Below are 110070 nucleotides of genomic sequence, written 5' to 3' on the forward strand. Positions count from 1 at the left end.
ATTGGTCGTTGGCATACAACACGCCCGAGGCGGCCACGTCCTGTTTAAGGCGGTAGACCTGATCGGAACCGCCGAGGCGCAACTCCACCTCAGATTTAGCCGCATTGGCAAAGCGCCAGTTGACCTCAGCCTTGCTGTCGCAGGTCCAGGTGGTCCACTTGTCGGCAGTTTCTGCCTTGTTGCTGAACATGTTCATGCTGCTGCAGCCGGCCAACAGGGCCAGGGCTGCCAGGGCGAAAACGCCTTTCATTGCCAATCCTCGTGAGGCGACCGATGGCCGCCAGTTGATCAGACCCGTCAAGGGCAACCCTGTTCCTGACCGTTGGGCGCGGCGTCGTATTTCTCTAGCCGTTCGTTGCCGATGCGCTTGTTGATCACCGGCATGGTCTCGGCTTGCCAGTCCGCCTGGTAGCAGCTCTTTTTTTGCTGCGCTGCAGGCTTGCCAGCGTCCGGCTCAGCGTTTGGCGTGCTGCCGCAGCCGGCCAACAGGCCCGCTGCGATCACCATAGCCAACGACTTGATCATGGGAACACTCCTTTTCCGGATCACGAGCCTCAGCCTTTGGCTCGGGTTTCCAACACTTCCACGGCGGGCAGTACTTTGCCTTCGACGAATTCCAGGAACGCGCCGCCACCGGTAGAAATGTAGGAGATTTGGTCAGCAACGCCATATTTATCGATGGCCGCCAGGGTGTCGCCACCGCCCGCGATGGAGAACGCCGAGCTTTCAGCGATGGCCTTGGCCAGCACTTTGGTGCCGTTGCCGAACTGGTCGAATTCGAACACACCTACCGGACCGTTCCACAGGATGGTCTGGGAGGCTTTCAGCAGTTCGGCGAAGTTGGCCGCGGTTTGCGGGCCGATATCCAGGATCATGTCGTCGGCGGCCACATCAGCGATCAGCTTGACGGTAGCTTCGGCGCTTTCGGCAAATTCCTTGGCGACCACCACGTCGACCGGCAATGGCACGCTGACTTTGGCGGCGATGGCACGGGCAGTGTCGAGCAGGTCCGGTTCGTACAGGGACTTGCCCACCGGGTGGCCGGCGGCGGCCAGGAAGGTGTTGGCGATGCCGCCGCCAACGATCAGTTGGTTGCAGATCTGGCTCAGGCTGTTGAGTACATCCAGCTTGGTGGACACTTTGGAGCCAGCCACGATGGCAGCCATTGGCTGGGCCGGAGCGCCCAACGCCTTGCCCAGTGCGTCCAGTTCAGCGGCCAGCAATGGGCCGGCAGCGGCAACCTTGGCGAACTTGGCCACGCCGTGGGTCGAGCCTTCGGCGCGGTGAGCGGTGCCGAACGCGTCCATCACGAACACGTCACACAGCGCCGCATATTGCTGGGCCAGTTCGTCGCTGTTCTTTTTCTCGCCCTTGTTGAAGCGCACGTTTTCGAACAGCACGATGTCGCCGGCTTTAACGTCAACGCCACCCAGGTAGTCAGCCACCAGCGGCACGTCACGGCCCAGGGCTTTGCTGAGGTAATCGGCAACAGGCTTGAGGCTGTTTTCGGCGGAGAACTCACCTTCGGTCGGGCGACCCAGGTGGGAGCAGACCATCACGGCCGCACCTTTTTCCAGGGCCAGCTTGATGGTCGGCAGCGAGGCCAGGATTCGCGCATCGCTGGTGACAACACCGTCCTTGACTGGGACGTTGAGGTCTTCGCGGATCAGTACGCGCTTACCTTGCAGATCGAGGTCGGTCATCTTCAACACGGTCATGGGTCGCAGTTCCTGAATTACTGTTGAGGTTGTTTAGAGGCGATGTGCAGATAATGTTCCGCAACATCCAGCATGCGGTTGGCAAAACCCCATTCGTTATCGAACCAGGCCAGGATATTGACCAGCCTTGGGCCGGAAACGCGGGTCTGGCTGGCATCGACAATCGCCGAATGCGGGTCATGGTTGAAATCGCAACTGGCGTGGGGCAACTCGGTGTAGGCCAGCAAGCCTTTGAGCGGGCCGCTGGTGGCGGCGTCGCGCAGGATCCGGTTGACCTCCGCCGCATCGGTGTCGCTGACGGTCTGCATGGTGATGTCCAAACAGGACACGTTCACCGTCGGCACCCGTACGGCTTTGGCCTGGATTCGCCCGGCAAGTTCCGGCAGCAATCGCTCGATGCCGCGCGCCAGGCCGGTGGACACCGGAATCACTGACTGGAACGCCGAACGCGTACGGCGCAGGTCTTCATGATGATAGGCGTCGATGACCGGCTGGTCGTTCATCGCCGAGTGAATCGTGGTGATCGACACGTAGTCCAGGCCAATCGCCTGATCCAGCAAGCGCAACAGCGGCACGCTGCAGTTGGTGGTGCAGGAAGCGTTGGACACCAGCAGCTCATCGCCGGTCAGGCAATCCTGGTTGATGCCGTAGACGATGGTGGCGTCGACATCCGCCTCGCTGGCCATCGGCTGGGAAAACAGCACACGCGGTGCGCCGGCGTCGAGAAAACGCTGGCCGTCGGCACGGGTGTGATAGACACCGGAACATTCCAGCACCAGGTCGACGCCCAGTGCTTTCCAGTCGATGCCTTCGGGAGTGGCACTGCGCAGGACCTGCACACAGTTGCCATTAATATGCAGACAGTCGTCCTCAACTCGCACTACGCCGGGGAAGCGGCCGTGGGTGGAGTCGAAGCGTGTCAGGTATTCGATGCTGGCCATGTCAGCCAGATCATTGATCGCAACAATTTCAAACCCGGCCGCCGCCCCTCGCTCGAACAGAGCACGCAAGACGCAACGACCAATGCGGCCGTAGCCGTTGAGTGCAACTTTGTAGGGACGCGGTTGAGGCATGGGGTTCTCGATTACCTTGGGTAACGGGGTGGCTGTCAGACCGCTTTCGCGAGCAAGCCCGCTCCCACATTTAGACCGCGATCTAATGTGGGAGCGGGCTTGCTCGCGAAGGCGTCAGTACAACCACCCCAATTTACAGCCTTAGTCTTCCAGCAGCTCTTCAGCCTGACCCAGGATGTTTTCCAGGGTGAAACCGAACTCTTCGAACAACGCTGGCGCCGGCGCCGACTCACCGTAGGTGGTCATGCCGATCACGCGGCCTTCCAGGCCCACGTACTTGTACCAGTAGTCGGCATGCGCCGCTTCGATGGCGATACGCGCGCTGACCTGCAACGGCAGCACCGACTGCTTGTAACCGGCGTCCTGGGCTTCGAACACGCTGGTGCACGGCATGGACACTACGCGTACGTTGCGGCCTTGGGCAGTCAGCTTGTCGTACGCCTGAACGGTCAGGCCCACTTCGGAACCGGTGGAGATCAGGATCAGCTCCGGCTCGCCGATGCAGTCCTTGAGCACGTAGCCGCCACGGCTGATGTCGGCGATCTGCGCGTCGGTACGCACTTGGTGCTGCAAGTTCTGACGCGAGAAGATCAGCGCCGAAGGGCCGTCCTTACGCTCGATGGCGTGTTTCCAGGCCACGGCGGATTCCACCGCATCGGCAGGGCGCCAGCAATCCAGGTTCGGCGTGGTACGCAGGCTGGTCAGTTGCTCGACAGGCTGGTGCGTCGGGCCGTCTTCACCGAGGCCGATGGAGTCGTGGGTGTACACATGGATCACGCGTTTCTTCATCAGCGCGGCCATGCGTACAGCGTTGCGGGCGTATTCCATGAACATCAGGAAGGTCGCGCCGTAAGGCACCAGGCCACCGTGCAGGGACACGCCGTTCATGATGGCGCTCATGCCGAACTCACGGACGCCGTAGTACATGTAGTTGCCGCTGGCGTCTTCAGCCGACACGCCTTTGCAGCCTTTCCACAGGGTCAGGTTGGAACCGGCCAGGTCAGCCGAACCACCGAGGATCTCAGGCAGCAAAGGGCCAAAGGCGTTCAGGGTGTTCTGGCTGGCTTTACGGCTGGCGATGGTTTCGCCCTTGGCCGCGACTTCGGCGATGTAGGCCGAGGCCTTTTCCGAGAAGTCAGCAGGCAGGTCACCGGCGAGGCGGCGTACCAACTCGTTGGCCAACTCAGGGAATTCGGCGGAGTAGGCCGCGAAACGCTGGTCCCACTCGGCTTCGGTGGCGAGGCCTTTTTCCTTGGCATCCCATTCAGCGGCGATATCAGCCGGGATTTCGAACGGGCCGTAGTTCCACTTCAAGGCTTCACGGGTCAGGGCGATTTCCGCGTCACCCAGTGGGGCGCCGTGGCAGTCTTCTTTGCCCTGCTTGTTCGGCGAACCGAAACCGATGGTGGTCTTGCAGCAGATCAGGGTCGGCTGCGCGCTCTTGCGGGCGGTGTCGATAGCGGTCTTGATCTCTTCCGGATCGTGGCCGTCGACGTTGCGGATCACCTGCCAGTTGTAGGCTTCGAAACGCTTCGGGGTGTCATCGGTGAACCAGCCTTCGACTTCGCCGTCGATGGAGATGCCGTTGTCATCGTAGAAAGCGATCAGCTTGCCCAGGCCCAGGGTGCCGGCCAGGGAAGCGACTTCGTGGGAAATGCCTTCCATCATGCAGCCATCACCCAGGAACACATAGGTGTGGTGATCGACGATGTTGTGGCCAGGGCGGTTGAACTGCGCGCCCAGGACTTTTTCAGCCAGCGCGAAGCCAACGGCGTTGGCCAGGCCTTGGCCCAGGGGGCCGGTGGTGGTCTCGACGCCTGGGGTGTAGCCGAATTCCGGGTGGCCCGGGGTGCGGCTGTGCAGTTGACGGAAACTTTTCAGGTCATCGATGGTGACGTCGTAGCCGGTCAGGTGCAGCAGCGAGTAGATCAGCATCGAACCGTGGCCGTTGGACAGCACGAAGCGGTCACGGTCGGCAAACGACGGGTTGCTCGGGTTGTGTTTCAGGTAGTCACGCCAAAGCACCTCGGCGATATCCGCCATGCCCATCGGGGCACCGGGATGGCCGCTGTTGGCTTTTTGCACGGCATCCATGCTGAGGGCACGAATGGCGTTGGCACGCTCACGACGGCTGGGCATCGCTGATCTCCTGGGGTTTGCTGAAAAGAAACGGAAAAAAGGACCGGCATTTTCCCTCAGCCACCGCCTGCGGGCAATGACAGATAGTCACTTGAGGACGTTTTTCCTGTGCTTTGGGCATCAATCCCTTGCAGAAACCTTTAACCGATTCGTCTAAAGGTTATAGCGGCGGCTTATAACCGCCACTTATCGATCAATATCAAAACTTTTTGATATTGCTCTTGCGATGCATTCCCCCCGTCACTAGACTGCTGGCCTTATGAATCTACCCATGCCCTCACTGCGCCCCGACGACGGCGATGAACTGGCAGCCTTGTGCAAGGCCGCTGGCGATCCGTTGCGTTTGAACGTGTTGCGCGCACTGGCCAACGATTCCTTCGGCGTACTGGAACTGGCGCAGATCTTCGCCATCGGCCAGTCCGGCATGAGCCACCACTTGAAAGTGCTGGCCCAGGCCGACCTGGTGGCGACCCGCCGTGAAGGCAACGCAATTTTCTACCGCCGCGCCCTGCCCCATACCGAATTGCTGGGCGGCAAACTGCACGCAGCCCTGCTTGAAGAAGTGGATAACCTGAGCCTGCCGGGCGACGTACAGTCGCGCATCGGTCAGGTGCATGGGCAACGCGCCGCCGCCAGCCAGGATTTTTTCGCACGGGTTGCCGAGAAGTTTCGCGCCCAACAAGACCTGATTGCCGGCCTTGCCCAGTACCGCGACAGTGTATTGGCGCTGCTCGACAAGCTGAGCTTCAGTGAAGAGGCCACAGCACTGGAAGTCGGCCCTGGCGACGGCGGTTTCCTGCCGGAACTGGCGCGGCGCTTCCAGCAAGTCACCGCGCTGGACAACAGCCCGGCGATGCTCGAACTGGCCCGCCAGCTGTGTGAGCGCGAGTCGCTGGGCAATGTCAGCCTGCAGTTGGCGGACGCGCTGAACAACACAACGTTAAAGGCCGACTGCGTGGTGCTGAACATGGTCTTGCACCATTTCGCCGCCCCCGCCGACGCCCTCAAGCAAATGGCCGGGCTGCTGCACCCCGGCGGTAGCCTGTTGGTTACGGATTTATGCAGCCACAACCAGAATTGGGCCAGGGAGGCCTGCGGTGATCTCTGGTTGGGTTTTGAACAGGATGATCTGGCCCGTTGGGCCACCGCTGCGGGACTCGTTCCCGGGGAAAGCCTCTATGTAGGTTTACGTAATGGTTTCCAGATCCAGGTCCGCCATTTTCAGCGGCCGGCTGGCGACACTCACCATCGGTAAATATCAGGAAAACATCGAGATGAGCGAATACTCCCTTTTCACCTCCGAGTCCGTGTCTGAAGGGCATCCGGACAAAATCGCCGACCAGATTTCTGACGCGGTGCTGGACGCCATCATTGCTGAAGACAAGTTCGCCCGTGTGGCGTGCGAGACTCTGGTGAAAACCGGTGTAGCGATCATCGCTGGCGAAGTGACTACCACCGCCTGGGTTGACCTGGAGCAGATCGTTCGTGACGTGATCACCGACATCGGCTACACCAGCTCCGACGTTGGTTTCGACGGCGCGACCTGCGGCGTGATGAACATCATCGGCAAGCAATCCCCGGACATCAACCAGGGTGTCGACCGTGCCAAGCCTGAAGATCAAGGTGCCGGCGACCAGGGCCTGATGTTCGGCTATGCCAGCAACGAAACCGACGTGCTGATGCCGGCACCGATCACCTTCTCGCACCAGCTGGTGCAGCGTCAGGCCGAAGCGCGTAAATCCGGCTTGCTGCCGTGGCTGCGTCCGGACGCCAAGTCCCAGGTGACCTGCCGCTACGAAGGCGGCAAAGTTGTCGGTATCGACGCTGTCGTACTGTCGACCCAGCACAACCCGGACGTGTCCTACGCCGACCTGCGCGAAGGCGTGATGGAGCTGATCGTCAAACACGTGCTGCCGGCCGAGCTGCTGAGCAAAGACACCCAGTTCCACATCAACCCGACTGGCCAGTTCATCATCGGCGGCCCGGTGGGCGACTGTGGCCTGACCGGTCGCAAGATCATCGTCGACAGCTACGGCGGCATGGCCCGTCACGGCGGTGGCGCGTTCTCCGGTAAAGATCCATCCAAGGTTGACCGTTCGGCGGCCTACGCCGGTCGTTACGTGGCCAAGAACATCGTCGCTGCCGGCCTGGCCGAGCGTTGCGAGATCCAGGTTTCCTACGCGATTGGTGTGGCCCAGCCTACATCGATCTCGCTGAATACCTTCGGCACCGGCAAGATCAGCGATGACAAGATCGTAAAACTGGTGCGCGAGATCTTCGACCTGCGCCCTTACGCGATCACCACCATGCTCGACCTGCTGCACCCGATGTACCAGGAAACCGCAGCCTACGGCCACTTCGGTCGTACCCCTGCGCAGAAGACGGTCGGCGACGACACCTTCACCACCTTCACCTGGGAAAAAACCGACCGCGCCAACGACCTGCGGACTGCCGCCGGCCTGTAATCGCTCTCGGTACACAAAAGCCCTGCCGGGTTCATTCGGCGGGGCTTTTTATTGCCGCCTGAATGGCGCGACGACCTTCACAGTTTTTGGATCCAAAGCTTGCAGGCCCAATGATGGCCCCTTAGAATCCGCGCCCTCTCGGGCCCTTCACCTTATTTGGATATTGCCCTGCGCCAGCCCGGGATTCATCAGCGCGCAGGCAATCGAACATTGAGGTTTTTCATGCGCATTTCCACGCTCGCCCCTGCCGCCCTGCTGCTCAGCCTGTTCGCCTTGCCGGTTAACGCCGCGGACCTGAGCGCACTGAGCGGCGCCCTGAGCGCCCAACTGGGTGGCGGCAACTCCGGCGACTGCCAGAAACAAGCCGCAGATCTGCAAACCAAGATCGATGCTGCCGAAGCCCAGAAGGACACCTTGAAAGTAAAGGCCTTCAAAGCCGCCCAGGACCAGATCAACAAAGGTTGTGACAAACTTTCTGAAGCCCAGGCCAAAGCCGACGCCAAGCAGCAAACACAGGAGGCCAAGGCCGATAAGCCCGACGCCGTGAAAGCCCTGGGCGGCCTGTTCAAGTTGTCCCGTCCTGAATAAGGTTTACACCTTCTGACCTATCTTCAGGAGGAGTCAATGGATTCGGGCAAAAGGCGGAGCCAGCGTGACTACACGCTAGCCTTTAAATTATCGGTCGTAGACCAGGTCGAAAAGGGCGAGTTGAGTTATAAAGAGGCTCAACGGCGCTACGGCATTCAGGGCCGGTCCACAGTACTGGTCTGGCTACGCAAGCACGGCCGGCAGGACTGGAGCCAAGGCGCCTCAATTCGAGAGCTGAGGAGCAGGTCCATGACCGAGCCAACCCTCCCGCTGACCCCCGAGCAGCGGATCAAAGAGCTCGAAGAACAGCTGGCGCTAAGCAATCAGAAAGCGCAATTCTTCGAAGCCGTCGTGAATGTTCTGAAGAATGACTACGGTGTTTCCGTCGTAAAAAAGCGACCCGGCAAGTCCTCTCGCAAGGGCAAATCCAAGGCCTGAGCATCACGAGGGCTTGCCTGTTTATGAGCATTTCGCGCCAAGCGTATTACCAACGCAATCGGGTTTTCGACGAGAGGGCTCGTCAAGATCAAGAGGTCATGGACTTTGTTCTTGAAAAGCGCCGCCGTCAGCCACGGATAGGCACGCGCAAGCTGCATTACCTGATGAGCGTTGAAGTTGGTGCATCAGTGCGGGTCGGCAGAGACCGTCTGTTTAGCATCCTGCGCAACGCCCGAGAACTGGTTGTACGCAAACGGGCATACCACAAAACGACGGACAGCCATCACCGTTTTCGCCGACACCCTAACCTGCTCAAAGCAGGTGATGAGCAGATCGTGGCCAATAGGCCAGAGCAGGTCTGGGTTGCAGACATAACCTACCTGCCGACACAGGAAAGCGTGGCTTATGTGAGCCTGGTGACAGACGCCTACTCGCGCAAGATCGTAGGCCATCATGTGCATGAGAGCTTGCATACCGAGTCGGTAATCAAGGCGATGGAAAAGGCAGTTGGTGAGCGCCGAAGCACGCTGCCACTGATCCATCACTCAGACCGTGGAGCCCAATACTGCTCTGAGCTCTATCAGCGCTTGCACGCTAGTCATGGTGTCAGGTGCTCAATGACCGACGGCTATGACTGCTACCAGAATGCTCTGGCGGAGAGGATAAACGGCATTTTGAAGACCGAGTTCCTGCTGTATCGCCCTAAAAATCTGGCGGACGCAATGAAAATGGTGGATGAGTCGGTGCTGATATACAACGGGGAACGGCCACACCTTTCCCTGAAATACAAAACGCCCGATGCGGTGCATCGGGCGTTTTGAGACTGAAACAGGTGTAAACCTATTTCAGGACTAGACAAGTAAATAGAAACACCCCGTAAAAAGCCCCGCAGCGTCGGGGCTTTTTTGTGGCCGAGAGGATCATTTAGGCTGGGCACCCTTTCCGGGCAAGGATGCTCACGATGCCTTTACTGATAGCGTTTGTACTCAGCCTTTTACCTCTCAGCGGGTGGGCCGAAGAGTGCCCAGACGCCGCCCGGGCACAGGTCAACACCCTGGCCGAACAGATACGCCTCTGGGACGACAGCTACCATCGCCTCAACCAATCCCCCGTGAGCGATGAACTCTATGACCAGGCACGCCAGCGCCTGGCCCACTGGCGCCAATGCTTCCCCGAATCCACCACGAAACCCGACAAGCCACTGGCGAGTTCACGCGGCACCCTGCCTCATCCCATTGCCCATACGGGCCTTGAGAAACTGCAGGATGAACAGGCCGTCGGCGCCTGGCTGCAAACACGCGAAGATGTCTGGATTCAGCCCAAGGTGGATGGCGTGGCGGTGACCCTGATCTATCAACAAGGTCGCCTGCGACAAGTCATCAGCCGGGGCGACGGCCTCATGGGCCACGACTGGTCCGCCTCCGCACGCAAGATCCCTGGCATCGTCCAACAGTTGCCGGAACCCATCGACCTGGTGCTGCAAGGTGAACTCTATTGGCGGCTCGACGACCATGTGCAATCGGCAAACGGCGGGCTTAATGCCCGCAGCAAAGTGGCCGGCCTAATGAACCGCCTGCAACTGAGCGACACCGATGCCAGCGGCATTGGCCTGTTCGTTTGGGCGTGGCCAAAGGGGCCAGCTTCCTTTACCGAGCGCCTGGCCACACTGGCACGCTGGGGTTTCACCGACAGTCGTCGCTTCAGCCAACCTATCCGCGACATCGCCGAAGCCACGCACTGGCGTGCCTATTGGTACAACCACCCACTGCCATTCGCCAGCGACGGGGTGGTGGTGCACCAAGCTCAGCGCGCGCCCGCCGAACGCTGGCAAGCCAGCGAGCCCTATTGGGCCGCCGCCTGGAAGTATCCGGCAGGCAAGGCCCTGGCACTGGTGCGCAACGTGCAATTCAAGATCGGCCGCACCGGACGCATAACCCCCATGCTGGAGCTGGAACCGGTGCGACTGGATGACCGACAGATCAGCCGAGTGAGCGCCGGCTCATTGAAACGTTGGCAAGCGCTGGATATCCGCCCTGGCGACCAGATATCCATCAGCCTGGCGGGCCAGGTGATCCCGCGGCTGGACGAAGTCATCCTGCGAAACACCCACAGGGCAGACCTGAAAGTGCCTGACCCACGGGACTTCCATGCCTTGAGCTGCTGGCAACTGGACCCCGGCTGCGAAGAGCAGTTACTCGCACGCCTCACCTGGCTGAGCAGCAATCAAGGCCTTGCGCTACCCCATATAGGTCGCGAAACCTGGAACGTATTGATCCAGGCCGGTCTAATCGCAGGCTTTCTCGATTGGTTAACCCTGGATGCGGCAGAGCTTGCTAACATTGAGGGCTTCGGTGACCGCAGCCGCGCACGTGTGCTCGAAAGTCTCCACAGCGCGCGGCAACGGTCCTTTGCCCAATGGCTCAAAGCCTTGGGCGTACCGCCCGCGGCACGCAACAACCTGGAAGGCGACTGGCAGACGCTGGTCGCGAGAGACACCCAGGCCTGGCTGGCCATCGATGGCATCGGCCCGGGTCGCGCGGCGCAATTGAGTGCTTTTTTCCGCGACCCGCAAGTACAGGCCTTGGCAGACACATTACGCGTGGCCGGCATCGACGGGTTCTGAACCCAAGCCGACCACCAGATTGCGACCTTGGAGCCCCACATGAAATTTCTAGCCCCCGTTGCCCTGACCGTTGCAACTTTCATGGCCACACCGTTGCTGGCCGACGAACAAGCACCACAGCTCACCGGCTGCGCCGCCAAGCGCCAAGCCATCAGCACCCAGATCGAGCAGGCTAAGGCCGCCGGCAACAGTGCGCAACAAGCTGGTCTGGAAAAAGCCCTGAGTGAAGTCACCGCCAACTGCACCGACGCGTCCTTGAAGAAGGAGCGGGAAAACAAGGTGCTCGATGCCAAGCATGAAGTCAGCCGCCGTCAGGCCGACCTCGACAAGGCCATGAAAAAAGGCGATGCGGACAAGATCAACAAACGCAAAGACAAACTCGCCGAGTCCCGCAAAGAACTGCAGGACGCGGTGGAAGAACTCGACCAGTAAAACCGGTCAGTGGTCCCGGAACTGTTTATGGCAGGCGCTGCAGGCATCTTCGACTTTCTGCACCGCCGGCCCCAGGTTGCTGGCCTTGTAAGGCTGGACCTGGCTGATGGTCACCAACTCACCGGTGGCCGCTTCAAGGTTGCGGGCCAGTTGCTGGAATTGCGCCTGCTTCTGCCAGACATCGTCCTTGGCGCTGGTGTGATCTTCCTCGCGCACGCTCGGGAAATGCTTCCACGGCTCATGGGACAACGCATCCAGCTTGACCGCGCCTTGGGCAAATTTAGCGCCGTCGAAGGGGATGCGCCCACGCAGCATGCCGCCCAGGTCTTCGCCGGTCTTGAGCATCTGCTTGAAGATCGCCTTGCGCTGGCCCAGCGGAGAATTGGGATCTACGCCGCCACAGGCGGACAGCGTCAGGCAGGCCAGCAATACAACGGTCAGTCTTTTAAAAGTCATGGTGGCTTCGAGGTCACGGGAAACGGCGGCCAGTATCCTCGCCCCGCCCGTAAAGACCAATAGCCCTATTAATAATAAGGGTTGCCCAATAGCGCTGCGGCGTGGGCAATCGCTTCAGGAACTGTTTGTATGAATGTCACGTTGAAACCCTGGGGCCGCCGCCTGGCGTGGGCTCTGCCGATGATCGCGCTGCTGGCCGGCTGCGACGCGGGCAAAGAAACAGCCAAAGATGAAACACCCAAGCCCCACGCCGTCGCCACTTATGTCAATGCGCCGTGGGAAGCGTTACCGGCGGTGTCCGACAGCGACTTGCTGGCCGGATTTGAATCATGGCGCAGCGCCTGCCAACGCCTCAAGGCGGACCCGATCTGGGGTGCGACGTGCGCAGCCGCTGCGACCGTGCCCGCCAATGCTACGGCGGTGCGGGGCTTCCTCAAGGAGCGCCTGGATGTGTTCGGCCTGCGCTCTGCCGGCAACACACCCAACGGCTTGATCACCGGCTATTACGAACCGGTATACCCCGGCAGCCTGACCAAAACCGCCAAAGCCAACGTGCCGGTATACGGCGTGCCGGACGACCTGATCATCGTCAACCTGGAAAGCATCTACCCCGAACTCAAGGGCAAGCGCCTGCGCGGTCGCCTGGAAGGTCGTGTGCTCAAGCCTTACGACGATGCCAGCGCCATCAACGGCCAGGGCTCCACGGCCAAACCGATTGCCTGGCTGACGGACCCGATGGACCTGCAGTTCCTGCAAATCCAGGGCTCGGGCCGCATCCAACTGGCCGGTGGGCGCCAACTGCGCGTCGGTTATGGCGACCAGAACGGCTATCCCTACCGCCCGATCGGCCGCTGGCTGGTGGAACAAGGCGAATTGAAGAAAGAAGCCGTGACCATGGGCGCCATCAGCGCCTGGGCCAAAGCGCACCCGCAACGCATTCCGGAACTGCTGGCGAGCAATCCCAGCTATGTGTTTTTCAGCGCACGCCCCGACAGCAACGAAGGCCCTCGCGGCTCCCTGAACGTGCCATTGACCGCTGGCTACAGCGTGGCCGTGGATCGCAAGGTGATTCCGTTAGGCAGTCTGTTGTGGCTGTCGACCACCAAGCCGGACGGTTCGCCAATCGCACGGCCCGTCGCTGCACAGGACACTGGCGGCGCAATCACGGGTGAAGTGCGCGCGGATCTGTTCTGGGGCACCGGCGATGCGGCGGGTGAACTGGCGGGGAATATGAAGCAGCAGGGGCAGATCTGGATGTTGTGGCCCAAGGGTGCAGCGTTGCCACAGGTCCCGGATGCACCTGCGGGGAGCTAAAGACGCTCTGCCCAACTCAATGTAGTGGGGCTGTGGTGAGCGGGCTCACCACACAAGCCCACTCCCCCAGGGACCCTTATCAACCGTCAGATCGAGACAAAGAAGAAGCTCGCAATCAACGCCATCCCCACGAACCACACAAGCGAACGCAACATCGCCCAATCCGCCAGGTAGCAGATGATGTACAGCAGGCGGCTGGTGATAAACAGCACAGCCAGCACATTGATGGTCACCAATTCGGCCGTACCCGCCAGGTGCGCGATGATCACTGCCGCCGCGAAGGCCGGGGTGACTTCAAAACTGTTGAGCTGGGCACTGTGGGCACGCTTGGCAAACCCTTCAAGGGTGTCCAGGAAAGCGCGAGGGTCGTGGTTCTGCCGTGGGCCGAACTTGCCGCCGCTGAACTTGGCCACACCTGTGCACAGGTAAGGTAGAAAAATTGCGATCAACACACACCAGAAAGCGACCGTCATCACACATTCCTTTTGTAGTTTTAAACAGCGATTAGAGTTTTAGCACTAAAAATACCAAACCGCACTCACCCGCTATGAGCCCTGGCTGGCCCAAAGGTTCTATGGCGTTTTATCCAATGCCTTGCAACATCGTGCCACTGGCGCGGTCCATCCACCCAACCCTGCACTGCCACCCAACCTCCAAGGACCCCGGATGCTTGAACTTGTCGCCGCCTTTATTTGCCTCACCACCCTGCTCACCTATGTGAATTTCCGTTTTATCGGCCTGCCGCCCACCATCGGTGTGATGGTCACGGCCCTGGTGTTTTCGCTGATCCTGCAAGGCTTGAGCGTTCTCGGCTACCCAGGCCTGGAAGAGCGTATCCAGCAATTGATCGGCCAGATCGACTTCGGCGATTTGCTGATGAACTGGATGCTGTCGTTCCTGCTGTTCGCCGGTGCCTTGCACGTGAACCTGAACGACCTGCGCAGCTACCGCTGGCCCATCGGCCTGCTGGCGACCTTCGGGGTATTGATCGCGACCGTGGTGATCGGCAGCCTGGCGTATTACATCTTCGCCCTGTTTGGCTGGCACGTGAGCTTCCTTTACTGCCTGCTGTTCGGTGCGCTGATCTCGCCGACCGACCCGATTGCGGTGCTGGGTGTATTGCGTACGGCCAATGCCTCGAAACCGCTGAAAACCACTATCGTCGGCGAATCACTGTTCAACGACGGTACCGCTGTCGTGGTCTTTACCGTGCTGCTGGGCATCGCACAGCTGGGCGAAACCCCGACCGTCGGCGCCACCGCCCTGCTGTTCGCCCATGAAGCCATCGGAGGAGTGGTATTCGGCGGTCTGATTGGCTACTTGGTCTACCTGATGATCAAGAGCATCGAGCAGCACCAGATCGAAGTGATGCTGACCCTCGCCCTGGTAATCGGCGGCTCGGCGATGGCCACCGAGCTGCACGTCTCGGCACCGATTGCGATGGTGGTCGCCGGTCTGATCATCGGCAACCTGGGCCGCAAGTTGGCGATGAACGACATGACCCGCCGCTACCTGGACGGTTTCTGGGAGTTGCTCGACGACATGCTCAATGCCCTGCTGTTCGCCCTGATCGGCATGGAGCTGCTGCTCTTGCCGTTCAACTGGTTGCACGTATTCGCCGCCAGCCTGCTGGCCGTGGCAATTCTGCTGTCGCGCTTGCTGACGGTGGCCCCGGCGATCCTGTTGCTGCGGCGCTGGCGCACGGTGCCACGCGGCACCATCCGCATCCTCACCTGGGGCGGTTTGCGTGGCGGTGTATCGGTAGCGTTGGCACTGGCACTGCCACTGGGCCCGGAGCGTGACCTGCTGCTGAGCATCACCTACATCGTGGTGCTGTCTTCAATCCTGTTGCAGGGGTTGAGCATCGGCAAACTGGTCAAGCGCGTGACCCGGGATGAGCCACAGGCCGCACCTGATACTCACTGATCCTTATCGATCCGCTGCGGATGCCTGGGGTCCGCAGCTTTCTTACCCGGCAAGCTGCTTTCGCTGCGAATCTGCGCGTGGCTGATCAGCGCAAAGATAAAGCTGCCGCCAATGATATTGCCCGCCAGCGTCGGCCCGGCGAACACCAGCCAGAAGTCCTTCCACGCCAGTTCGCCGGCAAACACCAGGTATGACACCTCCGCCGAGCCCACCACGATATGGGTAAAGTCCCCCAGCGCCATCAGGTAAGTGATCAAGATGATGATGAACATCTTGGCGCTTTCCATCGACGGGATCATCCACACCATGGTCGCGATCATCCAGCCGGAGATGATGCCTTTGGCAAACATCTGGCTGGCGTCGTTTTCCATGATCTTGCGCCCGATTTCGAGGAAGGCCTGGTCAGTCCGGGTATCGAAGATCGGCAGGTGCAGCATCACGTAAGCCACCAATAGGGTGCCGCACAGGTTGCCGACCAGCACCACTGTCCATAATCGCAACAGTCGCCCGGCGTTGCCCAGGGTGGGATTGCTCATCACCGGCAGCACGGCCGTCAGGGTGTTTTCGGTGAACAACTGCTGACGCGCGAGAATCACCGCCAGGAAGCCCGCACAGTACCCGAAGCTGGCGATCACCTTGAAGGCTTCGCCATCCGGCAGGCGTGAGTTGAGCAACCCCATCGCCATCAGCGACAGTCCCATGGTCAACCCGGCCGCCAACGCCGACCACCACAAGGCGGCGACGCTGCGCTCCAACTCCTGGTCGCCCTGGGTGCGGATGATTTCATGCAGTACCGCCGCGCGGGGTGGCTGGTTTTTGTCGACGTCCTGCTGCTCTTCCTGCGACAGGTTGGGGGTTTTGCCTGATTCGTCGGTGGCCATGATCATCCGGAGTCCAAGGGGTGCCTGTAGCTACGACACGCCGCCGCGATGGCTGTTCAGTGGCCAGGCAACTAAACCTTTAGCTTCCAGGCCTTGGCCATCTCCACGGTGGTGGAGCTGGAGGCCTTGTCCCAAGGCTTGTTACGTGCCTTGTAACCGTCCACGAGGGTGTCGAGTACCCGGTTGAATTCGGTGGCCGTGGTGGACCATGCCAGGTCCTGGGCCGCACGGTGCAACAGTTCAACGTTGGACTCGGGCTGGCCGGGTCGGAACAGCGACGGGTAGATCACCTCACGCGTGAAGTTTTCAGCTTTCGTCGCAATATCACGCACGCTCATCTCAGCAACAGCACGGCCAATGACCTTGGACATCGGCGATGCACCGCCTGCGATCTGCTTGGCCGCCGCTTGCAACAACTGCTGAAAGTTGGGCTGACTGGCGACATTGAGGCGCCGTCCCAACCAATCGATGTGCTCAGGCCGCTCGGCCAAGGCGTCGAGGTTACGCAGGGCCGATAAGATTCTCGGCGTGAACACCAGCGCGCCCTGTGCCTGGTTAGCCTCGGCAATCGCGACATCCAGGACTTGCAACGCCTGTTTTGCGCTTTCCCGAAACATCAGTACATCCGAGGCGGCGGGGTCTTTTTGCAGCGTCGGTTGCACGCTGGCGAGCATCGAATCGTCCATGGCCAACACGGCGTCATCCAGCGATTGGAAAGCGTGGTGCTCAAGTGCAGTGGTACGACGCTCCAAATGCGCGTCTACCGCCTCGCGAGCCTTCGCTTGCAGGTGCTGCTTCTGCTCATCCTGTATCGTGAAGTTGACCGTGCCCGTGAGCAGGCCTCGAAAATCGCCTTTTTCAGTCTTGAGGGGCAATGTCACGATCTGCTCGGCGAACGCTTCGAGCTTTTTGTCCTGGAAGGCCCCCGCAGCCGAATGCGGAACGCCGGTGATGCGATCTGCCAAGTGGCTCAGAAAACTGCCACTGCGCGCTCGCTCACCAGAGGCATCTGACTCGAACTTGACGATCAACGCCTCGGCCTTGGCCAGTGGGCTCTCGGGAAACGCCCGATCCACCACACCTGGCGCCGGAGTATTGAGCAGCAGGCCACCATCCTTGAACACGGTGCTTTCAGCTGACGCCTGAAAGCCATGACCTTGTTCCACGGGACTCTTGAACACCAGCGGCAACGCGCCGGAAATATGCGCCGCCCTGGCGATGTCCATCTGCGGCGTCAGGCTCGCATTGAACACCACCAGCTGTGGACGGTCGGCAAACATGCCAGTGCCGGTGATGTTGAGTTGCTTGATCGCAGGTATATCCCGACTCAGCACCTCAAGATCGCCAAACGTAGGGGCGCCGCCGGCACTCAACCTGTCAGCAATGCGCATGATTTGCGCCGACCGGGTTTCCCGAGGGGTTTGCGCGATATGACCCAGAATCGACTGGCGCGACTCATTGCGAATCAGTTCTTCAAGGGGAAGTGCCTCGGTCTGCAGGCGTGGCAGCAAGGTCATCAACAATAGAGAGGTACTGCCGACAGCGCCGGGCAAGCGCCCAACCAGCTTGCCCAGTGTCGTACTGGCATCCTGCATCCAGGCCGTCACGGCGTCTTTGCTATTGAGCAAGCTGGGCAAATCGATACCATCCGACAACTTGTCGAACGCTTCAGCCCCCATACCACTGGCAATCAGTGCCGCCGAAATGGCGCCGGCAGATGAGCCGGAAATCGATTGGATACCTTGCAGCTTCTGGGCGTCCTCAAGTGCCCGTACCACCCCCGAGAAAGCAATGCCCTTGGCGCCTCCCCCACTGAGTATCAGGCTGGTGACAGGGGGGGCCGATAAAAACACGTCCACCCGTCCCTGCTGATCACGCATGAGTGTCACATTGCGCGCGCCCACCCCCTCCACCAGCGGCGTCTCCAACGCTTGTTGGGTCGGGGCATACGCCTCTTCAGTCACTGAGGGTTGAATCTTGGTGATCGAGTTAAACACTTTCATCCATGGGCTCTCTCTACAGGGTGTGGTCCTGAGTGATGAGAGCGCCTGGGAAAGATCCGTGCGGAATGATTTGGTAAAGCAAATCACAGCGCAGCAGGCTTATTCAGGAAGGCTATCGTCCTTGAACTGATCCTTCACGTACCGGATCTCGGTGCGGCCGTGGGGCGCTGGCAAACCGTCTTCACCCAGGTTGACGAAGACCATTTTCTCTACCGTAAGGATGCTTTTGCGCGTGATCTTGTTGCGCACCTCACAGGTCAAGGTGATGGAGGTGCGACCAAATTCGGTAGCGGTAATGCCCAGCTCAATGATGTCGCCCTGGCGCGAAGCGCTGACGAAGTTGATTTCGGAGATGTACTTGGTCACCACACGCTGGTTGCCCAGTTGGACGATGGCGTAGATCGCCGCCTCTTCGTCGATCCAGCGCAGCAGGCTGCCGCCGAACAGGGTGCCGTTGGGGTTGAGGTCTTCGGGTTTTACCCATTTGCGGGTGTGGAAGTTCATGGTCACTCCAAAGCGTCTTGCCGAATGATGGGCAACATCATGGCAGAGCCTGGGCTCAAGCTCTATGCGCCATTGCCTATCAACCCCATCAGCGATCTTCATATGGCCGACGGAAAGGCTTGGGAAGTCTGGCGCACACGGCTATAATCGGCGCCGTTTCAAAACGGTCATCTCTAGTTGATACCGTTCTCCCGCCACCTGTCCGAGGGGCGCTGCAGCAGGTTCAACCTGTCAGGCTCGGATGGGGCGTTGTCCGGCCTGGTTAGCCAGCTGGATACTAAACGCACAACGGCGCCCATTCGCACACTACGAATGGAGGCTCTTCATGAGCGCTGTCAACACGCCTGCAGATTTCAACGACTACAAAGTCGCCGACATGTCCCTCGCTGCCTGGGGCCGTCGCGAAACCTTTATCGCCGAATCCGAAATGCCTGCCCTGATGGGCCTGCGCCGCAAGTACGCCGCTGAGCAGCCGCTCAAAGGCGCGAAGATCCTCGGCTGCATCCACATGACCATCCAGACTGCCGTGCTGATCGAAACCCTGGTTGCCCTGGGTGCCGAAGTGCGTTGGTCGTCCTGCAACATCTTCTCGACCCAAGACCAGGCCGCTGCCGCTATCGCCGCTGCCGGTATCGCGGTATTCGCCTGGAAAGGCGAGACCGAAGAAGAGTACGAGTGGTGCCTGGAGCAAACCATCCTCAAGGATGGCACGCCTTGGGATGCCAACATGATCCTCGACGACGGCGGCGACCTGACCGAGCTGCTGCACAAGAAGTACCCGCAGATCCTGGACCGCGTCCACGGTGTGACCGAAGAAACCACCACCGGCGTGCACCGCCTGCTGGACATGCTGGCCAAGGGCGAGCTGAAAATCCCGGCCATCAACGTCAACGACTCGGTGACCAAGAGCAAGAACGACAACAAGTACGGCTGCCGTCACAGCCTGAACGATGCCATCAAGCGCGGCACCGACCACCTGCTGTCGGGCAAGCAAGCCCTGGTGATCGGCTACGGTGACGTGGGCAAGGGTTCGTCCCAGTCCCTGCGTCAGGAAGGCATGATCGTAAAAGTCTCCGAAGTTGACCCGATCTGCGCCATGCAAGCCTGCATGGACGGTTTCGAAGTGGTTTCGCCGTTCATCAACGGCCAGAACGACGGCACCGAAGGCAGCATCGACAAGGCCCTGCTGGGCAAGATCGACCTGATCGTGACCACCACCGGCAACGTGAATGTTTGCGACGCGAACATGCTCAAGGCCCTGAAGAAGCGCGCTGTTGTCTGCAACATCGGCCACTTCGACAACGAAATCGACACCGCTTTCATGCGCAAGAACTGGGCATGGGAAGAAGTGAAGCCACAGGTACACAAGGTTCACCGTACCGGTGCAGGCGATTTCGACCCGCAGAACGACGACTACCTGATCCTGCTGGCTGAAGGCCGCCTGGTTAACCTGGGCAACGCCACTGGCCACCCAAGCCGCATCATGGATGGCTCGTTCGCCAACCAGGTACTGGCGCAGATCTTCCTGTTCGACCAGAAATACGCCGACCTGTCGCCTGCCCAGAAAGCCGAGCGCCTGACCGTGGAAGTATTGCCGAAGAAACTCGACGAAGAAGTGGCCCTGGAAATGGTCCGCGGCTTTGGCGGCGTAGTGACTCAACTGACCAAGACCCAGGCCGACTACATCGGCGTGACCGTCGAAGGTCCGTTCAAGCCGCACGCTTACCGCTACTAAGTAACCCGCTCTCTCCTTGTCGGAGCGGGCTTGTGTGGGAGCGGGCTTGCTCGCGAAGGCGGAGTATCAGTTGATAATTATGTCGACTGACACGCCCCTTTCGCGAGCAAGCCCGCTCCCACATCGACGGTGAACACTTTCCGGTTTTTTGAGTTTCCAAGGATACGACCATGTCCCAAGACCGTCGCTACAGCTTCGAGTTCTTCCCGACGAAGACCGATGCTGGGCATGAAAAACTGATGGCGACTGCTACGCAGCTGGCCAGCTACAACCCCGACTTCTTTTCCTGCACCTACGGCGCCGGCGGCTCGACCCGTGACCGCACGATCAACACCGTGTTGCAGCTGGAAAGCCAAGTCAAAGTTCCCGCCGCTCCGCACTTGTCGTGCGTGGGCGACAGCAAAGCCGACCTGCGCAGCCTGCTGACCCAATACAAGGCCGCCGGCATCAAGCGCATCGTCGCCCTGCGTGGCGACCTGCCGTCCGGCATGGGCATGGCCAGCGGTGAGCTGCGCCACGCAAACGACCTGGTGAGCTTCATCCGTGAAGAAACCGGCGATCACTTCCACATCGAAGTGGCGGCTTATCCGGAGATGCACCCCCAGGCACACAGTTTCGAAGACGATCTGCAGAACTTCGTGCGCAAGGCCAACGCCGGCGCCGACAGCGCGATCACCCAGTACTTCTTCAACGCCGACAGCTACTTCTACTTCGTCGAGCGTGTACGGGCCATGGGTGTGAATATCCCCATCGTGCCGGGCATCATGCCAATCACCAACTACAGCAAGCTGGCGCGCTTCTCCGACGCCTGCGGTGCCGAGATCCCACGCTGGGTGCGCAAGCAATTGGAAGCCTATGGTGACGACGTCAAGAGCATCCAGGCGTTCGGCGAACAGGTCATCACCACAATGTGTGAAGATTTGTTGCAAGGTGGTGCGCCAGGCCTGCATTTCTATACCCTTAACCAGGCTGAGCCGAGCCTTGCCATCTGGAACAACCTCAAGCTGCCGCGCTGAGGTCGTTCCAGCAATAACCAGGCCCTCGTTTATACGGGGGCTTTTTTTGTTCACACACTCCCGGAATGGAAGCCAGCAGTAAATGAATACAGCGTCCCCGACTCCTCGCCCACAGCTGGTTTACCTGGTATTTGGCGCCGAGACCTACCATCAGGAAGCGGTATTCAGCATCGCCAGCGCACTCGCGCATCTGGGCGGTACTCAGAACATGCCGTTGGACATCCAGGTGTTCAGCGATAACCCAACGCCCTACGCGGGGTTGCCGGTGCAGGTCCACACACTGGACGACGCCACGCGCCAACGCTGGAGCGAGCCCCACGGCTACCATTTCCGCACCAAACATGTGCTGTTGCGCCAAGTCCTCGAAACCTCGGAACGCGCGCTGCTGATCGACACGGACACGTTTTTCCACGAATCGCCCATGGCGCTGTTCGAGCGCGTCGCGCCCGGCACCTTGTTGTGCAACGCGTTCCACGCAAAATACGGTGATAACTGCGAAAGCGTGCTGTATGAAGCCCTGGCCAACTACCTGGCCGACAAGGGCGTGGCCGACGACGATATGTGGCTACTCAACTCCGGCGTCATGGGCCTGGCCCGGCAAGACGCACACCTGCTGGATCACTCGATCGAGTTGATGGACGAATTGTTTCCGATGGCCCATGGCGCGTACACCCTGGAAGAGTTCTGCTTGTCGGTGGCCGCGTACCGTCAAGTCAACGTCCGCCAGTGTCCCGACCTGATCCACCACTATTGGAGCCGCAAGCAGCTGTTCCGCGCCAAGGTCAAGGCGTGGATCACCAAGCACGCCGCCGCCCCCATCAGCGCCGAGGCGTTGGCCGACACACGCAAAGTCTCCGCCCACCTGCCGCGCCCACCGCGCCTGCAGCGCCAGATGTACAAGCTGATCACCCTGGCATTGCCCAAGCGCAAGCAGCAGTTCATCCGAGAGATTCTCTACGGCTGCTACGAACACGAAAACGAATTCGACCAGGCCTGTGGCCCGGTTTGGTGGGACAAAGCCCGGCAGAACCAGGAAGAACGCCAGAAATGCCCGGTGGATGCGCACCAATTGGAACACTGGTTCGCCAACCCCTTGGTACGCCTGATTCTCGGCGAGCGGCGCGCAGCCATCCATGAACACCTGATGAGCTCAGAGGCCAAATAGCATCGCCCGCAGATGCGTGCGCCAGAGCTTCTCTTTAAGGCAGGAGCGTCGTAACCTCAGGGCATGCCCATCATTCTGAAGCTTGTGACCGCTGCCCTTTTTACTTGCCTGAGCCTGGCCGCTTACGGCGAGAAACTGCGCATTGTCACCGAGCCCTGGGCGCCCTATGTATATGAAGAACAGGGCACCATGCAGGGGCTGGACTACGAAACCACGGTGATCGTGTTCCAACGCCTGGGTGTGGATGTGCAATGGCAGTTCCTGCCCTGGAAGCGCTGCCTGGCCATGCTCGACCAGGGCCATGCCGACGGGGCGCTGGATATTTTCCACAGCCATGAGCGCGACGCCTTGCTGCTGTACCCCAGCGAACCGCTGTCAGAGGTGGAGTTCGTGCTGTTCTACGCCAATGAGCGCCCCCATCCCGTTCAAAGCCTCGAAGAGGTGCGCGGCCTGACTGTCGGTACGTCGCCGGGGTATCTGTACGGCGCGGCATTCAGCGATTCCACCCTGTTCAACCGTGAGCCCGCCCCCAGCCATGAAGCCAACTTCGGCAAATTGATGCTCGGGCGCATCGATCTGGTGATCACCGACCGCCGCGTAGGCCAGCATGTGATCAAGACGCTGGGCCTGGAAGGCAAGGTCAGCCAGGCGCCGTTGGTGGTCAGCCGCCAGCAGCAGTTCCTTGCGGTGCGTCGTGGCGCGGGCATGGACCTATTGGTACAGCGCTTTGCCGCCGAGCTCAAACGCTTCAAGCAAGAGCCGGCCTATAGCGCCTTGAGCGCCAAATATGGTGGAATCCAAGCGATTACGGGGTCTGGACGCACCGTTGAGCAGCAGGAAAGCAGCGCGCCGTGATTGCTCTGTTATACTCCGGCCTTTCCGCCAGGCTCACGCCCGGCCGCTGAGGTCTTGAAAAAGGCACCCAACCCCGCTACAGCGCAGCTTCCAGCCCGCGCGAGCCGGTGGAGTGCCCGCCAGACGCAGCAGGACCGGACGGGATAGCGCTCCCCTAAGCGTCATTCACGCCCGGCAAGATTATCCCTTTGGGCCAAGCCCTAACTAAAACAGGATTACTCATGTCCTTTGCTTCCCTCGGTCTCTCCGAGGCTTTAGTCCGCGCCATCGAGGCAGCGGGCTATACCGAGCCTACTCCGGTGCAACAGCGGGCCATTCCCGCCGTGTTGCAAGGTCGCGACCTGATGGTCGCGGCTCAGACAGGTACTGGTAAAACCGGCGGCTTCGCCCTCCCGATTCTGGAGCGGTTGTTTCCCAATGGTCACCCGGACAAATCCCAGCGTCACGGCCCGCGCCAACCGCGCGTACTGGTCCTGACCCCCACCCGCGAACTCGCCGCCCAAGTGCACGACAGCTTCAAGCTGTATGCCCGCGACTTGAAGTTCGTCAGCGCCTGCATCTTCGGCGGCGTCGGCATGAACCCACAGGTTCAGGCCATGTCCCGCGGCGTGGACGTGCTGGTCGCGTGCCCAGGTCGTTTGCTCGACCTGTGCGGCCAAGGCAGCGTCGATTTGTCCCACGTGGAAATCCTCGTGCTGGACGAAGCCGACCGCATGCTCGACATGGGCTTTGTCCATGACGTGAAAAAGGTCCTTGCCCGCCTGCCGGCCAAACGCCAGAACCTGCTGTTCTCGGCCACGTTCTCCCAGGACATCACGGCCCTGGCTGGCAAGCTGCTGCACAACCCGGAGCGCATCGAAGTCACGCCGCCGAACACCACGGTCGAGCGTATCGAGCAACGTGTGTTCCGCCTGCCTGCCAGCCACAAGCGTGCGCTGCTGGCCCACCTGATCACCGCCGGCGCGTGGGAACAGGTGCTGGTCTTCACCCGCACCAAGCATGGCGCCAACCGCCTGGCCGAGTACCTGGACAAGCACGGCCTCACCGCCGTCGCCATTCATGGCAACAAGAGCCAGAACGCGCGCACCAAGGCCCTGGCTGACTTCAAGGCCGGCACCGTACGCATCCTGGTGGCCACCGATATCGCCGCCCGTGGCCTGGATATCGACCAGTTGCCACACGTGGTCAACTTCGAGCTGCCGAACGTCGATGAAGATTACGTGCACCGTATCGGCCGTACTGGCCGTGCCGGTCGCTCGGGTGAAGCCATCTCCCTGGTGGCGCCGGACGAAGAAAAACTGCTGAAAAGCATCGAACGCATGACCAAGCAGAAAATCGCCGACGGCGACCTGATGGGCTTCGATGCCAGCACCGTGGAGGCCGAGAAGCCTGAAGCGCGCGAACGTCCGGACGTGCGCAACCCGCGCAACCCACGCGGTCCGAAGGGTGATGGCCCGAACGGCGGCGGTGGTGGCGGTGGTCGTCGCGACAAGGGCAAAGATAAAGGCAAGGAAAAATCTGCGACCAGCGGCCGTGGCGAACGCCCAGCCCGTGAGCAGAAACCCCGTGAAGGTACCCCGGCCCGCGAACAGCGCCAGCCGAGCCAACCGCCACGCGCCGCTGCCGACCGTGCGCCGGACGAATTCCTCGACGACGACGTGGATAACTTCGGTAACCGCGTCGACTACGTGCCACAGGCCAAACCGGCCCAAGGCCGTGGCCGTCGTCCAGGTGCCCCGGCACAGGGTGCAGGCGCAGGCGCTCCACGTGGCGGCCAGCCACAAGGCGGCCGTCAGAATGGCCCCCGCAACAGCAGCGGCGGCACCACGGGTACGCCACCTGCCAAGCGCAACGGCCCGCGCAACGGTGCTCCACGTGATGGCCAGGCGCGCCGCGAAGACTCGCGCAGCAACAACCGTCGCCCAGCCCGTGACGACCAGCCTCGCTCGTCCGAACCGGCCGTGCAGAACCCACGCGGTGGCCCTGCACCAAAGATCATCCACAAGGAGTCGAAAGCGGATCGCTTCCCGACACCCGAGCAGTTGGATCAGTTGCCAGGCCGTCCTCGTGGCGAAAAGCCAGCGTTGCTGACCCGCAACCGCTGAGTTTTGTAGCCCAATAAAAAATGCCCCGCATCTTTCGATGCGGGGCATTTTTTTGTGCAGGCAGAAATTACTTCTGCTTAACACCTTCCAGCGAGATGTCCAGGTCCACAGTCTGCGAGGACGGGCCTGGGCCTTTGATGCCGAAGTCGTTCAGGTTGACGGTGGTCTTGGCGTTGAAGCCGGCACGCTCGCCGCCCCACGGGTCTTTGCCCTCACCGTTGAAGGTGGCCTTGAAGGTCACCGGCTTGGTCACGCCGTGGAAGGTCAGGTCGCCGGTCACGTCAGCGGTTTTTTCGCCGGTCGATTTAACGGCGGTAGAGACGAACTTGGCGTCAGCGAACTTGGCAACGTCCAGGAAGTCTTTGCTGGCGATGTGCTTGTCACGTTCTGCGTGGTTGGACCACAGGCTGGCGGTTTTCACGTCGACCGCGATTTTGCTGGCCTCAGGCTTGGCGGCATCCCAGCTGAAGGTGCCATCCCAGTCCTTGAAAGTACCGTGGATGAAGCTGTAGCCCAGGTGGCTGATTTTCCAGTCGATGAAGGCGTGCTGGCCTTCCTTGTCGATCTTGTAGTCAGCAGCCATCACCTGACCTGCAGACAGCAGGGCAGTACCGATTGCCAGAGCGGCGAGGGTCTTTTTCAACATGCGTTCTATTCCTTGTGAGTCGAGGTTGAACATCAGGCTTTGCGGCCCAGCATACGAAGCAGGGTCACATCACGGTCAATGAAGTGGTGTTTCAACGCAGCCACGCCGTGCAAGCCGGCGAAGACCACCAACACCCAAGCGAGGTACAGATGCACCAGGCCGGCGTTATCTGCCTGGTCCGGTAGTCCGGAAACCACGGCAGGAATCTCAAACAGGCCAAACACCGGGATACCGACACCGTCTGCGGTGGAAATCAGGTAACCGGCGATCATCACGGCAAACAACCCGAGATACAGGAACCCGTGGCCGAAGGCAGCGCCGATACGGGTCATGCGGCTGTAGCTGGCCAGCGGTGGCGGCGGCGGGCTCACCAGGCGCCAGACAATACGCACCAGCATGATGGCGAACAGCGTGATGCCAATGCTCTTGTGCAGGTCCGGCGCGTCTTTACGCCAGGCGCTGTAGTAGTCGAGACCGACCATCCACAAGCCCAGGGCGAACAAGCCAAACACCACCAGGGCCACGCCCCAGTGCAAAACCATGCTGACCCAGCCATAGCGGGCCGGTGAATTACGTAACTGCATGTACTTAATCCCGTAGTAGTGCGCCCAAGACTAGCGATTTACCTATCGAATTAAAGCGGAAAATTTCGCTTTGAAATATCGAGAAATACGATCTTGAGGGTATGAAGCGTAAATTAACATCGGATTAAGGACTATCCAGAAGAAACGTGACAGACCGTCCTGCCTTTACCGTCAATTCATAGGTAATGGCTTGTGACACAGCCATGCATTGCATAGGCTTGCGCGATTGTTTTACCTGCGCCCGCCGCAGGACCGCTTCGAGGAGATTACCGATGGGCTTGAACAACCAGTGGATGCAACGCGACCTGGCGGTGCTGTGGCATCCCTGTACCCAGATGAAAGACCACCAGCAACTGCCGCTGATCCCGATCAAGCGCGGTGAAGGCGTGTGGCTGGAAGACTTCGAAGGCAAGCGCTACCTCGATGCCGTTAGTTCCTGGTGGGTCAACGTGTTTGGCCACGCCAACCCGCGCATCAACCAACGCATCAAGGACCAGGTCGACCAGCTGGAACATGTGATCCTCGCCGGTTTCAGCCACCAGCCGGTGATCGAGCTGTCCGAGCGCCTGGTGCAGATGACGCCCGAGGGCCTGACCCGCTGCTTCTATGCCGACAACGGCTCGTCCTGCATCGAAGTCGCGTTGAAGATGAGCTTCCACTATTGGCTCAACCGCGGCCTGCCGAACAAGAAGCGCTTCGTCACCCTGACCAACAGCTACCACGGCGAAACCATCGCTGCGATGTCGGTGGGCGACGTGCCGCTGTTCACCGAGACCTACAAGGCGCTGCTGCTCGACACGATCAAAGTGCCAAGCCCCGATTGCTACCTGCGCCCCGAAGGCGTGAGCTGGGAAGACCACTCGCGCACGATGGCCCAGGTAATGGAACAGACCCTCGCCGAGCACCACGACACCGTCGCCGCCGTGATCATCGAACCGCTGATCCAGGGTGCCGGCGGCATGCGCATGTACCACCCGGTGTACCTCAAGTTGCTGCGCGAAGCCTGCGATCGCTACGGCGTGCATTTGATCCACGACGAAATCGCCGTAGGCTTCGGTCGCACCGGCAGCATGTTTGCCTGTGAGCAGGCAGGCATCCGCCCGGACTTCCTGTGCCTGTCCAAGGCCCTCACCGGTGGTTACCTGCCGTTGGCCGCCGTGGTCACCACCGATGACGTGTACGACGCGTTCTACGACGACTACCCGACCCTGCGCGCCTTCCTGCACTCCCACAGCTACACCGGCAACCCGCTGGCGTGTGCGGCAGCGTTGGCCACCCTGGATATCTTCGAAGAAGACAACGTCATCGAGAACAACAAGGCCCTGGCCCAGCGCATGGCTAGCGCCACCGCGCATCTGGTGGACCATCCACACGTGTCGGAAGTGCGCCAGACCGGCATGGTGCTGGCCATCGAGATGGTCCAGGACAAAGCCACCAAGACCGCCTACCCCTGGCAGGAGCGCCGTGGCCTGAAGGTGTTCGAGCATGCCCTGGAACGCGGCGCGTTGTTGCGGCCACTGGGCAGCGTGGTGTACTTCTTGCCGCCCTATGTGATTACGCCGGAACAGATCGACTTCCTCGCCGAAGTGGCCAGCGAAGGCATCGACATCGCCACCCACAGCAGCGTCAGCGTTGCCGTGCCGAAAGATTTCCACCCAGGCTTCCGTGATCCGGGCTGATGGCCCGCACCCTTTTTTCAGAGAACCGAAATGAGACTGTCCCGTTTTTTCACCGACACCCCGCCGAGCCTTGGCGATCACGAACTGCCGGAAGCCCAGGCGCACTACATCAGCCGTGTGCTGCGCATGGGCGAAGGTGACGCCGTGCAATTGTTCGACGGTTCCGGCCAGGAGTTCCGGGGCAGCCTGCTGGAAGTCGGCAAGAAACGCGTTAGCGTGCAACTCGTCGAAAGCTTTGCCGGCCAAGCTGAATCGCCGCTGCACATCCACCTGGGCCAGGGCTTGTCCCGGGGCGAGCGCATGGATTGGGCCATTCAGAAAGCCACCGAACTGGGCGTCAACGCCATCACGCCAATTTTCAGCGAGCGCTGCGAAGTGCGGCTCAAGGACGAGCGCGCCGACAAACGCCTGCTGCACTGGCGCCAAGTGGCGATCAGCGCGTGCGAGCAATGCGGGCGCTCCACGGTGCCGGTGATTCACCCACCGCTGCTGTTGGCGGAATGGTTGAAACAGACCGAAGCGGATTTGAAGCTGGTGCTGCACCCGGTGGCCGAGCCGATGATCAGTCACGCCAAGCCTTCCAGCCTGGCCTTTCTGATCGGCCCTGAAGGTGGGCTGACCGACAATGAAGTCGACACCGCCCAAGCCGCCGGCTACCACGCGGCCCGCCTCGGCCCACGTGTGTTACGCACCGAGACGGCACCCGTGGTGGCGTTGGCAGTCGCCCAGCAGTTGTGGGGCGATTTCTAACGCCTTCTTCTGCAACCCGATCAAATCAGCGCTGGCTCAAGGCCTTGCATATCGATGGAAGGCGCTCGCTGGCCAATCAGTTCAGCCAGCAACTGCCCGCTGCCACAGGCCAATGTAAAACCCAGCGCGCCGTGGCCAAGGTTCAGCCACAGGTTGCGGCAGGTACTGGCGCCAATCAACGGTACGCCGGTCGGCGTCGCCGGACGCATACCGGCCCACTCCACCGCGTGGGCATAATCGCCGGCGAGCGGGAATGTCTCCAGTGCCTGGCGCTTCATCAATGCGAGGCGTTTGGGCTCGAGGCTGGCGTCGAAGCCGACGATATCCACCATGGCCGCGACCCGCAGCTGTTCACCGATGCGTGCGTAGACGATCTTGCGGTCGTAGTCGGTGATGCTCACGTTCGGTGCCTGGTGTTGAGCACCAATCGGTACGCTGAGGCTGTAACCCTTGAGCGGGTACAGCGGCAACGGCACACCCAACTCGGCGCTACGATATCCGGCCGCCAGCACCAGATGCTCAACGGGCATCACCTCATCCCCTAACTCGATGGCCTGCACTGTGCCCGCGGCGTGGCGAATACCGGTGACCTTGCGGCCCAGCAAAAACCGGCAACGTCCCGACGCTTCCAGCCGCGCCGCCAGCTGCTGGCAGAAGGCATGACAATCAGCGACTTCTTCATTCGGCGTGTAGATCCCGCCGACAAAACCACCGTCCGCCAGCGCGGGTTCGAGGCGTGCGCAATCGGCAGCTGAGAGCACTTGCTGTTGCAGGATATCGGTGACCTTGCTGCGCGCCTTTTCAAAGGAAGCGCCACTGCGAAAGGTCACCAGCTTGCCGTTGCGTCGCCAGTCAAAGCCTTCCAGGCGATCATCCTCGCGCCATTGCTGCAAGGTGTCTTGGCTCAGCGAAGCCAGGCGCAGCAGATGCGCGGCATTGCGCTTGTTTACCGAGCCACGGCAGGCGCCCAGAAACGCCGCCATCCAACGCCACTGCTGGGGATCGAGGCGCGGGCGCAGCTTCAATGGCGAGTCACCGCGCAACAACCAGCCGATGGCTTGCAGCGGTACGCCCGCATCGGCCAGTGGCGCAACGTAACGATAGGACAGCTGCCCACCGTTGGCAAAGCTGGTCTCGCGGCCCAGGGCCTCGCGCGCGTCGATCACCGTCACCGCGTGACCTGCACGCACCAACGCATAGGCACTGGCCAGGCCAATCACTCCACCCCCAATAACGCACATCATTTTCCGCCGCCTGCCGTTAAATCCAGAGCGCCCAAGCCTAGGGGCAGGTGACACGTTGCCGACAATGAATAAAGATGACTCACCTATAAACAACGGTTATGGACTTGCCATGCGCTTGCGTCATATCGAAATCTTCCAGGCCATCCGCCAGACCGGCTCCGTCAGCGCCGCCGCGCAGTTGTTGCATGTGTCGCAACCGGCGGTCACCAAGGTGCTGCAACACGCTGAATTGCAGCTGGGCTTCCCGCTGTTCCTGCGCGTGCGCGGCAAATTGCAGCCCACCCCGGAAGCCCTGGCGCTGGAAAGCGAAGTGGAGAAGGTCACCGAAAGCCTGCAAGGCGTGCGACGCCTGGCCAAGAGTCTGCGCCGTGCACCAGGCCAGAGCGTACGCATCGGTGCGATCCCGGCGCTGGCCTTGTCACTGCTGCCGCCGGCGATTCTGGAATGGAAGCGCGACTACCCGGACATGGCCTGCGAACTGTCCAGCGACCATAGCCGCGAGCTGGTGCAGAAGCTGCTGATGCGTGAGATCGACCTGGCGCTGACGCTCAACTTCTCCGGCCATCCGGGGTTGACCACGCAGGTGCTGGCCAACGGCGTGCTGGTGGCGCTGGCGTCCAAAGGCTATTGGTCCGACGCCGAGCTGAGCCAGCCATTGCCCCTGGCGAATCTGGCAGGCACGCCGCTGATTGGCCTGTCCAGCGCCGACCCGCTGGCCGCGAAACTCGACAGCTACCTGGAAAACGTCGACCCACCGCCACGGGTGACAATCGCCGTGCAAACCTACTCCCTGGCCCGCGCCATGGTGGAGTCCGGCGCCGGCCTCACCGTCATCGACCCCTTTACGGCCCTGGGTGCCTCGACGGCCACCACGTGCATCCGCCCGCTCACCCCGCCGCTGCCGATTACCCTGTACGCCCTCACCCGCGCCGATGAACCGCCGCCGCACATGCTGGCCAATCTGCTGCAGATCTTTGGCCAGCGCGCCCGTGAGCTTCTGGAGCGTTTATAGGACGTAGTGCATGATCGCCACGAAGTGCAGCAAGCTCCCGCCGATCACAAACAAATGCCAGATCCCATGGGAGTGGCGCAGGCGATCCTCCAAGGCAAAAAAGATAATACCGACGGTGTATAAAACGCCGCCCGACGCCAGCCAGATAAACCCCGCCGTGCCCAATGCGGCAAGCAGCGGCTTGACCGCCACCAGCACGATCCAGCCCATCACCGCGTAAATCACGATCGACAGGATGCGCGCCTCGGAGCGCGGCTTGATCTCCTGCAGAATGCCGATCACCGCCAGCCCCCACACGATGCCAAACAGCGTCCAGCCCCACGGCCCTCTCAAGGTCACCAGGCAGAACGGCGTGTAGCTGCCGGCGATCAGCAGGTAGATGGAAAAGTGATCGACCTTTTGCATGATCTCTTTACGCCGCCCACGCACGCTGTGGTACACGGTGGACGCGCTGTACAACACCATCAGGGTAAAGCCATAGATCGCCACGCTGACGATCTTCCAGGGGCTGCCGTCCAGGCTCGCCACCACCAACATCCACACCGCGCCGATACAAGCCGCAACCGCCCCAAGCAAATGGCTCCAGGCGTTGAACCGTTCCCCGTGATACATCTGTCACTGACCTCCTGTAACCGTTAACCACTGGCTGGCAAGCGTCCAGCCTTGCGCATCAGAGTGCAAGCGGCTTGTGACGTTCCGGGGACGGCGGGCCATTTTGCGGGCACAATTGTCGGCATTCGAACAAGAGCCCACGGCCATGCTGATCGACGAAGAATTCACCCTCAAGAAACTGGAAATCTTCCTGGCGTTCATGCGCACCGGCAACCTGGCCCGCGCCGCCGCCGAGCTGCAAACCAGCAACGTCAGTGTGCACCGCGCCATTCACTCCCTGGAAAATGCCCTGCGCTGCCCGCTGTTCAAACACGAAGGGCGCAACCTCACGCCGCTGGAAAGCGCCTACGTCCTGGAAGAGCGCGCGCAGAAGCTGGTGGCCGATGTGGTCGACAGCGTGCGCCTCACCCGCGAAGCCGCTGGGTTCTCGGCCGAGCGCTTCAAGCTCGGCTCGCTGTATTCGCTGACGGTGAAGACCGTGCCGCAACTGATCATGGGCCTGAAAATCAGGCGTAGCGAACTCAACATCGACCTGATCCTGGGCTCCAACTTCGACCTGCTCTACAAGCTCAAGAACATGGAAGTGGACGCGATCCTCATCTCCCTCGACGAGCACGCCAACGACCCGGACTGCGAACAGATCGCGCTGTTCTCCGACGATATCTTCCTCGCCACCCCGGCGGATTCACCGTTCGACCGCGATCAGCAGATCGACCTGGCAGATGTGCGCGACGCGACCTTCATTACCCTCACCCAAGGCTTCGCCACGCACCAGGATGGCAATCGCGTGTTCAAGCAGGCGGGGTTCGAGCCGAAGGTGGCGATGCAGGTCAATGACATCTTCACGTTGCTGAGCATGGTCAGTTCAGGCGTGGGTTATGCGCTGCTGCCGGGCAGGATTGCGGCAGTGTATGAGAACCGCGTGAAGTTGATACCGCTGCAACCCCGGTATCGGTTGCAGCAGCATATTGGCGTTGTCTTCTTGAAGGCCAAAGAGCGTGATCCGAACTTGCTCGCGCTACTGGCAGAGTGCCGAATGTACGCCAATCGCCAAACTTAAGACCGCCATCGCAGGCAAGCCAGCGATAATTAACCGACCAATCCGCGCACGATGAAGTACAGCAACGAAGGCCCGAGCAAGCAACCCAACCCGGTATGGAACGTCGCCGTCAGCGCGCCATAGGGCACCAAGCGCCGATCTGTCGCCGCCAGCCCTGCTGTCACACCGCTCACCGTGCCGGCCAACCCACCAAACACCATCGCCGAACGCGGGTTATCCAGCCCCATCCAACGCGCCGCGACCGGCGTGCCGACCATCACCAGAATCGCCTTGATCAACCCGGTGGCAATCGACAGCGCCATCACATCCGACGTCGCGCCAATCGCCGCGCCGGTCACCGGGCCGACGATGTAGGTGACGGCGCCCGCGCCAATGGTGGTCATGCTGATCGCATCGCGATAACCAAAGGCCCAGGCCATGCTCGCGCCGACGATAAACGGCAGGATCGTGCCCAGCAGCAACGCGATCACACCGATCATTCCGGCCTTGCGCGCCTCGGTGGCCTGCACTTCAAACGCCGTGGCGACGATGGCGAAGTCGCGCAGCATTGCGCCGCCCATCAGGCCGATGCCGGAGAACAGCGCCAGGTCCGCCAGGCCTTTCTGGCCACCGGTGATCGTGCCGCCGACCCAGGCCAATACCAGGCCGATGACAATGGCAATCGCCGAGCCATGAATACGCCCGAAGGTCAGGCGCTTGGACAGCACCACCGAAATCCACATGACCACGCCAACGAAGGCAAACGCGGTAATCAGGCCGTTGTGTTCCAAACCTTTTTCAATGAGATCCCACATATCAGCGACCTCCCACTGGCGCGATCAGCGGCTCTTCATCGGGCAAGGGTTCGCCCTTGTGGGTACGACTGATCAGCGCGATGGTGCAACCACACACCACCACTGACCCAATCGCCGCGAGCACCGCCACAGGGCCACCGTGCAGAGCGGTCACCACGTTTTGTTGCGCAGCCATCGCCACCACCACGGGGATGTACATCGCGCCCCAGAAGCCGACGCCCATTTCGCAGTCCTTGGTCATGCCGCCGCGCTTTTGCATCCACAGGCGGGCGCAGATCAGCAGGATCATCGCGATCCCCACCCCGCCCACATTGGATTTGACGCCCAGCAACACGCCAAGCATGTCGCCCATGATCACGCCCGCGAGCGTGCAGATCGCCAGCAATGCCACACCGTAGATAATCATTGTTGTTGTCCTCAAAGTGCTCGATCGAAATTGTTGTTGTTGTGCTTCGAAAGCCTTGGGTGCTGCTTTATCGGTGGCGGCGCTCCTCCTCTTGCAGCAGGGCCTGCAAGGTGTCCAGGCGCGCGCCTTCGCAGGCGATCACCGTGCCTTGTTCGAATACGCGGCGTGACAGGCCGGTGAGCACGGCGCCCGGTGGCAGTTCGATCTGCAGGCGCACGCCGCGCTCGTAGGCGCTTTGCACAGTGCCGCGCCAGTCGACGATGCGACACATGTTGAAAGCCAGGTCGTCGCGCAGTTGTTCAGGGTTGTGGATCGGCCGCGCACGGGTGCTGCTCAAGTAGGTGATACGCGGTGCCTTGAGTGGCACGAAGGCATGCGCCAAGACCTGGGCCGGTTGCTCCAACAATGCGCAATGGGACGGCACGCTGACGGCCAGGCGCTTGGCGATGCCATTGCCTTTGATGCGACTGGCGACAAGCTTCATGGCCTGGTCGCTGCCGGCAATCACCGTCTGGTTGTCGGCGTTGATATTGGCCAGGTACACCGGGGTTTCGCGGCTGTGGATTTCGGCCAGCAGGGTTTCGACGGTGGATAACGCCGGGCCGATGATTGCGGTCATGCCGTAGCCCTGTGGATAAGCGTTCTGCATCAGCTCGCCGCGCAGGCTGACCAGCTTGAGAGCGTCGGCGAAATCCAGCGCACCGGCAATCACCGCTGCCGGGTAAGCACCGATGGACAACCCTGCGACGTAATCCGGCGTGTGTTGCAGCAGGCGCGCGTGGGCCACGCCGGCGATCAGCAGGCACAGCTGCACGGCGCGGGTACTCGCCAGGGCGTGCGCCGAATCCAATGCGCGCACGTCTTCGCCCAAGGCATCGCTGGCGTGTTCCAATACATCGGCCGGCAACGCCTGGAGCATGCCCGGACGTTGGGCGCCTTGCCCTGGGAACACCAAAAGGCTGCTCATGCCACGGCCTGCCAAGGATCAATGACGAGGTGCGCACCGCGGGCGGTTTTCAATAGCACGCGCCGCGATGAACCGGCCCATTCGCGCAGGGCGACGGCGCCGAAAGGTGTTTGCAATTGCATATCCACAGCGCACGCGGCGTTGTCCAAGGTTGCCAGCAAGTCGCGTGCATCGTTGCGATCCAGCGGCTCGGGCGTGCGCAGCATCAAGTCCAGATCGCTCTGGGCATGCAACGCTTCAATGCCCGTTGCCAGCTCAAACCCCGCGCTGCCCGTAACCCCCCAATTCAAGGGCGCCAGCACCGGCCGCAGTTGCTCCAGTGCCTGCAAGGCCGGTAAGTCCCGTGTCGAGGTAACCTCACGCAGCGCTTGCGGCGTGACTCGCCGCTGCACCGCGGCAATCGGCATCTCGGCGGCAAACCGCTGATTGCGCAAACGCCCGCGCACGCCCACCGCGACCCAGCCCGGCGTGACGATTGCGCGACGCACCACCACCGTGCCAATTGCCTCCACCGCCCATGCCGGAGCGTCAGCAGGCAGATGCGCCGGGGTCATGCCCCAGAGCAAGTCGTGGGCGTTCACCATTGTTCCCGCAGCAGTTGGCGTACGTGGCTGGAAGCGGCGCGATTGGTCGCACCAAGGCGGCCGCTCAAGTCGGTGCTGCCAATATCCTTGATCGCACTCACCAGGCAATCGCTGACCCGCGCCACATCCTCCGCCGTAGGTTGTTCAATCTGGCTGACCGACAAGGTTTCCCACAACAAGCCCAGGCTGGCGTAACTGTCGATGTCGTAGGCCATGGGCGGCACGCTGGCGGCCAGGGCTTCCAACTCTTCAACACTGCGCAGCGTCACGCGCGCGGCCGAGGCCTTGCCCATGGCGTGCACCATCACACCGGGATCGCGCAGGGCGATCAGGCGATTGGCCTGGTACCCATGGGCGAGAAACGCACCGGACATCGCCTTGCCCACCAGCAGCGCAATCACCGGGTGCCCGGCCAGTCGAGCACGGGCGTAGCTGTCGGCGGCGGCAGCCAGGGCCTGGTGGATGCCGAGGGCTTCTTCGCGACGGCCATAGGCTTGGCTCGGTACATCGACGATGGCGATGATCGGGCGCTTGTCGCCACGGGCGATGGCTTCATCGACGGCTTTTGCCAGACCCCAGCCTTCCAGCAGGCCGACTTCGCCATTGCGTGCGCGGGGGAAGCGGTTTTGCGCGTCGGTGACCACGGCGATGTAGCGCACGGGCTGTTCACCCAGCACACCCTCAGCGACTTTCAACGAGCGTGGCAAACCCTCAACGGCTGTCGCTCCGGCGCTCAATGCGTTGAACCACTGCAAACCTCTCATGAGCGTTCTCCTTGATACAGCGCACGTACCGTTGCCGGGTCGATTTGCGGTGTGGTGTCCAGTTCAGCCAGGCGCGCCAGGTAATGCTCGGCCTGAAGGCTGCGTTGTTGGGTGGGCAGGCCCTGCTCCAGCAATGCGCTGACGGTGTGTTGAATCTCGGCCACATCGTCCGCCACATAACAGTCGGCCAAGCCGCTGTTGAAGCGTTGCTCACCGCCCGTGAGGCTCCAGATGAAGGGCCGGTCGCGAGAGTCGTACTCTTCCAGGCCAGCCTCTTGTTCGATCACTTGCGGGCCGTTGAGGCCAAGGCGCGCTTCTCGGGTGACAACGAGATAGCTGCACAACCCGGCCGCGATTGACATGCCGCCAAAGCAACCAACGCTGCCCGCCACCACGCCGATCACTGGCTGGTATTGGCGCAGATCGACAATCGCCGCGTGGATATCCGCGATGGCCGCCAGGCCCAGATTGGCTTCCTGCAAGCGCACGCCACCGGTTTCCAGCAACAGGACAGCGCGGGTTGCAATGCCCTTGCGATTGTCCTCGGCCGCCAGCTCCAGAGCGCCCGCAATTTTTGCACCGCCGACTTCACCTAGGCTGCCGCCCTGGAAGTTGCCTTCGATGGCGGCAACGACGACAGGTTTTCCATCAATGCTGCCCTTGGCGATCACCACCCCATCATCGGCCTGCGGCACCACACCTTGGCGGCTGAGCCACGGCGACATGACGCGCTGGAACGGGTCGATCAATTCACGGTAGGACCCGGCGTCCAGCAACGCCTTGGCCCGCTGCCGCGCGCCCAATTCAACGAAGCTGTGTTTGGCGAGTAAGTCAGTCATGGCCGATCTCCTCGAAACCCTGCTCCAGGCGCAAGCGCACCACGCCGGGGGTGGCGCCGAAATCGTGGATATCAATGTTCAAGGCCGGCGGCGTCTGTTCCTGGAAGATGCGCTCGAACAGATGCTGCCAGCGTTGTTCGGCGCCATTCACCGAGGTCTGCACCTGGATGGTCAGCGTGCCCGGCGTACCCGGCTCCAGCAGCACTTCCAGGTCGCCCGAGCCAACGCAGCCCACCAGCGCACGGCCTTTTGGCGGCTGCCCGGCGGGGAATTCAAAGGATAAGGTTTCCATCACAACGCTCCGTCGAGGCGATCGATAAACAGGCAGGCGGCCAACAGGTCGGCGGCGCCGCCGGGGGAGGCATTCAGGGCCAGCAGTTGAAGGTCTAACTCATGCAATTGGCGACGCCCGGCCAGCGTTGCGCTGCCACCTGCATCGAGTACCGCTTGAGCACCCTGCTGCATCGCTAGCAGGCCTTCGGGACCGGCACGGTAAAGCACGCAGGTATCGGCCAGCTCGGTCATGATCGCCAGCAAGGCGTCCAGGCGGGCGTTCTGTTCGCCTGCATTGTGCTGGCGGCTTTTATACAGTTGCGGCAAGCCACGTTGCACCACCGAGGGAAAGCCGAGCTGGGCTTCTTCACGGGCGCCGCGTGCGCCGTAGCGCTGGGCGACCTGGGCGCCGTGACTCATGGGTTGCGGCGCGTAGCGGTCGTTGAGCAGGGCTAATCTGGCGGCGTTCAGGGTGATGGCGCGTGGCTCCAGCGCCGCCGCTGCGGTGAGCAAGCCGAGGGCCCAGATGGCGCCACGATGGGTGTTCACGCCGTGGGTGGTGACGAGCATTGCTTGCTCACCTTCGCGGCCAATACGCCCAAGGGCTTCGCGCAGCGGCAAGCCGACTTCACCGAACTCAATCGCGGCTTCGGCCATTTCCTTGAACATCGGCCACAGCGACAACGCCGAGGCGTGCATCAGGCCCAGGTGCAAATCGCTATGGGCGCCGTTGCCGCGGCGGTCTACCAAGGCCGGTTTGGGCGACAGGTCGGCTTCATCGATCAGCGCATCGACGGCCATATCCGCCAGGCGTTCGGCGAGGGTCAGTTCATGCAGTTTGAGTGCGCGCATTTACCAGCTCCTGAACTTGGCAGGCGGGTTGTACAGGCCTCCGGACCAGTCCACCAGGTCGGCAACGCTCTTGGCGGCCAACAATTCGCGGGTGGCGTCGGTACGGCGAATCCCTAAGTCTTCGGGCAAGGCGATCAAACCTTCGCGGCGCATGCGCGCGGTGTCCTTGGGGTTGTGGCGCATACCGATGACGGTGACGCCTGCGACGGCGGCGATCATTGCCTGGCGCTCTTCCAGGGAGCGCGCCTTGTACAGGTAGGCGATGCCCTCTTCAGTGAGCAGGTGAGTGACGTCATCGCCATAGATCATGATCGGCGCCAAGGGCATGCCGCTTTTGCGCGCGACTTCCACGGCGTCGAGGGTGTCGACAAAGGTGGGTTTACCGCCTTCCTGGAAGGTCTCGACCATTTGCACCACGAGTTTTTTGCCACGCTCCAACAGCGCTTCCGGGGCATCGTCGTGGCGCATATCCAGCCACGCCGGCGTGCCATGGCGGCGACCGCGCGGGTCGTGACCCATGTTCGGCGCGCCGCCAAACCCGGCGAGACGGCCACGGGTCACGGTGGAGGAATGGCCGTCGCCGTCGACTTGCAGGGTGGCGCCGATAAACAGGTCCACCGCGTATTGGCCGGCGAGTTGGCAGAACATCCGGTTGGAGCGCATCGAGCCGTCGCGACCGGTGAAGAACACATCCGGCCGTGCAGCGATGTAGTTCTCCATGCCCAGTTCGGTGCCAAAACAATGCACGCTTTCGACCCAGCCGCTTTCAATCGCGGGGATCAGCGTGGGGTGCGGGTTGAGGGTCCAGTTGCGGCAGATCTTGCCCTTGAGGCCAAGGGATTCGCCGTAGGTGGGCAGGATCAATTCAATGGCGGCGGTGTTGAAGCCGATGCCATGGTTGAGCGACTGCACATTGTGTTTTTCGTAGATGCCACGGATCGCCATCATCGCCATCAGCACATGCACCGGCTTGATGTGGCGCGGGTCGCGGGTGAACAGCGGCTCGATGTAGAACGGCTTGTCGGCCACCACCACAAAATCCACCCAGCTCGCCGGAATGTCCACGCGCGGCAAATCGGTGACGTCATCCACCAACTGATTGACCTGCACGATCACGATGCCATCGCTGAACGCGGCGGGCTCGATCAGCGCCGGGGTGTCTTCGGTGCTGGCGCCGGTGTAGATATTGCCGGCGCGGTCGGCCATGAAGCCGGCGGAAAGCACCACGTTGGGGATCAGGTCCACCACCAGCCGCGCGTAGAGTTCGATATAGGTGTGGATCGCGCCGATTTCCAGCAGGCCGTCTTCGAGCAACTGGCTGATGCGCAGGGATTGGGTGCCCGCGAAGGAGAAGTCCAGCTTGCGCGCGATGCCTTTTTCAAACAGGTCCAAGTGCTCGGAACGGCCGACACTGGGCATGATCATGTGCAAATCGTGGAGCTTGGACGGGTCGGCTTTGGCGAGGGAGCGCGAGAGGAAATCCGCCTGCTTCTGGTTATTGCCCTCCAACACCACACGATCGCCGGGCAGGATCAGGGCCTCAAGCGCCTCGACGATCCTGTCACTGGGCAACACCGCCCCGTCTGCGTATTTTTTGACCAGCCCGAGCCGCCGCTGCTTCTCGTCGCGCCGCCGCGTCCAGCGCGAGTCGGGGGTGATTGTTGTTGTCATGGTCGCTCCACGGGTTTGCTGTCGTGGGCTGTACCTTAGGAGTGATTCAGAGGGCCATCAATCAAGCTCGGCGGCGGATCGTTACGGTTGGGGTAACAGAGCACCAACAAACATGCAGCCTCCTGTAGGGGCTGGCTTGCCAATTCCTACAGTTGACCGGTGATTCATTCCCACCTATGACCAGCAAGCAGTGCTTCCATATTGCTCATTAATGTCTTAGCACTTTCCATTAACTGGCCCAGCAGCGCCTCATCTTCATCCATGTACCCTTCATATTCCGCCAGGTTCCGACGTTCATGACACAACGCCAACAACCTCACCTGCACCTTGCCGGCGTCTGCGGTATGAACCAGGCATTGAAAGACCAGATAGCGTTTGTCCGAGCGGTACCCTTGCAAGCGCAAGGCCGTAAGGGCGATAGCATGAGCAGCGTTGTAAGCCAGGTCGAAACGACTGGCGAATGATAACTGGGGATTGCCAGCATCCCTCAACCGATCCCTGGCTGAACGCATCAGCCCATCACACTCCTTGCGATCCGGCGGCTCAGCCTTCAAGCCGCCGCTACGTTGCAGATTTTCCAGGTTTACCTTGTTGTCCATCCGTGGATTCCAGGGGGTTGCTCCCCATCAGGTTGATCTTGTCCTGCTGCACGACCCGCTGCACAAAACTGTTCCCGGCATTCCATTTGCCGATCCAGTCTTCAGGGGTGTAAAGCGTCGGGTTGAGGGTGCGGCCCAGTCGCTCTTCCAGCGGCATGAGCTGCTCCATGACGTCACTGTAGTTGAGGCTTTCGCCGATCAACATGAGATCTATGTCACTGGATGAGTGCGCCTCGCCTTTGGCGATGGAGCCGTAGATAAACGCCCAGGTTATCTGCTTGGCGAAGGGCGCCAGTGCACTGCGCAATGGTTCATCCAGGCTCAGGGTCTTGCGCACGATGGCTAACAGTTCCGAGTAGATCGGGCATTGGGGATTGGCTTGGTAATGGGTCTGGTTGCCCTGGCGCGTCATGCTCAAGATGCCTGCCAATTGCAGACGTTCAAGCTCACGAGTGAGGCTGCCCTTGCCCACCTGAGCCCATCGCGCAATTTCATTGGTGAAGAAGCTTTGCTCGGGTTTGCCGAACAGCAGGCCCAGTACTTTTTGTTGGGTGACTGTGAAGAGTGCAGTACTGAGCGGCAAGGTGTGCATGGCAGCGGCCTAAGAGTCCCAAAAAGGGAACGATAGGTCCCTTTTTGGGAACGATCAAGTTTTAACCGACTGCAGAAGGGGAAATCTGTTCCAAGGCCCGATCCACTAATAGCTGCCCCAGCTCCGCCATTTGCTGGATGCCGAGCATGATCGCGCGCTGGGAGGTGTCCAGGTCGAAGGCGAGATTGCAGGTGAGTGCGTTAAGGGAAGACAGGGTTTCGCTGGCGTTGACCAGCAGGGTTTCGGTGTTTTCGTGCGGGTTTACGGTGAAGAGGGGCGGATTGGGGGTAGGTTTGACCATGATGAAGCTCCTAAACAGTGAGTAAGGAGCGCCACCTTTCGCTTGCACGCGAATGAGGGTGGCGACCGTGCGCAGGTGTGCAAGACCGGGCCTGTTTAGGACACCCAGCAGGTCCGAAGACCTCCTGCGCGCAGCCGCCATAAAGCAGCGAGCACAAAAAACGCCCGTTGGTTGGCTGGGCGTTTGTACGTCTAAACAGTTTCGTCGGACTTGCACGTCCGTGTCACCGTTTTTTGCGATGACAGGACGAAGACTAGGCGCGCTGACGGCACGCGACAAGTTCATGCATGGCCCAAAATCTTGCAGGAAAAATCCGAGAGCCCAACCCCCTGTGACGAGGGAGCTTGCTCCCGCTGGGCTGCGCAGCAACCCCAGTAAGAACACTGCGTTTTTACAGGCAGGAAGCGGCCGCACATTTTGGGGCCGCTTCGCGTCCCAGCGGGAGCAAGCTCCCTCGCCACAAAAGAGATCAGCAGGAAGATTCATACAATATTTTAAGGTTGTTGCTCGGAACGGCCCCTTCTAGCCTTTGGGCTGAATACCCATCGCCGTAGGACACTTCAACATGACCCTGCACAACCCCCCTCACCCAGGTGAAATCCTGCTTGAAGATGTAATCCCTGCCCTGGACATCACCATCACCGAAATGGCCCGGCGCCTGGGATTCGCCCGTGAGACGTTTTCGAGGATTTTGCATGGGCGTGCGCCTGTCAGTCCTGACTTGGCGGTGCGGCTTGAGCGGGCAGGTGTGAGCACTGGGCAGTTATGGCTGTCGATGCAAAGCGCCTATGACTTGTGGCAGGCCGAGCATCGGGAGCAGCCGGTGATTGAGCGGTTTGCGCGGATTGATTGACATCTACGGATTGTGGGAGGGGGCTTGCCCCCGATAGCAATGGGTCAGCCTCCAGATGCAGTGACTGACAGATTGCAATCGGGGGCAAGCCCCCTCCCACATTTGATCTTCATAAGGCTCAGGATCAGGCCAGGCCGGACTCCACCAACAACGCCTCCAACCCCATCAAATCCGGCACCTTCGCCACATGCTCCCCCACCTGCACCGCCGCCAGCTCCAGCGGGCACAGCGGCACGTCGACATAACTCAACTCATTGTCGAGCTTGTACGACCGGGGAATCCCCTGAATCACCAGCGCAATAAACTTCAACGTTGGCCGCCCACCGAACGCGTTCAGCACCACGATCCGCGAGCGTTCGCCGGTCACGCTGGCTTCGCCGCACACCGCTTCAAAGCTGATCAGCGGGATTTGCCGATCGCGCCAGGTCACTTGCCGCAAATACCACGGCGGTGCATCACTGGCCGGTTCGCCGCGCTGGAAGTCGATCAGCTCGGCGATGGCGACATTGGGCAGCACCAGGTGGCGGTCGGCCAGGGGTAGCAGCAGGCCGGTGAGTTGGCTGGCGCGGTGGTCAAGCATGGGACTTGCTCCAGTAGGCGATGCTTTCGAGCAGCACCGATTCCTGGTACGGCTTGCCGAGGTAGTCATTCACGCCGATGGCCATGGCGCGGTCGCGGTGTTTCTGGCCGGTGCGCGAGGTGATCATGATGATCGGCAGGCGCATCAGTCGAGGGTCGTTGCGCACTTGGGTGGCGACTTCGAAGCCATCCATGCGCGGCATTTCGATGTCGAGCAGCATCAGGTCCGGGGTGTGTTCTTCCAGCACGGCGAGGGCGTCGATGCCGTCTTTGGCGGTGAGCACGTTCATGCCGTTGCGTTCCAGCAGGCGGCTAGTGACTTTGCGCACGGTGACCGAGTCGTCCACCACCAGCACCAGCAACGGACGCTTTTTCAGCGGGTCGTTGAGGATCAGCGGCGCATCCACCGACTGGGCCGGCAAGGCCGGTTGGCGCGAACGGATATGCGCCAGCAGGTCGATGATCAACACCACGCGGCCATCGCCCAGAATGGTCGCGCCGGACAAGCCCTGCACGCCCGCGAATTGCGGCCCCAGGCCCTTGACCACGATTTCCCGCGTACCAGCCATGGCGTCCACATGGATCGCCACGCGCCGCTCATTGCATTGCACCAGCAGTACCGGCACCGGTTGATATTGGCCCAACAGTTTCGGGCGGCTGACGGTGTGCAACAGGTCGCCCAGGTAGAACAGCTCGTAACGCTGGCCGGCGTATTCATAACGCGGCGGATCCTGCTGGTAATGCCCGGCCAACTCATGGGGCAACACACGCACCAGGCCTTCGATGGTGTTGAGCGGAATCGCATATTGATCGTCCGCACATTGCACCATCAGCGCACGGTTGACGGACACGGTGAACGGCAGGCGAATACGGAAGTGCACGCCCATACCCGGCGTCGAGTCGATGAACATCGAGCCGCCCAACTGACGCACTTCTTCATGCACCACATCCATGCCCACACCACGCCCGGAAATCTGCGTGATCTTTTCCGCCGTGGAGAAGCCCGGTTGCAGGATGAACTGCAACACGTCGCGGTCGCTGATCTCTTGATTCGGATCGAGCAAACCGCGCTTGATTGCCTTGCGCCGCACCGCCTCCAGCGGCACACCCGCGCCGTCGTCGCGCATGTCGAAGACGATGTCGCCACCTTCGTGGGTCAAGTCCAGGGTGATGCGGCCTTTCTCCGGCTTACCGGCCAACAGCCGCGCATCGCGGGACTCCAGCCCATGGTCGACGGCGTTGCGCAGCATGTGTTCCAGCGGCGCCGCCATGCGTTCCAGCACGTTGCGGTCCATCTCGCCTTCGGCGTTGCCGACGATGAACTCCACGTCCTTGCCCAACTCGCCCGCCACTTGACGCACGATGCGCTTGAGGCGCGGCAGCATGCGTTCGAACGGCACCATGCGCGTGCGCATCAGGCCTTCCTGCAACTCGGTGTTGATACGCGCCTGTTGCTGTAACAGGTCGTGGGCGTCCTCGTTGCGGCGTTCTAGGGTGTCCTTGAGGTCGAGCAAGTCAGAGGCAGATTCGGACAACGCGCGCGACAGTTGCTGCAACTGCGAATGGCGGTCCATTTCCAGCGGGTCGAAGTCTTCATAGCCCAGGCGCTCGGCCTCGGCTTGCTGGCGGCTGAGGATGCGGCCCTGGGTCTCGGTGTCGAGGCGACGCAGTTGGTCGCGCATGCGTTCGATGGTGGTTTCCACTTCGGTCAGGGCGATGCGTGCGTCGTTGACTTGCTGTTCGATACGGCCACGGAAGATCGAGGTTTCACCGGCCAGGTTGACCAGGTCGTCGAGCAGCTCGGCAGAGATCTTCACCATGTCGGCCATCGGGTCGACGACGGCCTCCACCTTGCCCGCCGGCAACGCCAATGGCGTCACCGGCTCATCGCTCGGGTGCACCAGGCTTTTGATGCGCTCGATGAGCTTGTCCACCGAGCCGACCGGCAAGCCGTCCGCCACCGCGTCGATCATCTGCGCCAGGCGGTCGTGGCAGCCTTGCAGCAACGCGAACAATTCCGGGGATGGCGCGAGCAAACCGGCGGACAGGCCTTCGTAGAGAAATTCCAGTTCATGGGCCAGGTCGCCGATGGGCGCGATCTCGACCATACGCGCGCCGCCCTTGAGGGTGTGCAGGTCGCGCAGCAGGGTCTCCACTTCCTGGCGATTGCCGGGCTCGGCCTGCCAGCGCGACAGCGCAGCACTGGAGCTGTCGAGGATGTCGGCCGCTTCTTCGAGGAAGATATCCAGCAGCTCAGGGTCGGCACCAGACGCAGGCGGCGCGGCGACCGGTGCCGCTGGCGCGCTGCCTTGGCGCAGTGCACGCACCCTGGCGCTCAGCTCGGCGCTGTCGCTCAAAGGTTGGTGATGTTGCAGTTCTTCAAGCTGCAAGGCCAGGCGTTCATGGCTGGCCATCAGCACCTGGGACAATTCGGCGGAGTAGCTGTAGCGGCGATCCACCAGCCCTTCGTACAGGCATTCCAACTCGTGGGCCAGGTCGCCAATCGGCTCGATTTCCGCCATGCGCGCGCCGCCCTTGAGGGTGTGCAGATCGCGTTGCAACGATGACAACGGCGCGGCGTTGTCAGGCTCCAGCAACCAGCGCTTGAGCGACTGCCCGGCGCTGTCGAGGATGTCCACGGCTTCTTCGAGGAAGATCTCGACGATCTCGTCGTCCATCGTCGTTTGCTGATCCAACTGCTGTGTGGCGGCGCCCAGTTCGGCAATGCTCAGCGCGCGGCTGCCATCGCTTTTGATCAGGCCGGTGGCGGACGGGTCGAGGGCTTCGTCCAATAACTCGCGCAAGGCTTGGACACGGGCCGGCGCCGGGCTGATTTCCTGGCCGGCGGCCAGCTGGTCGAGCATGCTGATCAGCGCTTCATGGGCCTGTTCGGCCTCATGGAAAAACCGCTCGCTGACCGCCAGGCTGCTTTCCTCCACGGCGCCGTACAGGTCGAGCAACGCTTCGCAGAGTGCGTCGATGGCATGCAGGTCTGCGACGTGCGCGCCCTCCCCCAGCGTGGTCAATTCATCCAGCAGCGCGGTGAGTTCCTGGCGTTCGCCGGGGTGTTGCTGCCAGCGACGTAGCAGGCTTTCGGCGTCGAGCAGGATGTCCATGCCCTGGGCCAGGAAGTTGGCGATCAACTGTGGATCGCGCTTGATGCGCACGTCGAGCAGTGCTTCAAGCTGCTGATCCAGCAGGCTCTGGGTGCGGTTGATCAGGTCCTCTGCGCCGTGGATCGGCGCCAGGGGATCGCTGTCCAAGTCACGCAGCCCTCGCTGGAACAGGCCTTCGGCTTCCAGCAGCAACTCCACTTCGTCCAGGTCCAGCGGCAGGCGGTGGGCCTTGTACTCGCGGGTCAGGTGATCCAGCGGGCGCGCCAGCTCGGCAATCGGCAACACGCCAGCCATGTAGGCGCTGCCCTTGAGGGTGTGCAGGGCGCGTTGCAGTTCATCGCTGACTTGCAGCGGCACATGCTCGGCGGCCTGGTGCAGGAAGTGGTTGAGGCTGTCCAGATGGCTTTGGGCTTCGTTGCGGAAAATCTCCAGCAGCATCGGATCATGAGGCTCGGCGGTCAGCGCGGGTGTACCGCTGGCCAAGGCGTGCGCACGGGCAGCCAGGGCATCGACTTCATCGCGTTGACGCTGGTCGTCAATGGCAAAGTCCGCGATCAACTCCGGCAGCAAGGCCACCGCTTCGTCCAGCACCTGCTGCACGTCAGGGTCGAGGGACACGCTGCGCTCCAGCACACGGTTCAGCAGGTTTTCCACCGCCCAGGCCAACTCGGCCAAGACCAGGGCGCGCACCATGCGGCCGCTGCCTTTGAGGGTGTGGAAGGCGCGGCGCATTTCGGCCTGGGCGGTTTTGTCCGCGCTGTTGGGCAGGTAGCGGTGCAACACCTCGAGGACTTCGTCGGTCTCCTCAAGGAAGACTTCGCGCAGTTCATCGTCGATGGGTTCTTCATCGGCCGGCGGCGGCAACAGGCTGCCGGGGCGCTGCAGGGCCGGCGGGTTCAGCCGCGACGTGGGGCTGGCGAGTGCGTCGAACTGGGATTGGCTCGGCGCAACCTCGGCCGAGAGCGCGCCATCCGGTGCAACCAGGGCCTGGCGCCAGGGTTTTTCGGCGGGCAGGTAACCCAGTGCGGCCAAGCCTTGGGTGGCCAGCTCCAGCACACGCTCACCCGCCGCATCCGGATCCTGGAGCATGCGCTCCAGGTAATACTCCAGGCTGCTGATCACGTCGGCGAAATGCGCCAGTTGCCTCTCGGAGGGCGGTGCATCGTTGCCCATCAGTTGCTCGTCGACGTAATCGGTGCAGCCACGCATCAGGCTTGCCGCGCGGGGCAACGGGATCATCGCCAGGGCGCCGCGCACCTGGCTGAGCAGCTCCGGCAGGGACTCCAGGCGCTGGCGGTCCCAATCAGCTTCGATGCAGTCGATCAGCAGTTCCTTGGCTTGCTTGAGGCACTGGCAGGATTCACGGATCACCAACTGGTGGATCTGGGTCAGGTCGGTGGTGGGCAAGCGGCTTTCTTCGCGGCTTTCCGGCTCGACGGTGCCGACCATGCCCGCCAACGTGGCTTCGACGTAGAGCAAAGCGCCGGCGACATCCATCAGCACGGCGTCGTTGGGTGCTCGATGGCCCTGGGCCAGGCTCAGCACCACGGCGAGTTGGTCGATGATGACTTTGCGCGGCTGACCGAAGCCCAGCACCGCCAAGGTATCGGCGATCTGCCGCAACGGCGCCAGCAATGCATCAAGGTCGCTGGTGTGCTGGCGGTCACTGCGTACGAACAAGTCGAGGCGTTCTTTGACCCGAACCAATTCCTCACACAAAGCGCCCAGCACCGAGCCCATGGCGTTGCGGTCCGGCCCGGCCAGGCGTGCGCGCTCGGCGTCGACCACCGCGCTGTCAGGCAAGGCTTCATCCAGGCCGTAGCGCTCCTTCAGGCTTTGCATGCGCGGCGTCGGACGCGTGACCTTGGCCACATAGAACAGCAGGCTCTTGAGCAACTCATCCGGCGCCGGCTGGTTGATGCCGCCAATGCCTTGGGCCAGCAGGCGCTTGAGTTGTTTGTCGCTGGCCTTGAGCAGGCTGCGCAGCGCCGGACTGTTGGCGATCACGCCAGTGAGCATGCCTTCGACCAGTGCCGAGGTGACTTGCCACAGCGGCAACAGCGGCGCGCCTTGGCACAGTGCTTCGAGGCGTGCGAACACCCTCGCCATGTCCTCCAGGTTGCTGGGGCCATGGTCTTCACGCAGCAGCCCGGCCAGCGCCTGCTGCAAAAGCTGGTGCCACTGGCGCAGTTGCTCTTTCAGGTCGGGTACCGCGCGTTGGGCCAGGGCCTCATCCGGAAGTGGCGCGATGGTCAGCAATTGCGGGCTGAACAGGCTGGTTTCCGACAACAGGCTTTCGCCGTGCGCGCTGCGCAGGTCATTGAGCAGTGGCAACACCACCAGCGGCAGGTCGCGGCGGGCGCTGTGCACGCGGTCCAGGTACAACGGCAATTGAGTCAGGGCCTGTTGCAACAGGCGGATGCTTTCGTCGCGCTGACTGACGCTCCCGGCTTGCAGGGCCAGGGCCAATTCTTCGATTTCCTCGGCCAGCAGCGCCGCGCCGTAGAACTCGACCATCTGCAACGCGCCATGCACTTGGTGGACACACGCCAGGCACTCGCTGATCGCTTCGGCGTCTGTAGTCTCAACATAAGCGTCGAGCGCCGAGCGAGCCTGTTTCAGGGTTTCGGCAATGTCGCCCTTGACCCATTCGAGGGCCACGTAGTCGTGCCGATCAACCATAACTGCTCCGCGTTGAAATCATGAATGGCTGTGGGGCTGTTCATCCACCGGACGCGCCGGCGGCAAGGTGAAACCCGACACCGACCGCCGCAACTGGCTGGCCATTTTCGCCAGGTTGCCGATGCTTTCGGCGGTGGCCGTCGACCCCGACGAGGTCTGGGTGGTGATCTGCTGGATCACGTTCATGGTCAGGGAGATCTGCCCGGCCGATGAGGTCTGTTGCTGCGCCGCGTTGGAGATGCTCTGGATCAGCGCCGCCAGGGTCTTGGATACGCCTTCGATCTCTTCCAGCGCCACCCCGGCGTCTTGGGCCAGCCGCGCGCCGCGCACCACTTCGGTGGTGGTCTGTTCCATGGAAATGACCGCTTCGTTGGTGTCGGCCTGGATCGCCCGCACCAACGTTTCAATCTGCCGGGTCGCCGCCGATGAGCGCTCCGCCAGGCGCTGCACTTCGTCAGCCACCACCGCAAAGCCGCGTCCGGCATCACCGGCCATGCTTGCCTGGATTGCCGCGTTGAGGGCGAGGATGTTGGTCTGGTCGGCAATGTCGTCGATCAAGCTGACGATGTCGCCAATTTCCTGGGACGACTCGCCCAGGCGCTTGATGCGCTTGGCGGTGTCCTGGATCTGCTCGCGGATGTTGTCCATGCCGTGGATGGTGTTGTGCACCACCTCGTTGCCCTTGTTGGCGATTTCCACCGAGCGCTCTGCCACCGCCGAGGACTCGGCAGCGTTGGCCGAGACCTGGTCGATGGACTGGGCCATCTGGTTGATCGCGGTGGACGCCTCGGCGATCTGCTGGGCTTGATGCTCCGAGGCCTGGGCCAAGTGCATGGCGGTGGCCTGGGTGTCCTGCACGGCACCGGCGACTTGCCCGGCGGTAAGGTTGATGGTGGCGACCAGGTCGCGCAACTGGTCGACGGAATAGTTGATGGAGTCAGCGATGGTGCCGGTGAAGTCTTCAGTCACCGAGGCAGTCACCGTGAGGTCACCGTCGGCCAGGTCTTCGATTTCATCCAGCAGGCGCATGATCGCGTTCTGGTTGCGCTCGTTCTTCTCGGCGGTTTCGTGCAGCTGGCGGTTGGTCTCGCGCACCATCACCAGGCCGATCAGGATGATCGAGGTCAGGGCGAGCAGGCCCAGGACATAGCCGCCGATGGTGTCGAAACTGCGCCCGCTGGCGAGGTTTTCGAACCCGGTGGCCAGGTGCGAGGCTTCATCGAGCAGGGTTTGCGAGAGGTTGAAGATATTGCTCGCCGAGGCTCGCACCTGGAACAGCTGCGGCGAGGTCTCGAGGATCTCATCCACGGAGCCGGAAACGAACTCGAACAGCTCGGCGATTTCCGCCAACCGCGCGCGGGCGTCGCGGTCCTCGACCTGGGTGATACGCAAACCGGGGTTGCCCTGGAGCATGCCGTTAAGCACTTGGCCGAAACGGTTGGCGTCACGACCAAAGGCGTCGGCGGCCTGCACGGCGGTTTCGTCGCCGGCCAGCACGGTGTTCACCGCGCCAAGGATACGTTCGGCCAGCAGTGATTGGCGTTGGGCCAACGCCACCTGGCTGGCCGGAGCGCCGCGTTGCAGGAGGATATCGACGACCTTTTCCGATTCCATCTGCAGTTGCGGCACGGTTTCGGCCAGGGTCGCGGCCACCTGATGCAACGACAGCACGGTCTGCTCGCTGGCGAGGATTGCGTCGGTGTTTTTCAGCAGTGCTTCCCAGTCGGTCTGCACCGCACGCATTTCGGCACGCACTGCGCTGGGCGCGGCGGGCAGGCCGGTTTGCGGGTCACCTTTTTTCAGGAAGCCCCAGCGCTGGGCGAAGTCGTTACGCGCGTCGCCCAGCAGCTTGAACGCCGCAGCCTTGCCGGCGGCGGCTTCGGTGGCGTTCTTGGCGATACGCTGGGACAGCACGCGCAACTCACCGGCATGGCCGATGTACTGTTTGTCGTAGGTGGATTGGGTGTTGAGGTACGCAAAGTTGGCGAACAGCAACATGATGAACACGATCAGTGCGATGAACAGCACGATGATCTGCGAGCGGCTGCGCGAGCCGGCCTGGGGTTTGAGTGCGGTAGCGGTGGTCATGCGGCAACATCCATGAAGCCAGGGGCTTGGGCCAGAGCGAAGGGGCTGAACACCTGCCACGACGGGTCGCCGTTGAACCGGCCTTGAATAAACGCTGCGTCGGGCGCGGTGTTCGCCCGCCAGGCGTCTTGTGCGAAATGCTGCATCCCCACCACCTCGTCGACCAGCAGCCCGACAAACACGTCGTTGAACTCCACCACCAGCACTCGCCGTTGCTTGCGCGCCTTGGACAGCTCAAGGCCGAGGAACCCACCCAAATCCATCACCGGCAACAGGCGCCCACGCAGGTTGGCCACGCCCTTGACCCAGGCCTTGACCCCGGGCATCAAGGTGCAGCGTGGTTCGTGCAGGACTTCGGCGACTTCGCCCATGGGCGCCACATACCAGTGCTGGTCCAGGCGAAAGCCGATCCCGCTCCAGCGTTGCAGGCGGGTTTCCTGGGACGGCAGGTCAGCGGCCAGCAGGCGGCAGCGGCGGTCAATGTCCAGCAGCAGCTCGAAGGCGGTTTGCGACTCGGTCATGATGGCGAACCGTCAGCCGGCCAGCACCTTGTTCAGGGTGGCGATCAGGGTTTCTTCATCCACCGGCTTGGTCAGGTAATCCTTGGCGCCCTGGCGCGCGCCCCAGATCTTGTCGGTTTCCTGGTCCTTGGTGGTGATGATGATGATCGGGATGCCGTTGGTTTCCGGCTCCTTGGACAGCTGGCGGGTGGCCTGGAAGCCGTTGAGGCCCGGCATCACGATGTCCATCAGCACGGCGTCGGGTAATTCCTGGCGGGCCAGGGCCACGCCGTCCGCGCCGTTTTCGGCCTTGAGGACCTGGTGGCCATGCTTTTCCAGCATGCCGGTCAGTTTGTACATTTCAGTCGGCGAATCGTCGACGATCAGAACACGTGCCATGGTTTTCCCCACTACATAGGTGGACGCCGGCCCTTGTGAGGCGGCGTCAGTGTGCTTGTTCTACTGCGGCGAACCCCGGCACGTAGGCCTTGATCGCGCCCAGCAGTTCTTCCTTGCTGAAAGGCTTGGTCAAAAACTGATCGACCCCCACGATGCGCCCCTTGGCCTTGTCGAACAGGCCGTCCTTGGACGACAGCATGATCACCGGGATCGACTTGAACGCCGGGTTGTTCTTCACCAGCGCGCAGGTCTGATAGCCATCCAGGCGCGGCATCATGATGTCGACAAAAATAATATGCGGGTGATGATCAACAATCCGGGCCAGGGCATCGAAACCGTCGATGGCCGTGATGACATCGCACCCCACGTTCTTCAACAAGGTTTCAGCGGTGCGGCGGATCGTCTTCGAATCGTCGATCACCATCACTCTCAAGGCGTTGGAATGCTGTTCCATATCTGCTCTGCCATCGCCACAGCGAATCGGTTTTCGGTGTGTACTGCCTGATGTTGCACAGGATGAGCGCCGCGGGCCTTGGAATTCAAGGGCCGGTGCGCCGTGGCAGTCTTTTTAGCACAGTCTCCGGGCGCAATCTATCGAGCAACCGGCCAGGTGGTTTTTCCTTGACCCACAACAGCCGCAGCGCCACTCTGACGCCACTTTTATGCGCCCTTATTTGCTAGAGGAAATCCCCCATGAGCGTTCGCGTCGGCATTGTCATGGACCCTATCGCCAGCATTTCCTATAAAAAGGACAGCTCGCTGGCCATGCTCCTGGCCGCCCAGGCCCGCGGCTGGACCCTGTTCTATATGGAGCAGCGCGATCTTTACCAGGGCGACGGCGAGGCCCGTGCACGCATGCGCCCGCTGCAGGTGTTTGCCAACCCGGAAAAGTGGTTCGAACTGCAAGATGAAATCGACAGCCCGCTGAGCGATCTGGACGTGATCCTGATGCGCAAGGACCCACCGTTCGACATGGAGTTCGTCTACTCCACTTACCTGCTGGAGCAGGCCGAGCGCGCCGGCGTGCTGATCGTCAACAAGCCGCAAAGCCTGCGCGACTGCAATGAAAAGCTGTTCGCCACCCTGTTCCCACAGTGCACGCCGCCCACCGTGGTCAGCCGCCGCGCCGACGTGCTGCGTGAATTTGCCGCCAAGCACGGTGACGTGATCCTCAAGCCGCTGGACGGCATGGGCGGCACCTCGATCTTCCGTCACCGCGCAGGCGACCCGAACCTGTCGGTGATCCTGGAAACCCTGACTGCCCTGGGCACCCAGCAGATCATGGGCCAGGCCTACCTGCCGGCGATCAAGGACGGTGACAAGCGCATCCTGATGATCGACGGCGAACCGGTGGATTACTGCCTGGCGCGCATCCCGGCGGCGGGCGAGACCCGTGGCAACCTGGCGGCCGGTGGTCGGGGTGAAGCGCGCCCGCTGTCGGACAAGGACCGTTGGATTGCAGCCCAGGTCGGCCCGACCCTGCGTGAAAAGGGCTTGCTGTTTGTCGGCCTGGACGTGATCGGCGAGAACCTGACTGAAATCAACGTCACCAGCCCGACCTGCATCCGCGAGATCGATAATGCATTTGGCACCAACATCGGCGAAATGCTGATGGCGGCCATTGAGCGCAAGCTGCAAGCCAAGTGATATAGAACAGCCGGACACGCACCAACATTGCGCTATCATGCCCCACCTGTGAAACGCGCGATGTTGGTTTTTTTGTCATGACACTCCCGTCCGAGCTGCCCCCCGAACTCTCCCACAGCGGCGTGCGCCCGGCTGATCGGCTCGGATTTACCCTGTTCCTGGCCGCGTTGATTCACCTGGCCCTGATCCTCGGCGTGGGTTTCACCATGGTCGAGCCGAAGCAGATCAGCAAAACCCTGGAAATCACCCTGGCCACGTTCAAAAGTGAAAAGAAGCCTGAGAAGGCTGACTTTCTCGCCCAGGACAACCAGCAAGGCAGCGGCACCCTCGACAAAAAAGCCATACCCAAGACCACCGAAGTGGCGCCGTTCCAGGACAACAAGGTGAATAAAGTCACCCCGCCGCCGGTGCCCAAGCCGGAGGTCAAGCAGGCTGCGCCCAAGGCTGCAGTGACCACCGTCGCACCCAAGCCGCAAAAAGCCCCGACCCAACGCGAAAAGACCAAGACCGAACCCAAGCCCGAGCCTGTAAAGCCGGCGCCGACGTTCGACAGTTCGACGCTTTCCGACGAGATCTCCAGCCTCGAAGCCGAACTGGCCAACGAACAGCAGCTGTACGCCAAGCGCCCGCGCATCTACCGGCTGAACGCCGCCTCGACCATGCGCGACAAAGGTGCCTGGTACAAAGACGAGTGGCGCAAGAAGGTCGAACGCATCGGCAACCTCAACTATCCCGAAGAAGCCCGCCGTCAGCAGATTTACGGCAATTTGCGTCTATTGGTTTCAATCAATCGTGACGGCACGCTCTATGAAGTGCAGGTACTGGAGTCGTCCGGCCAGCCGCTGCTGGACCAGGCCGCCCAGCGCATCGTGCGCCTGGCTGCGCCTTTCGCCCCTTTCAGCGGCGACTTGAACGACGTCGACCGGCTGGAAATCATCCGCACCTGGAAGTTCGCCAAGGGCGATCGGCTGTCGAGTAATTGATGACAATTGCCCCCTGTGGCACATCACCAGCTTGTCAGTTCGCCCCTCCACCGCCACACTATCGGACATGAAAAATGTCAGCCCGACCTATCTCAAGCATCAATTCCTGATCGCCATGCCCCATATGGCCGACCCGAACTTTGCGCAGACCTTGACCTACATCGTCGAGCACACGGCCAATGGTGCGATGGGGCTGGTGGTCAACCGCCCGCAGGAGCTGAACCTGGCGGATATCCTTGAACAGCTGCGCCCGGAAGTCGACCCGCCTGCCCGTTGCCAGGGCGTGCCGATCTACATCGGCGGGCCGGTACAGACCGATCGCGGGTTTGTGCTGCACCCGACGGGGCCGAAGTTCCAGGCCACCGTCGATCTGGACGGTGTGTCACTGTCCACCTCCCAGGACGTGTTGTTCGCCATCGCCGACGGCGTGGGCCCTGAGCAGAGTGTGATCACCCTCGGTTACGCGGGCTGGGAAGCCGGCCAATTGGAGGCTGAACTCGCCAGCAACGCTTGGCTGACGTGCCCCTTTGATGCCGACATCCTGTTCAACACGCCCAGCGAACTGCGCCTGGAAGCGGCTGCGGCCAAGCTGCGGGTCAACCTCAGCCTGTTGACCAGCCAGGCGGGGCACGCCTGATGGCTTTGCGACTGATCCTGGGTTTTGACTACGGCACCAAACAGATCGGCGTCGCCGTCGGCCAGGTCATCACCGGCCAGGCCCGCGAGCTGTGCACCTTGAAAGCCCAGAACGGCGTGCCGGACTGGAACCAGGTCGAAGCCCTCATTAAAGAGTGGAAGCCCGATGCGGTCGTGGTCGGCCTGCCGTTGAACATGGACGGCACCCCCAGCGACATGTGCCTGCGCGCCGAAAAATTCGCCCGCCGCCTCAATGGCCGCTACAACCTGCCCTTTTATACCCACGATGAACGCCTCACCACCTTTGAAGCCAAGGGTGAGCGCCGTGACCGTGGCGGGCAGAAGGGCAGCTACCGCGACAACCCCGTGGACGCCATCGCCGCCGCCCTGTTGTTGCAGGGATGGCTGGATGAAAACACTGCATTATTTGAATCCTGACTGACGCGGCTTGCCGCGTCTTTTTACGTTTGAGCCCGGACCTTGCCTGCGCCAAGGTCCTGAAGGAGCCTGCATGAGCCTGCCGAACCCCGCCGAACTGATCAGCCAGATGGCCACAAGCCTCACAGCCCATCTGCAACACCGCAACATCAGCGAGCCGCGCTTCATCGGCATCCGCACGGGCGGTGTGTGGGTGGCCCAGGCGCTGCTGGAAGAACTAGGCAGCGACTCGCCCCTCGGTACCCTCGACGTGTCCTTCTACCGTGACGACTTCAGCCAGAACGGCCTGCACCCACAAGTGCGCCCGTCGGCCCTGCCATTCGAGATCGAAGGCCAGCACCTGGTGCTGATCGACGACGTGCTGATGAGTGGCCGCACCATCCGTGCCGCCATGAACGAACTGTTCGACTACGGCCGCCCGGCCAGCGTGACCCTGGTGTGCCTGCTCGACCTGGATGCAGGCGAACTGCCGATCAGCCCGGATGTGGTCGGCGCCACACTGTCGCTTTCAGCCTACCAGCGGGTAAAATTGTCCGGTCCCACGCCGCTCGAACTCGAACTGCAAGACCTCGCCCTTTAAACCGCCTTGTAAAGAGTCCCCGCGATGACGCCTCTCGATGCCAAGCGCCCGCTGCAGCTCAATGCTCAGGGCCAGTTGCAACACTTCTTGTCCCTCGACGGTTTGCCCCGCGAACTGCTCACCGAAATCCTCGACACCGCCGACTCGTTCCTCGAAGTCGGTGGCCGCGCGGTGAAGAAGGTCCCGCTGCTGCGCGGCAAGACCATCTGCAATGTGTTCTTCGAGAACTCCACGCGTACCCGTACCACCTTTGAACTGGCTGCCCAGCGGCTGTCGGCCGACGTGATCACGCTGAACGTGTCCACGTCGTCGGCGAGCAAGGGCGAGACCCTGCTCGACACCCTGCGCAACCTGGAAGCCATGGCCGCCGACATGTTCGTGGTGCGCCACGGCGACTCCGGCGCCGCGCACTTCATCGCCGAGCACGTGTGCCCGCAGGTGGCGATCATCAACGGCGGCGACGGCCGCCACGCCCACCCGACCCAGGGCATGCTCGACATGCTCACCATTCGTCGGCACAAGGGCAGCTTTGAAAACCTCTCGGTGGCCATTGTCGGCGACATCCTGCACTCGCGGGTTGCACGCTCCAACATGCTGGCCCTCAAAGCCCTGGGTTGCCCGGATATCCGTGTGATCGCCCCGAAAACCCTGCTGCCGATCGGCATCGAGCAGTACGGCGTGAAGGTCTACACCGACATGGCCGCAGGCCTAAAGGACGTGGATGTAGTGATCATGCTGCGCCTGCAACGCGAGCGCATGGCCGGTGGCCTGCTGCCGAGCGAAGGCGAGTTCTACCGCCTGTTCGGCCTGACCACTGCGCGCTTGGCCGGCGCCAAGCCGGATGCCATCGTCATGCACCCGGGCCCGATCAACCGTGGGGTAGAGATTGAGTCGGCGGTGGCCGACGGCCCTCAGTCGGTGATCCTCAACCAGGTCACCTACGGCATCGCCGTCCGCATGGCCGTGCTGTCCATGGCCATGAGCGGGCAAACCGCGCAACGTCAATTCGAGCAGGAGAACGCCCAGTGAAGCTCAGCATTCTTGGCGCTCGCGTTATCGATCCGGCCAGTGGCCTGGATCAAGTCACCGATCTGCATCTGGAAGCCGGCAAGCTTATCGCCATCGGCGCTGCTCCGGCAGGTTTCAGCGCGACTGAAACCCTCGACGCCAAAGGCCTGGTGGCCGCGCCGGGCCTGGTCGACCTGAACGTCGCCCTGCGCGAGCCAGGCTACAGCCGCAAAGGCAACATCATCAGCGAAACCCGCGCCGCCGCTGCCGGCGGCGTGACCAGCCTGTGCTGCCCGCCGCACACCAAGCCGATCCTCGACACGTCGGCCGTGACCGAACTGATCCTCGACCGCGCCCGTGAAGCCGGCAATTGCAAGGTGTTCCCGATCGGCGCCTTGAGCAAAGGCCTGGAGGGCGAACAACTCGCCGAACTGATCGCCCTGCGCGACGCCGGTTGCGTAGCCTTCGGCAATGGCCTGGAAAGCTTTCGCAGCACCCGCACGCTGTTGCGCGCCCTGGAATACGCAGCCACCTTCGACCTGACGGTGATCTTCCATTCCCAGGACCGCGACCTGGCCGAAGGCGGCCTGGCCCATGAAGGCGCCGTGGCCAGCTTCCTCGGCCTGCCGGGCATTCCGGAAACCGCCGAGACCGTGGCCCTGGCCCGTGACCTGCTGCTGGTGGAACAAAGCGGCGTGCGCGCGCACTTCAGCCAGTTGACCAGCGCTCGCGGCGTCGCCCTGATCGCCCAGGCCCAGGCCCGTGGCTTGCCGGTGACGGCGGATGTGGCGCTGTATCAGCTGATTCTGACGGATGAAGCGCTGATCGACTTCTCCAGCCTGTACCACGTGCAGCCGCCGCTGCGCACCCTGGCCGACCGCGAAGGTTTGCGCGCGGCCGTCAAGTCCGGCGTGGTCTCGGCGATTTCCAGCCATCACCAGCCCCATGAGCGGGATGCCAAGCTGGCACCGTTTGGCGCGACAGAGCCGGGCATCAGCAGTGTCGAACTGTTGCTGCCGTTGGCGATGACGTTGGTGGAGGATGGATTGCTGGACTTGCCGACCTTGCTGGCACGCCTGAGCGCTGGCCCGGCCGAGGCCCTGCGCCTGCCGGCGGGTAAGTTGGCGGTGGGATCGGCGGCGGATCTGGTGTTGTTTGATCCGGCCAGCTCCACGGTTGCCGGGGAGCAGTGGTTGTCGAAAGGCGAAAACTGCCCGTTTATTGGGCATAGCCTGCCGGCGACGGTGCGTTACACCCTGGTTGACGGACGCATCAGCTACCAGGCTTGACGCTACCAACCGGTAGGAGCGAGCAAGCTCGCTCCTACCGGTTATTTACCGCCCGGAATTGCGTTCGGCATTGCGGATCGAAATCTGCGTATTCAACGTCCAGAAGTCATACAGCACCCCCACCAGGAACAAGCCGCCGGTCAGCAGGTAGATCAAGCCGGTGATCCATTTGCCCTGGTACATGCGGTGCACGCCAAATACCCCCAGAAACGCCAACAGGATCCAGGCCACGTTGTATTCGATGGGCCCGGCGGTAAAACGCAGGTCCGCTTCACGGTCCATGGCCGGAATCAGGAAAAAGTCGATCAGCCAGCCAATACCCAACAGACCGAGGGTGAAAAACCAGATCGTGCCGGTGACGGGTTTGCCGTAATAGAAGCGATGCGCCCCGGTAAAACCGAAAATCCACAGCAGGTAACCGATCACCTTACTGTGGGTGTCTTGCTGCGGGCCAATCTGCTGATAGGTGTTCATCGCGTACCTCTTTTGCCTCGATAGATAAATTTTTTCATTTTCTTTGTGACTTTTTTACAGGCGCCCGACGTACGGCAAATGGTATCTTCCCTGCCCTGAAAGCCTTATGCCACCTGACTTGTGTAGGACAATTGCGGCGAATCGTCGCGTTTTTCCTGATTTTGACGTCAAGGTTCAGTCGACAAACGGCCTGAGAACGGCACAAAAAGCTGTTATAAAGTTGCGCGCAAACCCATAAGAGCCACGCCTAATGCGACCATTTTTCAAGACATGGCTAACCATTTGCCTATTAATGCCACTGGCCGCCCACGCCACCAATCGTGAGCAACGACTTCCTAACGTTAACGGTTTCACCCCTAAAGTCCACAGCACGCCAAGCACCGCCAAGTCGGTAAAGCTGACCGTCAACCGCCCGACTCAACTGAGCAAGGCCCATAACGGCAAAGCAGTCCCAGGCCTGGTTGGCGTCAACACCAAGCAGAGCAGCACCGTCCTCAGCCGCGCGGTCAACGTGCTCGGTACCCCTTATCGTTGGGGCGGCAGCAGCCCAAGTAAAGGGTTCGACTGCAGCGGCTTGGTGAAATATGCGTTCAACGACGTAGCCGCCGTGGATTTGCCGCGCACTTCCAACGCCATGGCCGCCGGCCACGGGCAGAAAGTTGATCGCAAGGACCTGAAACCCGGCGACCTGCTGTTCTTCAAACTGAAGAGCCGCCAGGTGAACCACGTTGCCATCTACCTGGGCAACGACCGCTTCATCCACGCACCGCGTCGTGGCAAGTCGGTGAGTATCGACACCCTGAAGAAGCCGTTCTGGGACAAGAATTACGTGATTGCCAAGCGGGTGTTGCCGAAAGAGCAGAACAACTTGCGGGTCGTTCAGCGCTGATTTCAGACTGAAATGCAGTACTCCATGTGGGAGCGGGCTTGCTCGCGAAAGCGGTGGATCAGTCGATTAATTTGTTGACTGACACTCCGCATTCGCGAGCAAGCCCGCTCCCACATTTGATTTACATTGTTCTTAATGCCTCATATGTCTGCTGGCACCCTCGCTTTCTCCCGCGCCTCTTCCCGGCTGATCACCCCCGCCCCGACCAGCGCCTTCAAGCTCATATCCAACGTCTTCATCCCCAACGCCCCACCCGTCTGAATCGCTGAAACCATCTGCGCCACCTTGTCCTCCCGGATCAAATTCCGAATGGCCGGCGTGCCCAGCATGATTTCATGAGCCGCCACGCGTCCGCCGCCGACTTTCTTCACCAGTACCTGAGACACCACCGCCTGCAAAGACTCCGACAGCATCGAGCGGACCATGGCCTTTTCCCCGGCCGGGAACACGTCCACCAGCCGGTCGACCGTCTTTGCCGCCGAACTGGTGTGCAGGGTGCCAAACACCAGGTGCCCGGTCTCAGCCGCCGTCAGCGCGAGGTGGATGGTTTCCAGGTCGCGCAGTTCGCCCACCAGGATCACGTCCGGGTCTTCGCGCAGTGCCGAGCGCAAGGCAGTGGAAAAACCATGGGTATCGCGATGCACCTGGCGCTGGTTGATCAACGCCATTTTCGGCGTGTGGATAAATTCGATGGGGTCTTCAAGGGTGAGGATGTGCTGACGCCGATGCTGATTGAGAAAATCGATCATCGCCGCCAGAGTCGTAGACTTGCCCGAGCCGGTCGGGCCGGTGACCAGCACCAGACCACGTGGCAGTTGGGCGATACGCTGGAACACTTCGCCAAGGCCAAGGTTTTCCAGGCTTTGGACCTCAGAAGGGATGGTGCGAAACACCGCACTCATGCCGCGATCCTGCCGGAATACATTGGCCCGGAACCGCGCCACGCCGGGCAGTTCGAAGGCAAAGTCTGTTTCAAGAGATGTTTCGAAATCCTTTTGTTGGTGCTGAGTGAGCAAAGGGCTCAATAAGTCCGCTACTTGCGTAGGTGAAAGCACCGGCCCCTCCAGCGGCCAGACCTCGCCATCCAGCCGCAGCATCGGCGCCAGGCCGGAAGACACATGCAGGTCGGAGGCTCCACGGCGCACGCTGGCCGTGAGTAATTCAGTGATATCCATAGGGCTTTCCATTTCCAGTAGAATGCCGCGGACTCCATATCCACGGGCGCATCTTGAATGTCGACGATAGCAGACAACATCGGCCAGGTTAGCCAGCGCATCCGCGCCGCAGCCGACGCCGTGCAACGTGACGCAAGCAGCATCCACCTGCTGGCCGTGAGCAAGACCAAACCCGCGCAAGCCGTGCGCGAAGCCTATGCCGCCGGCATGCGCGACTTTGGCGAGAACTACCTGCAGGAAGCCCTGGGCAAACAGGCCGAATTAACCGACCTGCCCTTGAGTTGGCACTTCATCGGCCCCATTCAATCGAACAAGACGCGCGCTATCGCCGAGAACTTCGCTTGGGTGCATTCCGTGGACCGCCTCAAAATCGCTCAACGCTTGTCCGAACAACGCCCGGCCGACCTGCCACCGCTGAATATCTGCATCCAGGTCAATGTCAGTGGCGAAGCCAGCAAGTCCGGCTGTACACCCGCCGACCTGCCGGCCCTGGCCCATGCGATCAACGCCCTGCCGCGCCTGAAACTGCGTGGCCTGATGGCGATTCCGGAGCCGACTGAAGATCGGACCGCGCAAGACGCAGCGTTCGCCGCGGTACGCGACCTGCAAAACAGCCTGAACCTGCCGCTGGACACACTTTCCATGGGCATGAGCCACGACCTTGAGTCGGCCATTGCCCAAGGCGCCACCTGGGTGCGGATCGGTACCGCCCTGTTTGGTGCCCGCGACTACGGCCAGCCATGAAATGGCTGACTTCCCTCTGAGTAAGGACCTGTCATGAGCAACACGCGTATTGCCTTTATCGGCGCCGGTAACATGGCGGCCAGCCTGATCGGTGGCCTGCGGGCCAAGGGCCTGGACGCCGCGCAGATCCGCGCCAGCGACCCAGGCGCCGACACCCGTGCCCGCGTCAGCGCCGAGCACGGCATTGAAACCTTTGCCGACAACGCCGAGGCCATCCAGGGCGTCGATGTCATCGTGCTGGCCGTTAAGCCGCAGGCCATGAAAGCCGTGTGCGAAAGCCTGCGTCCGAGCCTGCAGCCGCAGCAACTGGTGGTGTCTATCGCCGCCGGCATCACCTGCGCCAGCATGAACGCGTGGCTCGGTGCCCAGCCGATCGTGCGCTGCATGCCCAATACGCCAGCACTGGTCAGCCAAGGTGTGAGCGGGCTGTATGCCACCGCGCAAGTGAGCGCCGAGCAGCGCAACCAGGCGCAAGAGCTGCTGTCCGCCGTGGGCCTCGCCCTGTGGCTGGAGCAGGAGCAGCAACTGGACGCGGTCACCGCCGTATCCGGCAGCGGCCCGGCGTATTTCTTCCTGCTGATCGAGGCCATGACTGCCGCTGGCGTGAAACTGGGCCTGTCCAGGGACGTGGCCGAGCAACTGGCCGAGCAGACTGCCCTGGGTGCCGCGCATATGGCGGTGGCCAGCGATGTGGACGCCGCCGAATTGCGCCGTCGCGTGACCTCGCCAGGCGGCACCACACAGGCGGCCATCGAGTCGTTCCAGGCCGGGGGCTTTGAAGCCCTGGTGGAAAAAGCATTGGGTGCCGCTGCGCACCGCTCGGCGGAACTCGCCGAACAACTGGGCAAATAAGGAGCCAACATGATTGGTTTGAACACCGCAGCCGTCTATGTGCTGCAAACCCTCGGCAGTCTGTACCTGCTGATCGTACTGATGCGCTTCGTGCTGCAACTGGTGCGTGCGAACTTCTACAACCCGCTCTGCCAGTTCATCGTCAAGGCCACCCAGCCGCTGCTCAAGCCGTTGCGTCGGATCATTCCGAGCCTGTTTGGCCTGGACATGTCGTCGCTGGTGCTGGCAATCCTGGTACAGCTGGCCTTGATGGCGCTGACCCTGCTGCTGACCTATGGCACCACCGGCAACTTCGTGCAACTGCTGGTCTGGGCCATCATCGGCGTGACCGCGCTGTTCCTGAAAATCTTCTTCTTCGCCCTGATCATCAGCGTGATCCTGTCCTGGGTCGCCCCCGGCAGCCACAACCCTGGCGCCGAGCTGGTGAACCAGATCTGCGAACCGGCCCTGGCGCCGTTCCGCCGTCTGCTGCCGAACCTGGGCGGCCTGGATATTTCGCCGATCCTGGCGTTCATGGTGCTCAAGTTGCTCGACATGCTGGTGATCAACAACCTGGCAGCCATGACCGGCATGCCAGAGATTCTGCGCCTGCTGATCTGATGTTCCCTGGCGAGGGAGGCCCCTCCCTCGCCATTGCTTGCCGCTAGGTGCAGCGGTCTTTAGACTTACGCCTCATTTAAACGAGAGCAGGGTCGATGCCAGCTGCCTTTCCCCCCGATTCTGTTGGACTGGTCGTGCCCCAAGTGGCGCACTTCAGCGAACCGCTGGCCCTGGCCTGCGGGCGTTCGCTGCCTGCCTATGACCTGATCTATGAAACCTACGGCCAACTGAACGCCACGGCGAGCAACGCCGTGCTGATCTGCCATGCCTTGTCCGGCCATCATCACGCCGCCGGTTTCCACTCGGTCGACGAGCGCAAGCCCGGCTGGTGGGACAGTTGCATCGGCCCCGGCAAGCCCATCGACACCAACAAGTTCTTCGTGGTCAGCCTGAACAACCTCGGCGGCTGCAACGGTTCCACCGGCCCGAGCAGTATCAACCCGGAAACCGGCAAGCCGTTCGGCGCCGATTTCCCGGTGCTGACCGTGGAAGACTGGGTGCACAGCCAGGCCCGCCTCGCCGACTTGCTCGGCATCCACCAATGGGCCGCCGTGATCGGTGGCAGCCTGGGTGGCATGCAGGCGCTGCAATGGACCATCACTTACCCGGACCGCGTTCGCCATTGCCTGGCCATCGCCTCGGCGCCCAAGTTGTCGGCGCAGAACATCGCCTTCAACGAAGTGGCGCGCCAGGCCATCCTGACTGACCCAGAGTTCCACGGCGGATCGTTCCAGGAAGCCGGGGTGATCCCCAAGCGCGGCCTGATGCTGGCGCGGATGGTGGGGCATATCACCTACCTGTCCGATGACTCCATGGGCGAGAAATTCGGCCGTGGCCTCAAGAGTGAGAAGCTCAACTACGACTTCCACAGCGTCGAGTTCCAGGTGGAAAGCTACCTGCGTTATCAGGGTGAGGAGTTCTCCGGGCGTTTCGACGCCAACACCTACCTGCTGATGACCAAGGCGCTGGACTATTTCGACCCGGCGGCCAACCATGACGACGACCTGGCGAAAACCTTCGAAGGCGCCACGGCCAAGTTCTGCGTGATGTCGTTCACCACCGACTGGCGCTTCTCGCCGGCCCGCTCCCGTGAGCTGGTGGATGCGCTGATGGCCGCGCGCAAAGACGTTTGCTACCTGGAAATCGATGCGCCGCAAGGCCACGACGCCTTCCTGATTCCGATCCCGCGTTACTTGCAGGCGTTCGGCAATTACATGAACCGGATTACTGTGTGAGAACGCCATGAGAGCCGACCTGGAAATCATCCAAGAATGGATCCCCGCCGGCAGCCGCGTGCTCGACCTGGGCTGCGGCGATGGCGAACTGCTGAGCTGGCTGCGCGACAACAAGCAAGTCACCGGCTACGGCCTGGAAAACGACCCGGACAACATCGCCCAGTGCGTGGCCAAGGGCATCAACGTGATCGAGCAAGACCTGGACAAGGGCCTGGGCAACTTTGCCAGCAACAGCTTCGACATCGTGGTGATGACCCAGGCACTGCAAGCCGTGCACTACCCGGACCGCATCCTCGACGAAATGCTGCGCGTCGGCCGCCAGTGCATCATCACCTTCCCGAACTTCGGCCACTGGCGCTGCCGCTGGTACCTGGCCACCAAGGGCCGCATGCCGGTGTCGGACTTCCTGCCCTACACCTGGTACAACACGCCGAACATCCACTTCTGCACCTTCGAAGACTTCGAAGCGCTGTGTGGCGAGCGTGAAGCCAAGGTGATCAACCGCCTTGCCGTCGATCAACAGCACCGCCACGGCTGGGCGAGTAAACTATGGCCCAACCTGTTGGGCGAAATTGGTATTTACCGGGTCAGCAGTCCTGGCCTGACCGACCACAAGATTGCCGTCTAATCATCTTCAAGAGGGACGCTCATGAGTCGTTTGGCTATTTTTCTATTGACCGCCTGCCTGGGCGCCAGCGCCGTGGCCGCAGACGCAATAGACGCTAACCGCAAGAAAGACTTCGGTGACATCACCGTGCACTACAACACCTTCACCTCCAGCTTCCTGCAACCGGAAACAGCCCAGGCCGTCGGTGTGGTGCGCAGCAAGGAGAAGGGCCTGATCAACGTGACCGTGATCAAGGGCGTGACCCCGGTGGCCGCGCAAGTCACCGGCACCATCAAGGACCTGGGCGGCAAGAGCGAGATCCTGACCTTCAAGCAGATCAACGAGAAAGGCGGCGTCAACTATCTCGCGCCCTACTCCGTGACCCAGCGGGAATACAAGACGTTTACCATCAACGTTGAAACCGGTGGCAAAGCCCATAGCTTCCAATTCAACCAAGAACTGTTCCCGGCCGAATGATGAAACTCACCCAACTCGTACTGGCCAGCCATAACGCCGGCAAACTCAAAGAATTGCAGGCGATGCTCGGCGACTCCGTGCACCTGCGCTCCATTGGCGAGTTCAGCCATGTAGAGCCCGAAGAGACCGGCTTGTCGTTCGTCGAGAACGCCATCCTCAAGGCACGCAACGCCGCACGCATCTCCGGCCTGCCGGCGCTGGCGGACGACTCGGGCCTGGCGGTGGACTTCCTCGGCGGCGCCCCTGGCATCTATTCGGCGCGGTATGCCGACGGCAAGGGCGACGCGGCCAACAACGCCAAGCTGCTGGACGCGCTCAAGGACGTGCCGGACGCCGAGCGCGGCGCGCAGTTCGTCTGCGTACTGGCCCTGGTGCGCCACGCCGATGACCCGCTGCCGATCCTGTGCGAAGGCCTGTGGCACGGGCGCATCCTGCATGCGCCCAGTGGTGAACATGGGTTTGGTTATGACCCGCTGTTCTGGGTGCCGGAGCGCAATGTCTCCAGCGCCGAACTGAGCCCGGCCGACAAGAACCAGATCAGCCACCGTGCTCGCGCAATGGATTTGCTGCGCCAACGCCTGAGCCTGAAATGACCCAGAACACCTCTGCGCAGCCGCTGATCCACGGCGGCGCGCAAACACCTCGGGCGGCCTTGCCGGTACTGCCGCCCCTGGCGCTGTATATCCACATCCCGTGGTGCGTGCGCAAATGCCCCTATTGCGACTTCAACTCCCACACCGCCAGCAAGGTGCTGCCGGAAGAGGAGTATGTGGAAGCCTTGCTGGCAGATCTCGACCAGGATCTGCACGCTGTGTACGGTCGTGAGCTGAGTTCGATCTTCTTTGGCGGCGGTACGCCAAGCCTGTTCAGCGCCGCCGCATTGGGCCGCCTGCTCAAGGGTGTGGAAGCGCGCATCCCGTTTGCCAGTGATATCGAAATCACCCTGGAAGCCAACCCAGGGACCTTCGAACAAGAGAAGTTCGTCGCCTATCGCAAGCTGGGGATCAACCGCCTGTCCATCGGCATCCAGAGCTTCCAGCAGGAAAAGCTTGAGGCCCTCGGCCGTATCCACAATGGCGACGAAGCCGTGCGTGCCGCTGGCATGGCGCGCCAGGCCGGGTTCGATAACTTCAACCTGGACTTGATGCACGGTTTGCCCGATCAGTCCCTGGACGATGCCCTGAGCGACCTGCGCCAGGCCATCGCGCTAAAGCCGACGCATTTGTCGTGGTACCAACTGACCCTGGAACCCAACACCGTATTCTGGAACCAGCCGCCCGCGCTGCCGGAAGACGACACGTTGTGGGACATCCAGGAAGCCGGCCAGGCGCTGCTTGCCGAACACGGTTACGCGCAATACGAAGTGTCGGCCTATGCCCAACCGGGTCGCCCGGCACGGCATAACCTGAACTACTGGAGCTTCGGCGACTTCATCGGCATCGGCGCCGGAGCCCACGGCAAGCTCAGCCACCCCGACGGGCGCATCGTGCGCAGCTGGAAGACCCGAGCACCGAAGGACTACCTCAACCCGGCCAAAAGCTTTCAGGCCGGCGCGAAGGAACTAACCAACGAAGAATTGCCATTCGAGTTCCTGATGAACGCGTTGCGCCTCACCGAGGGCGTCGAGGCCAGGCTCTACGCCGAGCGTACCGGCCTCGATCTGGCGAGCCTCGATGAAGGCCGCCGCGAGGCCGAACAAAGTGGCTTAATGCAGGTCGAACCGTCACGCCTGGCGGCGACCGACCGTGGGCAACTCTTTCTCAATGACCTGTTGCAGACGTTTTTGAGCTGATCGCTCTTAAGGAAATCGAATGGATTTGGTACTCGACCTGCTCGCCACCGTGTCCCGCTGGAGCCGTAGCAACCTGTCGGAAATTTCCCTGGCCCTTGTGGGCTGCCTGCTGGTGCTGTTTGGCGCTGACATCAAAGGTTGGGTGGAAGCGCGCTTGGGCAGCATCGCCGGTGCGTTGCGCGTACCGTTGATGGCGCTGGTGTGCATGATCGGCAGCGGCGCGGCGTTGATCTATGCCACGCCGTGGATTGTGCGAGGGTTGAGCCAGTTCAATAACTACAGCCTGGCGCCGGTGTTGGTGGTGGTGCTGGTGTTGATTGGCGTCGTTGCAGACCGCCGCTGACTTAAAGCCCAACACAAAACAAATGTGGGAGCTGGCTTGCCTGCGATGCAGACACCTCGGTGTATCAGTGATACCGAGGTGATGCTATCGCAGGCAAGCCAGCTCCCACAGTTTTGACCGTGTGCTACTCAGTCGATTTTTTCGAACTTCAGATCCCACACGCCATGTCCCAGCCGCTCGCCGCGACGCTCGAACTTGGTGATCGGCCGCTCAGCCGGGCGTGGCACGCATTTGCCGTCTTCGGCCAAGTTGCGATAGCCAGGCGCTACATCCATCACTTCCAGCATGTATTCCGCATACGGTTCCCAGTCGGTGGCCATGTGCAAGATGCCGCCCACTTTCAGCTTGCTACGTACCAGCTCCGCGAAGGAGGCCTGGACGATGCGACGCTTGTGGTGACGGGATTTGTGCCATGGGTCCGGGAAGAACAACATCAGGCGGTCGAGGCTGTTGTCGGCGATGCAGCTGTTGAGCACTTCGATCGCGTCGCAGTCATACACGCGCAGGTTGGTCAGCCCTTGGGTCAGCACGCCATTGAGCAGCGCGCCGACACCTGGGCGGTGCACTTCCACACCGATGAAGTCCTGGTCCGGCGCGGCGGCGGCCATTTCCAGCAGGGAGTGGCCCATGCCGAAGCCGATTTCCAGGGAACGCGGGGCCGAACGGCCGAACACCTGGTCGTAATCCACCGGCGCATCGGCCAGCGGCAACACGAACAGCGGCGTACCTTGCTCCAGGCCCTTTTGCTGGCCTTCGGTCATGCGACCGGCGCGCATCACAAAACTCTTGATGCGGCGGTGCTTGGACTCGTCGCCTTCTTCCAGGGTGTTCGGCGTTTCGTTTGATTCAGTCATCAATGGCTCTTACTTGATCAGACCATCCAGCGGCGAGGAGGCGCTGGCGTAGAGTTTTTTCGGCATACGACCGGCGAGGTAGGCCAGGCGGCCCGCGACGATGGCGTGGTTCATGGCTTGCGCCATCATGATCGGCTGCTGGGCGTGGGCGATGGCCGAGTTCATCAGCACCGCATCGCAGCCCAGCTCCATGGCGATGGTCGCGTCGGAGGCGGTGCCCACGCCGGCATCCACCAGCACCGGAATCTTGGCTTCTTCAAGGATGATCTGCAGGTTGTACGGATTGCAGATACCCAGGCCGGAACCGATCAGGCCGGCCAGCGGCATGACGGCGATGCAGCCGATTTCTGCCAGTTGGCGCGCGATGATCGGGTCATCGCTGGTGTAGACCATCACGTCGAAGCCTTCCTTGACCAGGGTTTCGGCGGCCTTGAGGGTTTCGATCACGTTGGGGAACAGGGTTTTCTGGTCGGCCAGCACTTCCAGCTTCACCAGGTTATGGCCGTCGAGCAGCTCACGCGCCAGGCGGCAGGTGCGCACGGCTTCGATGGCGTCGTAGCAACCGGCAGTGTTCGGCAGGAAGGTGTAGCGATCCGGCGACAGCACTTCGAGCAGGTTCGGCTCGCCTTCGATCTGGCCCAGGTTGGTGCGGCGCACGGCGAAGGTGACGATCTCGGCGCCCGAGGCTTCGATGGCCAGGCGGGTTTCTTCCATGTCGCGGTACTTGCCGGTGCCGACCAGCAGACGGGACTGGAAGGTACGACCGGCCAGGACGAAGGGCTTGTCGCTACGAACGATGCTCATGGGAAATCCTCGAAATGGGGTGAGGTTCTGCAGAATTCAGGAAGCAGCGCGACTAGCCGCCGCCGATGGCGTGGACCACTTCGACCTGGTCACCTTCGGTGAGCGCAGTTTCGGCGTGCAGGCTACGCGGGACGATATCCAGGTTGAGTTCCACTGCGACACGACGCCCGGTCAGGTCCAGACGGGTCAGCAGGGCCGCAACGGTTTCACCGTCGGGCAGTTCAAAGGATTCGCCGTTCAACTGAATGCGCATGCCACGGGCCGCCATCGTTTTAAGGGGCCCGCATTCTAGCCCGATTGACGTTGCCGGCCCAAGCCCCTTGGTCAGGCGGCCTGCAGGCGCCATGCCGCCAGACCGAGGAAAAACCAACCTAAAAGGAACGCCAGCCCACCAAACGGCGTGATGATGCCTAGCTTGCTGAAACCTGTCAGCGTCAGCACATACAGGCTGCCGGAGAACAACAGGATACCGACAGTAAACGAGATGCCCGCCCAGCTGACCAACCGGCCAGGAATATGCGCCGCCAGCAACGCCACACCGAACAACGCCAGGGTATGCACCAGTTGGTAGGTCACGCCGGTATGGAAGATCGCCAGGTACTCGGCGCTCAAGCGGTTTTTCAGGCCATGGGCGGCGAACGCGCCGAGCGCGACACCGGTGAAGCCGAAAAAGGCAGCCAACATCAGAAAGCCACGCAACATGAGGAACTCCAGTCAGACTCAAAGGGCCGGGTCTGTATAATGGCCCGCTCAACGGGTTCGGCCAAGCCATCTCTATGCTGCGTCTCCTCTTCAAACGCTTTCTCAACGTCGTGAAATGGTTTGCCATCGGCAGTGTGCTGCTGGTGTTGCTGTTTCGTGTCGTCCCGCCGCCGTTCACCGCGCTGATGGTGGAACGCAAGGTTGAATCCTGGTTCGACGGCGAACCCATTGACCTGCAGCGCAGCTGGGTGCCGTGGGATGAGATCTCCGACGACCTTAAAGTGGCGGTGATGGCCGGCGAAGACCAGCGCTTCCCGCAGCATTGGGGTTTTGACTTCGGTGCGATCCAGGCGGCGATCCTGCACAACGAGCGCGGCGGCTCGATTCGCGGCGCCAGTACCTTGAGCCAGCAGGTGTCGAAGAACCTGTTCCTGTGGGCCGGCCGCAGTTATTTGCGCAAAGGCCTGGAAGCCTGGTTCACCGGCTTGATCGAGGTGTTGTGGCCCAAACAGCGGATTCTTGAGGTGTATCTCAACAGTGTTGAGTGGGATGAGGGGGTGTTTGGCGCGGAAGCGGCGGCTCGGCATCACTTCGGCGTGAGTGCCAAGGGGTTATCGCGCCAGCAGGCCAGCTATCTGGCGGCAGTGTTGCCTAACCCTCGGGTGTGGAGTGCCAGTCATCCGACGGCGTATGTGGCGCGGCGCGCGGCGTGGATTCGGCAGCAGATGAGTCAGCTGGGTGGGGATGGCTATTTGGTCGAACTGAACAACTCGCGCAAAGCACCATGGTCTGACTGATCCTAAGTCCCAAACAAAAAATGCCCCGACCTTTCGATCGGGGCATTTTTTTGTCTTTTCGCTGCGTTTTAGGCGGCGATCGACAACTTCAGCTTGTTCATCGCGCTTTTCTCAAGCTGACGAATCCGCTCGGCCGACACGTTGTACTTCTGCGCCAGGTCGTGCAGCGTGGCTTTGTCTTCCGCCAGCCAGCGCTGGTAGAGGATGTCACGGCTGCGGTCGTCCAGCACTTCCAGCGCTTCGTGCAGGTTGTGGTTGGAGTTGTCGCTCCAGTCCGCATCCTCCAGTTGACGCGCCGGGTCGTACCGGTGGTCTTCCAGGTAGTTGGCAGGCGATTGGAAGGCGCTGTCGTCGTCCGCTTCGGCGGCCGGGTCGAAGGCCATGTCATGGCCGGTCAAACGGCTTTCCATCTCGCGGACTTCACGGGGCTCCACACCGAGGCTTTCGGCCACGCGGTGGACTTCCTCATTATTCAGCCACGCCAGGCGTTTTTTCTGGCTGCGCAGGTTGAAGAACAACTTGCGCTGGGCCTTGGTGGTCGCCACTTTCACGATGCGCCAGTTGCGCAGGATGAACTCGTGGATTTCCGCCTTGATCCAGTGCACAGCAAACGACACCAGACGCACACCCATTTCCGGGTTGAAGCGTTTCACAGCCTTCATCAGGCCAACGTTGCCTTCCTGGATCAGGTCAGCCTGGGCCAGGCCGTAGCCGCTGTAGCTACGGGCGATATGTACAACAAAACGCAGGTGGGCGAGCACCATCTGCCGAGCCGCCCCCAAATCCTGCTCATAGTAGAGACTCTCGGCCAGTTCACGCTCCTGCTCGGGCGTCAGCAATGGAATGCTGTTGACCGTGTGCACATAGGCTTCCAGGTTCGCACCCGGGACCAAGGCATAAGCAGGTTGCAAAGAAGTGGTCATACGAAAAAACCTCCGACTCACATAACTCGTGCAGTGAAGCACTGCGAAAATTGACCGGGAACCGTAGGACAAGTTCCCTAAACCACCAATACGGTCAATACAAACGAAACCACATTAATCTGACATTAACTACTTCGGTGCCAACTCGCGTAAATGACGAGCGACCGCAATCCAAGCACCGATATACCCCAACAATACCGCGCCAAGCAAGAGACTCAGACCATCGGCTACCGGCACACCGGCCAGCGCAAAATCACTGCCGTAGAGTCCGGCCAGCCCGACCACCGCGTCGTTCAGCCAGTCCAGGCCGAAAGCCAGCACGCCCCAGGACAAAATCCCGGCACCAAAGCCATAAAGCGCGCCCATGTACAGAAAAGGACGACGCACATAGCTGTCCGTGCCGCCGACCAGTTTAATCACTTCTATCTCGGTGCGACGGTTTTCAATATGAAGACGAATGGTATTACCTATCACCAAAAGTAATGCAGACACCAACAGCACCGTCAGGCCGAACACAAAGCGGTCGCCCAGCTTGAGGATCGCCGCCAGGCGCTCTACCCAGACTAGATCAAGTTGCGCCTGTTGCACCTTGGGCATCTCTGCGAGTTTTTGTCGCAGGGCTTCCAGCGCCGGCTTGTCGACTTCATTCGGCGTCACCAGCACCACGCCCGGCAGCGGGTTCTGTGGCAGCTCTTTAAGCGCCTCGCCCAGGCCGGATTGTTGCTGGAACTCTTCAAGGGCCTGGTCGCGGCTGATGTACTCGGCATCCGCCACACCTGGGATGTTCTTGATGTCGTCGCGCAACGCTTCGCCGTCTTTGGCGCTGGCGTCGATGTTCAGGTACAGCGAGATCTGCGCCGCGCGCTGCCAGGAACCGCCGAGGCGCTCCACATTATTGAGCAGCAGCGACAACCCCATCGGCAGGCTCAGGGCGACTGCCATCACCAGGCAGGTGAAAAAGCTGCCGATCGGCTGCTTGCCCAGGCGGCGCAGGCTGTCGACCAGGCTGGCGCGATGGCTTTCGACCCAGGCGCGCAGCAACGTGCTGAAGTCCGGGCCGTCATCGTCGTGATCGTGTTTTTTCTTCGGTGGTTGCGGATCGGCCGGTTTCGGCGCCACGCGCTCGGACACTTTAGGGCTGCGGGTCGCACTCATACGCCAGCCTCCCCGTCACCGATCAAGCGGCCGCGTTGCAAGGTGAGCATGCGATGGCGCATACGCGCGATCAGCGCCAGGTCGTGACTGGCAATCAGCACGCTGGTGCCCAGGCGGTTAATGTCTTCGAACACCCCCATGATCTCGGCCGCCAGGCGCGGGTCGAGGTTACCGGTAGGTTCGTCCGCCAGCAGCAGGGCCGGGCGATGGACGATGGCGCGGGCGATGCCGACGCGCTGTTGCTGGCCGGTGGACAGGTCGCCGGGATAGAGGTCGGTCTTGTCCGACAGCGCCACACGCTCCAGGGCCGAATCCACGCGCTTGACGATCTCGGCCTTGGACAGCCCGAGGATCTGCAACGGCAACGCCACGTTATTGAACACGGTGCGGTCGAACAGCAACTGGTGGTTCTGGAACACTACGCCGATCTGGCGGCGCAGGAACGGAATCTGCGCATTGCTAATGGTGGCCAGGTCCTGGCCCGCCAGCAACAACTTGCCGGTAGTCGGGCGTTCCATGGCCAGCAGCAGGCGCAACAGGGTACTTTTGCCGGCACCGGAGTGCCCGGTTACAAACAGAAACTCGCCGCGACGCACTCGAAAGCTCAGCTCATGCAAGCCCACATGCCCGTTGGCATAGCGTTTACCGACCTGCTCGAATCGAATCATGAACGCTCCCGCTCGGCAAACAGTGCCTGTACAAAGGGTTCGGCTTCAAAGGTGCGCAGGTCGTCGATGCCTTCACCGACGCCGATGTAACGAATCGGCAACCCGAACTGTTTGGCCAGGGCAAAGATCACGCCGCCCTTGGCCGTGCCGTCGAGCTTAGTCAATGCCAGGCCGGTCAGTTGCACCGTCTGGTTGAATTGTTTGGCCTGGCTGATGGCGTTCTGGCCCGTGCCCGCGTCAAGCACCAACAGAACCTCGTGCGGCGCGTCTGCATCGAGCTTGCCGATCACGCGACGGACTTTCTTCAGCTCTTCCATCAGGTTGTCTTTGGTGTGCAGGCGACCGGCGGTATCGGCGATCAACACGTCGATGTTGCGGGCCTTGGCGGCTTGCACGGCGTCGAAGATCACCGAAGCGGAATCCGCGCCAGTGTGCTGGGCGATCACCGGGATCTTGTTGCGCTCGCCCCACACCTGCAACTGTTCAACCGCTGCGGCGCGGAAGGTGTCACCGGCGGCCAGCATGACTTTCTTGCCTTCGGATTGCAGCTTCTTGGCCAGCTTGCCAATAGTGGTGGTCTTGCCAGCGCCGTTGACGCCCACTACCAGGATCACGAACGGCTTGTTCGGGGTGATCACCAGCGGTGCCTCAACAGGCTTGAGCATGGCGGCCAGCTCGGCCTGCAGGGATTTGTACAGCGCATCGGCGTCCGTCAGCTGCTTGCGCGCGACCTTCTGGGTGAGGCTCTGGATGATCACAGCGGTGGCTTCAACGCCCACGTCGGCGGTGAGCAGACGGGTTTCGATGTCTTCCAACAGTTCGTCATCGATGACTTTTTTGCCGAGGAACAGGCTGGCCATGCCTTCGCCGATGCTGGCGCTGGTCTTGCTCAGGCCTTGCTTGAGGCGTGCGAAGAAGCCGGTCTTGCTGGTTTCGACGGCAGCTGCCACGGGTTCCGGCTCGATCACCGCGGGCGCAGCGACCTCGACCACAGCCGGAATCGGCGGAGTCACGTGCTCAGCCTGCACATCTTCGACCAGGGCCACGGGCTCTTCGGCCACCGGCAGTTCAAGCCACGGCTTGTGCTCTGGTTCTGGCTCAGGCTCTGGCTCAGCTTCGACCACCGGCTGCAACACCGGCTCGGCCATCGGCAACACCACCGGTTCCGGAGCTTGCGCGACCGGTTCGGCTTCTACTATAGGCTCAGGGATGGGTTCAGGCTGAACCGGCGGCTGTTCGTCGACGGTTTCCTGCGGCTTTTTGCGCAGCCATCCGAACAGGCCTTTTTTCTCGCCAGCCGCAGCTGGGGTCTTCTTGTCGTCGTTGGAACCAAACATGGAGACGGCTATCTCAAGGTAGCGACGCGCCAGTAGGCGCGTCGGTAAATAAAATTCGATGCGTAACAGACTGTTTTTTAGCCAGCTCGTTCATGCGCAACATTTTGAAGGCCAAAATAGGGCCTCAACAAGACAGCCGCAGTGGCCGTCACTCAGTCGGATCAGTATCCTAGCACCTCCTCGCCCGCCGACGCTAAGACCAAGCGGGCAGCCCAACAGGTTTAAAAACGAATGAATGCTCTAGCCCGCCGCGCCGCAGGCCTGCTGTTCAGCACAGTTTGTCTGCCTCTTTCAGCCTTGGCTGCCGACCCACAACCCACCCATGAATTCACCCTGGATAACGGCCTGAAGGTGGTCGTACGCGAAGATCATCGCGCGCCTGTGGTGGTTTCCCAGGTCTGGTACAAGGTCGGTTCGAGCTACGAAACCCCGGGCCAGACCGGTTTGTCCCACGCCCTGGAACACATGATGTTCAAGGGCAGCGCCAAAGTCGGCCCCGGCGAAGCCTCGCTGATCCTGCGCGACCTGGGCGCCGAAGAGAACGCCTTCACCAGCGACGATTACACCGCCTACTACCAAGTACTGGCCCGTGATCGCCTGGGCGTCGCCTTCGAGCTGGAAGCCGACCGCATGGCCAGCCTGCGCCTGCCGGCCGACGAGTTCAGCCGCGAAATCGAGGTCATCAAAGAGGAGCGCCGCCTGCGCACCGACGATAACCCAATGTCCAAGGCCTACGAGCGCTTCAAGGCCATGGCCTTCCCGGCCAGCGGCTACCACACGCCGACCATCGGCTGGATGGCCGACCTGGACCGCATGAAGGTCGAAGAGCTGCGCCACTGGTACCAATCCTGGTACGTGCCGAACAATGCCACCTTGGTGGTGGTCGGTGACGTTACCCCGGACGAGGTGAAAAGCCTGACCCAGCGCTACTTTGGCCCGATTCCCAAGCGTGACGTGCCACCGGCCAAGATCCCGATGGAACTGGCCGAGCCCGGCGAGCGCCTGCTGACCATGAAAGTGCAGACCCAACTGCCGAGCGTGATCCTGGGCTTCAACGTGCCAGGCCTGGCCACCGCAGAAGACAAGCGATCGGTACAGGCCCTGCGCCTGATCTCGGCGTTGCTGGACGGCGGCTACAGTGCACGGATCTCCGAACAGTTGGAGCGCGGTGAAGAGCTGGTCTCTGCCGCCTCCACCAACTACGACGCCTACACCCGTGGCGACACCCTGTTCATGCTGACTGCCACGCCCAATCAGCAGAAGAAAAAGACCGTCGCCCAAGCTGAAGCCGGCCTGTGGCGCCTGCTGGAAGAGCTGAAGGCCAAGCCGCCGACCGCCGAAGAACTGGAACGTATCCGCGCCCAGGTCATTGCCGGTCTGGTCTACCAGCGTGATTCCATCACCAGCCAGGCCACGGCCATTGGCTCCCTCGAGACCGTGGGCCTGTCCTGGAAACTGATGGACACCGAGCTTGCCGACCTGCAAAGCGTGACCCCGGAAGACATCCAGAAAGCCGCGCGCACCTATTTCACCCGCGAACGTCTCAGCGTCGCCCATGTCTTGCCTCTGGAGACCGCTCATGAGTGATCGCAAAAGCAGCCGCCTGATTTTCCCCGGCCTCATCGTTGTCACCCTGATCGCCGCCACTGCCGTGTATTTCCTGCGCCCGAGCGACTCTGTCGCCAGCCCGGCGCTGGAAAAAGCCCAGTCGAGCAACAAACTGCAATCCCTGGCAGAGCTGGACGACAAGGCACCGACCAACCGCAAGCTCGACGTACAGACCTGGAACACTGCCGAAGGCGCCAAGGTGCTGTTCGTCGAAGCCCATGAGCTCCCGATGTTCGACGTGCGCATCCTGTTCGCCGCCGGCAGCAGCCAGGACGGCAACGTGCCGGGCCTGGCGCTGATGACCAACGCCATGCTCAACGAAGGCGTGCCGGGCAAGGATGTCAGCCAGATCGCCCGTGATTTCGAGGGCCTGGGCGCGGATTTTGGCAATGGCGCGTACCGCGACATGGCGCTGGTGTCCCTGCGTAGCCTCAGCGACAGCGATAAACGTGACGCCGCCCTGAGCCTGTTTGACCAGGTGATCGGCAAGCCGACCTTCCCCGCCGATTCCCTGGCGCGGATCAAGAACCAGATCCTTGCCGGCTTCGAGTACCAGAAGCAGAACCCCGGCAAGCTGGCGAGCCTTGAGTTGTTCAAGCGCCTGTACGGCGATCACCCTTACGCACACCCGAGCGAAGGCACGCCAGAGAGCGTTCCGAAGATTACCCTGGCGCAGTTGCAGGCATTCCATGCCAAGGCATATGCGGCCGGCAACGCGGTGATCGCGGTGGTGGGTGACCTGACCCGCGCCGAGGCCGAAGCCATCACCGGCAAGATTTCCGCCTCGCTGCCTAAAGGCCCGGCCTTGCCGAAGATCGCCCAGCCAACCGAGCCCAAGCCGGGTTTGAACCGCATCGAGTTCCCGTCCAAGCAGACGCACCTGCTGTTCGCCCAGCTGGGCATCGACCGTGCCGACCCGGACTATGCGGCTTTGTCCCTGGGTAACCAGATCCTTGGCGGCGGTGGTTTCGGCACCCGCCTGATGAGCGAAGTGCGTGAAAAACGCGGCCTGACCTACGGCGTGTACTCCGGCTTTTCACCGATGCAGGTGCGCGGCCCGTTCATGATCCAGCTGCAGACCCGCGCCGAAATGAGCGGCGGCACCCTGCGCCTGGTGGAAGACGTGGTGAAGGACTACCTCGACAACGGCCCGACGCAAAAGGAACTGGATGACGCGAAGCGCGAGCTGGCTGGCAGCTTCCCGCTGTCGACCGCGAGCAACGCCGACATCGTCGGGCAGCTGGGTGCGATGGGTTTCTACGACCTGCCGCTGACCTATCTGGAAGATTTCATGAAACAATCCCAGGCCCTGACCGTAGAGCAGGTCAAGGCTGCCATGAACAAACACTTGAGCGCCGACAAGATGGTCATCGTGACCGCCGGCCCGACGATTGCGCAAAAGCCACTACCGCCCCCCACTGATAAACCCGCCGAGCAGCCGCTCGGGGTTCCGGAGCATTAATGGCCAGTTCATCTCGCCCGAAAAAACCTGTCCACAACGTGCATAACGGTGTGGGCCAGCTGCGCATCATTGGCGGCGAATGGCGCAGCCGCAAGCTGAGCTTCCCCGACGTGGTAGGCCTGCGCCCGACGCCGGACCGCGTGCGTGAAACCCTGTTCAACTGGCTCGCACCGTACATCGCGGGCGCCAAGGTGCTGGACCCGTTTGCTGGCAGTGGCGCGTTGTTTCTGGAGTCGCTGTCCCGTGGCGCCGCCCAGGCTCAGGCGCTGGATGCGAGCAATATTGCAGTCTCCAGCCTCAAGGAACACCTGGGCACCCTGCGCTGCACCAATGGCCAGGTGCAAACCGCCGACGCGCTGCGCTATCTGGAAACCCAGCCAGCCAGCCCGTTCGACGTGGTATTCCTCGACCCGCCGTTCAACCAGAACCTGCTGCCGACCGTGTGCACGCTGCTGGAAGAGCGTCAGTGGCTGGCGCCGGATGCATGGATCTACACTGAAAGCGAGACCGCGCCTTCGACCCTGGGCCTGCCGGCAAGCTGGCGCCTGCATCGGGAGCAGAAGTCCGGGCGGGTGTATTACGCATTGTGGCATCGCAGCGTCGCCTGACCCCTGTTTATGCAGGCCAGGCTGACTGTGCTGATCGGGCTTGCCCCAGAGACTTGCATGAACCTTTGCACTAATACCTTCACCCCCGCCTTCGGCCTCGGCAACCCCCACCTGCAAACACTGTGGGGGCCGCTGTGGCGTCCCACCACCCACATCGACCGCCAACGCGAACGCCTGTGGCTGGAGGACGGCGATTTCCTCGACCTCGACTGGCATGGCCCCCACGACGCGCAAGCGCCGTTGGTGCTGGTGCTGCACGGGCTGACTGGTTCATCCAATTCGCCCTACGTGGCCGGCCTGCAAAAAGCCCTGGCTGCGCAAGGCTGGGCCAGCGCCGCGTTGAACTGGCGTGGCTGCTCGGGCGAGCCGAACTTGTTGGCGCGCAGCTATCACTCGGGTGCCAGCGAAGACCTCGCGGCGGCGATTGCCCATCTGCACGCAAAACGGCCGTTGGCGCCGCTGTATGCCGTGGGTTATTCGCTGGGCGGCAATGTGCTGCTCAAGCATCTGGGCGAAACCGGCGCGGCATCGGGGTTGCAAGGTGCCGCGGCGGTGTCGGTGCCGTTTCGCCTGGACCAGTGTGCAGACCGTATCGGCCTGGGCTTTTCGCGGGTGTATCAGAAGCACTTCATGCGTGAAATGCTGGCGTATATCCGCGTCAAGCAGCGGCGCTTTCTGCAGGACGGCCAGGCAGATGGGCTCAAAACCCTGGAAGCCTTGGGCTCACTGGAAAAGATGCGTACGTTCTGGGATTTCGATGGCCGGGTGACGGCGCCGCTCCACGGTTTTTTGAGTGCCGAGGACTATTACCGTCGTGCGTCGAGCCGCTATTACCTGGGCGAGATCCGCACGCCAACCCTGGTCATCCAGGCCGCCGATGACCCGTTTGTGTTCGCCCACAGCCTGCCCGAGGCCAGTGAACTGTCGGCGTGCACAGAGTTTGAGCTGCAGGCCAAGGGCGGGCATGTCGGTTTTGTCGACGGGACCCTCAAGCGCCCCGGTTATTACCTGGAGCGCCGTATTCCCGCCTGGTTGCTCAGTCGCCGGTAGCGATTGCCCGCGCCGGATCAGTAATCCACTCACTCCATGACCCCGCGTACAACTTGCCCAATGGGTAACCCGCCAGACTCAGGGCAAACAGGTTGTGGCAAGCCGTCACGCCGGAACCGCAATACGCCACCAGTTCATCCGGCGAGCGACCTTGCAGTTGCGCGGCGAAGCGCTGCTTGAGCTGTTCAGCCGGCAGGAAGCGGCCGTCCGCGCCCAGGTTTTCGTTGAAGGCCGCACATTGCGCGCCTGGGATGTGCCCGGCGATCGGGTCAATCGGCTCCACTTCGCCACGAAAGCGTGGTTGAGCGCGGGCATCGATCAGCGTCAATCCCGGCTGGCCCAGGCGTTTTTGCAGGTGTTCGGCGTCCAGCAACAAGCGGTTGTCCGGTGTACCGGCAAACGTCCCAGGCTCAACCAGCGGCGCGTCCAGGCTCAGCGGGAAACCTGCGGCGTGCCAGACCTTGAGGCCGCCATCCAGGATAAACACGCCATCGCGCTTGCCCAGCCAGGCCAACAGCCACCAAGCGCGCGCGGCATAGGCGCCGGGGCCGTCGTCATACAGCACGATTTCGGTATCTGCGCTGATGCCCCACGCCCGCAATTGTTGAACCAAGGTGTCCGCCGCTGGCAATGGGTGACGACCGGTGACGCCCTTGGTCACCGGGCCACTGAGGTGTCGCTCCAGGTCGGCGTATTGCGCGCCTTCGATATGCCCTTCGGCATAGCTGCAACGCCCGTAGTCCGGGTCTTCCAAGGCAAAACGGCAATCCAGGATCACCACCCCGCCGGCCTTCTGGCGCTCGGCCAGTTGCTGGGGGCTGATCAGTTGGGCAAGCGGCATGACGGACTCCTAGTGAACAGATTCGGGAAAGGTCCTACTTCACTTCTTCCAATGCCTGATTCAACGGCACGTAAAACTCTTTGAACAATGCATCCACGGCGTCTTTGGCTTGAGGGGTGACAAACCCGGCCTCCAGCACCAGTACCTGATACACCCCACGCTTGATCGCCTCGGCGCTCAAATGGGCAGAGTTTTCATTGGTGGTGCACAAGAAACGCACCCAGGAGGTGAGGATGATCCAGGCGTTGAGGGTCAGGGCTTCGGTTTGCACCGGGTCCATATTGAGGATGCCGGCGTCGACGAACCCTTGGTAAATAGCCCCGCCCTGGGTCAGGCAGCGCTGGGAAAAGCGCCGATAGCCGGTGGCCAGTTCGGGGTCACTTTCCAACAGGTGTTCGAGGTCGCGGTGCAGGAAACGGTAGCGCCACATGCCGGCCAGCACGGCCTGCAGGTAGAAACGCTTGTCTTCGACGGTGACGGCACGGCCTTGGGGCGGGCGCAGGAAACTGTCCACCAGCGCTTCATATTCGCGAAACAGCACGGCGATGATCGCCTGCTTGTTGGGGAAGTGGTAGTACAGGTTGCCCGGCGAAATTTCCATATGGGCGGCGATGTGGTTGGTGCTCACACTGCGCTCGCCCTGCTGGTTAAAAAGCTCCAGGCTGGTTTGCACAATGCGCTCGCTGGTCTTTACTCGTGGTGCCATAGGGGATCAGCTTCTGTACACGTGATGGAGCATCTTACGGCCTAATCTTGCGAGGATAAATCCGCAACTGCGTAATGATATTTGACAATTTAGAGCAATGACTCTAAAAATCCAGGCAGACCTATAACAATCGGGAACGCCGCCATGTCTGCCAACGTTGCCTATCTGCAAGATTCCCAGGTGCTGGACCAGCTCCAAGATCTGTTCGACACCCAGCGCCGTGCCTACGCCGCCAACCCGATGCCGCCGGCCGCACAACGCCAGCAATGGCTCAAGGCCCTGCGCGACCTGCTCAGCGATGAGCGCCAGGCGCTGATCAACGCAATCAGCCAGGATTTCAGCCACCGCAGCGCTGACGAAACCCTGTTCGCCGAGCTGATGCCCAGCCTGCACGGCATTCACTACGCCAGCAAACACCTCAAGGGTTGGATGAAACCTTCCCGTCGCGCCGTAGGCATTGCCTTCCAGCCCGCGTCAGCCAAAGTCATCTATCAACCCCTGGGCGTGGTCGGCGTGATCGTGCCCTGGAACTACCCGTTGTACCTGGCCATCGGACCGCTGGTCGGCGCATTGGCGGCGGGTAACCGGGTGATGCTCAAGCTCAGCGAGTCGACACCCGCTACCGGCGAGTTGCTCAAGTCGCTGCTGGCGAAAATCTTCCCCGAGGATCTGGTGTGCGTGGTGCTGGGCGAGGCCGAAGTCGGCATGGCGTTCTCCAAGCTGCCCTTCGATCACCTGCTGTTTACCGGCGCCACCAGCATTGGCAAGCATGTGATGCGTGCAGCCGCCGAACACCTCACGCCGGTCACCCTGGAATTAGGTGGCAAGTCGCCCGCCATCGTGTCCGCCGATGTACCGCTCAGGGACGCCGCCGAACGCATCGCCTTCGGCAAAGCGCTGAACGCGGGGCAAACCTGCGTGGCCCCGGACTACGTGTTGGTGCCGGAAGATCGCGTCGAGGGTTTCGTCGAGGCCTACACCCAGGCCGTTCGCGGGTTCTATCCGACCCTGGTCGACAACCCGGACTACACGGCCATCATCAACGAACGACAACTGGCCCGGCTCAATGCCTACGTCAAGGACGCCACCGACAAAGGCGCCACCTTGATTCCGCTGTACGACCAAGGCCAGGCGCGGCGCATGGCCCACAGCCTGTTGTTGAATGTCAGCGATGACATGACCGTGATGCAGGACGAAATCTTCGGCCCGGTGCTGCCGATCGTGCCCTATCGCGGCATAGACCAGGCCTTCGCCTACATCAACCAACGCCCTCGCCCACTGGCCCTGTATTACTTCGGCTACAACAAGGGCGAGCAGGACCGTGTGCTCCACGAAACCCATTCCGGCGGCGTCTGCCTGAACGACACCTTGCTGCATGTGGCCCAGGACGATATGCCGTTCGGCGGCATCGGCCCGTCGGGCATGGGCCATTACCACGGCCACGAAGGCTTCCTTACCTTCAGCAAAGCCAAAGGCGTGCTGGTGAAACAGCGCCTGAACGCGGCGAAGTTGATCTATCCGCCATACGGCAATTCGATCCAGAAGTTGATCCAGAAGCTGTTCGTCCGCTGAAACCGCCACCCACGGGATAACAATAACAATGAACCCTAGCCTGACTGAAACACCCGCGCTGTCGCGGCGCGGCGTCCTGAAAATCGGCCTGTGCGCCGGCGCCTTCCTGGCTACCGCCGGGCTGGGCGCCAGCCTCAGTGGTTGTTCCAGCAGCACACCGGCAAGCGGTTTCGTGATGTTGCGCAGCAGTGACCTGCCGTTCCTGCGCGCCGTGATCCCGGTGCTGCTGGAAGGTGTGGCCAGTGCCCAGGCCGTTGCCAGCGGCATTGAAGACACTCTCAAGAAACTCGACTTCAGCCTGCAACGCCTGTCGCCGGAGATGTTCAAGCTCACCCAGCAACTGTTCGACGTGTTGGGCATGGCCATCACCCGTGGCCCGCTGACCGGGATCTGGGGCAGCTGGGAAAACGCCAGCAGCGAGCAGATCCGCAACTTCTTGCACCGCTGGGAAAACAGCTACCTCAACCTGCTGCGCATGGGCCAGGGCTCGCTGCTTAAGCTGGTGATCATGGCCTGGTACTTCCAGCCGGCGTCCTGGGCCCATTGCGGTTACCCCGGCCCGCCGAAAATTTGAATCGCCTCCCCCCACAATAAAAACTAGAGACGACCCTGATGCCCGTACCCGATCCCTTCCGCGACGGCATGGCCCGTGGCTGGAAAACCCACAATGGCGCCGCCCTCGACAACGACCTGATTCTGGAAGCTGACGTGGCGATCATCGGCAGCGGCGCCGGTGGCGGCACCACCGCCGAAGTCCTCAGCGCCGCCGGCTTCAAGGTGCTGCTGATCGAAGAAGGCCCGCTCAAGACCAGCAGCGATTTCAAACTGCTTGAGGACGAGGCCTACACCAGCCTGTATCAGGAGGGCATCGGCCGCATGAGCAAGGATGGCGCGATCACCATCCTTCAGGGCCGTGCAGTGGGCGGCACGACGCTGATCAACTGGACGTCGAGCTTCCGTACCCCGGACGCCACCCTGAGCCACTGGGCCAGCGAATATGCGGTGAAGGGACATAGCAGCGCCGAAATGGCACCGTGGTTCGAAAAGATGGAGCAGCGCCTGGGCATCGCGCCTTGGGCTCTGCCGCCTAACCCCAACAACGATGTGATCCGCAAAGGCTGCGAGAAGCTCGGCTACAGCTGGCACGTGATCCCGCGCAATGTGCGCGGCTGCTTCAACCTGGGGTACTGCGGCATGGGTTGCCCGGTCAATGCCAAGCAGTCGATGTTGGTAACCACGATTCCGTCCACCCTGGAAAAGGGCGGCGAACTGCTCTACCTGGCCCGCGCCGAACGCCTGATCTACAGCGGCGACACGATCAGCAGCCTGGAATGCGTGGCCATGGATAACCTGTGCGTGACGCCGACTGGCCGCAAGATCACAGTGAAGGCCAAGCACTATGTGCTCTCCGGGGGCGGTATCAACAGCCCGGCGTTGCTGATGCGCTCGGACGCTCCAGACCCGCACAAACGGTTGGGAAAACGCACCTTCCTGCACCTGGTGAATTTTTCCGCTGGGTTGTTCGACGAGGTGATCAACCCGTTCTACGGCGCGCCGCAGTCAATCTATTCCGACCATTTCCAGTGGCAGGATGGTACCACTGGCAAAATGTCTTACAAGCTGGAGGCGCCGCCCTTACATCCTGCGCTGGCCAGTACGTTGCTCGGTGGTTATGGCACCCAGAACGCCCTGGACATGAGCCAATTGCCCAATACCCACGCGATGCTGGCGCTGCTGCGCGATGGTTTCCACCCCGACAGCCCCGGCGGCAGCGTGGAGTTGCGCGGTGATGGTACGCCGGTGCTCGACTATCAAGTGTCGGACTACGCCTGGGATGGCTTGCGCCGTGCGTTCCACAGCATGGCGGAGATCCAGTTCGCCGCGGGCGCCAAGTCGGTCAAGCCGCTGCATCACGATGCGCGCTACGTGAAAACACTGGGCGAAGCCCGAACGATGATCGAGGAGCTCAACCTGGAATTGCACCGCACCTGTCTGGGCAGCGCACATGTGATGGGCGGTTGTGCCATGGGTGAGGACCCGAAAAATGCAGTGGCCGACAGCCTTGGTCGCCACCACCAATTGCGCAACCTGTCGATCCACGACGGGTCTTTATTCCCCACCAGCATTGGGGCCAATCCACAATTATCGGTGTACGGTTTGACCGCCCAACTGGCGACAGCATTGGCCGAACGTCTGAAAACGGCATGAAAAAACGCGCGATTAGCGGTATGTATCTACATAAGTCGACTTGGCCGACCGGGATGGCTGCGATACCATCCGGTTCCCCAACGGACTCCGCCAGGACGACGCGATGAACCGAGTGTTGTACCCAGGAACCTTCGACCCGATTACCAAAGGCCATGGCGATCTGGTCGAACGTGCCTCACGCTTGTTCGACCATGTGATCATCGCGGTCGCAGCCAGCCCCAAGAAAAACCCGCTGTTTCCCCTGGAACAGCGCGTGGAACTGGCGCGTGAGGTCACCAAGCACCTGCCCAACGTGGAAGTGGTGGGCTTTTCGACGCTGCTGGCGCATTTCGCCAAAGAGCAGAACGCCAATGTGTTCCTGCGCGGCCTGCGTGCGGTGTCGGACTTCGAATACGAATTCCAGCTGGCCAACATGAACCGTCAGTTGGCGCCGGACGTGGAAAGCCTGTTCCTCACCCCGTCGGAACGTTATTCGTTCATTTCCTCGACGTTGGTCCGTGAAATCGCCGCTTTGGGCGGGGATATCACCAAGTTCGTGCATCCGGCTGTAGCAGATGCGCTGACGCTGCGCTTCAAGAAGTAACACCGTTCAATCGGCGCCTGCTCGCACTGCGGGCGCCAATGCGGCACAATTGCGCGCATTAGTTTTCAGATGCCTTGGCTGACGGCCCTGGCAGGAGTTTCCATGTCCCTGATCATCACCGACGATTGCATCAACTGCGACGTCTGCGAACCCGAGTGCCCGAACGCCGCGATTTCCCAGGGCGAAGAGATCTACGTGATCGACCCCAACCTGTGCACCCAGTGCGTCGGCCACTACGACGAGCCTCAGTGCCAGCAAGTGTGCCCGGTGGATTGCATCCCGCTGGATGAAGCCCATCCGGAAACGGAAGAACAGTTGATGGCCAAGTACCGGTTGATTACCGGTAAAGCCTAAGACTGGCACTTGGGGCAAAACACGCTCGCGCGTTGCCCCAGCACCACATTGCGCAACTCGCTCCCGCAGACCTTGCACGCCTCGCCGCCCCGGCCATAGACAAACAGTTCCTGCTGGAAATACCCCGGCTGCCCGTCGCCGCCGATAAAGTCGCGCAGCGTGGTGCCGCCGCGCTCGATGGCAGCCGCCAGCACGCGCTTGATCTCGATTGCCAGCTTCAAGTAACGCGCCCGCGAAATGCCGCCCGCCTCACGACGCGGGTCGATCCCCGCCGCAAACAGCGCCTCCGTCGCGTAGATATTGCCCACGCCCACCACCACCGCGTTGTCCATGATGAACGGCTTCACCGCCATCGAACGGCCACGGGACAGTTGGAACAACCGCTCGCCATCAAACAGATCCGTCAACGGCTCCGGCCCCAGGCGGATCAGCAGCTCGTGGTTGTGCGGGTCCTGGCTCCAGAGCATCGCGCCGAAACGCCGAGGGTCGGTGTAACGCAGGGCCAGCCCCGACTCCAACTCGATGTCCACATGCTCATGCTTGGCCGCCGGCATACCGACCTCCACCAGGCGCAGGTTGCCCGACATGCCCAAGTGGCTGATCAAAGTGCCCACTTCGGCATTGATCAGCAGGTACTTGGCCCGCCGCTCCACCAGCACGATGCGCTGCCCGGACAGGCGCACATCGAGGTCTTCCGGGATCGGCCAGCGCAGGCGCCGTTCACGCACGACTACGCGGCTGACCCGCTGGCCTTCCAGGTGTGGCGCGATGCCGCGCCGGGTGGTTTCGACTTCGGGTAACTCGGGCATGTGTACCTCTTGAAGAAAGGGTCAGTGGGCGCCCAGCTCGCGGATCGACAACTTCATGCTTTCGAAGTCGTAGTCCGACAGGCCCACGTAGTCCAACACCAGATGGCCGATGGCATTCCATTCATGGTCCACCGCCTGGTTGCCCAGCACGCGATAGGACGAGCAGATGTGCTCGGCCATCTTCAGGATCGCCAGCAGATTTTTCAGCTGCGAATTGCGCGACGACTCATCGCTGAACACCGCCAAGGCGTTGTGGTGGTTGGCGATGGCGTCGGTCACGTGCTCCGGCAAGCGCCAGGACTTGGCGGTGTAGTAACCGACCACGGCGTGGTTGGTGTTGAACGCATTGTTCTCGGTGTCGACCACGCGGCAGTCGGGGCCGGCATTGGCATACGCTTGCTCCAGTACCGACATGTAGTTGGGGAAACGCTTGAGCATCAGCGGCACGCCGCAATCGTGGAACAGGCCCAGGGCATAAGCCTCGTCCACCGCTTGGGCGCCGGTGCGCTTGGCCAGGGTCAGGCAGGTCATCGCCACATCCTGGGCGGTGTCCCAGAAGCGGTTGAGGGTGACGATGGTGTCGTCGCTCATTTCGCCCTTGATCGACAGCGCGTTGATCAGGTTGATGATCGAACGGCTGCCCAGCAGGTTCACCGCGCGCTGGATCGAGGCGATCTTGTTGCTCAGGCCGAAATACGACGAGTTGACGATCTTCAGCAACGCGCCGGACAAGCCTGGGTCCTGGGCGATCAGCCGGGCGATCACTTCCAGGTCCGGATCGGGCATGTACTGCTCCATCTGCAAATCCACCATGATTTGCGGTTGAGGCGGCACGCTGATGCCTTGCAGGGCCTGTTGGATCTGTTCGGCGGAAAGCTCTTGGGACATAAGTACACACTCTGGGCTAGGCGGGGATTCTAACCCTTATCCGCCGTATGCCGACACCTTCCCGCACATCCGGCTACCCGGCCATTTCCTACACAACAGGGTATACTCCCGCTCTTTTTTCCGGAGCGACGTCATGTCCCTGCCAAGCCTGCGTCTCAAAGCCAACGCCGATCGTCGTTTGCGCAACGGCCACCTGTGGGTCTACAGCAACGAAATCGACGTGGCCGCCACCCCACTCCACGGCTTCCAGGCAGGCGACCAGGCTATCCTGGAAGCGGCCGGCGGCAAGACCCTGGGCATCGTGGCCATGAGCCCGAACAACCTGATCTGCGCCCGCCTGCTGTCGCGCGACATCAAGCTGCCGTTGGACAAGTCGCTGCTGGTGCACCGCCTGAACGTCGCCCTGTCCCTGCGTGATCGCCTGTTCGACAAGCCGTTCTACCGCCTGGTCTACGGCGATTCCGACCTGTTGCCAGGCCTGGTGGTCGACCGTTTCGGCGACATCCTCGTGGTGCAGATCGCCTCGGCGACCATGGAAGCCCATAAAGAAGACGTGATCGCCGCGCTGACCCAAGTGCTCAAGCCGAGCGGCATTCTGTTCAAGAACGACTCCGCCGCGCGCGACGCCGAAGGCCTCAACCGCTACGTCGAAACCGTGTTCGGCCTGGTGCCGGAGTGGGTTGCGCTGGAAGAAAACGGTGTGAAATTCGAAGCGCCGGTGATCCAGGGCCAGAAAACCGGCTGGTTCTACGACCACCGCATGAACCGCGCACGCCTGGCCCCGTATGCCAAAGGCAAGCGCGTACTCGACCTGTACAGCTACATCGGCGGCTGGGGCGTGCAAGCTGCGGCCTTCGGCGCCAGTGAAGTGTTCTGCGTCGACGCCTCCGCCTTCGCCCTCGACGGCGTGGAGCGCAACGCCGCGCTGAACGGCTTTGCCGAGAAGATGACCTGCATCGAAGGCGACGTGTTCGAAGCCTTGAAAGAACTGAAAGCCAGCGAAGAACGCTTCGACGTGATCGTCGCCGACCCACCGGCCTTCATCAAACGCAAAAAAGACATGAAGAACGGCGAAGGCGCCTACCGCCGCCTCAACGAGCAAGCCATGCGCCTGCTCAGCAAGGACGGCATCCTGGTCAGTGCATCGTGCTCCATGCACTTGCCGGAAGACAGCCTGCAAAACATCCTGCTGACCAGCGCCCGTCACCTCGACCGCAATATCCAGATGCTGGAGCGCGGTGGCCAGGGTCCCGATCATCCGGTTCACCCTGCGATCGACGAGACGCGTTACATCAAGAGCATTACGTGCCGGTTGCTGCCGAATAGCTGATGCCGTTGGCCTGTAGGCGCTTTAGGGCTCCTACAGGCTTTTAAGAAAGCTCGTACCGCTCCAGTCTTTGACTTTCCCTTACATAAACTTGATCCTCGACCGCCTCACGGAATCGAGGCCCGCCCATGTCGACGGCAATCACGCACGCTGAAAAACCCTTCATTGTTTTCTGGCTGATGACCATGACGCTGCTGGGCGTCTTCCCGCTAGACGTCGTGCTGCCTTCCTTTCCCGCCCTGGCGGAACACTTCTCCACCTCGACCACCCAGATCGCCCGCTCAGTCAGCCTGTTCGCCATTGGCTTTTCCTGCTCCATGCTGTTGATCGGCCCGCTGTCCGACCGGATCGGCCGCAAGAAGCTGCTATTGACCAGCATGGCCGTTGCTATCATTGGCGCGGCCGGGTGCCTGGCGGCCAGCAACACACCGCAATTTCTGTTCTTCCGTGTTATCCAAGCCATGGGCTGCGGCGGTTTCATATTGTCCCAGGCGCTGGTGCAGGACCTTTTCTTCGGCAGAGAACAGGAGCGGTTGCGGATCGCAATGGTCACGGCCGGAGGCATTTTCATTTCGATTTCCCCGCTGCTGGGCGCATGGCTGCAACTGCACTGGGGATGGCAAGCCAGCTTCTATGTGTTTATCGCGCTGTGTGCCGCAACGTTGATCATGGCGCATCGGCTGCTCCACGGCGGCTTGCCTCAAGCAGCACCGAGCCACCAGAGCCTGCTCAAGGCCTACGCCAAGGTATTCGCCAACCGCCACTTCGCCAGCTATGCCACGATCTCGGCCATTACGTTCGCCTGCCATTTCTCGTTCATCGTGGTGTCACCGCTGATTTTCATGGACCAGCTGCAGCTGTCGCCCCATGAGTACTCCTTGACCTTGCTTCTCTATGGCGCTGCTTACGTAATGGGCGGAATCTGTGCAGGTTTCCTGCACAAACGGCTACCGGCTGCGACCCAGATGGCCATTGGGCTGGTGCTGATCGCAATCTCTGGCGGGGTCATGTTGTTCCTGGCCTATCAGTTCGGCTTATCAATACCGACCGTGCTGGTGCCCATGCTGCTCTGCACGGCGGGCACCACCATCACCCGGCCCATCTCTAACTCTAAGGCCATGAGCTTGTTTCCAGACAATGCAGGTACGGCGGCATCAGCCGTTGCAGCGGTGCTGTTCATTGCCGGTGGCCTTATCAGTGCCTTCATCAGCACCTTTACCCACCACCTGAGCACTGCGCTGGGTCTGTGCTTTCTGATCCTGAGCATCGTCGCCCTGGCCTTGAACGCATGGGCGCGGCGTCACCCGCACGTCCCGTAGCCGCTATCTTCACGGTTTCGGCCATTCCCTCCAGCCGCCAGCGGTGTAGAATCGGCCTTATTCATCGCCAGTCATCCCCCGGCGGGTTTATGAGCTCGAGGCCCAAGCAAGCGGCGATCCCGCGACGCGAGTGGCAACTTCCGGACACACGGCCATTTTTCGGGTGTTCCTGACGTCAATAGAAGCTCACTCCCCTTTGATACCGATTAGCCGCCCGGAGTGCTCCATGCCAGATTACCGCTCGAAAACATCCACCCACGGCCGCAATATGGCCGGCGCGCGCGCACTGTGGCGTGCCACGGGGATGAAAGATGACGACTTCAAGAAGCCGATCATCGCGATTGCCAACTCGTTTACCCAGTTCGTACCGGGCCACGTCCACCTCAAGGACCTGGGCCAACTGGTCGCCCGCGAGATCGAGCGCGCTGGCGGTGTCGCCAAGGAATTCAACACCATCGCCGTGGATGACGGCATCGCCATGGGCCACGACGGCATGCTGTATTCCTTGCCGAGCCGCGAGATCATCGCCGACTCCGTGGAATACATGGTCAACGCCCACTGCGCCGACGCCATCGTCTGCATCTCGAACTGCGACAAGATCACCCCCGGCATGCTGATGGCCTCCCTGCGCCTGAACATCCCGGTGATTTTTGTCTCCGGCGGCCCGATGGAAGCCGGCAAGACCAAGCTCGCCTCCCACGGCCTGGACCTGGTCGACGCCATGGTCATCGCCGCCGATTCCAGCGCTTCTGACGAGAAGGTCGCGGAATACGAGCGCAGCGCCTGCCCAACCTGTGGTTCGTGCTCCGGTATGTTCACCGCCAACTCGATGAACTGCCTGGTGGAAGCCCTGGGCCTGGCCTTGCCGGGCAACGGTTCCACCCTCGCCACCCACAGCGACCGTGAACAACTGTTCCTGCAGGCAGGCCGTACCATCGTCGAGCTGTGCAAGCGCTACTACCACGACAACGATGAGTCGGTGCTGCCGCGCAACATCGCCAACTTCAAGGCGTTCGAAAACGCCATGACCCTGGACATCGCCATGGGCGGTTCCACCAACACCATCCTGCACTTGCTGGCCGCGGCCCAGGAAGCCGAGATCGATTTCGACCTGCGCGACATCGACCGTCTGTCCCGCCACGTGCCGCAGTTGTGCAAAGTCGCGCCGAACATCCAGAAGTACCACATGGAAGACGTGCACCGCGCCGGCGGGATCTTCTCGATCCTCGGCTCGCTGGCCCGTGGCGGCCTGCTGCATACCGACCTGCCGACCGTACACAGCAAATCCATCGCCGAAGGCATTGCCAAGTGGGACATCACCCAGACGGACGACGAAGCCGTGCACACCTTCTTCAAGGCTGGCCCGGCCGGTATCCCGACGCAAACCGCGTTCAGCCAGTCGACCCGTTGGGACACTCTGGACGATGACCGTGAAAACGGCTGCATCCGCAGTGTCGAGCACGCCTACTCCCAAGAAGGCGGCCTGGCCGTGCTGTACGGCAACATCGCCCTCGACGGCTGCGTGGTGAAAACCGCCGGTGTGGATGAGTCCATCCACGTCTTCGAAGGTCGCGCCAAGATCTACGAAAGCCAGGACAGCTCGGTTCGCGGCATCCTCGCCGACGAAGTGAAGGAAGGCGACATCGTGATCATCCGCTACGAAGGCCCGAAAGGCGGCCCAGGTATGCAGGAGATGCTGTACCCGACGTCCTACCTGAAATCCAAAGGCCTGGGCAAAGCCTGTGCCTTGCTGACCGACGGCCGTTTCTCCGGCGGCACCTCGGGCCTGTCCATCGGACACGCTTCGCCAGAAGCCGCTGCCGGCGGCGCGATTGGCCTGGTGCAGGATGGCGACAAGGTGCTGATCGACATTCCGAACCGCTCGATCAACCTGTTGATCAGCGATGAAGAACTGGCGGCACGCCGGGTCGAGCAGGACAAGAAAGGCTGGAAGCCAGTGGAAAAGCGTCCGCGCAAAGTGACGACCGCGTTGAAGGCTTATGCCCTGCTGGCCACCAGTGCCGACAAGGGTGCTGTGCGCAACAAGGCGATGCTTGACGGTCTGTAAGCTGCGCTCATAAAAATGCCCCGCCAAGTGCGGGGCATTTTTTTGCCGGTCGTAATCAGAACTGCGGCGTGTAGGTCATGCTGAACATCACATTGCGCGGGTCGCCATAGTAGTTACTGCCCCAGTTCGCGTTGTAAGCCGGGATGTAGTACTTCTTGTCGAACATATTGCTCAGGTTCGCCGCAACGGTGAATTCCTGGTTGATCTTGTAGGCCACCCGCGAGTCCCACAACGCATTGCCCGGTACGCTAAAGGTGCGATCGTAGGCGACGGTGCTGCTTTGCGCCGTCACGCCAGCGCCGACGCTGAATTTCTGCCAATCCCCCGGCAACTGGTAATCACCCCAGACCTTGAGCAGGTGCTTGGGTGTCCAGGTGCTGAAGACTTTGCCTTCGTAGGTGTCGTCCTTGAGGAATTTGGTGGTGTTGTAGGTGTAGCTGGAGACCAGTTGCAGGCCCGGCAACACTTCACCACCCAACGTGGCTTCAAACCCCTGGCTGCGGACTTTGCCCGAGGCCACCGAGCAGTACCAACCATTGCAGTTCATCGGCCCTTGCAGGTCCTGGACTGCACGGTTTTCCTGGTCATAGCGGAAGATCGCAAACGAGGTGTTGAGGCGACCATCGGCCAGTTCACCCTTGATGCCCAGCTCGTAGTTCTTGCCCTCGATAGGCTTGAGCAGCGAGCCGGAGGTGGTCAGGTTGGTTTGCGGCTCGAACGCATCGGCGTAGCTGGCGTAGGCCGACCATTGATCGTTCAGGGCATAGACCAGGCCTGCATACGGGGTGACCTTGCCGGATGTTTGCGTGGTGCTATCCTCGGCGGCGCCGTATACGCCCTGGCGACCAGCCTGACCGATGTAGGAGTAGTCGTACCAACTGGTGCGCGCGCCGAGGATCAGCGTCAGCGGGTCCAGCACCTTGACGCGCCAGGTGCCGTAGATGCCTTTCTGGCGAATGTCATACCAGCTCTTCGAGGCGTTCCCGGCCTGAAACAACTGGTATTTGTCGCGCTGCACACGGTTGTGGTCGATGTTGAAAATATCCGCGCCATTCGTTGCCGCCCGCGCCCACTGGTCGTCGGTGGTGAGTTTGGAATAGTTGGCGCCAAGGACCATTTCCTGTTGGAACCCCAGGCCGTCGAACTTGCCGTTGACATACACATCCGCGCCGCGGCTTTTGGTATTGAAGTCGGTCACCCAGTCGATGTAGCGCACATTGCCCGTGTCGCCGGGGTTGGGGACGGTATCCCACGTCGCCTGGTAGGTCGCGTCGTTGTGTTCGTCCATTGCCACCAGCGCAGCCTTCACTTTCCAGTCATCGTTGAAACGATGCTCCAGGTCGGCGAACACCTGAGTCTGGTTGTTGACGGCACGGTTCCAGCTGGCGCCGACAAAGGTCGAACGTGGCAGGCCGATATCGCTGCCATTGGCGTAGCGGGGCAACGACATGAAGTTGGGGCGCGAGTGGCCTTTCTGGTTGCTGATGCCCACGCCCACGGTAGTGTCTGGCGTGAAGTCGTAGTCGACGGCGCCATAGACGGTCTGGTTCCAGCCGCCCGCGTAGTCGACGAAGGAGTTGGTGGTGTCGTAATCCGCCACAAACCGGCCGCGCAACGTGCCTTCCGGGTTGAGCGGGCCGCCAGCATCGACTTGGGTGCCGTAGTGGTCCCATGAGCCGGCCTTGGCGGTGATGGTCACGGTCGGCGCCTGCTGGCCGCGCTTGCGCACCAGGTTCATAGTGCCGCCGGGGCTGTTCGCGCCTTGCAGCAAGGCGGCCGGGCCGCGCAGGGTTTCAACGCGGTCGTAGATCGCCATGTTTTCGGTGAGGTAGCTACCCAGCGTGTAGGTGTTGCGCGGGATACCTACACCATCGTATTGCAGGGTGCCTATTTCAAAGCCACGGGAGAAAATGAACATGCCGGGGCCGGGAGATTTGGTTGCCGTCAGGCCGGGCGTGCGCTTGACCACTTCGGACAGTTTGGTGGTGTTCTGGTCATCCATCTGCTTGCGGGTCATGACGCTGACCGACTGCGGGATGTCCTTGAGTTTCTGCTCGCCCTTGCCCAGGGTCACAGCGCCCGTGGTGTAGGAACCCGTCCCTTCGGTGGTGGTACCCAGGCGCTCAGCGCTGATGGTGGTGGCACCGACTTCAAGGGCGCCGCCCGTGTCCACGCGTTTTTCCAGGGTAACGGTGTCGGCATTGATAAACGCGGCACTCAAACCCGTGCCGCCCAGCAGTTGGCCCAAGGCTTCACGTTGCCCCAGGCTGCCCTTCACGCCCGGTGACACCACCCCCTGGGTCAACTCCCCCGATACCAACACCTGCACCCGCGTCACTGCTGAAAACGCCGCCAGCGCACCGTCCAGGCTCTGCCCCGGAATATCAAAGCGGTAGGTCTGGGCCTGGGTGGTCTCAGCGGCCTGCAAATACAGCGGCGCAGTGCCGCAGGCCATGGAAATGGCCAGTGCCAGCAAGGGCCGTGCGGCGTATCGGTGTGCCATGGATGAAGCTCCCCGGTGCAAAAAAGTCTGTGATCGGCGCCGCACTACTTGAGAGTGCTTACTATTTGCGCCTCAGTGATCAAGGACGATGCTCTGTGGGAAAACCCTGAAAATATTTTGAGAAAATTGTGCTCAGGACGCTTTGCCTTCACGCAACACCAGCAAATACGGGGTGTAGTGCTCAGCCTGCAGGTTGAGGGTGTATTCCAGCGCCTTGATCACGGCGTCGGGTTTGTCGATTTCAAACACGCCAGACACCACGCGATTGCGCAGCGCCTCCCCTAGCACCAGAGTCTTGCCTGGCCAGTAGCGATTCAACTCGCTGACCACTTCCGACAGTGGCTGCTGGCGGAACACCAGTTGCCGTTGGCGCCAGGCGAAACCGCTGGCCGGGTCGAAGCCGTGGACCTCGGCAAGGCGATGGTCCTGATATTCCACCGCCCGGCCCGGCTCCAGATAGACCGGATCACCACTGCCCGCACTGACCTGCACTTTGCCCTGCGCCACCTGCACCCGCGTCTGCGCATCGCGCCGCGCCACACTGAATTGGGTGCCGATCACCTTCACCCAGCCATCGCCGGACTGCACCACGAAAGGTCGTGCCGGGTCCTTGGTCACGCTGAAAAACCCTTCACCACGCAGCAGACGAATCTGACGCTCACCGCCGCTCATGCGCACTTGAATCGCGCTGTCAGTGTTGAGTTGCAACTGGGAGCCATCGGCCAGTTCGACGGTGCGCGACTCGCCGGTGCGGGTGGCGTAGTCCGCGCGCAGGCGGTCGAGCCAGGGGGTGTTCTGTACGGTCAGCCCCACCGCCAGCAGCACGGCGGCCGCACAGGCCCAGCGTCGCACCGGCTTGCGCCAGGCCGCCTGTTCGGCACGGCGGATCACCCGCGCCGGTTCACGCAAGCCGCCGAGCATGGCCTGCACTTCCTGCCAGGCGTCATCCTGAGGCTGGCCCTGCCCGAGCCAGGCGGCAAAGGCGTCCATTTCGGCTGCCGTGACATCTTCGGCCTGGAGGCGGAAATACCAGCCGGAGGCTTCTTCGAACAGCTCGTCGGCAGGGTGTGTAGCAGTCATGACCGACGTCCTTGTGTGTCGCTGGTGAGCCGCGTCTTGATGTAGGCGCGGCATTCAATCAAGGCGCGACGCAATTGGTATTCCACACTGCGCGGGGTGATCGACAGGCGTTCGCCAATCTCGCGGTAGGAAAGTTCGTCGACATGATAGAGCAGGAAGATCTGCCGAGTCGCCTCGGGCAACGCCAGGATCGCGTCCTGCATCAGTTGCTCCTGCTGATAGGCGGCCAATTGCTCATCGGCGCCAGGGTTGGTGCACGGCAGTTCTTCACTGGGCTCGCCGGCATCCAGGCGCTCGCGGCGGATGGCCTGGCGTTGGTGGTCGCGCACCAGGTTGCTGGCGATGGTAAAGAGGAACGCGGGGAGGTTGTCGATCTTCTCGCCGGAGTCCAGGCGGGCCAGGCGCAGGAACGATTCCTGAGTCAGGTCGGCGGCCACCTGAGCGCTGCCGGTGCGGCGGGTGACGAAGGCTTCGAGGGCTTTCTTCTGCTCCGCGAACAGGCGCGCGATCTGCGAATTCCAGGAGGACACAGCACTACCTTGAGAAGAACGGAGGGTTCAGGAAGTGCGCACGCTAGCAGAGGATGAGATTGGTTCGCAATTGATATCTATTTTTTACTGTGGGTTATGCGGTGTTTTTGAGGCCGTCTTCGCGAGCAAGCCCGCTCCCACAGTGACCGAGTTCTAACATAAGAATGCGGTCAAAAAAATGTGGGAGCGGGCTTGCTCGCGAATACAGGCGACTCGGTGTTACTGAATCTCGTCAGGCTTGACGATCACCCAGTTCTTGTCCGCCGTCACCGGCAACCCTTCCTTGGCCTGCGCCGCCGCGTGCTTGGCGATCATGCCGTTGAGTTGGGTCATGTACTTGTCCTTGCGGTTGATCCACAGGTGGATGCCGCCCTTGGCCACGTCCACATCGTGAAACAGCATGTAGCCGTCGCTGGTCGGCGTGTCGCCACCCACCAGTACCGGCTTTTTCCATTCGTCGATGTAGGTGAGGATCGCCGCGTGCTTACCCGCCATCCAGGTCGCCGGGGTCCACAGGTACGGGGTGAGTTCCAGACCGAGGTTGGCCTTCTCGTCATAGTTGCCGGCGCTGATCTGTTTGCGCGCAGTGGTCAGTTCGCCGGTCTTGCGGTCCTTGAGCAGGGTGGTCACGCCGATGACGTTCTCGGGTTTGACGTTGTAGCCGTACTTCGGATCGGCGGCCACCATGCGCACCAGTTCTTCGGAGGCGGCGGTCATCACATACACCTCGATGCCGTTTTCCATCAGCTTGTTGTACAGCTCGGCCTGGCCGGTGAAGACTTTGGGCGGTTGCACCTCGGACTTCTTCACCACATCGCCTTCAAAATAGCTGACGGGCACAGGCTTGCCGGAGGCCATCAACTCATCGACCTGCACTTTGAGTTCCTTGAGGGTGAACCCCGAAAACACCTGGGCGACCCACGGGTAGCAGACCATGTCGTCCACTTCGCAGAGGCGATAGTAATAGCTGAACAGACTTTCCTTATGGTCGGCGGTGTCTTTGAACGGCATAAGCTTGAGCGAAGGATCAAGGCTGTCGCGGGTGATCAGGCCTTTGTTTTCCATGTAGGGCAGCAGGGATTCTTCGAGGTCGTAGCGGTAGCTGGTGTTATCCATGTCGAACACCGCGAAGTTACCCTTGTTGGCATTGGCGGCGATCATTTCGTTCAGTTGCTTGGCGGCCGGGGCTGGCCAGTGTTTCAACTCGGTGGCGGCCATGGTTTGGCCGGCAAGGCCAAGGCACAGCGCGGCGGCAAACAATCTCGAAGCGAGCTTCATAAACGTTTCTCCCTGAGTGAAAGACACCGACGCTAACAAATCCCTGTGACAGTTATCGCCCGAGCGCGACCGCTTGCGTCGTGATCGCGCCAACGGCATGTGCCTGAGCGTCAAACGCTTATTCCAAAAACGACAGTCGCCATTCCATATCGGTATTAAATCAATATATTTCAAGCTGTTAGGCTTTCCGGTTCGCAATCGCAGGCTCACGCGATTGGCTGCCTTCTCAACGGAGCTTCAATGAATCTGCCCCTGATTCTCAACTTACTGGTGTTCGTGGCCCTGTTGCTGGGCCTGGCACAAACCCGTCGTACTAACTGGAGCCTCGCCAAGAAGGTCCTATTCGCCCTCGTGCTCGGTGTGGTGTTCGGCACCGTTCTGCACACGATCTACGGCGATGGCAATCCGGTGCTCAAGGCCTCCATCGGCTGGTTCGACCTGGTCGGCAACGGCTATGTGCAACTGTTGCAAATGATCGTGATCCCGCTGGTATTTGCCTCGATTCTCAGCGCCGTGGCACGCCTGCACAATGCCTCGTCTCTGGGCAAGATCAGCTTCCTGACCATCGGCACGCTGCTGTTCACCACGGCGATCGCGGCGCTGATCGGTATCGGCCTGACCAACCTGTTCGGCCTCACCGCCGAAGGCCTGGTAGCCGGCACCCAGGAAATGGCGCGCCTGCAAGTGATACAGAGTGATTACGCGGGCAAGGTCGCCGACCTGAATATCCCGCAGCTGCTGCTGTCGTTCGTGCCAGCCAACCCGTTTGCCGACCTGGCACGGGCCAAGCCGACCTCGATCATCAGCGTGGTGATTTTCGCCGCCTTCCTGGGGGTTGCCGCGCTGCAATTGCTCAAGGATGACGTGGAAAAAGGCCAGAAAGTCCTTAACGCCATCGACACCCTGCAAGCCTGGGTAATGCGCCTGGTGCGCCTGGTGATGAAGCTCACACCGTATGGCGTATTAGCGCTGATGACCAAGGTCGTCGCCGGTTCCAACCTGCAAGACATCATCAAGCTCGGCAGTTTTGTGGTGGTGTCGTACCTGGCGCTCGGCCTGATGTTCGTGGTGCACGGCCTGCTGCTGTCCCTGGCCGGGATCAACCCGCTGCGTTTCTTCCGCAAGGTATGGCCGGTGCTGACCTTTGCCTTCACCAGCCGCTCCAGCGCGGCGGCGATCCCGCTGAGCATCGAAGCGCAGACCCGTCGCCTGGGCATCCCGCAGTCCATCGCCGGTTTCGCCGCCTCGTTCGGCGCGACGATTGGCCAGAACGGTTGCGCGGGGCTTTACCCTGCGATGTTGGCGGTGATGGTGGCGCCGACCGTGGGCATCAACCCGCTGGACCCGCTGTGGATCGCGACCCTGGTGGCGATTGTGACCTTGAGTTCGGCAGGCGTTGCCGGCGTGGGCGGCGGTGCAACCTTCGCCGCGCTGATCGTACTGCCGGCCATGGGCTTGCCAGTGTCACTGGTGGCGCTGCTGATTTCCGTAGAGCCGCTGATCGACATGGGTCGTACGGCGCTGAACGTGAATGGTTCGATGACGGCGGGGGCGATTACCAGCCAGGTCATGGGGCAGACGGATAAGGCGTTGTTGAATGCGGATGAGCATGCTGAGTTAGCGCAGGCCTGATGGACCGCATTCGCGAGCAAGCCCGCTCCCACATTTTGACCACATTCTCATGTTAGAACTCGGTCAAAATGTGGGAGCGGGCTTGCTCGCGAAGCTCTTAGGCTTTTTCCCATACTTCAAAGTTGTAAGCAGGCTTGTCACCTTCAGCCGGGTTCTCCAGATTGGAAACCAGTTTCCACTGGCCCTGATCAAACTCCGGAAACCAAGCATCCCCTTCCGGACTCAACGCCACCCGCGTCAAATACAGGCGATCCGCCTGCTCCAGCCCCTGCGCATACAATTGCGCACCGCCGATCAGCATCAGCTCGTCCGCGCCCTGCTCCAGTGCCCACGCCTCGGCGCGTTCCACCGCTGCCTCCAGCGACGGAAAAACTTCCGCACCTTCAAGCGCCAGATCGGTCTGACGGCTAACCACCAGGTTCAAGCGCCCTGGCAGCGGTCGACCGAGGGAGTCCCAGGTCTTGCGCCCCATGATGATCGGCTTGCCCAGGGTGGTGGCCTTGAAATATTTGAAATCCCCCGGCAAATGCCAGGGCATGCTGTTGTCGACGCCGATCACACGGTTTTCACCGAGGGCTGCGATCAGGCTTAAAGGGAGAGTTTTTTTCATGGCGACGAGAATACCAGAGCCCCGAGCCAGGGGTTATGCTCCAGGCTCACAAACACAACAGGACAGCGCGTGACTCCTCTGCACACTCTCTGGCTGACAGAAACCGTGCGCCTGCGCGAAGAACACGCAGGCCCGCTGGAAGACCTGGAGGCCAATCGCCTGGCGCGCACGGCCGGCGGCGATCTGCCGACGCGCATCCAGCAACGCGCCTTGCACCTGGCCGAGCGCGACGGGCTGACGGTCGCCCTCACCCGCTGGTTGCAAGGTGCACGTCTGGCGTTGGTGCTGCTAGCGATAGTCGCCGTGATCAGCGGCGCAGGGTTGGCGTTTGCGGCACTGGGCAACGGCCTGACGCCGGTCAACGTGTTCTGGGCGCTCGGCAGCTTGCTCGGCTTAAATCTCATCCTGTTGATCAGTTGGGCCCTGGGCCTGCTGTTTGCCGGTGAACACAGCGCCAGCCTCGGGCGACTGTGGTTGTGGCTCAGCGAAAAACTCGCCCGTGATGCCAAGGCTGCACAGTTGGCGCCAGCACTTTTACTGTTGCTGCAACGGCAAAAACTCAATCGCTGGGCCGTGGGCGTGCTGGTCAACAGCCTGTGGTTGCTGGCGTTGCTCAGCGCCTTGGTGATTCTTCTGACGCTACTCGCCACCCGTCGCTATGGCTTCGTGTGGGAAACCACCATTCTTGGTGCCGACACCTTTGTCGTTGTCACCCAGGCCCTCGGCACCCTGCCCGCGTTGCTGGGCTTCAACGTGCCGACCGTCGAGATGATCCGCGCCAGCGGCGACTCCGCCCTGAATATCGAAAGCGCCCGCCAAGCCTGGGCCGCCTGGCTGGTCGGCGTGCTGCTGGTCTATGGCCTGCTGCCGCGCCTGATCCTCGCCCTGCTGTGCCTGTGGCGCTGGAAACGCGGGCGCGCCGCCCTGCGCCTGGACCTCAACCTGCCCGGCTACAGCCAATTGCGCGAACGCCTGATGCCGAGCAGCGAGCGCCTTGGGGTCAACGATGCCGCGCCCGAGCAACTGCACCCCATCAGTGGCGGCGTCAGTGAGTTGGAAAGCGACGGCGCCCTGCTGGTCGCCATCGAACTGGACGACCAACATGCCTGGCCGCCCAAGCTGCCCGCCAGCGTGAAGAACGCCGGCATCCTCGACAGCCGCGAGTCACGCCACAAGCTGCTGGAACAACTCACGCGCTTCCCGCCCGCCCGCCTGGCCATCGCTTGCGACCCACGCCGCTCGCCGGATCGTGGGAGCCTCGCGCTGATCGCCGAACTCGCGCGCAGCGCCACCGATACCCGCGTCTGGTTGCTGCAAGCGCCGCCCGGCCAGGCGCTGGACGCCGAACGCCTGGGCGACTGGCACGCCGCGTTGCAGCAACTTGAGCTGCCATTCGCCGATTGCGCGCCGTTGAACTGGCTGGAGACGGGTCATGACTAAGCCGCTGAAACTCGCCGTGGTCGGCCACACCAATGTCGGCAAGACCTCATTGCTGCGCACGTTGACCCGAGACGTGGGCTTCGGCGAAGTCTCCCATCGCCCCAGCACCACCCGGCATGTCGAAGGCGCGCGCTTGTCGGTGGATGGTGAGGCTTTATTGGAGTTGTACGACACACCCGGCCTGGAAGATGCCATCGCTCTGCTCGATTATCTGGAGCGCCTGGATCGCCCCGGTGAACGCCTTGACGGCCCGGCCCGCCTGGCGCGCTTCCTCGATGGCAGCGAAGCACGCCAGCGTTTCGAACAGGAAGCCAAGGTGCTGCGCCAACTGCTGGCCTCCGACGCCGGCCTGTATGTGATCGACGCCCGCGAACCGGTGCTGGCCAAGTACCGCGACGAACTGCAAGTGCTGGCCAGTTGCGGCAAGCCGTTGCTGCCGGTGCTCAATTTCGTCAGCAGCAGCGACCATCGCGAGCCGGACTGGCGCGAAGCCCTGGCTCGGCTGGGCCTGCATGCGCTGGTGCGATTCGACAGCGTGGCGCCCCCGGAAGACGGTGAACGTCGGCTGTATGAAAGCCTCGCGCTGTTGCTGGAAAGCGCACGGCCACAGTTGGAACGCTTGATTCTTGATCAGGAGGCCCAGCGCCAGGCCCGCCAGCAAAGTGCTGCGCGACTGATCGCCGAATTGCTGATCGACTGCGCCGCCTGTCGCCGCAGTGTGGTCACCCAAGATGAACAACAAGCCATCGGCGACCTGCGCAGAGCCGTGCGCCAACGTGAACAGAAATGCGTGGAAGCCCTGCTCAAACTCTTCGGCTTCCGACCGCAGGACGCCGCCGCCAGCGACTTGCCCCTGCTCGACGGACGCTGGGGCGATGACCTGTTCAACCCGGAAACCCTCAAGCAACTGGGCGTGCGCGTCGGTGGCGGGATCGCCGCAGGGGCGGCGGCCGGTGCGGGTGTGGATTTGTTGGTCGGTGGATTAACGCTAGGCGCCGCGGCCCTGGCCGGTGCAATTGCCGGTGGCGCGCTGCAAACCGCGCGCAGCTATGGCAGTCGGTTGCTGGGCAAAATCAAAGGCCAACGCGAGCTGACCGTCGACGACAGTGTGTTGCGCCTGCTCGCCCTGCGTCAGCGCCAGTTACTCAAGGCCCTGAACCTGCGCGGCCATGCGGCGATGCACAGCATCAAGGTCGACACGCCCCAGGACAAGACCTGGCGCGAAGGCAAGTTACCGGACGCCCTGCACAAGGCTCGCGCGCACCCGCAATGGTCGTCCCTCAATCCGCACGCCAAGCTGAGCCAGGCTGAGCGCCAGGAACAGGTCGAGGCATTGGCCACCCGGCTTGACGAGGCGTAAACCGATTACATCTCATACCAGTTCAAGGCCAAGAAGGTCGTGCATAACGAGCGGATCAGTTCTTTATCCGCCTTGTCAGCCACACCATTGCGGTCAACGTCACTGTTGGTGAACGATTCCAGTACGCCGTCGCTGTCGCCGTCATAGGCCGCTACCTTGTAGATCAGCGGAACGGCGCCCCCAGAGGCAGCAGGCTCGTGAAAATCCAGCTTGATCGCGTTGGGCTTACCCGTTTTGCCGAAATGGTCGACGTACAGGATCAATGTGCGCTGCCACTGCCTGGCCGGGTTGAACCAGTTCAGCTTCAAGAAGCTGTCGGCGAAACTCGCCAGCAGACGTTTGTCAAAATCCAGCCTGTCAGGCTGACGCTCTCCCGCCAGCTGCAGGTCGACGTTGCCATCCACGGTCATATCCAGGCCGACGGTTTCGTAGATCAACGCGTCGGGGGCAGCGGGTTGCTGCTGATAGAAGTGCAGAATCACCGTATCGGCGCGCCCATTCCCGCACAGGTCCTGGGCGGTGGCTTTCAAATAACGCATCGCATTGCTCCTTTGACTAAAGAAGCAAATACCTTAGTAACCTGCCAAACGAGACTCTAGGCGGCGCGTCTGCGTTTTGCGTAAGGCCACTCTACGCAGCAAGTAGCCGTATGGCCTTGGCCTTGAGCACCTGCAAATCCAGCACCGGCACGTGCATTGCCTTGGCCTGCTCATCCCAATGGCGCATGCGCAAACTCACTGTGTACAACGGGTCCTGTTCAAACAGTTGGGCTTCCTCGGCACTCATTACGCCACCTTGATACGCCAGGGTGCGGCGGCTGGCTTCGCTCAGGCGCGCGTAATAGTCCGGCTGGCTGAAGGTCAGGTAGCGCTTGGCTTGCACGTGATACTCCACCAACTTGGCCATGCGCTCACTGAACCCTGCACGACGCAGATAATCCGCGCCCAGCCGTTCATGGCTGACCACGCCATAACCGCCCATGTTTTCCCCGCCTTGGCCGCAGATGTGCCCGATGTCGTGGAAAAACGCCGCCAGCACCACCTCATCATCGAAGCCTTCGGCCATGGCGAGTTGCGCAGCCTGGGACATGTGCTCGATCTGCGACACCGGCTCGCCGATGTAATCCGCGGTGCCGTGCTGTTCATACAAGCCGAAGACGTCGGCGATGGTCTGTTCCGGGTTCATCACGCCGCTCCCCACAAGGTACGGATATTGCGCTCGGCCATCGCCGGCCCCACGCTCATGCCCACGCCGGTGTGCATCAACGCCGCGCTCACTCCCGGCGCCGCGCGCAGGAATGAAAACGGTCCCGGCCCCCGCGAGCCGTACACTCCCTGCCAACGCTCCACCACCTGGATTTTGCAGCCCAAGGTCTGTTCAGCCAGTTCGATCATCCAGTCATCCACCTGCTCGGCGTTGAAAGGTGAGGCATCGCTGCCGTAGTCATGGGAATCACCGATGATCAGGTCGCCATGGGGCGTGGGGCTGATCAGCAGGTGAATGCCGTGTTCGTGCAGGTGCGGTGCATCGCGCAAGATCTGCGCCTGCACCGGCGCCGCCTCGGGCAGGTCGGCGAAAGCGCCGTAATGCACGCAGCTCAAGCCGGTGAGCAACGCGTGTTGCAGGTTCAGGTTGACCGCTGGCCGCGCGCGTAGCATTTGCAGGCGGCAGATGCTCGGGTTGAGTTCGGCCATCGCGTCGGCCAACAAGGTTTGATAGTCGTGACCGGCGCACACGATGATCTGCTCACCGCGAAAGCTTCCCGCCGTGCTGTGCAACTGGCCCGGTTCGACGTCGCGCACCAAGGTGGAGAAATAGAACTCCACCTTCAGTTCTTGCGCCAGGTAGTTGATCAGCGCCGGGATCGCTTCACGGGAATACAGTTGCTGGTCGTCCTTGCCATGCAGCGCGGCGCGGTGATGACGGAACTGGCCGCCATATAAGTCTTTCATCGCCGCGCCTTGCAGCAGTTCGACGTTGTAGCCGTGCTCTTTCGCCCGCCCCTCACAGAAGGCTTCCAGCAAGTGTTCTTCCGCTTCGGTGCGGGCGAACAGGTACGCGCCGTTACGCTTGAGTTGCAGCCCCGCGACCTGCGCCCAATGGCCCCAGATTTCGCGGCTCTCCCGCGCGAGGTCGAGCATCGGCCCCGGCGGTTGGCCGGTGACCAAGGCTTGGCCGAAGTTGCGTACCGAGGCGCCCAGGGGCGTGGCGCTGCGCTCGAACACCTTGACCTTGAGGCCGCGTTTGGCGGCGGCGAAGGCGTGGGACAGGCCGAGAATGCCGGCGCCGATGATCAGTAGGTCGCTTTGATAGTTCATCCTAAGGTGCCACCTTCTCCGACTTGCCGTCATAGCGCTTACGCCATTCGCTCAGGATGCTGTCGCGGTTTTTCGAAGCCCAGGCAAAATCATTCTTGATCAAGCGCTGTTCATAGTCGGCCGGCAATTCGGTCTGCGGCTTGGCAATGCCAGGCTGGGCGAGGACGGCGAAGTTGTCCTTGTACAGGTCCATGGCAGCCGGGCTGGCGGAGAAATCCGCGAGTTTTTTCGCGGCGTCGGCGTTGTGGGTGCCTTTCATGACGGCAGTGGCTTCGATGTCCCAGCCCAGACCTTCTTTCGGCAGGATGATGTCCAGCGGCGCGCCCTGGCGTTTCAACTGCACGGCCGGGTATTCGAAGGAAATACCGATCGGGAACTCACCCGAAGCCGCCAGCTTGCACGGCTTGGAGCCGGAGTGAACGTACTGGCCGATGTTCTGGTGCAGGTCATCCATGTACTGCCAGCCCTGCTTCTCGCCGTAGGTCTGCAGCCAGGCACTGACGTCCAGGAAACCGGTGCCGGACGAGGCCGGGTTGGGCATGACGATCTTGCCCTTGTACTCAGGCTTGGTCAGGTCCTGCCAGCTCACCGGCTTGGTCAGGCCCTGCTTTTCGGCTTCGACGGTGTTGAAGCAGATGGTCGCGGCCCATACGTCCATGCCGACCCAGGCCGGCGGGTTGGCGGCGTCGCGGTAGTTCTTGCCGATTTTGTCCAGGTCCTTCGGTGCATAGTTGTCCAGCATGCCCTGCTGGTCGAGGATCGCCAGGCTGGAAGCCGCCAGGCCCCAGACGGCGTCGGCTTGCGGGCGGTCTTTCTCGGCCAGCAGCTTGGCGGTGATGATGCCGGTGGAGTCGCGCACCCATTTGATTTCGATATCGGGGTTGGCCTGTTCAAAGGCCTTTTTGTAGGTCTTCAACTGCTCGGCTTCGAGGGCCGTGTACACGGTCAACTCGGTCTTGGCGAAGGCATTCAGGCTGAATGCAGTCAGTACGGCAGCGACCAGCGCCAGGGGCTTGAACATGGAGCACCTCCTTCAGGGATTTATTGGCCGGGTGCGCTCTGGCGCCAGGCTTGGGAGCGGCGCAACGCGCCACGTGAGGCCCACGCCAGCAGCAGCGAGACGCCGGCCGAAGTGAACAGGATCAAGGTCGACATGGCCGCCGCGCCGCCCACGTTGCCGGCGTCGTCCATGTTCAACACGGCGACGGCGGCGAGGATGGTGTCGGGGCTGTAGAGGAAGATCGCGGCGGACACGGTGGTCATCGCCGACACAAACAGATAGCGCACGATGTCCAGCAATGCCGGCAGGCAAATCGGCACCGTGACTTTCAGGTAATGGCGGTACAGCGGCGCCTTGAGGGACAAGGCGGCGGCTTCGAACTCGGCGTCCAGTTGGCGCAGCGCCGTGGTGGCGGTCATCTGCGCGGTGGTCAGATAGTGAGCGATGGTGCACACCACCAGCAACGACATGGTCCCGTAGAACACATGCAACGGGTTGCCATTGAGGTTGAAAAAGAACACGTAGCCCAAGCCCAGCACCAAGCCCGGTACGGCCATCGGCACAAAGCTGAGCATGCGCAGGGCCAGGTTCAGCCCCTTCTGGCCCTTGGTTTTTTCCATCAGGTAGGCGCCGGTGAAAATCAACACGCTGCCGATCAATGCGGTGCACAGCGCCATGGTCAGGCTGTTGCGATAGGCCAGCCAGCCGCCGCCGGCTGTGTCTTCGAACTGGTAGTGGTTGAGCGACAGCGACAGGTTGTACGGCCAGAACTTCACCAGCGACGAATACACCGCCATGCCGAACACCAGCAGCAACATGGCGCAGATCAGCAGCACGATGGCCAGGTAGCAGCCGTCCCTCATGCGCGATGGCGCCGGTTGGAACACTTGGGCACGGCCGCTCATGGAATCGCCATGACGGCGGCGCAGCCAGGCATCCACCCCAAAGCTGAACAGCGCTGGCAGCAGCAACACCATGCCAATCAACGCGCCGCGGCCGAACTGTTGCTGGCCGACCACTGCCTTGTAGGCTTCCAGCGCCAGCACCTGATAATCGCCTCCGACCACCACGGGCACGCCGAAATCGGTGATGGTCAGGGTGAATACCAGGCAGAACGCAGCGAACACCGCCTGACGCGTGGCCGGCCAGGTAATGCTGCGAAACGCCCGCGCCGGGCTGGCGCCCATGCTGGAGGCCGCATCGAACAGGCGCGCATCCGCCAGGGACAGCGCCGACAGCAAAATCATCAAGGCATGTGGGAAGGTGTAGATCACCTCACCCAGCACAATGCCCCAGAAGCCGTAGATATTGTCCGAGAGCAACCCGCGCAGCATGCCCTGGTTACCGAACAGGTAGACCAGCGCAATGCCCGGCAACATCGACGGCGCCATCAACGGCAGCAACGACATGCCACGCCAGATCGCCTTGCCGGGGATCAACGTGCGTTGCAGGGCGTAGGCAAACAGGTAGGCCAGCGGTACGACGATAGCCGCCACGCTGAGGGAAACTTTCAGGCTATTGCCCAGCAACCAATGGAAGTTGGCGCTGGTGATCAGTTCCTGTGCAGCCACCAGGCCACCGCCCTGCCCGGCTTCACTGCTGAAGCCGCGCCAGAAGATCGCCAGCAACGGCATCAATACCGCAAGGCCCAGCAACAACAGCCACAGCAGTTTGCCGACGACGACGAAAATTTTGTCGCCGGTTTCGGCGCGGGACACCGGTCGTGGCAGCGTCATGACAGCGGCCATCTCAGGCAAACACCTGCAGGCTGCGCGGCGGCAACGCCACCCAGATGTCCTGGGCGCCCAGGCGCGGCATGGCTTCCGGGGCCAATTCAGCGAGCAGCGGATGACCGGGCAGTTGCTCCAGCTCGAAACTCATGCGGCAACGATTGCCGAGGAAAGTGATCTCGCGGACCTTGGCCGGAAACAGGTTTTCTTCATGCACCGGCGGGTTGACGCTGATCGCCTCAGGGCGGCAGAACAAGCGGCCGGACTTGGCCACACCGGCATCGTCGGCCAGGCGCATGTTCATCCCACCGACCTGGGCGTGACTGGCACTGTTGCGGCTGAACGGCAGCCAGTTGCCCTGGCCAACAAACTCCGCCACAAACGGCGTGGCCGGGCGGTCGTAGATTTCCTGGGGCGTGGCGTATTGCTCGACCTTGCCGTTGTTCATCACGGCGATGCGGTCGGCCATCAGCATGGCTTCGTCCTGGTTGTGGGTAACCATCAGCGTGGTGATGCCCAGGCGGCGTTGCAGTTGGCGCAGCTCGGTGCACAGATGCTCACGGACGCGGGCGTCGAGGGCCGACATCGGTTCATCCAGCAACAACAACGAAGGCGCAGGCGCCAAAGCACGGGCCAGGGCGACGCGTTGTTGCTGGCCACCGGAGAGTTGGCCGGGGTATTTCTTTTCGCTGCCGACCAGGCCGACCAATTCCAGCATCTGCCCGACGCGCTTGCGCACTTCATCGCGACCGCTGCCGGTGAGGCCGTAGCCGATATTCGCTTCGACAGTCAGATTGGGGAACAACGCGTAGGACTGAAACAGAATGCCGTAGTCCCGTGCCTGGGGCGGCAGCAGGGAAACATCACGGCTGCCCAGGTACAGTTCGCCGCTGTCCTGGCGCTCCAGGCCAGCGATGCAGCGCAGCAAAGTGGTCTTGCCGCAACCGGACGGGCCCAGCAGACACACCAGCTCGCCGGCGGCGACGTCCAGGGAGACGTTGTCCAGCGCAGTAAAAGCGCCGAAGCGTTTCTGGATACCGCGCACTTTCATCGGCGCGCCGGGTTGGGTCAGGGCTGTGTTCATGCAAGGCACCTCATCGAACTGATGAAGCCCATGCTAGGCAGGCAATGCGTCCCTCATGTGGCAGAAAGGCAAAAGGGAGTGATAGTGGTATTGGTGGATTTTGGTTAAAGCGGCGACATTTCCTGCGCCAACCCCAGAAACGCCGCCGGCAACCGCGCGCCTTTGCGTTCCTTGAGGCAGTACAAATACTCCGGAATCTGCGGCGCATTCTCGAAAGTCAGCACGCGCAATTGTGGATCGTGTGGCACTTCCTGACGCGCAATGATGCTGATGCCGATGTTGCGCAACACCGCCTCACGGATCGACTCGCGGCTGCCGATTTCCAGCAACGGGCCGTAGCTCACGTTGGCGCTTTGCAGGAGTTCTTCGGTGAGGCGTCGCGTGGTTGAGCCCGCTTCACGCATCAGCAAGGTGTGCCCGGCCAAAGCGCTCAGCGGCACGTGATCCAGCTTGGCCAGGGGATGGTTGCGATGCACCGCCAGCACCAGCGGGTCGGTGCCCAGCACACGACGAATCAGGCGCGGGTCTTCCAGCAGTTGCGAGGAGGCGGCGACGTCGACGCGGTAATCATCCAGCGCTTCGAGCACCTGCTGGGAGTTACCGATTTCCACCGACACTTCCACTTGCGGCAGGCGTTCGCGAAAGGCTTTGACCAGATCGAGGATGTAATACGGCGCCGTCGCGGCGATCCTCAAAGCACCCTGGACCTGGCCATTGTTGCGCAGGAAAAACTCGATGTCCGCTTCCTGCTGCAACAGCGCCTTGACCATCGGCAGCAGCCGCGCGCCCTCGTCGCTGACGGTGAGGCGGCGACCGCCGCGGTAGAACAGCTCGACGCCGTACTGGCTTTCGAGGTTACGGATCTGGGTGGTGACCGTGGGTTGGCTCAGGCCGAGTTTTTTCGCCGCCTGGGTGATGCTACCCAGGCGGGCGACCATGAAAAAAGCCTTCAGCTCGGCACTCAGCACACCACCCTCTCATCTCTATTTGCGCAACAGGCGCAGGCCATTGAACACCACCAGCAAGCTCACGCCCATGTCGGCGAACACCGCCATCCACATGGTGGCCAAGCCCAGGAAGGTGACCGCCAGGAAAATCGCCTTGATCACCAACGCCAGGGCGATGTTCTGCTTGAGGATACTCGACGTTTGCCGCGACAGACGAATGAATGCCGGAATCTTGCGCAAATCATCGTCCATCAGCGCCACGTC

At 61.7% G+C, this 110070-nt stretch carries 110 protein-coding genes and 1 riboswitch (2 of these 111 running past the window's edge); of the genes, 51 read left to right on the plus strand and 59 right to left on the minus strand.

The window, feature by feature from the left end:
- From ACP7EW_RS16045 to tkt, 5 genes are all read right to left on the minus strand, one after another.
- Positions 1-250, minus strand: partial view of an MliC family protein gene (locus ACP7EW_RS16045; RefSeq protein WP_426218292.1) — the 5' portion only. The gene continues 86 nt to the left of window position 1, outside the view; 250 of the gene's 336 nt are visible here — the first part of the coding sequence; its start codon is at positions 248-250; its stop codon lies beyond the left edge, outside the window.
- Positions 251-297: 47 nt separating this feature from the next.
- Positions 298-525 (minus strand): hypothetical protein, encoded by a 228-nt coding sequence (locus tag ACP7EW_RS16050; RefSeq protein WP_016977755.1) that lies wholly within the window; start codon positions 523-525, stop codon positions 298-300.
- 29 nt (positions 526-554) lie between these two features.
- Positions 555-1718: a phosphoglycerate kinase gene (locus ACP7EW_RS16055; protein ID WP_025857657.1), complete on the minus strand. Its 1164-nt coding sequence runs from the start codon at positions 1716-1718 to the stop codon at positions 555-557.
- 17 nt (positions 1719-1735) lie between these two features.
- Positions 1736-2791, minus strand: coding sequence for an erythrose-4-phosphate dehydrogenase (gene epd / locus ACP7EW_RS16060; RefSeq protein WP_426218294.1), 1056 nt, complete (start codon positions 2789-2791; stop codon positions 1736-1738).
- A 141-nt stretch (positions 2792-2932) separates the two neighbouring features.
- Positions 2933-4930 (minus strand): transketolase, encoded by a 1998-nt coding sequence (gene tkt, locus ACP7EW_RS16065; protein WP_426218296.1) that lies wholly within the window; start codon positions 4928-4930, stop codon positions 2933-2935.
- 259 nt (positions 4931-5189) lie between these two features.
- On the opposite strand from tkt, the gene ACP7EW_RS16070 reads away from it, so the two are divergent.
- From ACP7EW_RS16070 to ACP7EW_RS16095, 6 genes are all read left to right on the plus strand, one after another.
- Entirely contained in the window at positions 5190-6185 is a 996-nt protein-coding gene (locus tag ACP7EW_RS16070; RefSeq protein ID WP_426127339.1) for an ArsR/SmtB family transcription factor, read from the plus strand.
- Positions 6186-6204: 19 nt separating this feature from the next.
- Positions 6205-7395, plus strand: a complete 1191-nt coding sequence (gene metK, locus ACP7EW_RS16075) for a methionine adenosyltransferase (RefSeq protein ID WP_028618258.1) — start codon at positions 6205-6207, stop codon at positions 7393-7395.
- 222 nt (positions 7396-7617) lie between these two features.
- A complete protein-coding gene (locus ACP7EW_RS16080) occupies positions 7618-7983 on the plus strand; it encodes a hypothetical protein (protein ID WP_426218298.1) in 366 nt (121 codons plus the stop codon).
- A gap of 36 nt (positions 7984-8019) precedes the next feature.
- Positions 8020-9242, plus strand: a protein-coding gene (locus ACP7EW_RS16085; RefSeq protein WP_426218300.1) for an IS3 family transposase whose coding sequence is annotated in 2 segments (ribosomal slippage) — positions 8020-8371 and positions 8371-9242 — 1224 coding nt in all. Because the reading frame shifts where the segments join, the coding sequence is not laid out codon by codon here.
- Positions 9243-9382: 140 nt separating this feature from the next.
- Positions 9383-11044 (plus strand): NAD-dependent DNA ligase LigB, encoded by a 1662-nt coding sequence (gene ligB / locus ACP7EW_RS16090; protein WP_426218302.1) that lies wholly within the window; start codon positions 9383-9385, stop codon positions 11042-11044.
- A gap of 39 nt (positions 11045-11083) precedes the next feature.
- The gene (locus tag ACP7EW_RS16095) at positions 11084-11476 is read left to right on the plus strand and encodes a DUF1090 domain-containing protein (protein ID WP_426218304.1); all 393 of its coding nucleotides are present in this window, start codon (positions 11084-11086) and stop codon (positions 11474-11476) included.
- Between the two features lie 6 nt (positions 11477-11482).
- On the opposite strand, the gene ACP7EW_RS16100 is transcribed toward ACP7EW_RS16095, so the two are convergent.
- Positions 11483-11932: a c-type cytochrome gene (locus ACP7EW_RS16100; protein WP_426218306.1), complete on the minus strand. Its 450-nt coding sequence runs from the start codon at positions 11930-11932 to the stop codon at positions 11483-11485.
- Positions 11933-12061: 129 nt separating this feature from the next.
- Between ACP7EW_RS16100 and mltA the strand changes: the two genes are divergently transcribed.
- Positions 12062-13246 carry a murein transglycosylase A gene (gene mltA / locus ACP7EW_RS16105; RefSeq protein ID WP_426218308.1) on the plus strand — a complete coding sequence of 395 codons (1185 nt, stop codon included), beginning with the start codon at positions 12062-12064 and terminating at the stop codon, positions 13244-13246.
- An 86-nt stretch (positions 13247-13332) separates the two neighbouring features.
- Here the strand turns inward: mltA and ACP7EW_RS16110 are convergent, their stop codons facing one another.
- A complete protein-coding gene (locus ACP7EW_RS16110) occupies positions 13333-13719 on the minus strand; it encodes an MAPEG family protein (protein ID WP_010207167.1) in 387 nt (128 codons plus the stop codon).
- Between the two features lie 193 nt (positions 13720-13912).
- On the opposite strand from ACP7EW_RS16110, the gene ACP7EW_RS16115 reads away from it, so the two are divergent.
- Positions 13913-15172, plus strand: coding sequence for a cation:proton antiporter (locus ACP7EW_RS16115; protein ID WP_033897106.1), 1260 nt, complete (start codon positions 13913-13915; stop codon positions 15170-15172).
- Here ACP7EW_RS16115 and ACP7EW_RS16120 read toward each other — a convergent pair.
- The 3 genes from ACP7EW_RS16120 to ACP7EW_RS16130 all read right to left on the minus strand — a co-directional run bounded on the left by ACP7EW_RS16120 (position 15166) and on the right by ACP7EW_RS16130 (position 18560).
- The gene (locus ACP7EW_RS16120; RefSeq protein ID WP_426218311.1) at positions 15166-16053 is read right to left on the minus strand and encodes a formate/nitrite transporter family protein; all 888 of its coding nucleotides are present in this window, start codon (positions 16051-16053) and stop codon (positions 15166-15168) included. The genes ACP7EW_RS16115 and ACP7EW_RS16120 overlap by 7 nt on opposite strands.
- 71 nt (positions 16054-16124) lie before the next feature.
- A complete protein-coding gene (locus ACP7EW_RS16125) occupies positions 16125-18056 on the minus strand; it encodes a patatin-like phospholipase family protein (RefSeq protein WP_426218314.1) in 1932 nt (643 codons plus the stop codon).
- A gap of 99 nt (positions 18057-18155) precedes the next feature.
- The gene (locus ACP7EW_RS16130; protein WP_010207175.1) at positions 18156-18560 is read right to left on the minus strand and encodes an acyl-CoA thioesterase; all 405 of its coding nucleotides are present in this window, start codon (positions 18558-18560) and stop codon (positions 18156-18158) included.
- A 198-nt stretch (positions 18561-18758) separates the two neighbouring features.
- A riboswitch (S-adenosyl-L-homocysteine riboswitch) is annotated at positions 18759-18864 on the plus strand.
- 21 nt (positions 18865-18885) lie between these two features.
- Here ACP7EW_RS16130 and ahcY point away from each other — a divergent pair.
- The 5 genes from ahcY (at position 18886) to ACP7EW_RS16155 (ending at position 25436) form a co-directional block, all read left to right on the plus strand.
- On the plus strand, positions 18886-20295 hold the full coding sequence (gene ahcY / locus ACP7EW_RS16135) for an adenosylhomocysteinase (RefSeq protein WP_426218315.1): 1410 nt from the start codon (positions 18886-18888) through the stop codon (positions 20293-20295).
- A gap of 170 nt (positions 20296-20465) precedes the next feature.
- The gene (gene metF / locus ACP7EW_RS16140) at positions 20466-21311 is read left to right on the plus strand and encodes a methylenetetrahydrofolate reductase [NAD(P)H] (RefSeq protein WP_426218317.1); all 846 of its coding nucleotides are present in this window, start codon (positions 20466-20468) and stop codon (positions 21309-21311) included.
- Between the two features lie 82 nt (positions 21312-21393).
- Entirely contained in the window at positions 21394-22476 is a 1083-nt protein-coding gene (locus tag ACP7EW_RS16145) for a hypothetical protein (RefSeq protein WP_426218319.1), read from the plus strand.
- 63 nt (positions 22477-22539) lie between these two features.
- Positions 22540-23331 carry a substrate-binding periplasmic protein gene (locus ACP7EW_RS16150; RefSeq protein ID WP_426218320.1) on the plus strand — a complete coding sequence of 264 codons (792 nt, stop codon included), beginning with the start codon at positions 22540-22542 and terminating at the stop codon, positions 23329-23331.
- Between the two features lie 221 nt (positions 23332-23552).
- Positions 23553-25436: a DEAD/DEAH box helicase gene (locus ACP7EW_RS16155; RefSeq protein ID WP_033897100.1), complete on the plus strand. Its 1884-nt coding sequence runs from the start codon at positions 23553-23555 to the stop codon at positions 25434-25436.
- A gap of 67 nt (positions 25437-25503) precedes the next feature.
- Here ACP7EW_RS16155 and ACP7EW_RS16160 read toward each other — a convergent pair whose 3' ends face one another.
- Complete coding sequence (locus ACP7EW_RS16160; RefSeq protein ID WP_016976077.1) at positions 25504-26082, minus strand: YceI family protein; 579 nt, start codon at positions 26080-26082, stop codon at positions 25504-25506.
- Positions 26083-26114: 32 nt separating this feature from the next.
- Positions 26115-26666: a cytochrome b gene (locus ACP7EW_RS16165; protein WP_033897097.1), complete on the minus strand. Its 552-nt coding sequence runs from the start codon at positions 26664-26666 to the stop codon at positions 26115-26117.
- Between the two features lie 272 nt (positions 26667-26938).
- On the opposite strand from ACP7EW_RS16165, the gene ACP7EW_RS16170 reads away from it, so the two are divergent.
- Complete coding sequence (locus ACP7EW_RS16170) at positions 26939-28345, plus strand: adenosylmethionine--8-amino-7-oxononanoate transaminase (protein WP_033897095.1); 1407 nt, start codon at positions 26939-26941, stop codon at positions 28343-28345.
- A 30-nt stretch (positions 28346-28375) separates the two neighbouring features.
- On the plus strand, positions 28376-29095 hold the full coding sequence (locus tag ACP7EW_RS16175) for a 16S rRNA (uracil(1498)-N(3))-methyltransferase (RefSeq protein ID WP_426218323.1): 720 nt from the start codon (positions 28376-28378) through the stop codon (positions 29093-29095).
- Between the two features lie 20 nt (positions 29096-29115).
- Here ACP7EW_RS16175 and ACP7EW_RS16180 read toward each other — a convergent pair whose 3' ends face one another.
- A complete protein-coding gene (locus tag ACP7EW_RS16180) occupies positions 29116-30339 on the minus strand; it encodes a D-amino acid dehydrogenase (protein WP_426218324.1) in 1224 nt (407 codons plus the stop codon).
- Between the two features lie 109 nt (positions 30340-30448).
- Here ACP7EW_RS16180 and ACP7EW_RS16185 point away from each other — a divergent pair, with 109 nt between their 5' ends.
- Positions 30449-31351 carry a LysR family transcriptional regulator gene (locus tag ACP7EW_RS16185; protein ID WP_038849427.1) on the plus strand — a complete coding sequence of 301 codons (903 nt, stop codon included), beginning with the start codon at positions 30449-30451 and terminating at the stop codon, positions 31349-31351.
- On the opposite strand, the gene trhA is transcribed toward ACP7EW_RS16185, so the two are convergent.
- Entirely contained in the window at positions 31346-31963 is a 618-nt protein-coding gene (gene trhA, locus ACP7EW_RS16190; protein ID WP_010207192.1) for a PAQR family membrane homeostasis protein TrhA, read from the minus strand. The genes ACP7EW_RS16185 and trhA overlap by 6 nt on opposite strands.
- Positions 31964-32108: 145 nt before the next feature.
- Here trhA and ACP7EW_RS16195 point away from each other — a divergent pair, with 145 nt between their 5' ends.
- Positions 32109-33023, plus strand: a complete 915-nt coding sequence (locus ACP7EW_RS16195; RefSeq protein ID WP_061434473.1) for a LysR family transcriptional regulator — start codon at positions 32109-32111, stop codon at positions 33021-33023.
- Positions 33024-33052: 29 nt separating this feature from the next.
- Here ACP7EW_RS16195 and madM read toward each other — a convergent pair whose 3' ends face one another.
- From madM to ACP7EW_RS16255, 12 genes are all read right to left on the minus strand, one after another.
- Positions 33053-33817 (minus strand): malonate transporter subunit MadM, encoded by a 765-nt coding sequence (madM, locus tag ACP7EW_RS16200; protein ID WP_010207194.1) that lies wholly within the window; start codon positions 33815-33817, stop codon positions 33053-33055.
- Between the two features lies 1 nt (position 33818).
- Positions 33819-34223 (minus strand): malonate transporter subunit MadL, encoded by a 405-nt coding sequence (gene madL / locus ACP7EW_RS16205; protein ID WP_015886323.1) that lies wholly within the window; start codon positions 34221-34223, stop codon positions 33819-33821.
- Between the two features lie 67 nt (positions 34224-34290).
- A complete protein-coding gene (mdcH, locus tag ACP7EW_RS16210) occupies positions 34291-35190 on the minus strand; it encodes a malonate decarboxylase subunit epsilon (protein ID WP_426218327.1) in 900 nt (299 codons plus the stop codon).
- Complete coding sequence (locus ACP7EW_RS16215; protein ID WP_426218329.1) at positions 35187-35774, minus strand: malonate decarboxylase holo-ACP synthase; 588 nt, start codon at positions 35772-35774, stop codon at positions 35187-35189. The genes mdcH and ACP7EW_RS16215 overlap by 4 nt, the downstream gene beginning before the upstream one ends.
- The gene (mdcE, locus tag ACP7EW_RS16220) at positions 35768-36538 is read right to left on the minus strand and encodes a biotin-independent malonate decarboxylase subunit gamma (protein WP_426218331.1); all 771 of its coding nucleotides are present in this window, start codon (positions 36536-36538) and stop codon (positions 35768-35770) included. The genes ACP7EW_RS16215 and mdcE overlap by 7 nt, the downstream gene beginning before the upstream one ends.
- Complete coding sequence (locus ACP7EW_RS16225) at positions 36535-37377, minus strand: biotin-independent malonate decarboxylase subunit beta (protein ID WP_426218333.1); 843 nt, start codon at positions 37375-37377, stop codon at positions 36535-36537. Before ACP7EW_RS16225 ends, mdcE begins: the two co-directional genes overlap by 4 nt.
- Complete coding sequence (locus ACP7EW_RS16230) at positions 37370-37669, minus strand: malonate decarboxylase subunit delta (RefSeq protein WP_015886328.1); 300 nt, start codon at positions 37667-37669, stop codon at positions 37370-37372. The genes ACP7EW_RS16225 and ACP7EW_RS16230 overlap by 8 nt, the downstream gene beginning before the upstream one ends.
- The gene (locus ACP7EW_RS16235) at positions 37669-38502 is read right to left on the minus strand and encodes a triphosphoribosyl-dephospho-CoA synthase (RefSeq protein ID WP_426218335.1); all 834 of its coding nucleotides are present in this window, start codon (positions 38500-38502) and stop codon (positions 37669-37671) included. Before ACP7EW_RS16235 ends, ACP7EW_RS16230 begins: the two co-directional genes overlap by 1 nt.
- Positions 38503-40173, minus strand: coding sequence for a malonate decarboxylase subunit alpha (mdcA, locus tag ACP7EW_RS16240; protein WP_426218337.1), 1671 nt, complete (start codon positions 40171-40173; stop codon positions 38503-38505).
- 164 nt (positions 40174-40337) lie between these two features.
- Positions 40338-40772 (minus strand): hypothetical protein, encoded by a 435-nt coding sequence (locus tag ACP7EW_RS16245; RefSeq protein WP_045792402.1) that lies wholly within the window; start codon positions 40770-40772, stop codon positions 40338-40340.
- Positions 40735-41364 (minus strand): nucleotidyltransferase domain-containing protein, encoded by a 630-nt coding sequence (locus ACP7EW_RS16250; RefSeq protein ID WP_133075453.1) that lies wholly within the window; start codon positions 41362-41364, stop codon positions 40735-40737. The genes ACP7EW_RS16245 and ACP7EW_RS16250 overlap by 38 nt, the downstream gene beginning before the upstream one ends.
- Before the next feature lie 61 nt (positions 41365-41425).
- The gene (locus ACP7EW_RS16255) at positions 41426-41665 is read right to left on the minus strand and encodes a DUF6124 family protein (protein WP_426218340.1); all 240 of its coding nucleotides are present in this window, start codon (positions 41663-41665) and stop codon (positions 41426-41428) included.
- 565 nt (positions 41666-42230) lie between these two features.
- On the opposite strand from ACP7EW_RS16255, the gene ACP7EW_RS16260 reads away from it, so the two are divergent.
- Positions 42231-42518, plus strand: coding sequence for a HigA family addiction module antitoxin (locus ACP7EW_RS16260; RefSeq protein WP_269134238.1), 288 nt, complete (start codon positions 42231-42233; stop codon positions 42516-42518).
- 124 nt (positions 42519-42642) lie between these two features.
- Here ACP7EW_RS16260 and ACP7EW_RS16265 read toward each other — a convergent pair whose 3' ends face one another.
- The 6 genes from ACP7EW_RS16265 to pilG are packed head-to-tail and all read right to left on the minus strand — an operon-like array spanning position 42643 to position 52336.
- Positions 42643-43098 (minus strand): chemotaxis protein CheW, encoded by a 456-nt coding sequence (locus ACP7EW_RS16265; RefSeq protein ID WP_426218342.1) that lies wholly within the window; start codon positions 43096-43098, stop codon positions 42643-42645.
- The gene (locus ACP7EW_RS16270; protein ID WP_426218344.1) at positions 43091-48895 is read right to left on the minus strand and encodes an Hpt domain-containing protein; all 5805 of its coding nucleotides are present in this window, start codon (positions 48893-48895) and stop codon (positions 43091-43093) included. The genes ACP7EW_RS16265 and ACP7EW_RS16270 overlap by 8 nt, the downstream gene beginning before the upstream one ends.
- Before the next feature lie 18 nt (positions 48896-48913).
- Positions 48914-50983, minus strand: a complete 2070-nt coding sequence (locus tag ACP7EW_RS16275; RefSeq protein WP_038850853.1) for a methyl-accepting chemotaxis protein — start codon at positions 50981-50983, stop codon at positions 48914-48916.
- A complete protein-coding gene (locus ACP7EW_RS16280; RefSeq protein ID WP_426218347.1) occupies positions 50980-51504 on the minus strand; it encodes a chemotaxis protein CheW in 525 nt (174 codons plus the stop codon). Before ACP7EW_RS16280 ends, ACP7EW_RS16275 begins: the two co-directional genes overlap by 4 nt.
- A 12-nt stretch (positions 51505-51516) precedes the next feature.
- Complete coding sequence (pilH, locus tag ACP7EW_RS16285; RefSeq protein ID WP_016976047.1) at positions 51517-51882, minus strand: twitching motility response regulator PilH; 366 nt, start codon at positions 51880-51882, stop codon at positions 51517-51519.
- A 46-nt stretch (positions 51883-51928) separates the two neighbouring features.
- The gene (gene pilG / locus ACP7EW_RS16290) at positions 51929-52336 is read right to left on the minus strand and encodes a twitching motility response regulator PilG (RefSeq protein ID WP_010564379.1); all 408 of its coding nucleotides are present in this window, start codon (positions 52334-52336) and stop codon (positions 51929-51931) included.
- A 239-nt stretch (positions 52337-52575) separates the two neighbouring features.
- Between pilG and gshB the strand changes: the two genes are divergently transcribed.
- The 7 genes from gshB (at position 52576) to ACP7EW_RS16325 (ending at position 58463) form a co-directional block, all read left to right on the plus strand.
- Positions 52576-53529 (plus strand): glutathione synthase, encoded by a 954-nt coding sequence (gene gshB / locus ACP7EW_RS16295; RefSeq protein ID WP_028618297.1) that lies wholly within the window; start codon positions 52576-52578, stop codon positions 53527-53529.
- Between the two features lie 77 nt (positions 53530-53606).
- A complete protein-coding gene (locus ACP7EW_RS16300; RefSeq protein WP_426218349.1) occupies positions 53607-54512 on the plus strand; it encodes an energy transducer TonB in 906 nt (301 codons plus the stop codon).
- Positions 54513-54579: 67 nt separating this feature from the next.
- Complete coding sequence (locus tag ACP7EW_RS16305) at positions 54580-55149, plus strand: YqgE/AlgH family protein (RefSeq protein WP_033897066.1); 570 nt, start codon at positions 54580-54582, stop codon at positions 55147-55149.
- Positions 55149-55586: a Holliday junction resolvase RuvX gene (gene ruvX / locus ACP7EW_RS16310; protein ID WP_003195067.1), complete on the plus strand. Its 438-nt coding sequence runs from the start codon at positions 55149-55151 to the stop codon at positions 55584-55586. Before ACP7EW_RS16305 ends, ruvX begins: the two co-directional genes overlap by 1 nt.
- Positions 55587-55659: 73 nt before the next feature.
- Positions 55660-56166, plus strand: coding sequence for a bifunctional pyr operon transcriptional regulator/uracil phosphoribosyltransferase PyrR (gene pyrR, locus ACP7EW_RS16315; RefSeq protein ID WP_426218351.1), 507 nt, complete (start codon positions 55660-55662; stop codon positions 56164-56166).
- Positions 56167-56190: 24 nt separating this feature from the next.
- Complete coding sequence (locus ACP7EW_RS16320; protein WP_016976042.1) at positions 56191-57195, plus strand: aspartate carbamoyltransferase catalytic subunit; 1005 nt, start codon at positions 56191-56193, stop codon at positions 57193-57195.
- On the plus strand, positions 57192-58463 hold the full coding sequence (locus tag ACP7EW_RS16325; protein WP_033897062.1) for a dihydroorotase: 1272 nt from the start codon (positions 57192-57194) through the stop codon (positions 58461-58463). The genes ACP7EW_RS16320 and ACP7EW_RS16325 overlap by 4 nt, the downstream gene beginning before the upstream one ends.
- A 45-nt stretch (positions 58464-58508) precedes the next feature.
- Here ACP7EW_RS16325 and ACP7EW_RS16330 read toward each other — a convergent pair whose 3' ends face one another.
- The gene (locus ACP7EW_RS16330; RefSeq protein WP_033897061.1) at positions 58509-58937 is read right to left on the minus strand and encodes an NINE protein; all 429 of its coding nucleotides are present in this window, start codon (positions 58935-58937) and stop codon (positions 58509-58511) included.
- Between the two features lie 250 nt (positions 58938-59187).
- Between ACP7EW_RS16330 and ACP7EW_RS16335 the strand changes: the two genes are divergently transcribed.
- Positions 59188-59826 carry a C40 family peptidase gene (locus ACP7EW_RS16335; RefSeq protein WP_033897060.1) on the plus strand — a complete coding sequence of 213 codons (639 nt, stop codon included), beginning with the start codon at positions 59188-59190 and terminating at the stop codon, positions 59824-59826.
- 140 nt (positions 59827-59966) lie between these two features.
- Here the strand turns inward: ACP7EW_RS16335 and ACP7EW_RS16340 are convergent, their stop codons facing one another.
- Entirely contained in the window at positions 59967-61001 is a 1035-nt protein-coding gene (locus ACP7EW_RS16340) for a type IV pilus twitching motility protein PilT (RefSeq protein WP_426218353.1), read from the minus strand.
- 57 nt (positions 61002-61058) lie between these two features.
- Between ACP7EW_RS16340 and ACP7EW_RS16345 the strand changes: the two genes are divergently transcribed.
- From ACP7EW_RS16345 to ACP7EW_RS16385, 9 genes are all read left to right on the plus strand, one after another.
- Complete coding sequence (locus tag ACP7EW_RS16345) at positions 61059-61745, plus strand: YggS family pyridoxal phosphate-dependent enzyme (protein ID WP_033897058.1); 687 nt, start codon at positions 61059-61061, stop codon at positions 61743-61745.
- 33 nt (positions 61746-61778) lie between these two features.
- Positions 61779-62597 carry a pyrroline-5-carboxylate reductase gene (gene proC / locus ACP7EW_RS16350; protein ID WP_426218356.1) on the plus strand — a complete coding sequence of 273 codons (819 nt, stop codon included), beginning with the start codon at positions 61779-61781 and terminating at the stop codon, positions 62595-62597.
- A 9-nt stretch (positions 62598-62606) separates the two neighbouring features.
- Positions 62607-63197 carry a YggT family protein gene (locus tag ACP7EW_RS16355; protein ID WP_033897055.1) on the plus strand — a complete coding sequence of 197 codons (591 nt, stop codon included), beginning with the start codon at positions 62607-62609 and terminating at the stop codon, positions 63195-63197.
- A 95-nt stretch (positions 63198-63292) separates the two neighbouring features.
- A complete protein-coding gene (metX, locus tag ACP7EW_RS16360) occupies positions 63293-64432 on the plus strand; it encodes a homoserine O-succinyltransferase MetX (RefSeq protein WP_095013877.1) in 1140 nt (379 codons plus the stop codon).
- Between the two features lie 7 nt (positions 64433-64439).
- Entirely contained in the window at positions 64440-65060 is a 621-nt protein-coding gene (metW, locus tag ACP7EW_RS16365) for a methionine biosynthesis protein MetW (protein ID WP_010207236.1), read from the plus strand.
- Positions 65061-65081: 21 nt separating this feature from the next.
- A complete protein-coding gene (locus tag ACP7EW_RS16370) occupies positions 65082-65516 on the plus strand; it encodes a DUF4426 domain-containing protein (protein ID WP_016976033.1) in 435 nt (144 codons plus the stop codon).
- Entirely contained in the window at positions 65513-66109 is a 597-nt protein-coding gene (rdgB, locus tag ACP7EW_RS16375) for an RdgB/HAM1 family non-canonical purine NTP pyrophosphatase (RefSeq protein WP_426218358.1), read from the plus strand. The genes ACP7EW_RS16370 and rdgB overlap by 4 nt, the downstream gene beginning before the upstream one ends.
- Positions 66106-67308 (plus strand): radical SAM family heme chaperone HemW, encoded by a 1203-nt coding sequence (gene hemW, locus ACP7EW_RS16380; RefSeq protein ID WP_426218360.1) that lies wholly within the window; start codon positions 66106-66108, stop codon positions 67306-67308. The genes rdgB and hemW overlap by 4 nt, the downstream gene beginning before the upstream one ends.
- 19 nt (positions 67309-67327) lie before the next feature.
- Entirely contained in the window at positions 67328-67651 is a 324-nt protein-coding gene (locus ACP7EW_RS16385) for a DUF3392 domain-containing protein (protein WP_016972961.1), read from the plus strand.
- Positions 67652-67779: 128 nt separating this feature from the next.
- On the opposite strand, the gene trmB is transcribed toward ACP7EW_RS16385, so the two are convergent.
- From trmB to ACP7EW_RS16405, 4 genes are all read right to left on the minus strand, one after another.
- On the minus strand, positions 67780-68505 hold the full coding sequence (gene trmB, locus ACP7EW_RS16390) for a tRNA (guanosine(46)-N7)-methyltransferase TrmB (RefSeq protein ID WP_426218362.1): 726 nt from the start codon (positions 68503-68505) through the stop codon (positions 67780-67782).
- Positions 68506-68514: 9 nt separating this feature from the next.
- Positions 68515-69309, minus strand: coding sequence for a thiazole synthase (locus ACP7EW_RS16395; protein WP_016976029.1), 795 nt, complete (start codon positions 69307-69309; stop codon positions 68515-68517).
- 52 nt (positions 69310-69361) lie between these two features.
- The gene (gene thiS, locus ACP7EW_RS16400; RefSeq protein ID WP_015886354.1) at positions 69362-69562 is read right to left on the minus strand and encodes a sulfur carrier protein ThiS; all 201 of its coding nucleotides are present in this window, start codon (positions 69560-69562) and stop codon (positions 69362-69364) included.
- A gap of 71 nt (positions 69563-69633) precedes the next feature.
- Complete coding sequence (locus tag ACP7EW_RS16405) at positions 69634-70011, minus strand: DUF423 domain-containing protein (protein ID WP_105697151.1); 378 nt, start codon at positions 70009-70011, stop codon at positions 69634-69636.
- A gap of 74 nt (positions 70012-70085) precedes the next feature.
- On the opposite strand from ACP7EW_RS16405, the gene mtgA reads away from it, so the two are divergent.
- Positions 70086-70808, plus strand: coding sequence for a monofunctional biosynthetic peptidoglycan transglycosylase (gene mtgA, locus ACP7EW_RS16410; RefSeq protein ID WP_016976027.1), 723 nt, complete (start codon positions 70086-70088; stop codon positions 70806-70808).
- A gap of 68 nt (positions 70809-70876) precedes the next feature.
- On the opposite strand, the gene rpoH is transcribed toward mtgA, so the two are convergent.
- The 4 genes from rpoH to ftsY all read right to left on the minus strand — a co-directional run bounded on the left by rpoH (position 70877) and on the right by ftsY (position 74891).
- A complete protein-coding gene (gene rpoH, locus ACP7EW_RS16415) occupies positions 70877-71731 on the minus strand; it encodes an RNA polymerase sigma factor RpoH (RefSeq protein ID WP_016972967.1) in 855 nt (284 codons plus the stop codon).
- A 129-nt stretch (positions 71732-71860) separates the two neighbouring features.
- Positions 71861-72886: a permease-like cell division protein FtsX gene (gene ftsX / locus ACP7EW_RS16420; RefSeq protein ID WP_033897048.1), complete on the minus strand. Its 1026-nt coding sequence runs from the start codon at positions 72884-72886 to the stop codon at positions 71861-71863.
- The gene (gene ftsE, locus ACP7EW_RS16425; RefSeq protein ID WP_003234627.1) at positions 72883-73554 is read right to left on the minus strand and encodes a cell division ATP-binding protein FtsE; all 672 of its coding nucleotides are present in this window, start codon (positions 73552-73554) and stop codon (positions 72883-72885) included. Before ftsE ends, ftsX begins: the two co-directional genes overlap by 4 nt.
- Positions 73551-74891 (minus strand): signal recognition particle-docking protein FtsY, encoded by a 1341-nt coding sequence (gene ftsY, locus ACP7EW_RS16430; RefSeq protein WP_426218365.1) that lies wholly within the window; start codon positions 74889-74891, stop codon positions 73551-73553. The genes ftsE and ftsY overlap by 4 nt, the downstream gene beginning before the upstream one ends.
- A 231-nt stretch (positions 74892-75122) precedes the next feature.
- Between ftsY and ACP7EW_RS16435 the strand changes: the two genes are divergently transcribed.
- Genes ACP7EW_RS16435 through ACP7EW_RS16450 form a run of 4 tightly spaced genes read left to right on the plus strand, consistent with a single transcriptional unit; the run spans position 75123 to position 79619 of the window.
- Positions 75123-76478, plus strand: coding sequence for a M16 family metallopeptidase (locus ACP7EW_RS16435; RefSeq protein WP_426218367.1), 1356 nt, complete (start codon positions 75123-75125; stop codon positions 76476-76478).
- Positions 76471-77961 (plus strand): M16 family metallopeptidase, encoded by a 1491-nt coding sequence (locus ACP7EW_RS16440; RefSeq protein WP_426218369.1) that lies wholly within the window; start codon positions 76471-76473, stop codon positions 77959-77961. The genes ACP7EW_RS16435 and ACP7EW_RS16440 overlap by 8 nt, the downstream gene beginning before the upstream one ends.
- Positions 77961-78569, plus strand: coding sequence for a 16S rRNA (guanine(966)-N(2))-methyltransferase RsmD (gene rsmD, locus ACP7EW_RS16445; RefSeq protein WP_033897044.1), 609 nt, complete (start codon positions 77961-77963; stop codon positions 78567-78569). Before ACP7EW_RS16440 ends, rsmD begins: the two co-directional genes overlap by 1 nt.
- Before the next feature lie 57 nt (positions 78570-78626).
- On the plus strand, positions 78627-79619 hold the full coding sequence (locus ACP7EW_RS16450; RefSeq protein ID WP_426218371.1) for a hydrolase: 993 nt from the start codon (positions 78627-78629) through the stop codon (positions 79617-79619).
- Here the strand turns inward: ACP7EW_RS16450 and ACP7EW_RS16455 are convergent.
- Both ACP7EW_RS16455 and ACP7EW_RS16460 read right to left on the minus strand, forming a co-directional pair.
- Positions 79606-80460, minus strand: coding sequence for a sulfurtransferase (locus ACP7EW_RS16455; RefSeq protein ID WP_426218374.1), 855 nt, complete (start codon positions 80458-80460; stop codon positions 79606-79608). The two genes, ACP7EW_RS16450 and ACP7EW_RS16455, sit on opposite strands and share 14 nt — an antisense overlap.
- A gap of 34 nt (positions 80461-80494) precedes the next feature.
- Positions 80495-81166 (minus strand): TetR/AcrR family transcriptional regulator, encoded by a 672-nt coding sequence (locus ACP7EW_RS16460; RefSeq protein WP_010207263.1) that lies wholly within the window; start codon positions 81164-81166, stop codon positions 80495-80497.
- A gap of 144 nt (positions 81167-81310) precedes the next feature.
- Here ACP7EW_RS16460 and ACP7EW_RS16465 point away from each other — a divergent pair, with 144 nt between their 5' ends.
- The 5 genes from ACP7EW_RS16465 (at position 81311) to ACP7EW_RS16485 (ending at position 85883) form a co-directional block, all read left to right on the plus strand.
- On the plus strand, positions 81311-82738 hold the full coding sequence (locus ACP7EW_RS16465; RefSeq protein ID WP_426218376.1) for a coniferyl aldehyde dehydrogenase: 1428 nt from the start codon (positions 81311-81313) through the stop codon (positions 82736-82738).
- Between the two features lie 28 nt (positions 82739-82766).
- The gene (locus ACP7EW_RS16470) at positions 82767-83312 is read left to right on the plus strand and encodes a twin-arginine translocation pathway signal protein (RefSeq protein ID WP_426218378.1); all 546 of its coding nucleotides are present in this window, start codon (positions 82767-82769) and stop codon (positions 83310-83312) included.
- A gap of 38 nt (positions 83313-83350) precedes the next feature.
- Positions 83351-84946 carry a GMC family oxidoreductase N-terminal domain-containing protein gene (locus ACP7EW_RS16475; protein WP_426218380.1) on the plus strand — a complete coding sequence of 532 codons (1596 nt, stop codon included), beginning with the start codon at positions 83351-83353 and terminating at the stop codon, positions 84944-84946.
- A 103-nt stretch (positions 84947-85049) separates the two neighbouring features.
- The gene (gene coaD / locus ACP7EW_RS16480) at positions 85050-85529 is read left to right on the plus strand and encodes a pantetheine-phosphate adenylyltransferase (RefSeq protein WP_003176711.1); all 480 of its coding nucleotides are present in this window, start codon (positions 85050-85052) and stop codon (positions 85527-85529) included.
- A gap of 102 nt (positions 85530-85631) precedes the next feature.
- Positions 85632-85883 carry a YfhL family 4Fe-4S dicluster ferredoxin gene (locus tag ACP7EW_RS16485; protein ID WP_017139475.1) on the plus strand — a complete coding sequence of 84 codons (252 nt, stop codon included), beginning with the start codon at positions 85632-85634 and terminating at the stop codon, positions 85881-85883.
- Here ACP7EW_RS16485 and mutM read toward each other — a convergent pair.
- Both mutM and ACP7EW_RS16495 read right to left on the minus strand, forming a co-directional pair.
- A complete protein-coding gene (mutM, locus tag ACP7EW_RS16490; RefSeq protein ID WP_016976014.1) occupies positions 85880-86692 on the minus strand; it encodes a bifunctional DNA-formamidopyrimidine glycosylase/DNA-(apurinic or apyrimidinic site) lyase in 813 nt (270 codons plus the stop codon). The two genes, ACP7EW_RS16485 and mutM, sit on opposite strands and share 4 nt — an antisense overlap.
- Before the next feature lie 21 nt (positions 86693-86713).
- The gene (locus ACP7EW_RS16495) at positions 86714-87526 is read right to left on the minus strand and encodes an HDOD domain-containing protein (RefSeq protein WP_177002757.1); all 813 of its coding nucleotides are present in this window, start codon (positions 87524-87526) and stop codon (positions 86714-86716) included.
- 187 nt (positions 87527-87713) lie between these two features.
- Between ACP7EW_RS16495 and ACP7EW_RS16500 the strand changes: the two genes are divergently transcribed.
- The 3 genes from ACP7EW_RS16500 to ilvD all read left to right on the plus strand — a co-directional run bounded on the left by ACP7EW_RS16500 (position 87714) and on the right by ilvD (position 92294).
- Positions 87714-88910: a class I SAM-dependent rRNA methyltransferase gene (locus ACP7EW_RS16500; protein WP_033897037.1), complete on the plus strand. Its 1197-nt coding sequence runs from the start codon at positions 87714-87716 to the stop codon at positions 88908-88910.
- A gap of 125 nt (positions 88911-89035) precedes the next feature.
- Positions 89036-90226 carry an MFS transporter gene (locus tag ACP7EW_RS16505; protein ID WP_426218383.1) on the plus strand — a complete coding sequence of 397 codons (1191 nt, stop codon included), beginning with the start codon at positions 89036-89038 and terminating at the stop codon, positions 90224-90226.
- A gap of 226 nt (positions 90227-90452) precedes the next feature.
- Complete coding sequence (ilvD, locus tag ACP7EW_RS16510; RefSeq protein ID WP_016976011.1) at positions 90453-92294, plus strand: dihydroxy-acid dehydratase; 1842 nt, start codon at positions 90453-90455, stop codon at positions 92292-92294.
- A 55-nt stretch (positions 92295-92349) separates the two neighbouring features.
- Here ilvD and ACP7EW_RS16515 read toward each other — a convergent pair whose 3' ends face one another.
- From ACP7EW_RS16515 to ACP7EW_RS16530, 4 genes are all read right to left on the minus strand, one after another.
- The gene (locus ACP7EW_RS16515; RefSeq protein ID WP_426218385.1) at positions 92350-94797 is read right to left on the minus strand and encodes a TonB-dependent siderophore receptor; all 2448 of its coding nucleotides are present in this window, start codon (positions 94795-94797) and stop codon (positions 92350-92352) included.
- Between the two features lie 132 nt (positions 94798-94929).
- Positions 94930-95877, minus strand: a complete 948-nt coding sequence (locus ACP7EW_RS16520) for a FecR family protein (protein WP_426218387.1) — start codon at positions 95875-95877, stop codon at positions 94930-94932.
- Positions 95874-96407: an RNA polymerase sigma factor gene (locus ACP7EW_RS16525; RefSeq protein ID WP_033897031.1), complete on the minus strand. Its 534-nt coding sequence runs from the start codon at positions 96405-96407 to the stop codon at positions 95874-95876. Before ACP7EW_RS16525 ends, ACP7EW_RS16520 begins: the two co-directional genes overlap by 4 nt.
- 219 nt (positions 96408-96626) lie before the next feature.
- The gene (locus ACP7EW_RS16530; RefSeq protein ID WP_038850646.1) at positions 96627-97685 is read right to left on the minus strand and encodes a hypothetical protein; all 1059 of its coding nucleotides are present in this window, start codon (positions 97683-97685) and stop codon (positions 96627-96629) included.
- Positions 97686-97925: 240 nt separating this feature from the next.
- Between ACP7EW_RS16530 and ACP7EW_RS16535 the strand changes: the two genes are divergently transcribed.
- On the plus strand, positions 97926-99317 hold the full coding sequence (locus ACP7EW_RS16535) for an L-cystine transporter (protein ID WP_028618333.1): 1392 nt from the start codon (positions 97926-97928) through the stop codon (positions 99315-99317).
- Positions 99318-99414: 97 nt separating this feature from the next.
- On the opposite strand, the gene ACP7EW_RS16540 is transcribed toward ACP7EW_RS16535, so the two are convergent.
- Complete coding sequence (locus ACP7EW_RS16540) at positions 99415-99927, minus strand: dihydrofolate reductase (RefSeq protein ID WP_426218390.1); 513 nt, start codon at positions 99925-99927, stop codon at positions 99415-99417.
- 69 nt (positions 99928-99996) lie between these two features.
- On the opposite strand from ACP7EW_RS16540, the gene ACP7EW_RS16545 reads away from it, so the two are divergent.
- Both ACP7EW_RS16545 and ACP7EW_RS16550 read left to right on the plus strand, forming a co-directional pair.
- Positions 99997-101367 carry a DUF2868 domain-containing protein gene (locus tag ACP7EW_RS16545; protein ID WP_426218391.1) on the plus strand — a complete coding sequence of 457 codons (1371 nt, stop codon included), beginning with the start codon at positions 99997-99999 and terminating at the stop codon, positions 101365-101367.
- Positions 101360-102727 carry a DUF3482 domain-containing protein gene (locus tag ACP7EW_RS16550; RefSeq protein WP_426218392.1) on the plus strand — a complete coding sequence of 456 codons (1368 nt, stop codon included), beginning with the start codon at positions 101360-101362 and terminating at the stop codon, positions 102725-102727. The genes ACP7EW_RS16545 and ACP7EW_RS16550 overlap by 8 nt, the downstream gene beginning before the upstream one ends.
- A gap of 5 nt (positions 102728-102732) precedes the next feature.
- Here ACP7EW_RS16550 and ACP7EW_RS16555 read toward each other — a convergent pair whose 3' ends face one another.
- The 8 genes from ACP7EW_RS16555 to ACP7EW_RS16590 all read right to left on the minus strand — a co-directional run.
- Entirely contained in the window at positions 102733-103266 is a 534-nt protein-coding gene (locus ACP7EW_RS16555; protein WP_426218394.1) for a hypothetical protein, read from the minus strand.
- A 91-nt stretch (positions 103267-103357) separates the two neighbouring features.
- The gene (locus ACP7EW_RS16560) at positions 103358-103912 is read right to left on the minus strand and encodes a phosphonate degradation HD-domain oxygenase (RefSeq protein WP_426218396.1); all 555 of its coding nucleotides are present in this window, start codon (positions 103910-103912) and stop codon (positions 103358-103360) included.
- Positions 103912-105045, minus strand: coding sequence for a TIGR03364 family FAD-dependent oxidoreductase (locus ACP7EW_RS16565; protein ID WP_426218398.1), 1134 nt, complete (start codon positions 105043-105045; stop codon positions 103912-103914). Before ACP7EW_RS16565 ends, ACP7EW_RS16560 begins: the two co-directional genes overlap by 1 nt.
- Position 105046: 1 nt before the next feature.
- The gene (locus tag ACP7EW_RS16570; RefSeq protein ID WP_426218400.1) at positions 105047-106066 is read right to left on the minus strand and encodes a putative 2-aminoethylphosphonate ABC transporter substrate-binding protein; all 1020 of its coding nucleotides are present in this window, start codon (positions 106064-106066) and stop codon (positions 105047-105049) included.
- Between the two features lie 20 nt (positions 106067-106086).
- Positions 106087-107793 carry a putative 2-aminoethylphosphonate ABC transporter permease subunit gene (locus tag ACP7EW_RS16575; protein ID WP_426218402.1) on the minus strand — a complete coding sequence of 569 codons (1707 nt, stop codon included), beginning with the start codon at positions 107791-107793 and terminating at the stop codon, positions 106087-106089.
- A 1-nt stretch (position 107794) separates the two neighbouring features.
- Positions 107795-108859, minus strand: a complete 1065-nt coding sequence (locus tag ACP7EW_RS16580) for a putative 2-aminoethylphosphonate ABC transporter ATP-binding protein (protein ID WP_426218403.1) — start codon at positions 108857-108859, stop codon at positions 107795-107797.
- Between the two features lie 104 nt (positions 108860-108963).
- Complete coding sequence (locus tag ACP7EW_RS16585; RefSeq protein ID WP_016979030.1) at positions 108964-109827, minus strand: LysR family transcriptional regulator; 864 nt, start codon at positions 109825-109827, stop codon at positions 108964-108966.
- A gap of 15 nt (positions 109828-109842) precedes the next feature.
- Positions 109843-110070, minus strand: partial view of a heavy metal translocating P-type ATPase gene (locus ACP7EW_RS16590; protein WP_426218406.1) — the 3' portion only. The gene runs 2031 nt beyond the window's last position; only the last 228 of its 2259 coding nucleotides appear in the window; the start codon falls outside the window, past its right edge — the gene reads right to left on this strand; its stop codon occupies positions 109843-109845.

The organism is Pseudomonas sp. DWRC2-2 (assembly GCF_049897885.1).
GTDB lineage: Bacteria > Pseudomonadota > Gammaproteobacteria > Pseudomonadales > Pseudomonadaceae > Aquipseudomonas > Aquipseudomonas azotoformans_A.

Excerpts from the sequence above, each read along its gene's own strand:
- ACP7EW_RS16370 (WP_016976033.1), top strand. The coding sequence starts at position 65,082 with ATGAGTCGTTTGGCTATTTTTCTATTGACCGCCTGCCTGGGCGCCAGC.
- rpoH (WP_016972967.1), bottom strand. The coding sequence starts at position 71,731 with ATGACCACTTCTTTGCAACCTGCTTATGCCTTGGTCCCGGGTGCGAAC.
- ACP7EW_RS16115 (WP_033897106.1), top strand. The coding sequence starts at position 13,913 with ATGCTTGAACTTGTCGCCGCCTTTATTTGCCTCACCACCCTGCTCACC.
- rdgB (WP_426218358.1), top strand. The coding sequence starts at position 65,513 with ATGATGAAACTCACCCAACTCGTACTGGCCAGCCATAACGCCGGCAAA.
- ACP7EW_RS16455 (WP_426218374.1), bottom strand. The coding sequence starts at position 80,460 with ATGCCGCTTGCCCAACTGATCAGCCCCCAGCAACTGGCCGAGCGCCAG.
- ACP7EW_RS16565 (WP_426218398.1), bottom strand. The coding sequence starts at position 105,045 with ATGAACTATCAAAGCGACCTACTGATCATCGGCGCCGGCATTCTCGGC.
- ACP7EW_RS16550 (WP_426218392.1), top strand. The coding sequence starts at position 101,360 with ATGACTAAGCCGCTGAAACTCGCCGTGGTCGGCCACACCAATGTCGGC.
- ruvX (WP_003195067.1), top strand. The coding sequence starts at position 55,149 with ATGGCTTTGCGACTGATCCTGGGTTTTGACTACGGCACCAAACAGATC.
- ACP7EW_RS16340 (WP_426218353.1), bottom strand. The coding sequence starts at position 61,001 with ATGGATATCACTGAATTACTCACGGCCAGCGTGCGCCGTGGAGCCTCC.
- ACP7EW_RS16055 (WP_025857657.1), bottom strand. The coding sequence starts at position 1,718 with ATGACCGTGTTGAAGATGACCGACCTCGATCTGCAAGGTAAGCGCGTA.
- mutM (WP_016976014.1), bottom strand. The coding sequence starts at position 86,692 with ATGCCCGAGTTACCCGAAGTCGAAACCACCCGGCGCGGCATCGCGCCA.
- ACP7EW_RS16165 (WP_033897097.1), bottom strand. The coding sequence starts at position 26,666 with ATGCAGTTACGTAATTCACCGGCCCGCTATGGCTGGGTCAGCATGGTT.
- trmB (WP_426218362.1), bottom strand. The coding sequence starts at position 68,505 with ATGACTGAATCAAACGAAACGCCGAACACCCTGGAAGAAGGCGACGAG.
- proC (WP_426218356.1), top strand. The coding sequence starts at position 61,779 with ATGAGCAACACGCGTATTGCCTTTATCGGCGCCGGTAACATGGCGGCC.
- ACP7EW_RS16130 (WP_010207175.1), bottom strand. The coding sequence starts at position 18,560 with ATGAACTTCCACACCCGCAAATGGGTAAAACCCGAAGACCTCAACCCC.
- pyrR (WP_426218351.1), top strand. The coding sequence starts at position 55,660 with ATGAGCCTGCCGAACCCCGCCGAACTGATCAGCCAGATGGCCACAAGC.
- ACP7EW_RS16150 (WP_426218320.1), top strand. The coding sequence starts at position 22,540 with ATGCCCATCATTCTGAAGCTTGTGACCGCTGCCCTTTTTACTTGCCTG.
- ACP7EW_RS16300 (WP_426218349.1), top strand. The coding sequence starts at position 53,607 with ATGACACTCCCGTCCGAGCTGCCCCCCGAACTCTCCCACAGCGGCGTG.
- ACP7EW_RS16320 (WP_016976042.1), top strand. The coding sequence starts at position 56,191 with ATGACGCCTCTCGATGCCAAGCGCCCGCTGCAGCTCAATGCTCAGGGC.
- ACP7EW_RS16265 (WP_426218342.1), bottom strand. The coding sequence starts at position 43,098 with ATGCTTGACCACCGCGCCAGCCAACTCACCGGCCTGCTGCTACCCCTG.
- ACP7EW_RS16530 (WP_038850646.1), bottom strand. The coding sequence starts at position 97,685 with ATGAAGCTCGCTTCGAGATTGTTTGCCGCCGCGCTGTGCCTTGGCCTT.
- ACP7EW_RS16500 (WP_033897037.1), top strand. The coding sequence starts at position 87,714 with ATGTCCCTGCCAAGCCTGCGTCTCAAAGCCAACGCCGATCGTCGTTTG.
- ACP7EW_RS16235 (WP_426218335.1), bottom strand. The coding sequence starts at position 38,502 with ATGCGCGCACTCAAACTGCATGAACTGACCCTCGCCGAACGCCTGGCG.
- ACP7EW_RS16250 (WP_133075453.1), bottom strand. The coding sequence starts at position 41,364 with ATGCACACCTTGCCGCTCAGTACTGCACTCTTCACAGTCACCCAACAA.
- tkt (WP_426218296.1), bottom strand. The coding sequence starts at position 4,930 with ATGCCCAGCCGTCGTGAGCGTGCCAACGCCATTCGTGCCCTCAGCATG.
- ACP7EW_RS16125 (WP_426218314.1), bottom strand. The coding sequence starts at position 18,056 with ATGAAAGTGTTTAACTCGATCACCAAGATTCAACCCTCAGTGACTGAA.
- ACP7EW_RS16230 (WP_015886328.1), bottom strand. The coding sequence starts at position 37,669 with ATGGAAACCTTATCCTTTGAATTCCCCGCCGGGCAGCCGCCAAAAGGC.
- ftsY (WP_426218365.1), bottom strand. The coding sequence starts at position 74,891 with ATGTTTGGTTCCAACGACGACAAGAAGACCCCAGCTGCGGCTGGCGAG.
- ftsE (WP_003234627.1), bottom strand. The coding sequence starts at position 73,554 with ATGATTCGATTCGAGCAGGTCGGTAAACGCTATGCCAACGGGCATGTG.
- ACP7EW_RS16335 (WP_033897060.1), top strand. The coding sequence starts at position 59,188 with ATGCGACCATTTTTCAAGACATGGCTAACCATTTGCCTATTAATGCCA.
- ACP7EW_RS16050 (WP_016977755.1), bottom strand. The coding sequence starts at position 525 with ATGATCAAGTCGTTGGCTATGGTGATCGCAGCGGGCCTGTTGGCCGGC.
- ACP7EW_RS16575 (WP_426218402.1), bottom strand. The coding sequence starts at position 107,793 with ATGGCCGCTGTCATGACGCTGCCACGACCGGTGTCCCGCGCCGAAACC.
- ACP7EW_RS16570 (WP_426218400.1), bottom strand. The coding sequence starts at position 106,066 with ATGTTCAAGCCCCTGGCGCTGGTCGCTGCCGTACTGACTGCATTCAGC.
- ACP7EW_RS16395 (WP_016976029.1), bottom strand. The coding sequence starts at position 69,309 with ATGAGCATCGTTCGTAGCGACAAGCCCTTCGTCCTGGCCGGTCGTACC.
- epd (WP_426218294.1), bottom strand. The coding sequence starts at position 2,791 with ATGCCTCAACCGCGTCCCTACAAAGTTGCACTCAACGGCTACGGCCGC.
- mdcA (WP_426218337.1), bottom strand. The coding sequence starts at position 40,173 with ATGACAACAACAATCACCCCCGACTCGCGCTGGACGCGGCGGCGCGAC.
- ACP7EW_RS16330 (WP_033897061.1), bottom strand. The coding sequence starts at position 58,937 with ATGAACACCTATCAGCAGATTGGCCCGCAGCAAGACACCCACAGTAAG.
- ACP7EW_RS16470 (WP_426218378.1), top strand. The coding sequence starts at position 82,767 with ATGAACCCTAGCCTGACTGAAACACCCGCGCTGTCGCGGCGCGGCGTC.
- ACP7EW_RS16160 (WP_016976077.1), bottom strand. The coding sequence starts at position 26,082 with ATGTTGAAAAAGACCCTCGCCGCTCTGGCAATCGGTACTGCCCTGCTG.
- ACP7EW_RS16555 (WP_426218394.1), bottom strand. The coding sequence starts at position 103,266 with ATGCGTTATTTGAAAGCCACCGCCCAGGACCTGTGCGGGAATGGGCGC.
- mltA (WP_426218308.1), top strand. The coding sequence starts at position 12,062 with ATGAATGTCACGTTGAAACCCTGGGGCCGCCGCCTGGCGTGGGCTCTG.
- mdcE (WP_426218331.1), bottom strand. The coding sequence starts at position 36,538 with ATGAGAGGTTTGCAGTGGTTCAACGCATTGAGCGCCGGAGCGACAGCC.
- rsmD (WP_033897044.1), top strand. The coding sequence starts at position 77,961 with ATGGCCAGTTCATCTCGCCCGAAAAAACCTGTCCACAACGTGCATAAC.
- ACP7EW_RS16385 (WP_016972961.1), top strand. The coding sequence starts at position 67,328 with ATGGATTTGGTACTCGACCTGCTCGCCACCGTGTCCCGCTGGAGCCGT.
- madL (WP_015886323.1), bottom strand. The coding sequence starts at position 34,223 with ATGATTATCTACGGTGTGGCATTGCTGGCGATCTGCACGCTCGCGGGC.
- coaD (WP_003176711.1), top strand. The coding sequence starts at position 85,050 with ATGAACCGAGTGTTGTACCCAGGAACCTTCGACCCGATTACCAAAGGC.
- ACP7EW_RS16180 (WP_426218324.1), bottom strand. The coding sequence starts at position 30,339 with ATGATGTGCGTTATTGGGGGTGGAGTGATTGGCCTGGCCAGTGCCTAT.
- ACP7EW_RS16145 (WP_426218319.1), top strand. The coding sequence starts at position 21,394 with ATGAATACAGCGTCCCCGACTCCTCGCCCACAGCTGGTTTACCTGGTA.
- ACP7EW_RS16100 (WP_426218306.1), bottom strand. The coding sequence starts at position 11,932 with ATGACTTTTAAAAGACTGACCGTTGTATTGCTGGCCTGCCTGACGCTG.
- ACP7EW_RS16270 (WP_426218344.1), bottom strand. The coding sequence starts at position 48,895 with ATGGTTGATCGGCACGACTACGTGGCCCTCGAATGGGTCAAGGGCGAC.
- ACP7EW_RS16175 (WP_426218323.1), top strand. The coding sequence starts at position 28,376 with ATGAGACTGTCCCGTTTTTTCACCGACACCCCGCCGAGCCTTGGCGAT.
- ilvD (WP_016976011.1), top strand. The coding sequence starts at position 90,453 with ATGCCAGATTACCGCTCGAAAACATCCACCCACGGCCGCAATATGGCC.
- thiS (WP_015886354.1), bottom strand. The coding sequence starts at position 69,562 with ATGCGCATTCAGTTGAACGGCGAATCCTTTGAACTGCCCGACGGTGAA.
- ACP7EW_RS16435 (WP_426218367.1), top strand. The coding sequence starts at position 75,123 with ATGAATGCTCTAGCCCGCCGCGCCGCAGGCCTGCTGTTCAGCACAGTT.
- ACP7EW_RS16280 (WP_426218347.1), bottom strand. The coding sequence starts at position 51,504 with ATGACCGAGTCGCAAACCGCCTTCGAGCTGCTGCTGGACATTGACCGC.
- ligB (WP_426218302.1), top strand. The coding sequence starts at position 9,383 with ATGCCTTTACTGATAGCGTTTGTACTCAGCCTTTTACCTCTCAGCGGG.
- ACP7EW_RS16275 (WP_038850853.1), bottom strand. The coding sequence starts at position 50,983 with ATGACCACCGCTACCGCACTCAAACCCCAGGCCGGCTCGCGCAGCCGC.
- metK (WP_028618258.1), top strand. The coding sequence starts at position 6,205 with ATGAGCGAATACTCCCTTTTCACCTCCGAGTCCGTGTCTGAAGGGCAT.
- pilG (WP_010564379.1), bottom strand. The coding sequence starts at position 52,336 with ATGGAACAGCATTCCAACGCCTTGAGAGTGATGGTGATCGACGATTCG.
- ACP7EW_RS16440 (WP_426218369.1), top strand. The coding sequence starts at position 76,471 with ATGAGTGATCGCAAAAGCAGCCGCCTGATTTTCCCCGGCCTCATCGTT.
- ACP7EW_RS16245 (WP_045792402.1), bottom strand. The coding sequence starts at position 40,772 with ATGGACAACAAGGTAAACCTGGAAAATCTGCAACGTAGCGGCGGCTTG.
- ACP7EW_RS16540 (WP_426218390.1), bottom strand. The coding sequence starts at position 99,927 with ATGAAAAAAACTCTCCCTTTAAGCCTGATCGCAGCCCTCGGTGAAAAC.
- ACP7EW_RS16345 (WP_033897058.1), top strand. The coding sequence starts at position 61,059 with ATGTCGACGATAGCAGACAACATCGGCCAGGTTAGCCAGCGCATCCGC.
- gshB (WP_028618297.1), top strand. The coding sequence starts at position 52,576 with ATGAGCGTTCGCGTCGGCATTGTCATGGACCCTATCGCCAGCATTTCC.
- ACP7EW_RS16095 (WP_426218304.1), top strand. The coding sequence starts at position 11,084 with ATGAAATTTCTAGCCCCCGTTGCCCTGACCGTTGCAACTTTCATGGCC.
- ACP7EW_RS16305 (WP_033897066.1), top strand. The coding sequence starts at position 54,580 with ATGAAAAATGTCAGCCCGACCTATCTCAAGCATCAATTCCTGATCGCC.
- mdcH (WP_426218327.1), bottom strand. The coding sequence starts at position 35,190 with ATGAGCAGCCTTTTGGTGTTCCCAGGGCAAGGCGCCCAACGTCCGGGC.
- ACP7EW_RS16505 (WP_426218383.1), top strand. The coding sequence starts at position 89,036 with ATGTCGACGGCAATCACGCACGCTGAAAAACCCTTCATTGTTTTCTGG.
- ACP7EW_RS16215 (WP_426218329.1), bottom strand. The coding sequence starts at position 35,774 with ATGGTGAACGCCCACGACTTGCTCTGGGGCATGACCCCGGCGCATCTG.
- ACP7EW_RS16170 (WP_033897095.1), top strand. The coding sequence starts at position 26,939 with ATGGGCTTGAACAACCAGTGGATGCAACGCGACCTGGCGGTGCTGTGG.
- ACP7EW_RS16515 (WP_426218385.1), bottom strand. The coding sequence starts at position 94,797 with ATGGCACACCGATACGCCGCACGGCCCTTGCTGGCACTGGCCATTTCC.
- ACP7EW_RS16225 (WP_426218333.1), bottom strand. The coding sequence starts at position 37,377 with ATGACTGACTTACTCGCCAAACACAGCTTCGTTGAATTGGGCGCGCGG.
- ACP7EW_RS16450 (WP_426218371.1), top strand. The coding sequence starts at position 78,627 with ATGAACCTTTGCACTAATACCTTCACCCCCGCCTTCGGCCTCGGCAAC.
- trhA (WP_010207192.1), bottom strand. The coding sequence starts at position 31,963 with ATGTATCACGGGGAACGGTTCAACGCCTGGAGCCATTTGCTTGGGGCG.
- ACP7EW_RS16070 (WP_426127339.1), top strand. The coding sequence starts at position 5,190 with ATGAATCTACCCATGCCCTCACTGCGCCCCGACGACGGCGATGAACTG.
- madM (WP_010207194.1), bottom strand. The coding sequence starts at position 33,817 with ATGTGGGATCTCATTGAAAAAGGTTTGGAACACAACGGCCTGATTACC.
- metX (WP_095013877.1), top strand. The coding sequence starts at position 63,293 with ATGCCAGCTGCCTTTCCCCCCGATTCTGTTGGACTGGTCGTGCCCCAA.
- ACP7EW_RS16535 (WP_028618333.1), top strand. The coding sequence starts at position 97,926 with ATGAATCTGCCCCTGATTCTCAACTTACTGGTGTTCGTGGCCCTGTTG.
- ACP7EW_RS16185 (WP_038849427.1), top strand. The coding sequence starts at position 30,449 with ATGCGCTTGCGTCATATCGAAATCTTCCAGGCCATCCGCCAGACCGGC.
- ahcY (WP_426218315.1), top strand. The coding sequence starts at position 18,886 with ATGAGCGCTGTCAACACGCCTGCAGATTTCAACGACTACAAAGTCGCC.
- ACP7EW_RS16460 (WP_010207263.1), bottom strand. The coding sequence starts at position 81,166 with ATGGCACCACGAGTAAAGACCAGCGAGCGCATTGTGCAAACCAGCCTG.
- ACP7EW_RS16255 (WP_426218340.1), bottom strand. The coding sequence starts at position 41,665 with ATGGTCAAACCTACCCCCAATCCGCCCCTCTTCACCGTAAACCCGCAC.
- ACP7EW_RS16560 (WP_426218396.1), bottom strand. The coding sequence starts at position 103,912 with ATGAACCCGGAACAGACCATCGCCGACGTCTTCGGCTTGTATGAACAG.
- hemW (WP_426218360.1), top strand. The coding sequence starts at position 66,106 with ATGACCCAGAACACCTCTGCGCAGCCGCTGATCCACGGCGGCGCGCAA.
- ftsX (WP_033897048.1), bottom strand. The coding sequence starts at position 72,886 with ATGAGTGCGACCCGCAGCCCTAAAGTGTCCGAGCGCGTGGCGCCGAAA.
- ACP7EW_RS16080 (WP_426218298.1), top strand. The coding sequence starts at position 7,618 with ATGCGCATTTCCACGCTCGCCCCTGCCGCCCTGCTGCTCAGCCTGTTC.
- ACP7EW_RS16580 (WP_426218403.1), bottom strand. The coding sequence starts at position 108,859 with ATGAACACAGCCCTGACCCAACCCGGCGCGCCGATGAAAGTGCGCGGT.
- metF (WP_426218317.1), top strand. The coding sequence starts at position 20,466 with ATGTCCCAAGACCGTCGCTACAGCTTCGAGTTCTTCCCGACGAAGACC.
- metW (WP_010207236.1), top strand. The coding sequence starts at position 64,440 with ATGAGAGCCGACCTGGAAATCATCCAAGAATGGATCCCCGCCGGCAGC.
- ACP7EW_RS16120 (WP_426218311.1), bottom strand. The coding sequence starts at position 16,053 with ATGGCCACCGACGAATCAGGCAAAACCCCCAACCTGTCGCAGGAAGAG.
- ACP7EW_RS16465 (WP_426218376.1), top strand. The coding sequence starts at position 81,311 with ATGTCTGCCAACGTTGCCTATCTGCAAGATTCCCAGGTGCTGGACCAG.
- mtgA (WP_016976027.1), top strand. The coding sequence starts at position 70,086 with ATGCTGCGTCTCCTCTTCAAACGCTTTCTCAACGTCGTGAAATGGTTT.
- ACP7EW_RS16485 (WP_017139475.1), top strand. The coding sequence starts at position 85,632 with ATGTCCCTGATCATCACCGACGATTGCATCAACTGCGACGTCTGCGAA.
- ACP7EW_RS16475 (WP_426218380.1), top strand. The coding sequence starts at position 83,351 with ATGCCCGTACCCGATCCCTTCCGCGACGGCATGGCCCGTGGCTGGAAA.
- ACP7EW_RS16520 (WP_426218387.1), bottom strand. The coding sequence starts at position 95,877 with ATGACTGCTACACACCCTGCCGACGAGCTGTTCGAAGAAGCCTCCGGC.
- ACP7EW_RS16110 (WP_010207167.1), bottom strand. The coding sequence starts at position 13,719 with ATGACGGTCGCTTTCTGGTGTGTGTTGATCGCAATTTTTCTACCTTAC.
- ACP7EW_RS16405 (WP_105697151.1), bottom strand. The coding sequence starts at position 70,011 with ATGTTGCGTGGCTTTCTGATGTTGGCTGCCTTTTTCGGCTTCACCGGT.
- ACP7EW_RS16195 (WP_061434473.1), top strand. The coding sequence starts at position 32,109 with ATGCTGATCGACGAAGAATTCACCCTCAAGAAACTGGAAATCTTCCTG.
- ACP7EW_RS16355 (WP_033897055.1), top strand. The coding sequence starts at position 62,607 with ATGATTGGTTTGAACACCGCAGCCGTCTATGTGCTGCAAACCCTCGGC.
- pilH (WP_016976047.1), bottom strand. The coding sequence starts at position 51,882 with ATGGCACGTGTTCTGATCGTCGACGATTCGCCGACTGAAATGTACAAA.
- ACP7EW_RS16260 (WP_269134238.1), top strand. The coding sequence starts at position 42,231 with ATGACCCTGCACAACCCCCCTCACCCAGGTGAAATCCTGCTTGAAGAT.
- ACP7EW_RS16155 (WP_033897100.1), top strand. The coding sequence starts at position 23,553 with ATGTCCTTTGCTTCCCTCGGTCTCTCCGAGGCTTTAGTCCGCGCCATC.